This is a genomic window from Stenotrophomonas maltophilia group sp. RY12688 (assembly GCF_052149045.1).
Taxonomy (GTDB): Bacteria; Pseudomonadota; Gammaproteobacteria; order Xanthomonadales; family Xanthomonadaceae; genus Stenotrophomonas; species Stenotrophomonas sepilia.
Map to the genome: position 1 here is coordinate 4,119,616 of NZ_CP197389.1, position 113,084 is coordinate 4,232,699.

At 68.0% G+C, this 113,084-nt stretch carries 99 protein-coding genes, 1 tRNA gene, 1 pseudogene and 1 riboswitch (2 of these 102 only partly in view); of the genes and pseudogenes, 35 read left to right on the forward strand and 66 right to left on the reverse strand.

Going from position 1 to position 113,084, the window contains the following annotated elements:
* Both ACS0OT_RS19080 and ACS0OT_RS19085 read right to left on the reverse strand, forming a co-directional pair.
* Positions 1-712 carry the 5' portion of an ABC transporter ATP-binding protein gene (locus ACS0OT_RS19080; protein WP_065177866.1) on the reverse strand. The gene continues 35 nt to the left of window position 1, outside the view, so only the first 712 of its 747 coding nucleotides appear in the window; it begins with the start codon at positions 710-712; the stop codon falls past the left edge of the window.
* Positions 709-2,235: an alpha/beta hydrolase gene (locus ACS0OT_RS19085; protein WP_139727976.1), complete on the reverse strand. Its 1,527-nt coding sequence runs from the start codon at positions 2,233-2,235 to the stop codon at positions 709-711. The genes ACS0OT_RS19080 and ACS0OT_RS19085 overlap by 4 nt, the downstream gene beginning before the upstream one ends.
* A gap of 286 nt (positions 2,236-2,521) precedes the next feature.
* On the opposite strand from ACS0OT_RS19085, the gene ACS0OT_RS19090 reads away from it, so the two are divergent.
* The 3 genes from ACS0OT_RS19090 to ACS0OT_RS19100 all read left to right on the forward strand — a co-directional run bounded on the left by ACS0OT_RS19090 (position 2,522) and on the right by ACS0OT_RS19100 (position 5,752).
* Positions 2,522-3,007: a DUF1203 domain-containing protein gene (locus ACS0OT_RS19090; RefSeq protein WP_005420217.1), complete on the forward strand. Its 486-nt coding sequence runs from the start codon at positions 2,522-2,524 to the stop codon at positions 3,005-3,007.
* A 233-nt stretch (positions 3,008-3,240) separates the two neighbouring features.
* On the forward strand, positions 3,241-4,410 hold the full coding sequence (locus ACS0OT_RS19095; RefSeq protein WP_065177864.1) for a lytic polysaccharide monooxygenase: 1,170 nt from the start codon (positions 3,241-3,243) through the stop codon (positions 4,408-4,410).
* A 175-nt stretch (positions 4,411-4,585) separates the two neighbouring features.
* Positions 4,586-5,752 (forward strand): lytic polysaccharide monooxygenase, encoded by a 1,167-nt coding sequence (locus tag ACS0OT_RS19100; RefSeq protein WP_065177863.1) that lies wholly within the window; start codon positions 4,586-4,588, stop codon positions 5,750-5,752.
* 115 nt (positions 5,753-5,867) lie between these two features.
* On the opposite strand, the gene ACS0OT_RS19105 is transcribed toward ACS0OT_RS19100, so the two are convergent.
* Positions 5,868-6,617, reverse strand: coding sequence for a ferredoxin--NADP reductase (locus ACS0OT_RS19105; RefSeq protein ID WP_442255937.1), 750 nt, complete (start codon positions 6,615-6,617; stop codon positions 5,868-5,870).
* An 84-nt stretch (positions 6,618-6,701) separates the two neighbouring features.
* Between ACS0OT_RS19105 and ACS0OT_RS19110 the strand changes: the two genes are divergently transcribed.
* From ACS0OT_RS19110 to ACS0OT_RS19125, 4 genes are all read left to right on the forward strand, one after another.
* Entirely contained in the window at positions 6,702-7,670 is a 969-nt protein-coding gene (locus ACS0OT_RS19110) for an ABC transporter ATP-binding protein (protein ID WP_005420224.1), read from the forward strand.
* The gene (locus ACS0OT_RS19115) at positions 7,667-8,458 is read left to right on the forward strand and encodes an ABC transporter permease (protein WP_005420226.1); all 792 of its coding nucleotides are present in this window, start codon (positions 7,667-7,669) and stop codon (positions 8,456-8,458) included. The genes ACS0OT_RS19110 and ACS0OT_RS19115 overlap by 4 nt, the downstream gene beginning before the upstream one ends.
* Before the next feature lie 159 nt (positions 8,459-8,617).
* Positions 8,618-9,556 carry a 2-dehydropantoate 2-reductase gene (panE, locus tag ACS0OT_RS19120; protein WP_065177861.1) on the forward strand — a complete coding sequence of 313 codons (939 nt, stop codon included), beginning with the start codon at positions 8,618-8,620 and terminating at the stop codon, positions 9,554-9,556.
* Positions 9,553-10,437, forward strand: a complete 885-nt coding sequence (locus ACS0OT_RS19125) for an NAD-dependent epimerase/dehydratase family protein (RefSeq protein WP_442255938.1) — start codon at positions 9,553-9,555, stop codon at positions 10,435-10,437. The genes panE and ACS0OT_RS19125 overlap by 4 nt, the downstream gene beginning before the upstream one ends.
* 56 nt (positions 10,438-10,493) lie before the next feature.
* Here the strand turns inward: ACS0OT_RS19125 and ACS0OT_RS19130 are convergent, their stop codons facing one another.
* Positions 10,494-11,291: a TatD family hydrolase gene (locus ACS0OT_RS19130; protein WP_005420232.1), complete on the reverse strand. Its 798-nt coding sequence runs from the start codon at positions 11,289-11,291 to the stop codon at positions 10,494-10,496.
* A gap of 67 nt (positions 11,292-11,358) precedes the next feature.
* Between ACS0OT_RS19130 and hrpB the strand changes: the two genes are divergently transcribed.
* Together hrpB and ACS0OT_RS19140 are read left to right on the forward strand one after the other, a co-directional pair.
* Positions 11,359-13,863, forward strand: a complete 2,505-nt coding sequence (gene hrpB, locus ACS0OT_RS19135) for an ATP-dependent helicase HrpB (RefSeq protein WP_442255939.1) — start codon at positions 11,359-11,361, stop codon at positions 13,861-13,863.
* Between the two features lie 209 nt (positions 13,864-14,072).
* Positions 14,073-14,447, forward strand: coding sequence for a hypothetical protein (locus ACS0OT_RS19140; RefSeq protein WP_005420251.1), 375 nt, complete (start codon positions 14,073-14,075; stop codon positions 14,445-14,447).
* 94 nt (positions 14,448-14,541) lie between these two features.
* On the opposite strand, the gene ACS0OT_RS19145 is transcribed toward ACS0OT_RS19140, so the two are convergent.
* Positions 14,542-15,081, reverse strand: coding sequence for a pseudouridine synthase (locus tag ACS0OT_RS19145; RefSeq protein ID WP_065177857.1), 540 nt, complete (start codon positions 15,079-15,081; stop codon positions 14,542-14,544).
* A 241-nt stretch (positions 15,082-15,322) separates the two neighbouring features.
* Positions 15,323-16,180 carry a class I SAM-dependent methyltransferase gene (locus tag ACS0OT_RS19150; RefSeq protein WP_139727978.1) on the reverse strand — a complete coding sequence of 286 codons (858 nt, stop codon included), beginning with the start codon at positions 16,178-16,180 and terminating at the stop codon, positions 15,323-15,325.
* A gap of 169 nt (positions 16,181-16,349) precedes the next feature.
* Here ACS0OT_RS19150 and ACS0OT_RS19155 point away from each other — a divergent pair, with 169 nt between their 5' ends.
* From ACS0OT_RS19155 to ACS0OT_RS19170, 4 genes are all read left to right on the forward strand, one after another.
* Positions 16,350-17,306, forward strand: a complete 957-nt coding sequence (locus ACS0OT_RS19155; RefSeq protein ID WP_065185891.1) for an aldo/keto reductase — start codon at positions 16,350-16,352, stop codon at positions 17,304-17,306.
* Positions 17,307-17,988: 682 nt separating this feature from the next.
* Positions 17,989-18,059: transfer RNA gene (locus tag ACS0OT_RS19160), tRNA-Gln, on the forward strand.
* A gap of 357 nt (positions 18,060-18,416) precedes the next feature.
* On the forward strand, positions 18,417-19,541 hold the full coding sequence (locus ACS0OT_RS19165; RefSeq protein ID WP_065177854.1) for a slipin family protein: 1,125 nt from the start codon (positions 18,417-18,419) through the stop codon (positions 19,539-19,541).
* 56 nt (positions 19,542-19,597) lie between these two features.
* The gene (locus ACS0OT_RS19170) at positions 19,598-20,818 is read left to right on the forward strand and encodes an RtcB family protein (RefSeq protein WP_005420260.1); all 1,221 of its coding nucleotides are present in this window, start codon (positions 19,598-19,600) and stop codon (positions 20,816-20,818) included.
* 109 nt (positions 20,819-20,927) lie between these two features.
* Here the strand turns inward: ACS0OT_RS19170 and ACS0OT_RS19175 are convergent, their stop codons facing one another.
* Both ACS0OT_RS19175 and ACS0OT_RS19180 read right to left on the reverse strand, forming a co-directional pair.
* Positions 20,928-21,833 (reverse strand): NAD(P)/FAD-dependent oxidoreductase, encoded by a 906-nt coding sequence (locus ACS0OT_RS19175; RefSeq protein WP_065177852.1) that lies wholly within the window; start codon positions 21,831-21,833, stop codon positions 20,928-20,930.
* Positions 21,823-22,278: an Rrf2 family transcriptional regulator gene (locus ACS0OT_RS19180; protein ID WP_065177851.1), complete on the reverse strand. Its 456-nt coding sequence runs from the start codon at positions 22,276-22,278 to the stop codon at positions 21,823-21,825. The genes ACS0OT_RS19175 and ACS0OT_RS19180 overlap by 11 nt, the downstream gene beginning before the upstream one ends.
* 183 nt (positions 22,279-22,461) lie before the next feature.
* Here ACS0OT_RS19180 and ACS0OT_RS19185 point away from each other — a divergent pair, with 183 nt between their 5' ends.
* Both ACS0OT_RS19185 and dkgB read left to right on the forward strand, forming a co-directional pair.
* The gene (locus ACS0OT_RS19185; protein ID WP_442255940.1) at positions 22,462-24,582 is read left to right on the forward strand and encodes a methyl-accepting chemotaxis protein; all 2,121 of its coding nucleotides are present in this window, start codon (positions 22,462-22,464) and stop codon (positions 24,580-24,582) included.
* A 246-nt stretch (positions 24,583-24,828) separates the two neighbouring features.
* Positions 24,829-25,638, forward strand: a complete 810-nt coding sequence (gene dkgB / locus ACS0OT_RS19190) for a 2,5-didehydrogluconate reductase DkgB (protein ID WP_065177849.1) — start codon at positions 24,829-24,831, stop codon at positions 25,636-25,638.
* Between the two features lie 115 nt (positions 25,639-25,753).
* Here the strand turns inward: dkgB and ACS0OT_RS19195 are convergent, their stop codons facing one another.
* Positions 25,754-26,461, reverse strand: coding sequence for an alpha/beta fold hydrolase (locus tag ACS0OT_RS19195; RefSeq protein ID WP_005420268.1), 708 nt, complete (start codon positions 26,459-26,461; stop codon positions 25,754-25,756).
* A 139-nt stretch (positions 26,462-26,600) separates the two neighbouring features.
* Here ACS0OT_RS19195 and ACS0OT_RS19200 point away from each other — a divergent pair, with 139 nt between their 5' ends.
* On the forward strand, positions 26,601-26,981 hold the full coding sequence (locus ACS0OT_RS19200) for a YbjQ family protein (RefSeq protein ID WP_065185897.1): 381 nt from the start codon (positions 26,601-26,603) through the stop codon (positions 26,979-26,981).
* A 55-nt stretch (positions 26,982-27,036) separates the two neighbouring features.
* On the opposite strand, the gene ACS0OT_RS19205 is transcribed toward ACS0OT_RS19200, so the two are convergent.
* Together ACS0OT_RS19205 and mgtE are read right to left on the reverse strand one after the other, a co-directional pair.
* On the reverse strand, positions 27,037-29,763 hold the full coding sequence (locus ACS0OT_RS19205; RefSeq protein ID WP_442255941.1) for a bifunctional acetate--CoA ligase family protein/GNAT family N-acetyltransferase: 2,727 nt from the start codon (positions 29,761-29,763) through the stop codon (positions 27,037-27,039).
* A 149-nt stretch (positions 29,764-29,912) separates the two neighbouring features.
* Positions 29,913-31,283, reverse strand: a complete 1,371-nt coding sequence (mgtE, locus tag ACS0OT_RS19210) for a magnesium transporter (protein WP_005420274.1) — start codon at positions 31,281-31,283, stop codon at positions 29,913-29,915.
* A gap of 343 nt (positions 31,284-31,626) precedes the next feature.
* Here mgtE and ACS0OT_RS19215 point away from each other — a divergent pair, with 343 nt between their 5' ends.
* Positions 31,627-33,405: a monovalent cation:proton antiporter-2 (CPA2) family protein gene (locus tag ACS0OT_RS19215; protein WP_065177846.1), complete on the forward strand. Its 1,779-nt coding sequence runs from the start codon at positions 31,627-31,629 to the stop codon at positions 33,403-33,405.
* A gap of 132 nt (positions 33,406-33,537) precedes the next feature.
* Here ACS0OT_RS19215 and ACS0OT_RS19220 read toward each other — a convergent pair whose 3' ends face one another.
* From ACS0OT_RS19220 to ACS0OT_RS19350, 27 genes are all read right to left on the reverse strand, one after another.
* Entirely contained in the window at positions 33,538-36,876 is a 3,339-nt protein-coding gene (locus ACS0OT_RS19220; protein WP_164092792.1) for an ankyrin repeat domain-containing protein, read from the reverse strand.
* Complete coding sequence (locus ACS0OT_RS19225) at positions 36,869-37,129, reverse strand: YcgL domain-containing protein (protein WP_014648833.1); 261 nt, start codon at positions 37,127-37,129, stop codon at positions 36,869-36,871. Before ACS0OT_RS19225 ends, ACS0OT_RS19220 begins: the two co-directional genes overlap by 8 nt.
* A gap of 160 nt (positions 37,130-37,289) precedes the next feature.
* Positions 37,290-37,730 carry a hypothetical protein gene (locus tag ACS0OT_RS19230; RefSeq protein ID WP_005420284.1) on the reverse strand — a complete coding sequence of 147 codons (441 nt, stop codon included), beginning with the start codon at positions 37,728-37,730 and terminating at the stop codon, positions 37,290-37,292.
* A 59-nt stretch (positions 37,731-37,789) separates the two neighbouring features.
* The gene (locus tag ACS0OT_RS19235; protein WP_262090195.1) at positions 37,790-39,028 is read right to left on the reverse strand and encodes a beta-ketoacyl-ACP synthase; all 1,239 of its coding nucleotides are present in this window, start codon (positions 39,026-39,028) and stop codon (positions 37,790-37,792) included.
* Positions 39,028-39,759 carry a 3-ketoacyl-ACP reductase FabG2 gene (locus ACS0OT_RS19240; RefSeq protein ID WP_049416034.1) on the reverse strand — a complete coding sequence of 244 codons (732 nt, stop codon included), beginning with the start codon at positions 39,757-39,759 and terminating at the stop codon, positions 39,028-39,030. Before ACS0OT_RS19240 ends, ACS0OT_RS19235 begins: the two co-directional genes overlap by 1 nt.
* Positions 39,756-40,211 (reverse strand): ApeP family dehydratase, encoded by a 456-nt coding sequence (locus ACS0OT_RS19245; protein ID WP_005420287.1) that lies wholly within the window; start codon positions 40,209-40,211, stop codon positions 39,756-39,758. Before ACS0OT_RS19245 ends, ACS0OT_RS19240 begins: the two co-directional genes overlap by 4 nt.
* Entirely contained in the window at positions 40,208-41,392 is a 1,185-nt protein-coding gene (locus ACS0OT_RS19250; protein WP_139727993.1) for a beta-ketoacyl-[acyl-carrier-protein] synthase family protein, read from the reverse strand. The genes ACS0OT_RS19245 and ACS0OT_RS19250 overlap by 4 nt, the downstream gene beginning before the upstream one ends.
* Complete coding sequence (locus ACS0OT_RS19255) at positions 41,389-41,946, reverse strand: DUF3261 domain-containing protein (RefSeq protein WP_065196798.1); 558 nt, start codon at positions 41,944-41,946, stop codon at positions 41,389-41,391. The genes ACS0OT_RS19250 and ACS0OT_RS19255 overlap by 4 nt, the downstream gene beginning before the upstream one ends.
* On the reverse strand, positions 41,934-43,184 hold the full coding sequence (locus ACS0OT_RS19260; protein WP_414607057.1) for an NAD(P)/FAD-dependent oxidoreductase: 1,251 nt from the start codon (positions 43,182-43,184) through the stop codon (positions 41,934-41,936). Before ACS0OT_RS19260 ends, ACS0OT_RS19255 begins: the two co-directional genes overlap by 13 nt.
* A 52-nt stretch (positions 43,185-43,236) precedes the next feature.
* Positions 43,237-45,591: an MMPL family transporter gene (locus ACS0OT_RS19265; RefSeq protein ID WP_442255942.1), complete on the reverse strand. Its 2,355-nt coding sequence runs from the start codon at positions 45,589-45,591 to the stop codon at positions 43,237-43,239.
* The gene (locus tag ACS0OT_RS19270) at positions 45,584-46,207 is read right to left on the reverse strand and encodes a LolA family protein (protein WP_442256460.1); all 624 of its coding nucleotides are present in this window, start codon (positions 46,205-46,207) and stop codon (positions 45,584-45,586) included. The genes ACS0OT_RS19265 and ACS0OT_RS19270 overlap by 8 nt, the downstream gene beginning before the upstream one ends.
* 2 nt (positions 46,208-46,209) lie before the next feature.
* Positions 46,210-46,641: an acyl-CoA thioesterase gene (locus ACS0OT_RS19275; protein ID WP_065196795.1), complete on the reverse strand. Its 432-nt coding sequence runs from the start codon at positions 46,639-46,641 to the stop codon at positions 46,210-46,212.
* On the reverse strand, positions 46,628-48,178 hold the full coding sequence (locus ACS0OT_RS19280; protein WP_442255943.1) for an HAL/PAL/TAL family ammonia-lyase: 1,551 nt from the start codon (positions 48,176-48,178) through the stop codon (positions 46,628-46,630). The genes ACS0OT_RS19275 and ACS0OT_RS19280 overlap by 14 nt, the downstream gene beginning before the upstream one ends.
* Positions 48,168-49,109 (reverse strand): LpxL/LpxP family acyltransferase, encoded by a 942-nt coding sequence (locus ACS0OT_RS19285; protein WP_065177839.1) that lies wholly within the window; start codon positions 49,107-49,109, stop codon positions 48,168-48,170. Before ACS0OT_RS19285 ends, ACS0OT_RS19280 begins: the two co-directional genes overlap by 11 nt.
* Before the next feature lies 1 nt (position 49,110).
* Positions 49,111-49,881: a glycosyltransferase family 2 protein gene (locus ACS0OT_RS19290; protein ID WP_442255944.1), complete on the reverse strand. Its 771-nt coding sequence runs from the start codon at positions 49,879-49,881 to the stop codon at positions 49,111-49,113.
* On the reverse strand, positions 49,871-51,556 hold the full coding sequence (locus ACS0OT_RS19295) for an AMP-binding protein (protein ID WP_065185909.1): 1,686 nt from the start codon (positions 51,554-51,556) through the stop codon (positions 49,871-49,873). The genes ACS0OT_RS19290 and ACS0OT_RS19295 overlap by 11 nt, the downstream gene beginning before the upstream one ends.
* Positions 51,549-52,100 carry a membrane protein gene (locus tag ACS0OT_RS19300; protein ID WP_032954654.1) on the reverse strand — a complete coding sequence of 184 codons (552 nt, stop codon included), beginning with the start codon at positions 52,098-52,100 and terminating at the stop codon, positions 51,549-51,551. Before ACS0OT_RS19300 ends, ACS0OT_RS19295 begins: the two co-directional genes overlap by 8 nt.
* Positions 52,101-52,122: 22 nt before the next feature.
* Complete coding sequence (locus ACS0OT_RS19305) at positions 52,123-52,380, reverse strand: acyl carrier protein (RefSeq protein WP_005420312.1); 258 nt, start codon at positions 52,378-52,380, stop codon at positions 52,123-52,125.
* A 17-nt stretch (positions 52,381-52,397) separates the two neighbouring features.
* Positions 52,398-52,655: a phosphopantetheine-binding protein gene (locus ACS0OT_RS19310; protein WP_005411610.1), complete on the reverse strand. Its 258-nt coding sequence runs from the start codon at positions 52,653-52,655 to the stop codon at positions 52,398-52,400.
* The gene (locus ACS0OT_RS19315) at positions 52,642-53,439 is read right to left on the reverse strand and encodes a lysophospholipid acyltransferase family protein (RefSeq protein WP_005420313.1); all 798 of its coding nucleotides are present in this window, start codon (positions 53,437-53,439) and stop codon (positions 52,642-52,644) included. Before ACS0OT_RS19315 ends, ACS0OT_RS19310 begins: the two co-directional genes overlap by 14 nt.
* The gene (locus ACS0OT_RS19320) at positions 53,432-54,175 is read right to left on the reverse strand and encodes a beta-ketoacyl synthase chain length factor (protein WP_053498347.1); all 744 of its coding nucleotides are present in this window, start codon (positions 54,173-54,175) and stop codon (positions 53,432-53,434) included. Before ACS0OT_RS19320 ends, ACS0OT_RS19315 begins: the two co-directional genes overlap by 8 nt.
* 216 nt (positions 54,176-54,391) lie before the next feature.
* The gene (gene cydB / locus ACS0OT_RS19325) at positions 54,392-55,405 is read right to left on the reverse strand and encodes a cytochrome d ubiquinol oxidase subunit II (RefSeq protein ID WP_065177835.1); all 1,014 of its coding nucleotides are present in this window, start codon (positions 55,403-55,405) and stop codon (positions 54,392-54,394) included.
* A gap of 1 nt (position 55,406) precedes the next feature.
* Positions 55,407-56,804: a cytochrome ubiquinol oxidase subunit I gene (locus ACS0OT_RS19330; RefSeq protein ID WP_065177834.1), complete on the reverse strand. Its 1,398-nt coding sequence runs from the start codon at positions 56,802-56,804 to the stop codon at positions 55,407-55,409.
* Between the two features lie 213 nt (positions 56,805-57,017).
* Entirely contained in the window at positions 57,018-57,233 is a 216-nt protein-coding gene (locus ACS0OT_RS19335) for a hypothetical protein (RefSeq protein ID WP_053498343.1), read from the reverse strand.
* The gene (locus ACS0OT_RS19340; protein ID WP_329847949.1) at positions 57,230-57,874 is read right to left on the reverse strand and encodes an RNA polymerase sigma factor; all 645 of its coding nucleotides are present in this window, start codon (positions 57,872-57,874) and stop codon (positions 57,230-57,232) included. Before ACS0OT_RS19340 ends, ACS0OT_RS19335 begins: the two co-directional genes overlap by 4 nt.
* Before the next feature lie 36 nt (positions 57,875-57,910).
* Positions 57,911-58,240: a hypothetical protein gene (locus tag ACS0OT_RS19345; RefSeq protein WP_005414880.1), complete on the reverse strand. Its 330-nt coding sequence runs from the start codon at positions 58,238-58,240 to the stop codon at positions 57,911-57,913.
* A 70-nt stretch (positions 58,241-58,310) separates the two neighbouring features.
* A complete protein-coding gene (locus ACS0OT_RS19350; protein WP_005420323.1) occupies positions 58,311-58,763 on the reverse strand; it encodes a hypothetical protein in 453 nt (150 codons plus the stop codon).
* Positions 58,764-58,924: 161 nt separating this feature from the next.
* Between ACS0OT_RS19350 and ACS0OT_RS19355 the strand changes: the two genes are divergently transcribed.
* The 5 genes from ACS0OT_RS19355 to hemF all read left to right on the forward strand — a co-directional run bounded on the left by ACS0OT_RS19355 (position 58,925) and on the right by hemF (position 64,938).
* Positions 58,925-61,294 carry a S9 family peptidase gene (locus tag ACS0OT_RS19355; RefSeq protein WP_065177831.1) on the forward strand — a complete coding sequence of 790 codons (2,370 nt, stop codon included), beginning with the start codon at positions 58,925-58,927 and terminating at the stop codon, positions 61,292-61,294.
* A complete protein-coding gene (locus ACS0OT_RS19360) occupies positions 61,291-61,710 on the forward strand; it encodes an NUDIX hydrolase (RefSeq protein WP_442255945.1) in 420 nt (139 codons plus the stop codon). The genes ACS0OT_RS19355 and ACS0OT_RS19360 overlap by 4 nt, the downstream gene beginning before the upstream one ends.
* Positions 61,711-61,740: 30 nt before the next feature.
* On the forward strand, positions 61,741-62,301 hold the full coding sequence (locus ACS0OT_RS19365; RefSeq protein ID WP_032954647.1) for a hypothetical protein: 561 nt from the start codon (positions 61,741-61,743) through the stop codon (positions 62,299-62,301).
* A gap of 69 nt (positions 62,302-62,370) precedes the next feature.
* On the forward strand, positions 62,371-63,987 hold the full coding sequence (locus ACS0OT_RS19370; RefSeq protein WP_329953517.1) for a hypothetical protein: 1,617 nt from the start codon (positions 62,371-62,373) through the stop codon (positions 63,985-63,987).
* Between the two features lie 54 nt (positions 63,988-64,041).
* Complete coding sequence (gene hemF, locus ACS0OT_RS19375) at positions 64,042-64,938, forward strand: oxygen-dependent coproporphyrinogen oxidase (RefSeq protein ID WP_005420328.1); 897 nt, start codon at positions 64,042-64,044, stop codon at positions 64,936-64,938.
* Positions 64,939-64,974: 36 nt separating this feature from the next.
* Here hemF and ACS0OT_RS19380 read toward each other — a convergent pair whose 3' ends face one another.
* On the reverse strand, positions 64,975-65,454 hold the full coding sequence (locus tag ACS0OT_RS19380; protein ID WP_065177902.1) for a DUF421 domain-containing protein: 480 nt from the start codon (positions 65,452-65,454) through the stop codon (positions 64,975-64,977).
* Between the two features lie 367 nt (positions 65,455-65,821).
* Positions 65,822-68,596, reverse strand: coding sequence for a DNA polymerase I (gene polA / locus ACS0OT_RS19385; protein ID WP_053498328.1), 2,775 nt, complete (start codon positions 68,594-68,596; stop codon positions 65,822-65,824).
* Positions 68,597-68,694: 98 nt separating this feature from the next.
* Here polA and ACS0OT_RS19390 point away from each other — a divergent pair, with 98 nt between their 5' ends.
* Positions 68,695-68,979 carry a DUF2782 domain-containing protein gene (locus ACS0OT_RS19390; RefSeq protein WP_065185913.1) on the forward strand — a complete coding sequence of 95 codons (285 nt, stop codon included), beginning with the start codon at positions 68,695-68,697 and terminating at the stop codon, positions 68,977-68,979.
* A 171-nt stretch (positions 68,980-69,150) separates the two neighbouring features.
* On the opposite strand, the gene ACS0OT_RS19395 is transcribed toward ACS0OT_RS19390, so the two are convergent.
* From ACS0OT_RS19395 to rpmB, 9 genes are all read right to left on the reverse strand, one after another.
* Positions 69,151-69,597, reverse strand: coding sequence for a universal stress protein (locus ACS0OT_RS19395; RefSeq protein ID WP_005420335.1), 447 nt, complete (start codon positions 69,595-69,597; stop codon positions 69,151-69,153).
* 191 nt (positions 69,598-69,788) lie between these two features.
* The gene (locus tag ACS0OT_RS19400) at positions 69,789-70,343 is read right to left on the reverse strand and encodes a hypothetical protein (protein ID WP_053498326.1); all 555 of its coding nucleotides are present in this window, start codon (positions 70,341-70,343) and stop codon (positions 69,789-69,791) included.
* Positions 70,344-70,521: 178 nt separating this feature from the next.
* Positions 70,522-70,848, reverse strand: coding sequence for a low molecular weight protein tyrosine phosphatase family protein (locus ACS0OT_RS19405; RefSeq protein WP_005420343.1), 327 nt, complete (start codon positions 70,846-70,848; stop codon positions 70,522-70,524).
* Positions 70,849-70,965: 117 nt separating this feature from the next.
* Entirely contained in the window at positions 70,966-73,158 is a 2,193-nt protein-coding gene (gene uvrD, locus ACS0OT_RS19410) for a DNA helicase II (RefSeq protein WP_442255946.1), read from the reverse strand.
* A gap of 9 nt (positions 73,159-73,167) precedes the next feature.
* Entirely contained in the window at positions 73,168-74,589 is a 1,422-nt protein-coding gene (locus ACS0OT_RS19415; RefSeq protein WP_065185915.1) for an FAD/NAD(P)-binding protein, read from the reverse strand.
* Positions 74,590-74,634: 45 nt separating this feature from the next.
* Positions 74,635-76,053 carry a cardiolipin synthase gene (gene cls / locus ACS0OT_RS19420; RefSeq protein ID WP_014648869.1) on the reverse strand — a complete coding sequence of 473 codons (1,419 nt, stop codon included), beginning with the start codon at positions 76,051-76,053 and terminating at the stop codon, positions 74,635-74,637.
* 125 nt (positions 76,054-76,178) lie between these two features.
* Complete coding sequence (locus ACS0OT_RS19425) at positions 76,179-76,427, reverse strand: hypothetical protein (protein ID WP_005420350.1); 249 nt, start codon at positions 76,425-76,427, stop codon at positions 76,179-76,181.
* A gap of 483 nt (positions 76,428-76,910) precedes the next feature.
* Positions 76,911-77,078, reverse strand: coding sequence for a 50S ribosomal protein L33 (gene rpmG / locus ACS0OT_RS19430; RefSeq protein ID WP_169411268.1), 168 nt, complete (start codon positions 77,076-77,078; stop codon positions 76,911-76,913).
* Between the two features lie 10 nt (positions 77,079-77,088).
* Positions 77,089-77,325, reverse strand: coding sequence for a 50S ribosomal protein L28 (rpmB, locus tag ACS0OT_RS19435; protein WP_005411638.1), 237 nt, complete (start codon positions 77,323-77,325; stop codon positions 77,089-77,091).
* A 281-nt stretch (positions 77,326-77,606) separates the two neighbouring features.
* On the opposite strand from rpmB, the gene ACS0OT_RS19440 reads away from it, so the two are divergent.
* Positions 77,607-78,821 (forward strand): glycosyltransferase, encoded by a 1,215-nt coding sequence (locus ACS0OT_RS19440; RefSeq protein ID WP_065196788.1) that lies wholly within the window; start codon positions 77,607-77,609, stop codon positions 78,819-78,821.
* 13 nt (positions 78,822-78,834) lie between these two features.
* On the opposite strand, the pseudogene ACS0OT_RS19445 reads toward ACS0OT_RS19440, so the two are convergent.
* Positions 78,835-79,339 (reverse strand): annotated as a pseudogene (locus tag ACS0OT_RS19445) (DNA polymerase III subunit epsilon).
* Between the two features lie 143 nt (positions 79,340-79,482).
* A complete protein-coding gene (locus ACS0OT_RS19450; RefSeq protein ID WP_329953128.1) occupies positions 79,483-80,376 on the reverse strand; it encodes a LysR family transcriptional regulator in 894 nt (297 codons plus the stop codon).
* 108 nt (positions 80,377-80,484) lie between these two features.
* Here ACS0OT_RS19450 and ACS0OT_RS19455 point away from each other — a divergent pair, with 108 nt between their 5' ends.
* From ACS0OT_RS19455 to ACS0OT_RS19475, 5 genes are all read left to right on the forward strand, one after another.
* Positions 80,485-80,874, forward strand: coding sequence for a RidA family protein (locus ACS0OT_RS19455; RefSeq protein ID WP_053498809.1), 390 nt, complete (start codon positions 80,485-80,487; stop codon positions 80,872-80,874).
* Between the two features lie 203 nt (positions 80,875-81,077).
* Positions 81,078-81,416 (forward strand): hypothetical protein, encoded by a 339-nt coding sequence (locus tag ACS0OT_RS19460; protein ID WP_053498807.1) that lies wholly within the window; start codon positions 81,078-81,080, stop codon positions 81,414-81,416.
* A 56-nt stretch (positions 81,417-81,472) separates the two neighbouring features.
* Positions 81,473-82,726 (forward strand): TolC family protein, encoded by a 1,254-nt coding sequence (locus ACS0OT_RS19465; protein WP_329953129.1) that lies wholly within the window; start codon positions 81,473-81,475, stop codon positions 82,724-82,726.
* Entirely contained in the window at positions 82,723-83,928 is a 1,206-nt protein-coding gene (locus ACS0OT_RS19470; RefSeq protein WP_262232617.1) for an efflux RND transporter periplasmic adaptor subunit, read from the forward strand. The genes ACS0OT_RS19465 and ACS0OT_RS19470 overlap by 4 nt, the downstream gene beginning before the upstream one ends.
* A gap of 10 nt (positions 83,929-83,938) precedes the next feature.
* Complete coding sequence (locus tag ACS0OT_RS19475) at positions 83,939-87,148, forward strand: efflux RND transporter permease subunit (protein WP_164092781.1); 3,210 nt, start codon at positions 83,939-83,941, stop codon at positions 87,146-87,148.
* Positions 87,149-87,243: 95 nt separating this feature from the next.
* Here ACS0OT_RS19475 and ACS0OT_RS19480 read toward each other — a convergent pair whose 3' ends face one another.
* The 9 genes from ACS0OT_RS19480 to ACS0OT_RS19520 all read right to left on the reverse strand — a co-directional run bounded on the left by ACS0OT_RS19480 (position 87,244) and on the right by ACS0OT_RS19520 (position 95,448).
* Positions 87,244-89,025: a DUF885 domain-containing protein gene (locus tag ACS0OT_RS19480; RefSeq protein WP_235649983.1), complete on the reverse strand. Its 1,782-nt coding sequence runs from the start codon at positions 89,023-89,025 to the stop codon at positions 87,244-87,246.
* A 281-nt stretch (positions 89,026-89,306) separates the two neighbouring features.
* Positions 89,307-89,654, reverse strand: coding sequence for a lipid-A-disaccharide synthase N-terminal domain-containing protein (locus tag ACS0OT_RS19485; protein ID WP_019661748.1), 348 nt, complete (start codon positions 89,652-89,654; stop codon positions 89,307-89,309).
* Complete coding sequence (locus tag ACS0OT_RS19490; RefSeq protein WP_005420380.1) at positions 89,654-90,376, reverse strand: glycosyltransferase family 2 protein; 723 nt, start codon at positions 90,374-90,376, stop codon at positions 89,654-89,656. Before ACS0OT_RS19490 ends, ACS0OT_RS19485 begins: the two co-directional genes overlap by 1 nt.
* Positions 90,377-90,466: 90 nt before the next feature.
* Positions 90,467-91,432: an NAD-dependent epimerase/dehydratase family protein gene (locus ACS0OT_RS19495; RefSeq protein WP_005420382.1), complete on the reverse strand. Its 966-nt coding sequence runs from the start codon at positions 91,430-91,432 to the stop codon at positions 90,467-90,469.
* 45 nt (positions 91,433-91,477) lie between these two features.
* Positions 91,478-92,212, reverse strand: a complete 735-nt coding sequence (locus tag ACS0OT_RS19500; protein WP_235649982.1) for a suppressor of fused domain protein — start codon at positions 92,210-92,212, stop codon at positions 91,478-91,480.
* Positions 92,213-92,337: 125 nt separating this feature from the next.
* Positions 92,338-93,261, reverse strand: coding sequence for a ParB/RepB/Spo0J family partition protein (locus tag ACS0OT_RS19505; RefSeq protein ID WP_005420385.1), 924 nt, complete (start codon positions 93,259-93,261; stop codon positions 92,338-92,340).
* Positions 93,261-94,058 (reverse strand): ParA family protein, encoded by a 798-nt coding sequence (locus ACS0OT_RS19510; RefSeq protein ID WP_005420387.1) that lies wholly within the window; start codon positions 94,056-94,058, stop codon positions 93,261-93,263. The genes ACS0OT_RS19505 and ACS0OT_RS19510 overlap by 1 nt, the downstream gene beginning before the upstream one ends.
* Positions 94,059-94,170: 112 nt before the next feature.
* Complete coding sequence (gene rsmG, locus ACS0OT_RS19515; protein WP_005420388.1) at positions 94,171-94,809, reverse strand: 16S rRNA (guanine(527)-N(7))-methyltransferase RsmG; 639 nt, start codon at positions 94,807-94,809, stop codon at positions 94,171-94,173.
* Between the two features lie 39 nt (positions 94,810-94,848).
* Entirely contained in the window at positions 94,849-95,448 is a 600-nt protein-coding gene (locus ACS0OT_RS19520; protein ID WP_065177813.1) for a 4'-phosphopantetheinyl transferase family protein, read from the reverse strand.
* An 84-nt stretch (positions 95,449-95,532) separates the two neighbouring features.
* Here ACS0OT_RS19520 and ACS0OT_RS19525 point away from each other — a divergent pair, with 84 nt between their 5' ends.
* Entirely contained in the window at positions 95,533-95,784 is a 252-nt protein-coding gene (locus ACS0OT_RS19525; protein ID WP_005411656.1) for a GlsB/YeaQ/YmgE family stress response membrane protein, read from the forward strand.
* A 71-nt stretch (positions 95,785-95,855) separates the two neighbouring features.
* Here ACS0OT_RS19525 and xth read toward each other — a convergent pair whose 3' ends face one another.
* The 4 genes from xth to ACS0OT_RS19545 form a co-directional block, all read right to left on the reverse strand.
* Complete coding sequence (xth, locus tag ACS0OT_RS19530; RefSeq protein ID WP_005420392.1) at positions 95,856-96,623, reverse strand: exodeoxyribonuclease III; 768 nt, start codon at positions 96,621-96,623, stop codon at positions 95,856-95,858.
* Positions 96,624-96,785: 162 nt separating this feature from the next.
* Complete coding sequence (locus ACS0OT_RS19535) at positions 96,786-98,195, reverse strand: coniferyl aldehyde dehydrogenase (protein WP_095378540.1); 1,410 nt, start codon at positions 98,193-98,195, stop codon at positions 96,786-96,788.
* Positions 98,196-98,408: 213 nt separating this feature from the next.
* The gene (locus ACS0OT_RS19540; RefSeq protein ID WP_442255947.1) at positions 98,409-100,070 is read right to left on the reverse strand and encodes an MFS transporter; all 1,662 of its coding nucleotides are present in this window, start codon (positions 100,068-100,070) and stop codon (positions 98,409-98,411) included.
* 127 nt (positions 100,071-100,197) lie between these two features.
* Positions 100,198-101,625, reverse strand: a complete 1,428-nt coding sequence (locus ACS0OT_RS19545) for a DcaP family trimeric outer membrane transporter (RefSeq protein ID WP_053498792.1) — start codon at positions 101,623-101,625, stop codon at positions 100,198-100,200.
* A 245-nt stretch (positions 101,626-101,870) separates the two neighbouring features.
* On the opposite strand from ACS0OT_RS19545, the gene acs reads away from it, so the two are divergent.
* The 3 genes from acs to ACS0OT_RS19560 all read left to right on the forward strand — a co-directional run bounded on the left by acs (position 101,871) and on the right by ACS0OT_RS19560 (position 105,495).
* Entirely contained in the window at positions 101,871-103,814 is a 1,944-nt protein-coding gene (acs, locus tag ACS0OT_RS19550) for an acetate--CoA ligase (RefSeq protein ID WP_065185927.1), read from the forward strand.
* Positions 103,815-103,894: 80 nt separating this feature from the next.
* A complete protein-coding gene (locus ACS0OT_RS19555) occupies positions 103,895-104,560 on the forward strand; it encodes a response regulator transcription factor (protein ID WP_005420420.1) in 666 nt (221 codons plus the stop codon).
* Positions 104,561-104,741: 181 nt separating this feature from the next.
* A riboswitch (yybP-ykoY riboswitch) is annotated at positions 104,742-104,831 on the forward strand.
* A gap of 88 nt (positions 104,832-104,919) precedes the next feature.
* The gene (locus ACS0OT_RS19560; RefSeq protein ID WP_005420421.1) at positions 104,920-105,495 is read left to right on the forward strand and encodes a manganese efflux pump MntP; all 576 of its coding nucleotides are present in this window, start codon (positions 104,920-104,922) and stop codon (positions 105,493-105,495) included.
* Positions 105,496-105,574: 79 nt separating this feature from the next.
* Here ACS0OT_RS19560 and ACS0OT_RS19565 read toward each other — a convergent pair whose 3' ends face one another.
* Entirely contained in the window at positions 105,575-109,021 is a 3,447-nt protein-coding gene (locus ACS0OT_RS19565) for a hybrid sensor histidine kinase/response regulator (protein ID WP_139728016.1), read from the reverse strand.
* 135 nt (positions 109,022-109,156) lie between these two features.
* Complete coding sequence (locus ACS0OT_RS19570; RefSeq protein ID WP_442255948.1) at positions 109,157-111,304, reverse strand: S46 family peptidase; 2,148 nt, start codon at positions 111,302-111,304, stop codon at positions 109,157-109,159.
* Between the two features lie 122 nt (positions 111,305-111,426).
* Between ACS0OT_RS19570 and ACS0OT_RS19575 the strand changes: the two genes are divergently transcribed.
* Entirely contained in the window at positions 111,427-112,203 is a 777-nt protein-coding gene (locus tag ACS0OT_RS19575) for a hypothetical protein (protein ID WP_442255949.1), read from the forward strand.
* Positions 112,200-113,084 carry the 5' portion of a hypothetical protein gene (locus ACS0OT_RS19580; RefSeq protein WP_065177807.1) on the forward strand. The gene runs 216 nt beyond the window's last position, so the window shows 885 of its 1,101 coding nt (coding positions 1-885); its start codon is at positions 112,200-112,202; the stop codon falls past the right edge of the window. The genes ACS0OT_RS19575 and ACS0OT_RS19580 overlap by 4 nt, the downstream gene beginning before the upstream one ends.

Sequence of the window (113,084 nt, forward strand, 5' to 3'; positions counted from 1 at the left end):
TCACGAACGCGTCCTCAAGATTGGCTTCGCCGGCCTGCGCACGCAGCTCGTCGGCGCTGCCGGCAGCCATCACCGTGCCCTTGGCGATGATCACGATGTGGTCACACAACGCGCCCACCTCCTGCATGATGTGGCTGGACAGGATCACGCAGCGCCCCTCTTCGCGCAGGCCCAGCAGGAAGCGGCGCAGCGCGCGCGTGGTCATCACATCCAGGCCGTTGGTCGGTTCGTCGAGGATGACGTTGCGCGGGTCGTGCACCAGCGCGCGGGCAATCGCGGTCTTGGTGCGCTGGCCCTGCGAGAAACCATCGGTCTGCCGGTCGAGGATGTCCCCCATGTCCAGCGCGTGCGACAGCACCTCGATGCGTTCGCGGATGCGCTCGGCCGACAGGCCATGCAGTTCGCCGAAGTAGGCGATGTTCTCGCGCGCGGTCAGGCGCTTGTAGACGCCACGCGCATCGGGCAGCACGCCAAGGTGGCGACGTACCTCCACCGGATTGCGCGCCGCATCGATGCCGTCGACAGTGATGCTGCCCTGGTCGGGCGTCATCAGTGTGTACAGCATGCGCATGGTGGTGGTCTTGCCGGCACCGTTGGGGCCGAGCAGGCCGGTGATCAGCCCATCCCCGGCGCGGAAGCCGACGTTGGCGACCGCCTGGATGCGGCCCGTGCGGGTATCGAAGGCCTTGTGCAGGTTGTCGGCGACGATCATGGTTCCCATCCGTTGAACGAGGTGAACGCCGGCACGTAGCTCAGCGTATCCAGGCAGCCGGCATCCAGCGCCTTGGCATCGGTCTTGTCGATGAACTGGCCGAGCAGCCGCGGCATGCAGCCGGCGGTCAACGTGCCATGGCCCTGGCCACGGGCGACCAGCGCACGGCCGTTGGGCAGGCCCTTGAGCACCTGTGCGGCGTAACGCGGCGGCGTCACCGGGTCCAGCTCACCAGACAGCAGCAGTGTCGGCACGTCGCTGCGCAGCGGCACGGCATCGGTTGCCGGCGCCGGACGGTGCGGCCACACCGGGCAGGCCGCGAAGAACGCACTGGCCACTTCGTTGCCGAACAGCCGCTCGGGATCCTCGGCCGGCGCGTGGTAGCGCGGCGCATCCTCGCTGCAGATCACCGACCACTGCATGCCGCGGTTGATCTGGAAATCCATGCTGCGGTTCGCGCCGCGCGCCAGCGATGCCAACGGGGCATAGCGCCCGTGTGCGGCTTCATCCAGCACCAGTGGCAGCAGCGAGGAATACTGCGGCACGTAGGAGAAGGCGAAGGCAAGGCCGACCACGCTGTCCGGGGTCAGGACATCCTGCCGGGGTGCGTTGGTACCCGGGTCGCGATACTCGACCGAGACCGGTGCACGGCGCAGGGTGTCGACCACGCTGCGCAGCTGCGCGCGGGTATCGGTCGGGAAACGCTTGCTGCACGCGGCATCCTTGCGGCACTGCGCCGACTGCAGGGCGATCGCATCCTCGAAGGTGGTCGCGAAGTCGCCACCGACCACCAGCTCGTTCGGTACCACGCCATCGATGACGATGCTGCGGGTGTGCTGCGGATAGGCCCCGGCATAGCGCTGGGCCACGCGGGTACCGTAGGAGCCGCCAACCAGGTTGAGCTGGTCCACACCGAGCGCCGCACGCACCGCATCCAGATCGGCGATCGCCTCGGTGGTGGTGTAGAAGCGCGCATCGGCACGCCCCTGCAGCGATGCGGCGCAGCGCTGGGCGTAATCGCGCAGCGATGCCTCGGAAGGCGCGGCATCCTCGTCCACCTGCAGCGGCTTGCCGTCCGCGCCCAGGCAGCTGAGCGGGTTGGAGCCGCCGGTGCCGCGCTGGTCGATCAGGAACACGTCGCGCTGCTTGCGCACCTGGCGCAGTGCAGTATCGACGATGACCGCCACCTCGCTGGCCGCTTGGCCGGGGCCGCCGGCCAGGAAGAACACCGGGTCGGGCTGGCTGGCGCCGCTGCTGCCCGATTCCAGCCAGGCGACACGCAGGCCGATCCGGCGACCGTCAGGCTGGGCCCGGTCCTCCGGCACCTGCAGGGTGGCGCACTGCGCCTCCACGTTGGCGCTGGCACCTTCGGTGGACAGTGTGCAGGGCTGGAAGTCGATCGTGCCGAAGCGGCGGCTGGGTGCATCGCTGGCGCTTCCGGCGTCGGCCGGCGTCGGCTGGCTGCACCCGGCAAGCATCAGGCTGGCCAGCATCCCGGCCAGCGCGAGGTGGTGTCTTTGCATCGTGCTCGTTTCCCCTGGAGGACGTTCCTGTCGACCACGACGGGCTGCCGCGGAAGATGTGACCCAACTTACACGGGCAGCGCGCCGACGGCGATGGGCAATGACGAATCCGCAGCCAACGGCGCGCAGACCAGGCGGTCCCGCCTCTCGGCCTTGGCCGGCACAGGGCGGCATCGGCGGCGGCCCGTGGGCCAGTGCACCGGCCCGGCGGCGATGCGGGGTCTGAAAACGGCGAGCACGGTCGCCGGCGCACGCGCAGAATCCGCCGCAGACCCAGGAGACGCTCATGCACACGTGGTACCTCGGTGGCATCGACCATCGCCCCTTCCTGCACCTGTTCGAGATGAGTGACAGCGCGCTCGCCGCGCTCGGCATCCAGCGTCGCTGGGCCGGCGCCAACGGCGGCCATCCCTGCCGGATCAGCCTGAGCGATCCCGCGCCTGGCAGCGAGCTGCTCCTGCTGTCCCACGTCCACCTGCCGCTGCATTCACCGTATCGCGCCGCCGGCCCGATCTTCGTGCAGCGCGGCGTGACCCGTTGCGTCCTGCCGCCAGGCGAGGTGCCCCCGTATGTGCAGCGCCGGATGATATCGATGCGTGCCTATGACCACGCCGCGCTGATGTGCGGTGCCCAGGTCTGTGCGGGCACCGAGGTGGCCGACCACCTGGATGCACTGTTTGCCGACCCGTCGGTGGCGTTCGTCCAGCTGCACAACGCGGCGCATGGCTGTTTCTCGTGCCAGGCAGATCGGGTGGGTACCGTGACTGCGTAGCGCGATCCCCATGACGTGATCGATGCCACGCCGGTCACGTGACGTCCAGCGCATCCGTTCAGCCCTGCGTGAAGCCTGCGGGAAGGGCTTCACATGCGCAGTCACGGATCGGCACTGCGATGGTTCCGTCGCCTGCATCGCGACTCGATACTCGCCGTGGTGCCGCCGGAAGTCCACTGCGCAGCGCAGCGCCTGCGGTCACCGTTCCCTTTCGACGACCACAAGGATGCGCCATGTCATTCCGATCCACACCGCTGCTGCTGGCTACCTCGTTCGTGGCTGCGGGCCTGTCCCTGGCCGGCAACGCGTTCGCCCACGGCACCATGACCACGCCGGTCAGCCGCGTCTACGCCTGTTTCCAGGGCAACCCCGAGAACCCGACCAACCCGGCCTGTGCCGCCGCCAAGGCCATCGGCGGTTCGCAGGCGTTCTACGACTGGAACGGCATCAACCAGGCCAATGCCAACGGCAACCACCAGGCCGTGGTGCCCGACGGCAAGCTGTGCAGCGGCAACAACCCGACCTTCCGCGGCCTGGACGTGAACCGCAGTGACTGGCAGACCACGCCGATCCAGCCCGATGCCAATGGCAGGTTCACCTTCGTGTTCAAGGCGACCGCGCCGCACGCCACCCGTGACTGGCGCTTCTTCGTCACCCGCGAAGGCTGGCAGCCGGGCAGCCCGCTGCGCTGGGCCGACCTGCAGGAGTTCTGCACCCTGGGCAATACACCGCTGTCGGCCGATGGCACCTACAAGCTGCAATGCACGTTGCCGCAGCGCACCGGCCAGCATGTGATCTACAACACCTGGCAGCGCTCGGATTCGACCGAGGCGTTCTATACCTGCATGGATGTGCGTTTCCAGGGCGGCGGCGGAACGGCACCGGCAACGCAGTGGCAGGATGCCGGCCCGGTCACCGCGCGCGGCGAGCTGCCGGTCGGCACCACGTTGGCGCTGCGCGTGTTCAATGCCAACGGCAATGATGTCGAACGCGTGGAAGCCACGCTGGCCAGCGGCCAGACTGCCGCCGCACAGTGGCCGCTGGTGCTGGCACGCACGGTCAATGCCAGTGCGCAGCACGCACGCGTGGGCGTGCTCAGCAACGGCGTGATCACGCCGGCGGCCTCGGCCACCGACAACCGTGTGTACCTGAAGGACGGCAACCGCTTCCAGCTCGACACCCGGGTGCCCGACGCGGGCACGCCGTCGCCGGGCGGTGATTTCGACCACGTGTACCCCGCAGGCATTGGCAGTTACGTCCCCGGCCAGACCGTGGTAAAGGGCACCGACGGCAAGCTGTACGCCTGCCGCCCGTTCCCGGAAGGGGCGTGGTGCAACGTCAATGCCGAGGCATATCGCCCCGGTGTGGGCAGTGCATGGCGCGATGCTTGGGTGCCCTACTGACCCGTTGTAGAAGGCGGTGCGCATCGTGCCGCCTTCTGCCTGGGCCGCAGTGTTTTGAGCAGGGCGCTGCAGATCAGGCACGACAGCCATCAAATTCAAACTTGTCCGATGTTGACGGCGCGTCTGCATGTGAAGACTCCATGAGGTTTCCCACACCTCGCAAAGGAGTCTCTGCATGCACCTGTCCCACCGGGCAGTCCTCGCACTGTCCGTCGTTGCCGGCCTCGCCCTGTCTGGCAGCGCCTTCGCCCACGGCACCATGACCAAGCCGCTCAGCCGCGTGAAGCAGTGCCACGAGGGCAATCCGGAAAACCCGACCAACCCGGCCTGCGCCGCCGCCAAGGCCATTGGCGGCGCGCAGCCGTTCTACGACTGGAGCGCGATTGCGCACGGCAATGCCAATGGCAACCATCGTGAACTGGTGCGCGACGGCGAGCTGTGCAGTGCCAGCATTCCCAAGTACCGCGGGCTCGACCTGAACCGCACGGACTGGCCGACCACGCCGATCCGCGCCGACGCGCGTGGCCGCTACACCTTCGAATTCTATGCCCCGGCCCCGCATGCCACCCGCGAGTGGAAGTTCTATGTCACCCGTGAGGGCTGGCAGCCGGGCAGCCCGCTGCGCTGGGCCGACCTGCAGGAGTTCTGCACCCTGGGCAACGTGCCGGTGGATGGCAAGACCTACAAGCTGGATTGCCCGCTGCCCAAGCGCAGTGGCCAGCACATCATCTACAACACCTGGCAGCGTTCGGATTCGGGTGAAGCGTTCTACACCTGCATGGACGTGCGATTCGAAGGCGGCAATGGCGTGATTCCGCCGCCGCAGTGGCAGGATGCCGGCCCGGTCACCGCCCGCGGTGCGCTGGAGGCAGGCACCACGCTGACCCTGCGCGTGTTCAATGCCAACGGCAACGATCTGGAGCGCCCGGAAATCACCCTGGCTGCTGGCCAGACCGCTCCGGCACAGTGGCCGATGGCGCTGGCCCGCAAGGTCAACGGCAGTGCCCAGCACGCCCGCGTCGGCGTGATGAAGAACGGCGTGATCACGCCGGTGGCGTCCGCCACCGAGAACCGCGTCTACCTGAAGCCAGGCAACCGCTTTGAACTGGAAACCCAGATTCCGGGCCCGGTTGATCCGGTCGATCCGCCGGGTGGCGATTTCGACTTCGTGTATCCGGCCGGCCTCGGCAGCTACAAGCCTGGCGAGACCGTGGTGAAGGGCACCGACGGCAAGCTGTACGCCTGCCGTCCGTTCCCGGAAGGTGCGTGGTGCAACATCAACGCCGATGCCTATCGCCCGGGCACCGGCTTTGCCTGGCGTGATGCCTGGATCGCGTACTGAGGCCGGGCACCGGGGGCGGCGTGGTGCCGCCTCCGGTTTGCGGGGGGTTGCCGGCCAGCGGCCGGCACTACCGGGGTTCATGGGGTTGCCGGCCAACGGCCGGCACCACCCGGGCCTACTTGCTGCTGACGTACTTCTCGCGGCGGATCTGCGGGTTGCCCAGGCCGGCCGCCTTCAGCAGCTCGGCGCAGGCATCGACCATGTCCGGGTTGCCGCACAGGTAGGCGATGTCGGTGGCCGGGTCCGGCGTGAAACCGGCCAGCGCCTGCTGCACGTAGCCGTGCTGTACATCCGGGTGCGGTTCGGCCGGCAGTTCGCGCGACAGGCACGGAACATAGCGGAAGTTCGCGTGCTTTTCGGCGAAGCTGTAGAAATCTTCGCTGTACAGCAGCTCGCCCGGACTGCGCGCGCCCTGCAGCAGCACGATCTGCACGCCGCGTTCGGCCATGGCCTTCTCCAGCAGCGGCAGCATCGAGCGGTAGGGGGTAACGCCGGTACCGGTGGCGATCAGCAGGTAACGGGCGTTGTGGTCACCGGGATTCAGGCAGAACCGGCCATAGGGGCCGGACGCACTGATCTGGCTGCCCTGCTCCAGCGCCTCGAACAGGGCCGTGGCGGCGCCACCGGGCACGAAACTGACCGCGATGTCCACCGCCTCGCCCGGGGCCAGCGCATGGTCGTGGATGGTCGCCAGCGAGTAGCTGCGCTTGGTTTCGGTGCCGTCGGCGTAGCTGAAATGGACCTGGATGAACTGGCCGGGCTGGAAATCCAGCGGCTGCCCATCGTCACGCACGAACTGGTAGTGGCCGACGGTCGGGGCCAGCATGCGGCAGCCGACCAGCTTGAGGGGGAATTGAACAGGCACGACTTTTCGGGACAGTGTGTAGCCGGGGCAAGCCCTCGGGGTCTTCTATAATAGCTCCTCCCCGCCCCTCTCCAGCGCCAGCCCATGGGCGCGAAGGCTTCGAGCTTGGCATCCCAGAACGATACGGCGCCCGCCCTGCGCGTGCGCGACCTGCGCAAGACTTATGACAACGGCACCCAGGCCCTGAAGGGCGTTTCCCTGGAAGTGGCCCCGGGCGACTTCTTCGCCCTGCTCGGCCCCAACGGGGCGGGCAAGTCGACCCTGATCGGCATCATCAGCTCCCTGGTCAACCTCAGCGAGGGCCAGGTGGAGGTGTTCGGCAGCGACCTGGTGCGCAACCGCAGCGCCACCATGCGCCTGATCGGGCTGGTGCCGCAGGAGATCAATTTCAACCTGTTCGAAAAGCCCTTCGACATCCTGGTGAACTACGCCGGATTCTACGGCGTGCCGCGCGAGGAAGCCGAGCAGCGCGCCGAGGAAGAGCTGAAGCGCGCGCACCTGTGGGAAAAGGCCCAGGTGATGAGCCGCACGCTGTCCGGCGGCATGAAGCGCCGGCTGATGATCGCCCGCGCGATGATGACCCGCCCGCGCCTGCTGATCCTGGATGAGCCGACCGCCGGCGTGGACATCGAGATCCGCCGCGACATGTGGCGCGTGCTGAAGGAGATCAACGCTGCCGGCACCACGATCATCCTCACCACGCACTACCTGGAAGAAGCCGAGTACCTGTGCCGCCACCTGGCGATCATCAACCATGGCCAGATCGTCGAGCAGGGGCCGATGCGCACCCTGCTGGCCAAGCTGGACGTGGAAGGCTTCCTGCTGGACATCGACGGTGACCTGCCGGCGCAGCTGCCGGTGATCGAGGGCGCGACGCTGACCGCGCCGGACCCGCACACGCTGGACATCGACATGCCACGCGCGATGGACCTCAACCGCGTGTTCGCTACGCTGAACGAGTCCGGCATCCGCGTGCGTTCGATGCGTACCAAGAGCAACCGCCTGGAGGAGCTGTTCGTGCGCCTCACCGGCAACATGGAGAAGCCTGCATGAGCACCACCGAGCTGACCGACGGCCAGCGCAACCGCATCGCGCTGATGACCATCGTGCGCCGCGAAGTCGCCCGCATCATGCGCATCTGGGGCCAGACCCTGGTGCCGCCGGCGATCACCATGACCCTGTACTTCCTCATCTTCGGCAACCTGATCGGGTCGCGCGTGGGTGACATGGGCGGCTACACCTACATGCAGTTCATCGTGCCGGGCCTGGTGATGATGAGCGTGATCCAGAACAGCTACGGCAACATCAGTTCCTCGTTCTTCGGTGCCAAGTTCGGCCGCCACGTCGAAGAACTGCTGGTCAGCCCGATGCCGAACTGGGTGATCCTGTGGGGCTACGTGGCCGGTGCCGTGCTGCGCGGCCTGATGGTCGGCGTGATCGTGCTGATCATCGCGATGTTCTTCACCCCGGTGCGAATCCCGCATCCGATCGTGATGCTGACCACGGTGATCCTCGGCGCGACGATCTTCTCGCTGGCCGGATTCATCAATGCGGTGTATGCGAAGAAGTTCGATGACGTGGCGATCGTGCCGACCTTCATCCTGACCCCGCTGACCTACCTGGGTGGCGTGTTCTATTCGGTGAAGCTGCTGCCGGGCTGGGCCGAAGCGGCCACGCACGCGAACCCGATCTTCTACATGGTCAACGCGTTCCGCTATGGCCTGCTGGGTAGCAGCGATGTGCCGCTGCCGGTGGCCTACGGCCTGATGATCGGATTCGTGGTGGTGCTGACGGCGCTGGCCCTGTGGCTGCTGCGCCGTGGCGTGGGTATGCGCAGCTGAGACCTGCGTGGTAGTGCCGGCCGCTGGCCGGCAACACCAGATCCACGCCATGCGTGGATGCAGCAGTCTGTAGAGCCGAGCCTATGCTCGGCTCTTTTTTGCCTGCAATCTCCGGCACAATCGCAGTTCTGATTCCCCCCAGAAAACGGTGAACGTGCAATGCGCATCCTGATCCTCGGCGCCGGCGGTACCGGCGGTTACTTCGGTGGCCGCCTGGCCCAGGCCGGCGTGGACGTGACCTTCCTCGTGCGCCCCGCGCGCGCCGCGCAGCTGGACCATGATGGCCTGGTCATCCGCAGCCCACTGGGTGATGCGCGTTTCCCGGTTCAGCACGTCACGGCTGATGCACTGCCCGCACTGGCCGCGCAGAAGCCCTTCGACCTGGTCATCCTCAGCTGCAAGGCCTACGACCTGGACAGTTCGATCGATGCCATCGCCCCGGCAGTCGGCGCGAACACCACCGTGCTGCCGATCCTCAACGGCCTGCACCACTACAACGCACTGGACCTGCGCTTTGGCCGCGACGCGGTGCTCGGCGGCCTGTGCTTCATCAGCGCCACCAAGGCGCCCGATGGCGCGGTGCTGCATCTGGGCAAGCCGGCCAAGCTCACCTTCGGCGAGCGCGACGGCGGCGCGATCTCCGCGCGCGTGCGCGCCTTCGCTACGGTCTGCGCGAAGGCCAACCTTGATCACCTGGCCAGCGAGCGCATCGGCCAGGAACAGTGGATCAAGTACACCTTCCTGACCGCGCTGGCCGCAGCCACCTGCCTGCTGCGTGCGGATATCGGCACCATCGTCGCCACCGATGATGGCGAGGCGATCGTACGTGGCCTTTACGACGAGTGCCTGGCCGTCGCCGAAGCCGCCGGTGAACCGGTTCCGGAGGCAGCGAAGGACACTGCGCGCGGCACGCTGACCCAGGCCGGCTCGGCGTTGAAGGCCTCGATGCTGCGTGATCTGGAGGCCGGCCAGCAGGTGGAGGCCGAACAGATTGTTGGCGACATGCTGGTGCGTGCGCGCAGGGCTGATCAGGAAGCCCTGCTGCTGCAGGTTGCCTACAGCAGCCTGCAGGCCTACCAGGCACTGCGGGTCGCGTGAGTCCCGCCTTGCAGGCCAGCCCATTGCCCGCGCGGGTACTGATTCTCGGGCTGGGCTGGAGCGGACGCGTGCTGGCCGCGCAGCTGCAGGCGCACGGCGTAGGCGTGGCCGGCACGGTGCGCGACCCGTCTGCGGCACCGCACGATGGCCTGCTGCGACACCCGCTTCGAGCTGACACCGCACCGTCACCTGCCCTGCTCGAAGAGATCGCGCAGGCCGATGCCGTGCTGTGCAGCGTGCCGCCCGACGCGGAGGGCGACCCGGCACTGCGCCTGCTGCTGCCCGCGCTGCAGGCCAGCCCGGCATTGCGCTGGGTCGGCTATCTGTCGTCGACCTCGGTGTATGCCGACCGCGCCGGCGGTTGGATCGACGAGCGCAGCGCGGCCGACGCCACTGAAGCGGCTGGTGTGCAGCGCCTGCTCGCGGAAGCACAGTGGCGTGCACTGGCCGGACAACGCAGCATCGCCTCGGCGATGTTCCGCCTGCCCGGCCTGTACGGGCCGGGTCGCAATGCGCTGGTGCAGTTGGCGCAGGGGCGTGCGCGCCACGTGGTTCGCCCGGGCCAGGTGTTCAACCGACTGCACGTGGATGACCTGGCAACCGTCATCATCGCCGCAATGCGGCGACCGGCCCGGCAGGGTCTCTACCTGCCCAGCGACGACGAGCCTGCACCGCCGCAGGATGTGCTGGCCTTCGCCGCGAAGCTGGGCGGGTTTGCGCTGCCGCCCGCCGTGGCCTGGGATGACCCGGCACTGAGCCCGACGCTGCGGCGCTTCTACGAAAGCAACAAGCGCATCGACAGCCGGGGCACGCGTGAAGCATTGGGCTGGGAGCCGAGGTTCCCCAGCTACCGTGAGGGCCTGCGCGACCTGCTCCGGTAGTGCCGGCCGCTGGCCGGCAATCAAGATGTGCTGCCGGCCAGCGGCCGGCACTACCATCAACCCGCGTCGGGCAGGCGGAAGAACGCGCGGGCGGCCGCCGTGGCATTGGCCGCGGTCACCGCAACGTCCTCGCCACGGTCACGTGCCAGCTCTTCCACGATGTGCGACAGGAACATCGGCTCGTTGCGCCGGTCCTTCGGCATCGGCTTCAGCGTGCGCGGCAGCAGGTACGGCGCGTCGGTCTCGATCATCAGGCGGTTGGCCGGGATGTTCTTCACCAGTTCGCGCAGGTGCGCGCCACGGCGTTCGTCGCACAGCCAACCGGTGATGCCGATGTACCAATCCTGGTCCAGGTAATCGAACAGCTCATCGCGTTCGCCGGTGAAGCAATGCACCACCGCCGGGCCGATGCGGCCTTCGAAGTTCTTCATCTGTGCCATGAAATCGGCGTGCGCGTCGCGCTGGTGCAGGAACAGCGGCTTGCCGTTGTCCGCGGCCAGCTGCAGCTGGCGCTCGAACGCACGGTGCTGCGCCGGGCGCGGCGAGAAGTCACGGAAGTAGTCCAGCCCGCACTCCCCCACCGCCACCACTTCCGGATGCGCGTGCAGCGCGCGCATCTCGGCATCGCATTCCTCGGTGTATTCCACCGCGTGGTGCGGGTGCACGCCGGCGGTGGCGTACAGGAAGCCGGGGTGCTGCTGGGCCAACTGCAGGGCCAGTGGCGAGTGCTCGCGGCTGGCACCGGTGATGACCATCTGCACCACGCCGGCCTGGCGCGCGCGGTCCAGCACGGCATCGCGGTCGCGGTCGAAGGAGTCGTGGGTCAGGTTGGCGCCGATATCGATCAGGTGCATGGTCATCGCGGGGGAAAAGTGCCCGCGCATTGTACCTGCGCCCGCCGTGCCCCCTTATCCTTTGCACATGACCGCCCCGCTCTTCCCGATTTCCCCGCTGCTGCCGCAGATCCAGCAACACCTGGCCGCGCAGCAGCGACTGGTGCTGGAGGCCCCGCCCGGTGCCGGCAAGACCACCCAGGTGCCACTGGCACTGCTCGACGCACCGTGGCTGCAGGGCCGCAAGATCATCCTGCTGGAACCACGGCGGGTCGCCGCCCGCAGCGCCGCGCTGTTCATGGCGCGGCAGCTGGGCGAGGAGGTCGGTGGCACGGTCGGCTACCGCATCCGCTTCGAAAACAAGGTTTCGGCGCGCACGCGCATCGAGGTCGTCACCGAAGGCATCCTGACCCGCATGCTGCAGGACGACCCGATGCTGGAAGAGGTCGGTGCGATCCTGTTCGACGAATTCCACGAGCGCCATCTCAGCGGCGACCTCGGCCTGGCGCTGGCGCTGGATGTGCAGGCGCAGCTGCGCGATGACCTGCGCCTGGTGGTGATGTCGGCCACGCTGGACGGCGAGCGGCTGGCAGGTTTTCTCGATGCGCCGCGGCTGAGCAGCGAGGGCCGCAGCTACCCGGTGGCGATCAGCCACTTCCCGGCGCGCCGCGATGAGGCGCTGGAACTGCAGATGCGCCGCGCGGTGCAGCAGGCCCTGGCCGAGCACCCCGGTGACCTGCTGGTGTTCCTGCCCGGCCAGCGCGAGATCGCGCGGGTGCAGGCGGGCCTGCAGGAATCGCTCAATGGCGATGTCGAGGTCCTGGCGCTGCACGGTGAACTGCCCGTGGAACAACAGGCGCGCGTACTTCAGGTGGCCAGCGATGGCCGCCGGCGCGTGGTGCTGGCGACCAACGTCGCCGAGTCGTCGGTGACGTTGCCCGGCGTGCGCGTGGTGATCGACAGCGGCCAGGCACGCGAACCGCGCTACGACCCCAACAGTGGCTTCACCCGGCTGGACGTGGTGGCCATCGCGCAGGCATCGGCCGACCAGCGCGCGGGCCGTGCCGGGCGCGTCGCCGAAGGCGTGGCCTGGCGGCTGTGGCCACAGTCGCAGCGGCTGGAACCGCAGCGCCGCGCCGAGATCGACCAGGTGGAACTGGCCGGACTGGCACTGGAACTGGCGGCCTGGGGCAGCAGCGATCTGCGCTTCCTCGATCCGCCCCCGGCGGGTCCGATGGGCGCGGCGCGCGAACTGCTGCAGCGGCTCGGCGCCCTGTCCAGCAGTGGCGCGATCACCGAACTGGGCCGGCGTGTGCTGGCGCTGGGCACGCATCCACGGATGGCGGCGATGCTGCTGGCAGCGCCCGATGTCCGCGCCCAGGCGCTGGCTGCCGACCTGGCCGCGCTGCTGGAGGCGCGCGACCCGTTGCGCCAGGGCGGCGACGCGCTGGCGGCCCGCTGGCGCGCACTGGCCGCGTTCCGCAATGGCCGCACACCGGGCGATGCCAACCGCAGCGGGCTGGCCGCGATCGATGCCGCCGCCAAGCAGTGGCGTCGCCGCCTGCGCTGCGAAGCCACGCCGCCGGCCAGCATCGAGGCCCATGAGCTGGGCGACCTGCTCGCTCATGCCTTTCCCGATCGAATTGGCTTCCAGCATCCCAGCGATCCTCTGCGCTACCTGCTGGCCAATGGCCGCAGCGCGCGCCTGCACGAGCTGAGCGACCTGCGCGGTGAGCCGTGGCTGGTGGCCAGCGAACTGCGCTTCGAGGCGCGCGATGCACTGCTGCTGCGTGCCGCACCGGTGGACGAGGATCGGCTGCGCAAGGCGTGGCCGGATCGCTTCGTCACCGAAGACGTAGTGCGCTGGGACAGCGAGCGACGCGCCCTGGTGGCACTGCGCGAGACGCGTTTCGACCGCATCGTGTTGGACAGCCGCTCGGCCGGCCGGGTCGATCCGCAGCACGCCGCGCAGGCACTGACCGGCGCGGTAGCCGAACTCGGTCTGCAGGCGCTGCCGTGGACCGAGGGCCTGCGCCAGTGGCAGGCGCGCGTCGAGTCACTGCGGCGCTGGATGCCGGAGCTGGACCTGCCCGACTGCAGCGACGCGGCCCTGCTGGCCAACCTCACGCAGTGGCTGCAACCCGCGTTCGCCGGCAAGAGCCGCCTGGACGCGCTGGATGAGGCCAGTTTCGGCGAGGCACTGAAGTCGCCGCTGGAATGGTCACAACGGCAGCTGGTCGAGCGTAATGCGCCGACCCGCATCACCGTGCCGTCCGGGCTGGAGCGGCCGATCACCTACGCGTTGGACAGCGAGAGTGGTGATCCGCTGCCGCCGGTGCTGGCGGTGAAACTGCAGGAACTGTTCGGCCTGGCCGACACGCCGCGCATCGCCGATGGCCGCGTGCCGCTGACCCTGCACCTGCTCTCCCCCGGCGGCCGCCCGCTTCAGGTCACCCAGGACCTGCGCAACTTCTGGGAAAACACCTACGCCGAAGTGAAAAAGGAAATGAAGGGCCGTTACCCGCGCCATCCATGGCCGGATGATCCGTGGACAGCCACGGCCACGCACCGGGCAAAGCCGCGCGGAACCTGAGGGCGGGGTCGGATCCATTGCATCGCAATGGGCTCTGACCCCATACACCGCGCCGGGGTCAGAGCCCTTTCCCAAAAGAAAGGGATCCGCCCCACCCTGCCTGATCCTGAATGGCTGCGGTAGAGTCACACCACGTGCGTCACCGGCTGACATACCGTTTACGGGCAACGCGCGACACTGGACTTCGACCCGAGGCAAAGGACCCCCGCATGAGCAAGCTGACCGTAATCACCGACCGCGCCCTGGAGCGCGCCCTGGAGCTGGCCCATACCGCCGGCGATGGCCTGAAGAGCGCCGGTGGCAGCCTGCGCAATGCGGACTGGATCAAGACCGGCGCCGCCATCGGCGCAGTGAAGACCGGCGGCAAGGCCGCGACCAAGTTCGTGCGCCGCAATCCGGCCGTGGCCGTGGCCGCTGCTGCGGTGGGTGTTGGCCTGCTCGGCTATGCGCTGTACCGCAAGCAGCAGAAGAAGAAGGCCGCCAATGGCCACGTGGTGAATGGGCAGGCGCAGCGCATCAGCGCGCGTGACCGCCGCAACGACACCGTCGTGGACGAGCACAGCGATATCGGCAGCGACGCGTGAATTTGCCAGGGTCGGACCCCTTCCGCGGGAAGGGCTCTGACCGCAAGGCACTGCATGAGGGCCGAACGCCGCAAGGCCTCCGGCCCTTTCTGTGTCAACCAATCTGCCGCCACTGCCCGGGCTGCAGGTCCTCCAGCCGGTACGGTCCCATCGACACCCGCACCAGTCGCAACGTCGGCAGGTTCACCGCTGCAGTCATCCGCCGCACCTGGCGGTTGCGGCCCTCGCGGACCGTGATCGCCAGCCAGCTGTCCGGCACGGTCTTGCGGAAACGGACCGGCGGATCGCGCGTCCACAGCGTCGGCGCCGGGTCGAGGCGCTCGATCTTCGCCGGCAGGGTCGGCCCATCGTTGAGCACAACGCCATCGCGCAGCTGTTGCAGCTGCTCGTCACCGGGCGTGCCTTCCACCTGCACCCAGTAGGTCTTGTCGGCCTTGTGCCTGGGGTCGGTGAGCTTGTGCGCCAGCGTGCCGTTGTCGGTCAGCAGCAGCAGGCCCTCGCTGTCATGGTCCAGGCGGCCGGCGGCATACACGCGCGGCGGCAGGCCGAACCCGGCCAGGGTCGGCCGCGGCGGCACGCTGCGGTCGGTGAACTGGCAGAGCACGTTGAAGGGCTTGTTGAAGGCGATCAGCATTGCAGGCACGGCGGGCGGCGGGTAAGGCATTGTCCCACGCCTCGCGCCAGGCGACTGTAGAACCGGAGGCAGCGGCAGGAGCCGCTGCCAACGTCGCATGCGACGGTCCGAAGGGTGCCGGTCAGGACGGCCGGCATTGCCCACGCTCGGCTGCTGTTGTGCTCCGTCGCGCCGCGCGCGATGAGCCGAGCATCGGCTCGGCTCTACAGGGCAATCCGCGCTGGCAATACGGCGTGCCGGCTTACGGCTTGATGAAGCGCAGGGTCATGCGGTCGCTTTCACCGATCGCCTGGTACTTCGCATCATCGGCCTTGTCGTGCTGGTTGGTCGGCGGCAGCGTCCACACGCCATTGGGGTGGTCCTTGGTGTCGCGCGGGTTGGCGTTGACCTCGCTGCGCGCGTCCAGCCTGAAGCCGGCGGCCTCGGCCATTGCGATCACCTGCTGCTGGCCGACATAGCCGGTGTCATCGTCGTCGGCCACGTCGGCCTTGGCGCGATGCTCGACCACACCCAGCACGCCACCCGGCTTGAGCACGTTGAAGAAGCCCTGGAACATGCCCTGCGCCTGGCCGGCCTTGCGCCAGTTGTGCACGTTGCGGAAGGTCAGCACCACGTCGGCTGAATTGGCCGGGCCGAACACCGGCTTGGCCGGATCGTAGGCGACGACGGCGGTCCTGCCGAACTGCGCGGGTGCACCGGCGTACTTCTTTTCCAGGCTGTCGCGGCTGCGCTGCTGGTAGTCGCGGCCGCGACCCTCGGGCACCGCCATCGGATCGACCACGGCAGCCACATAGTGGCCCTTGTCATGCAGCAGCGGCGCCAGGATCTCCGAGTACCAGCCGTTGCCGGGGGTGATCTCGATGACGGTCTTTCCCGGTGCCACCTTGAAGAACGACAGCGTCTGCGCCGGATGGCGGAAGCCATCGCGCTTGACGTTGTTGGCATCGCGGGTGGGCGCCTTTACCGCCGCGTCGATGGCCGGCAAGACCTCGATCTTCGCCGGTACCACCGTGGCCGGTGCAGCGAACGCGGGAACAGCGGCAAGCAGGGCCGAAGCAAGCAGCAGGCGGCAACCACGCAGGGACGAAGCAGGCATCATCGGGACGACTCCAGCGGAAGATGCGGCGAGACTAGCAGTCGCAGCGTCCCAGGTGTTCACAAAACGTTAGCGGCGAGCGCGTCGCGGAACACTGTTTTGTGGTCGTCGCCGCAGCACGGTCACACATCGCGTTCTATTCTGGAACACTTCCCCCAAGGAGTCCGTGCCCATGACGGCAACCCGCGAACTGGGCCGTTCCGGCCTGCATGTACGTCCGCTCGCCTTCGGTGGCAACGTGTTCGGCTGGAGCGCCGATGAGAAGGCCAGCTTCGCCCTGCTCGATGCCTTCGTCGATGCCGGCTTCAACCTGGTCGACACCGCCGACGTTTACTCGGCCTGGGTGCCGGGCAATGTCGGCGGCGAATCGGAGACGCTGATCGGCAAGTGGTTTGCCCGCAGCGGCAAGCGCGACAAGGTGGTGCTGGCAACCAAGGTGGCCAAGTGGGCCGAACGCCCCGGCCTGACCCCGGACAACATCAATGCGGCGGTCGAGGATTCGCTGCGCCGGCTGCAGACCGACGTGATCGATCTGTACCAGGCCCACGAGGATGACGAGTCGACGCCGCTGGAAGCCACGCTGGCTGCGTTCGGCCGCCTGATCGAGGCCGGCAAGGTGCGTGCGATCGGTGCTTCCAACTACAGCGCCACGCGCCTGGCCGATGCGCTGAAGGTGTCCACCGACTACAAGTTGCCGCGTTACGAAACCCTGCAGCCGGAGTACAACCTGTACGACCGCGCCGGCTACGAAAAGGAACTGGAACCGCTGGTGCAGCGCGAGCAGATCGGTGTGATCGGCTACTACGCGCTGGCCAGTGGCTTCCTCAGCGGCAAGTACCGCACGCCGGCCGATGCCGCCAAGAGCCCGGCGCGTGGCGAGACGGTGGTGAAGCGCTATCTGAACCCGCGCGGCCTGCGCATCCTGCAGGCGCTGGATGACGTAGCCAGCAAGCACAGCGCCAGCGCTGCGCAGATCGCACTGGCCTGGCAGATCGCGCGGCCGTCGATCACCGCGCCGATCGTCAGCGCCACCAGCGTCGAACAGCTGCACGACCTGCTGGCCGCAGCCAACGTATCGCTGAGCGTGCAGGATGTCGCGCAGCTGGATGCCGCCAGCGCCGAATCATGAGACCCGGTTGTGCCGGCCGCTGGCCGGCATGACACAGTCAGGTAGTGCCGGTCGCTGGCCGGCATCGCGCGGTAAAGAAGGAAATAATTGAACAAAATGGTTGCGCGCGACTAAATCGTGGTTTATCGTGCGCACCTCGTTTCAACACCCACTGGAAACTTCCCTTGAACGCGCATTCCGTCGCCATCGCCAAACTGCTGCCATGCCTGCGCATGGACCGGCCGGCGCGCGCGTTCGGCAAGGAAGACCAGCTGACAACGGCCTGATGCCCGCCCTGCGGAGATCGGCCACCCCGATCTCCGAGGCCTGACGACGCCCTCGGAACGCAAGTCCCGGGGGCGTTTTCGTTTGCGTCGGCACAAGGACCCGCGATGCCAGAACTGCACCCCGCGCGGCGACCCGCCGCTCACTGATCCAGGTTTTTCTGCCGCGCCGGAGGATTTTCTCCGCGTGCACGGCAACGCCTGGACATTATCTGCATCGCACCCAAACATTATCGCTCGCCGATAATGTCGGTGGCCTGCACCCTCGACTACCAACGGTCCCGTTTCAACCACGGGCTGGTGCGCGCGGCGTTGCCGTGGCGTATGCCGGAGGTCGCGGACATGCCAACGCCTGGATCGCCTGCTGGAGGCAGGCGCCGGTTCGCCGGTACGCGGTTCGATTCCGCGCGGTTCACCACTGGATAGCTCAGTCGGGTAGAGCAACGGATCCTGATTCCGTCTGTCGTGGGTTCGACTCCCACTCCAACCACATGACCTGTCACGTCATGACTTGAAGCAACACCTGGGGCGCAAGCCCCAGCGGCCATCGTCGCCGTCCACGGTCACTGCCTTCGGGCGGGGGCGTGGAAGGCAACGGACCGCACGCCGGGCCTCGGCCCGCTGTCACTGCCAGCCACGTTCCGCCCCGGTGCTGCCTGCCGGGAACGACGATGGCAGCACTGCCGGTGCACCGAAGGCTCCGCGCGCGGACCGTCCGCCGATGGCCGCCCTCTTCCGCTGCCTGCACGTGGTGTGCAGGCGGCCCCGCCACGACCCGATCGACCCGGGTCATGGCGATTCATCCGCAACGGGTCGAACCACCAGAGCCATACAAGGAGAGACTCCCATGTTCTGGACCATCAAGGTCGTGATCGGCGACGGCGAGCGCGGCCTGGTGTATCGCAACCGTCGTTTCCAGCAGATCCTGCTGCCGGGCGTGCACCGCCTGTCGCCGTTCGGCGGCCGCCCGCAGGTGGACATCCACACCGCATCGAAGGGCGCGGCCTACACCGGCAGCGACCAGGACAGCCTGATCGAGGCACTGGGCGCGCGGTTGGACACGCACTTCGTGCTGGCCAACGTCGGCGCCAGCGAAGTTGGCCTGTTGCTGCGCAATGGCCGCATCGATGAAGTGCTTCCGCCGGGCAGCCGCCGCCTGTACTGGCGCGGTTCTGTCGACACCCAGGTGCGCGTGATGGCACTGGGTGACGAGCCGCGCGTCCCGGCGGACGTGCAGCAGCGGCTGGGCCAGCTGGGCGTGCTGCCGCGTGTGGCGGTGATCAGCACCGTGCCGAGCGAGTCGGTGGGCCTGCTGTTCATCGATGGCACGCTGCGGCAGACGCTGGACGCCGGCCTGCACGCGTTCTGGAACTTCAACGGCAACGTGTCGGTGGAGCGTGTGGAGCTGCGTGCGCGGTCGCTGGACGTGTCCGGCCAGGAGCTGCTCAGCCGCGACAAGGTGACCCTGCGGGTGAACCTGGCCGCGACCGTGCAGGTGGTCGACCCGGTGCGCGCACACCGCTCGCTCAGCAATGCTGATGAGTTCATCTATCGTCAGCTGCAGTTCGGCCTGCGCCAGGCGATTGCCGCGCGCAGCCTGGACGAGCTGCTGGGTGACAAGGCGGCACTGGACGGTGAGATCGCCGCCCATGTGCAGGCCGCGATCGAGGGCCACGGTGTACGTCTGCTTGGCGTGGGCATCAAGGACGTGATCCTGCCGGGCGAGATGAAGGAGATTCTCAACGGCGTGGTGCTGGCCGAGAAGCAGGCCCAGGCCAGCGTGATCCGCCGCCGCGAGGAGGCCAATGCCACCCGTTCGCAGCTCAACACCGCAAAGCTGATCGAGGACAACCCGGTGTTGATGCGCCTGAAGGAGCTGGAGGCGCTGGAGAAGGTCACCGAGAAGATCGACAAGCTCACCGTGTTCGGCGGCCTGGACGGCGTGCTGAAGCAGCTGGTGACGATCAGGTAGGGGCTCGCGGTGGCGCAGGGACGCGCCGCCGGCCCATCAAGGACATACACGAAGACATGGACACTCAACACAATTATCAATGGCTGCATGCCGAGGGCAGCACGCCGATCAAAGGCTGGGTCAACGGCGTGCCACTGGAGGCGCAGGCGCATGAGCAGCTGCGCAACATCGCCGCGATCCCGTTCGTCGGGCCGTGGGTGGCGGTGATGCCGGACGTGCACCTGGGCAAGGGCGCGACCGTCGGCTCGGTGATCCCGACCCGCGGTGCAATCATCCCGGCGGCGGTCGGCGTCGACATCGGCTGCGGCATGGCGGCCGTGCGCACCACGCTGCGCGCCAACGACCTGCCCGATGACCTGCGGCAGCTGCGCAACAGCATCGAGCGCAGCATCCCGGTCGGCAACGGGCGCGGCGGCGAGCATCAGCGCATGCCCGACAGCATCCACACCCGGCTGGTGCAGTCCGGGCTGGCCGCCGGCCTGGAGAAGATCAAGGACAGGCACCGCAGGATCCGCACCGACAAGCTCGACCGCCAGCTCGGTACGCTGGGTGGCGGCAACCACTTCATCGAACTGTGCCTGGACGAGACGGATACGGTGTGGGTGATGCTGCACAGCGGGTCGCGCGGTACCGGCAACCTGATCGGTACCTACTTCATCGAGAAGGCGCGCGAGGAACTGGCCCGGCGCGTGCTGGGCTTCCACCTGCCGGACAAGGACCTGGCGTTCTTCATGGAAGGCGAGCCGCTGTTCGATGACTACGTCGAAGCCGTGTCGTGGGCACAGGACTACGCCCGGCAGAACCGCGAGGCGATGATGTCGCGCGTGCTGGCCGAGATGCGCCACCGGCTGCCGAAGTTCCAGCTGGCGGCGATGGCAGTGAACTGCCACCACAACTACGTGCAGAAGGAAACGCACCACGGACAGGAGCTGCTGGTGACGCGCAAGGGGGCCGTCAGTGCCCGCGAGGGTGAGCTGGGCATCATTCCCGGCAGCATGGGCACGCGCAGTTACATCGTGCGTGGCAAGGGCAACGCGGACAGCTTCCACAGCTGCAGCCACGGTGCCGGCCGGGTGATGAGCCGTGGCGCCGCGCGCCAGCAGATCACGCTGGCCCAGCATCGCGAGGCCACCGCGCATGTGGAATGCCGCAAGGACAGCGGCGTGCTGGACGAGTCACCGGCCGCGTACAAGTCGATCGACGATGTGATGGCCGCGCAGCTGGACCTGGTCGACGTGGTGCACACGCTGCGCCAGGTGTTGTGCGTGAAGGGGTAATGGAGCGGTGCCGGCCAAGGCCGGCACCCACCGCACCCAATTGCAGTAGATCCACGCCATGCGTGGATGGAACGGCGCCGACCAAGGTCGGCCTCTACCTGTGCAACGTTCAGCGCGCGCTGCTGTCCTCGGCCACCAGCGCGTGGTGCACGCCGATACCTGCCCGCACGCCCTCGGCAGCGGCCAACGTGATGTTGCCGACCGTGGTCGCATCGCCTGCGGCATACACGTTCGGCACCGAGGTCTGCTTCATCGCATCGACCTCGATCAGCACGCCCAACGGGCTCTCGGCCAGCACGCAGCCGAGCTGCTGCACCAGCGGCGTGGCCATCGCCTGGGTGGCCGGCACGAACAGCGCACGCTGGGCGATGCGGCGGCCATCGGCCAGCTCCACTTCCAGCCAGGTCGGCTGGTCGCCCTGCACGCCCAGCACCGGCGACGTCTCGATCCGCACGCCACGCTGCTGCATGGCAGCCCGTTCCTCATCGGTGATCGGCAGGCCCTGGCTGAAGAAGGTGACATTGCCCCAGTCGGCAAACAGCGGCGCCTTGCCGGCGGACATCGGATGCCCACCAAGCAGCCCGATGGCGCCACCGCCCACTTCGTAACCGTGGCAATAGGGGCAGTGCAGCACGGTGCTGCCCCAGCGCTCGGCCAGCCCGGGCAGCTCCGGCAGCTGGTCGGCGATACCGCTTGCCAGCAGCAGCTTGCGCGCGGCGAGCACCTGCCCATCGGCGGTTCGCACTTCCACACCCTCTGCGCCGGCGGTGGCCTGCACGGCCTCGGCATGCACCCAGCGCACGCTGGGGTAGTCCAGCAGCTGCTGGCGCGCGGCCTTCAGCAGCTCGGCACCGCTGATGCCATCCAGCCCCAGCACCCCGTGCGAATGGCTGGCGAAACGATTGCGCGGCAAACCGGCGTCGATGACGGTGACCGGGCGGCGGGCACGGGCCAGGATCAGGCCCGCAGCAATGCCGGCATAACTGCCGCCGACGATGAGCACATCAGGATTCATGGTGACCTTCCAGGGAGCGGTGATGGGCGAGGTGGCGGGCGAAGTCGGCGCCGAGCTTGTCCAGTGTGGTCGCCCGCAGGCGCTGTTCGAGCAGGCGCTGTGCTTCGCGTGCACCCTCCAGCAAAGCGCTGTTGACCAGCTGCTGGATCGGGCAGCCGCCGCCGGAATCGCGGGCGCCGACCTGCACCAGCGGTGGTGCGCCCACAGCCAGATAGATGTCATGCAGGGTGATCGTTGCAGCATCACGGGCCAGGTGGCTGCCACCGCCATGGCCACGGGCGCTGCGAACCAGGCCCGCCCTGTGCAGCTGCGCCAGCAGACGGCGGATCACCACCGGATGGGTCGGCAGGCAGGACGCCAGCTGCTCGGAGGTGCGCGGGCCGTCCTGGCCGACCAGATGTGCCATCACGTGCAGGGCGTCGGAGAGCGGGTTCGCGGTCTTCATGTAACTACGATAGTTACATTTATATCCCCTGTCCAGGGTCCACATTCGTTCCATACGGACACATTTGTCCTATGAAACAGTTCCTTCACATCACTAAACGAAACGCCAATGTGATTTCCGTCGCACTTCAGCGGGAGCTTGGCGGGTCGATACCGCAATGCCCCTTCCCGAGAGTGCTTCCCCATGAATGCGTCTGTCCGTGCTCCGCGCCTGCAGTCCAAGCTGCTCGGCGCGGTGTCTGTTGGCTTGGCCGTGGTCCTGCTGTGCGCGCTGGCTGGCCTGGCCTCCGCCTGGTTCAAGTTGTCCACCGAGGTTCCGCCCGAAGTCACGCACAGCCGCGACGCCGAACGCCTGCAGCGTGAGTTCCGCGGCCAGGTGCAGGAATGGAAGAACGTGCTGCTCCGCGGCCACGACGACGCGTTGCGTCAGCGCCACCTGGACGCCTTCGACAACGAAGGCCAGCTGGTCGAACAGCTGGCCAAGGGCCTGGTGACCAGCCCGGACGCGCGCACGCGTGAACTGGCGCAGGCGTTCATCGGCCTGCACGCGCAGCTGCAGCAGGACTATCACGCGGCGCTGCAGGCATTTGCCGCGGCCGGCTACGATCCCGCCGCCGGCGACACCCTCGTGCGCGGCAAGGATCGCGCGGTGGCGACCGCACTGGATGCATTGAGTACGCATGCCACGCAGGTGGCCGAAGCGGCGCTGGCGGCACGTTCGCAGCAGGCGCGGCAGACCCTGCTGCTGTGCGCGTCATTGACGGTGCTGGCCGCGGTGCTGTTGCTGATCGGCCTGGCCTGGTGGCTGCGGCGCGCCGTCGTGCAGCCGGTACTGGCGGTGGAAGCCGCTGCACGCGCAGTGGCTGCCGGCGATCTGCAGCACGTGGTGCAGGTGCGCAGCCGCGACGAGATCGGACGCCTCGCCCAGGCGATGCAGGCGTTGCAGTCCACGCTGCGCGGCGTGCTGGATGCACAGGCCGCGATGGCCCAGGCGCACGAGGCCGGCATGATCAGCCATCGCATGGACGCCGCTGCCTTCCCCGGCGCGTTCGGCACCATGGTGGCCGACTGCAACACGCTGGTCGACGCACACATCCGGGTGAAGATGCGCGCGATCTCGATCATGGGCCGCTACGCCGTCGGCGACCTCAGCCAGGACATGGAACGCCTGCCCGGCGAGAAGGCAGTGATCACCGAAGCGCTGGATGCGGTCAAGCACAACCTCGGTGCGATCAACGGCGAAATCCGCCGCCTGGCCGAAGCGGCGGCCGCCGGTGACTTCAGCCAGCGCGGCGACAGTGCGCGCTTCGAGCATGATTTCCATGCGATGGTCGAGGGCCTCAACCGCCTGATGCAGACTACCGAGCTGAACCTGGGCGAGGTCTCCAGCATGCTGCGTGCCATCGCCGGCGGCCGCCTCGGCGCGCGCATGCACGGCGATTTCCAGGGCGTGTTCGCGCGCATCGCCGGCGATGCCAACACCACTGCCGCGCAGCTGGCAACTATCGTCAGCGACATCAAGCATGCCTCCGGCAACATCCATACCGCTGCCGCAGAGATTGCCGCCGGCAACAATGACCTGTCGCGCCGCACCGAACAGCAGGCCGCCAATCTGGAAGAGACCGCGGCATCCATGGAAGAGCTGACCTCCACCGTGCGCCAGAATGCCGAGCACGCGCGCCAGGCCAACCAACTGGCGATCGGTGCACAGAGTGTCGCCTCACACGGTGGCAGCGTGGTCGGGCAGGTGGTGGCGACCATGGGTGCGATCGAAACGTCGTCGCGGCAGATCGCCGAGATCATCAGCGTGATCGATGGCATCGCGTTCCAGACCAACATCCTGGCGCTGAACGCTGCGGTGGAAGCGGCACGCGCCGGTGAGCAGGGCCGCGGATTCGCGGTTGTCGCCAGCGAAGTGCGCACCCTGGCGCAGCGCTCTGCGGCGGCGGCAAAGGAGATCAAATCGCTGATCGAGGCGTCGGTGGAACAGGTCGGTGAGGGTGCGCAGCGCGTGCGCGAGGCCGGTGACACCATGGCCGAGATCGTCGCCTCGGTGCAGCGCGTGACCGACATCATGGCCGAGATCTCCGCGGCGTCGCAGGAGCAGAGCGCAGGCATCGAACAGGTCAGCCAGACGGTGATCCAGATGGACGGCACCACCCAGCAGAACGCCGCGCTGGTGGAAGAAGCCAGCGCCGCGGCGCGCAGCCTGGAACAGCAGGCGAACCGGTTGATCGATGCGGTGGATGTGTTCGACCTGTCGGCCACGGCGACAGCGAAGGACGCGTTGGCGCGCGCAGCCTGAGTGATCCGGTTGCCGGCCAGCGGCCGGCACCACCGTGGAGCGCGGACGGGGGTAGTGCCGGCCGCTGGCCGGCAGCGTCCAACGCTACATGGGTGGCGGCATGAACAGTGCGGACCAACGTTCCGCACTCATTACGGCCTGTGGTCGTACACGGCAGTGCAATGCACCGTTGCCGGCATGCACACGGCCGCTGACCTACCCTTTCGTGGATAGTCCCGTCTCCCCCCCCCACTGCTGGAGCCCCTCATGACAGTCCCCGCCTTCGGTCTCGGCACCTTCCGCCTGAAAGACCAGACCGTGATCGACTCCGTGCGCAACGCGCTGGATGCCGGCTACCGCGCCATCGATACCGCGCAGATCTACGGCAACGAAGCCGAAGTCGGCCAGGCCATCGCCGATTCCGGCGTGCCGCGCGATGAGATCTACCTGACCACCAAGGTCTGGATCACCGCGTTCAAGCGCGAAGCGCTGCTGGCCAGCCTGCGTACCAGCCTGGAAAAGCTGCGCACCGATCATGTCGACCTGACGCTGATCCACTGGCCGTCGCCGAACGACAAGGTCGACGTGCCGATGGAGGAGTACCTGACCGCACTGGCCGAGGCCAAGGCACAGGGCCTGACGAAGGAGATCGGCATCTCCAACTTCACCATCGCGCAGACCCGCAAGGCGATCGGCATCCTGGGTGCCGGCGCCATCGCCACCAACCAGATCGAGATCCACCCGTACCTGCAGAACCGCCTGCTGGTGAAATTCCTGCAGGACAACGGCATCCACATCACCGCCTACATGAGCCTGGCCTATGGTGAGGTAATCAAGGACCCGGTGATCCAGGCCATCGCCGGCCGCCACCAGGCCACGCCGGCGCAGGTCGCGCTGGCCTGGGCGCTGCAGCAGGGCTTCTCGGTCATTCCGTCCTCGACCAAGCGCGAGAACCTGGCCAGCAACCTGGAGGCAGCAGCGATCCGCCTGACCGACGAAGACATGGCACAGATCGCCAAGCTCGACCGCGGCCATCGCCTTGCCAACCCGGAAGGCATCGCCCCAGCCTGGGATTGATTCCAACGACGGCGCGCAACTGCTCTGGTAGACGCCGACCCTGGTCGGCGCAGACGTCTGACCGATCGATGAAACACCGTGCCGACCAAGGTCGGCACCTACCAGAACGCGGGGATCATCCCCTGCCCTGCAACAACCACCCACGCATTGCCGCACTGACCTCGTCCGGTTTCTCCATCGGCGCCAGGTGCCCGCAATCGGGCACCACCACCAGCTGCGAGTGCGGCACCATCGCGCGCATTTCCTCGCTCACCGCGAGTGGCGTAATGCGGTCATTGGCGCCACACACGATCAACAGCGGATCACGGTAACCGGCCAGCACATCATGGCCATCGCGGCGTTCCAGTGCGCTCTGGCGCAGGAACACTTCCGCGCCCAGGCGGGCGGTCATGTCACGCACACGTTGCACCAGCACGTAATCATCCAGCCGCGAGGCATCGATGTAGCTGCGCATCAGCACATCACCGAAACCATGGAACTTGCCGGGTAGGCGCACGCTGGCACGTTGGCTGCGGCGCTGCTCGGCCCGCTCGGGTGAGTCGGCGTGGATGGAGGTATCAATCAGCGCCAGCTGCAGGACCCGCTCCGGCGCGATGCGCAGGATCTGCTGGGCCACGAAGCCGCCCAGCGAGAACCCGGCCAGCGCAAAGCGCTCCGGTGCCTGCGCCAGCACGTCTTCGGCCACCGCCTGCAGGGTCTCGCCACGGGTCTGGTCGCCCACGGTGCAGTCGGCGATATCGGCCAGGTCGGCCAGCTGCGCGCGCCACAGCTCGGCATCGTTGAGCAGGCCGGGCAGCAGCAACAGGGGGATACGGTCGGTCATGGGGATATTGTCGCGCCAGCACGGTGACGGAACCATGCCGCAACGGGCGATTGCGTTGTAGAGTCGCGCCATGCTCGACTGCAGCACAGCCCGTCGAGCATGGCTCGACTCTACAGAAGGCAGCGACACGGACGCGACCATGGCAGACCCCTACAACAGCGGCACCCCTTCCCCGCCGGCACTGCGCTTCGACGATGCGCTGGTCACCACCGCCTTCGAGCTGCCCGGCCATCGCGTCGTGCGCAACCTCGGCGTGGTGCGCGGTATCACCGTGCGCTCGCGTTCGATCGTCGGCAACTTCCTGGGCGGTATCCAGACGCTCTTCGGTGGCAACATCACCATCTACACCGAGCTGTGCGAACAGGCTCGCGAGGAAACCTACCGCGACATGGTCAAGCACGCGCGGCAGCTGGGTGCCAACGCGATCATCGGCATGCGCTACGACGCCACTGATGTGATGACCGGGCTGACCGAAGTGCTGTGCTATGGCACGGCGGTGGTGGTAGAGCCGGTGCGGTGATGCAGCCGCCAAGCGTACGCAAAAGCAGCCGAGCGTAGGCTCGGCTCTACAGGAATTACGCCACCGGCGGCACGTCGGGCACCTCGACCTGCTGCACCGGCAAGGTCACCATCATCACCGTCGGGTCGTCCGGGTCCAGCCTGGTCTTGAATCCCAGGCTCTGGCACATCGCCAGCATGGTGCTGTTTTCGCGCAGCACCTGGCCTTCGACCACGTCCAGGCCCAGCCACTTCGCGTACTCGATCATGATCGCCATCAGCCGCCAGCCGATGCCGTGGCCCTTCAGGTCCGAGCGGATCAGGATGCCGTACTCGCCACGGTGGTAATCGGCATCGGCGTGCAGGCGCACTGCGCCCAGCATCTCGCCGCTGCGCGGTTCGATCGCTACCAGCGCGATCGAGCGCGCGTAGTCGAGCTGGGTCAGGCGCGCGATGAATTCGTGGCTGAAGTGCTTCACCGACTGGAAGAAGCGCAGGCGCAGGTCTTCGTCGCTGACGCGGGCGAAGAACGCGCGGAACAGCGCATCGTCTTCCGGCCGCACCGGGCGGACGAACGCGCGGCCGCCATCGGACAGTTCGATGGTGCGCTCCCACTCCTTCGGGTACGGGAACACCGAGAAGCGCGGATGCCCGCGGCCCTTGTGCAGGATGCGCGACGGTGCCACTGCCACGCGCGCGTCGAGGGCGAGGATGCCCTTGCCGTCGACCAGCAGCGGGTTGATGTCCAGCGTACGCACTTCGGGAATGTCGGCGGCCAGCTGTGCCAGCTTGACCAGTGCCAGCGCCAGTGCGCGCTCGTCGGCGGCGGGCACATCGCCGTAGGCCTTGAGGATGCGCGAAGCGCGGGTCTGGCCGATCAGCTCGTGGGCCAGGCGCAGGTCCAGCGGCGGCAGGGCCAGCGCCTTGTCGTTGATCACTTCGACGGCGGTTCCGCCGCGTCCGACCACGATCACCGGGCCGAACGTCGCGTCATCGGCGATGCCGACAATCAGTTCGCGCGCCTTCGGGCGGACGATGGTCGGCTGTACCAGCAGGCCATCGATGCGCGCATCCGGCCGCAGCTGGCGCGCACGCGACAGGATCGCGTTGGCCGCGCTCTGCACCGCCGGCAGCGTGGACAGATTCAGGCGCACGCCGTCCACTTCGGACTTGTGCGGAATGTCCGGCGACAGGATCTTCAGCGCTACGGACGCACCGCGTTCCAGCAGTGGCTGCGCCAGGTCCATCGCCTCATGCGCATCGCGCGCATGCATCACCGGCGCCGACGGGATGCCGTAGGCCTTGAGCAGCTCGTGCGTGGCCAGCGGGTCCAGCCACTGCTGGCCGTTGGCCAGCGCGGCATCGACCAGTGCGCGCGCGGTGGCTGTGTCGACGCTGAAGTCCTGCGGCAGGCTGGGCGGCGTTTCCATCAACGCGTTCTGTGCCTCGCGGTAGCGCACCAGGTGCTGGAAGCCCCGTACTGCTTCGGCCTCGGTCGGATAGGTCGGCACTCGTGCTGCGTTGAGCGTGGCGGTGGCCTGGTCGTCGTTGCCCAGCCACACCGCGAACACCGGCTTCTCGCGATGATGGCGCGGGCGCAGGCCGAGCGTGCGGGTGAGGGCCTGCGCCGCGTCGGCGGACGAGGTAAACGCGGTTGGCACGTTGACCACCATCACCGCATCGTTCTCGTTGTCGGCCAGCAGTGCTTCGATGGCCGACGCATAGCGGTCACCATCGGCGTCGACCACGATGTCCACCGGATTGCTGCGCGACCAGCCCTGCGGCAGCACCGCATCGAGCTTCTCCACCGTGCTGTCGGAAAGGGTGGCCAGCGTGCCACGCAGCGCGATCAGTTGGTCCACGGCCAGGCGGCCGACACCGCCGCCATTGCTGAGAATGGCCAGGCGGCGACCGGGAAAGGTTCCCAGCCGCCCCAGCGATTCGGCAGCAGTGAACAGTTCGTCCAGCGCACCCACGCGCAGCAGGCCGGCACGATTGAAGGCCGCACCATACACATCATCGGCACGCGCCAGGGCCTGCACATGGGTATCGCGGCTGCCCGGCTGCACGCGCTCGGCGCGACCGGACTTCACCACCACCACCGGCTTGGCGCGGGCGGCGGCACGCGCGGCCGACATGAACTTGCGCGCGTCCTTGATCTGCTCGACATACAGCAGGATGGCGCGGGTGCGGTAGTCCGTGGCGAAGTAGTCGAGCAGGTCGCCGAAGTCGACGTCCATCGTGTCGCCCAGCGAAACCACGGTGGAGAAGCCCACCGAGCGCGCCACGCCCCACTCCACCAGCGCGGCGGCAATGGCCGAGGATTCGGAGATCAGCGCGAGGTCGCCGGCCTGCGGGAAGTGCGCGGCGATGCTGGCATTGAGTCGCGCGTGCGGCGCGATGACGCCCAGGCAATGCGGCCCGAGGATGCGCAGGCCATGCTTGCGCGCCACCGCCTCTACCTGTGCGGACAACGAACCCGGGCCTTCGCCCAGGTGCGCGGTGAGGATGATCGCCGCCTGCACGCCACGCTCTGCAGCTGTACGCACCACTTGCGGCACGATCGCCGCCGGCGCGGTGATCACCACCAGGTCGGGCACCCAGTCCAGGTCCTTCAAGCGCTTGACCGTGCGGATGCCATCGATCTCGGCGTGCCGCGGGTTGATCCACGCCACCTTGCCGGGGAAGCCGGTGCCGCGCAGGTTGCGCATCACTGCGCGGCCGGCCGAACGCTCACGCGGGCTGCCGCCGATCACCGCGACCGACTGCGGACGGAATACGGACTGCAGGTGGTAGGTACTCATGCGCCTACGGTACCCAAATTCCGTGGCGATGGGGTCGGAGGAAGGGTCGGATCCCTTTTCGCAGGAAAGGGCTCCGACCCCTGCTGCGGATATCCGGGGTCAGAGCCCTTCGCTGCGCGAAGGGATCCGACCCCGGCGTGCACGTTTTGTTACAGCAGCGTGCCGTGCAGGATCAGCGCGGCGATGCTGAAATAGATCACCAGGCCGGTCACATCCACCAGGGTGGCCACGAACGGGGCCGAGGCGCTGGCCGGGTCGAAGCCGAGGCGCTTCAGGACGAAGGGCAGCATCGAGCCGGACAGCGAACCAAAGGTGACGATGCCGACCAGCGCGGCGCCGATGGTGATCGCCAGCAGGATCCAGTGCTCGCCGTAGTCATGCAGGCCACCCAGCTGCCAGATCACGATGCGCACGATCGCCAGGCAGCCGAGGATGGCACCCAGCACCATGCCGGTCGGGATCTCGCGGATGGCCACCTTCCACCAGTCGCGCAGGCGCAGTTCGCGCAGCGCCAGGCTGCGGATCAACAGCGAGGTGGCCTGCGAGCCGGAATTTCCGCCCGAACTCATGATCAACGGGATGAACAGGGTCAGCACCACCGCGCGCGCCAGTTCGTCCTCGTAGTGCTGCATCGCACTGGCCGTCAGCATCTCGCCCAGGAACAGCACGCTCAGCCAGCCGGCACGCTTGCGCAGCATCTCGAAGAAGCCGATCTGCATATAGGGCTTGTCCAGCGCTTCCATGCCGCCGAACTTGTGCGCGTCCTCGGTGGATTCCTCGATCAGCGCATCGAGCACGTCGTCCACGGTGACGATGCCGAGCATCTGCTGCTGCGCGTCGACCACCGGGATCGCCAGCAGGTCGTGACGGCGGATCAGCCGCGCCACTTCTTCCTGGTCCATCAGCGCGTCCACCGTCACCGGCGGATTGACCTGGGCCACGTCCAGGATCGATTCCTCGGGCAGGCCGGTGATCAGCCGGCGCATGGTCACCACCTGCTGCAGCTGCTGGCTGGCCGGGTCCAGCACGTAGATCGCGTACACCGTTTCACGCGTGCGCTCGACCTGGCGGATGTGCTGCAGGGTCTGCGCCACGGTCCAGCTGGCGGGCACCGCCACGTATTCGGTGGTCATCAGCGCGCCGGCGGTGTTCGGCGGGTAGCTCAGCAGCTTCTGGATGACCTGGCGGGCGTCGGTGCCCAGCAGCGGGATCAGCCGCGCGCGTTCTTCCTCATCCAGCTCGTGGACGATGTCGGTGGCGCGGTCGTCAGCCATCAGCCCGAGCAGGGCAGCGGCGCGTGCCGGCGGCAGCGCGGCCACCAGCTCACCGCTGCGGTGCAGCTCCGGCGCTTCCAGCATCTTCACTGCACGCGGCAACGGCAGCGCGGCCAGCGTTTCCGCGGCGCGGGCCAGTTCCAATGTGTTGAGGAATTCCACCGCATCGGCGGTGTTGTAGTTCGCCAGCGGTGCGGCCAATGCGGCGGCATCGGCCACCGGGCGCAGCAATTGCTTCTGGTTCATCGGTTTTGCCTTGTGGGGGTGCGACCTCGCGCAACGCCAACGCAGGCAAACCGTCCCGATGTCAGGCGGTGGCCATCGCTGGCGTCGAACGAGGTCGACTTCTACTGTCGCTGGACATGGGTTGGGGACTCCGGAATGCGCGTGCCGGCGGTGCGCCGCCAGCGGCGGGCAGTCTGGACCCGCGGGCCATGCAGGTCAACCCGGCATCCCTGCGCCGGGCGCCTGCCGGCCGGTTGTTCTCGTGCATACACCAACCGGCGCGCATAATGGCCGGGTGGCGCTCGCCACGCTTTCCCCACCCGAACGGACGCACTGCGGGCTTCCCCGATGACCAGGTATTCCCATGCATAGCGGCGGTCTGGAACTGGCCCTGGTGCTGCTGCTGGCGGCGGTCATTGCCGTGCCGGTGTTCAAGAAGTTCGGCTTCGGCGCGGTGCTGGGCTACTTGGCGGCCGGCGTGGTGCTGGGCCCGGACGGGCTGGGCTTCGTGCAGGACGCCGACCGCATCCTCGGCGCGGCCGAGATCGGCGTGGTGATGCTGCTGTTCGTGATCGGCCTGGAGCTGTCGCCGGCACGCCTGAAGGTGATGCGGCGCTCGGTGTTCGGCGCGGGCGCGGCGCAGGTGGCGATGTCCGGGCTGGTGCTGGGCGGCCTGCTGCTGCTCGACCACTTCCAGTGGAAGAGCGCGCTGGTGGTCGGTGTTGCGCTGGCGCTGTCATCCACCGCGGTAGGCCTGCAGCTGCTGTCCGAGCACAAGGCGATCAACAGCGACCATGGCCGGCTGGGTTTTGCCATCCTGCTGTTCCAGGACCTGATCGCGATCCCGCTGCTGGCGGCCATCCCGCTGCTGGGCGGGGCGAAGAACGAGACCCTGCGCTGGGAAGACGCCGCCGTGGCCCTCGGCGCGCTGGCCGTGGTGATCCTGTGCGGGCGACCGGTGCTGCGCAAGGTGTTCAGCATCATCGCGCGCACCCGCAGCCCGGAAGTGTTCACCGCCACCGCCCTGCTGGTGGTGCTGGGCACTGCCTGGTTCATGCAGGAAGCGGGCCTCAGCCCCAGCCTGGGCGCGTTCCTGGCCGGGGTGCTGCTGTCCGATTCGGAGTTCCGGCACGAACTGGAAGCGCAGATCGAGCCGTTCAAGGGCCTGCTGCTGGGGCTGTTCTTCATCGCGGTGGGCATGGGCATCGATCTCGACCGCATCGCCGCAGAGCCGTGGCTGATCGCGGCCGGCGTGGCGATCCTGCTGGTGGTCAAGTTCAGCCTGCTGTATGTGATTGGCCGTATTGCAAAGCTCAGTCCGCGGCAGTCGCTGCTGCTGGGCAGCGTGCTGTGGCTGGGGGGCGAGTTCGCCTTCGTGGTGTTCAACGAAGCGCAGCGCGCGCACCTGCTGGGCAACGCCAATCACGATCGGCTGGTGGCGATCGTCGGCCTGTCGATGGCGATCACGCCACTGCTGATGATCGCGCTGCTCAAGCTGCTCGGCCAGGAGAAGGCTCCACCGCGCGGGACCGCCGAGGCCGACAAGGTGGCACCGGACAACCGGCCCAAGGTGCTGATCGCCGGCATGGGCCGCTTCGGCCAGGTGATCGCACGCCTGCTGACCGCACAGAAGGTGCCGTTCGTGGCGCTGGAGGCGAACCCGGACACGGTGGCCGACCTGCGCCGCTTCGGCAACCAGCTGTACTACGGCGACCCGACCCGCCCGGAGATGCTGCGTGCAGCGGGTGGCGAGCACATCGATGTGTTCGTCATCACCGTGGACGACCCGGAGACCAACCTGCGCGCGGTGCGCATGGTGCGCCGGCTGTACCCGGACGCGAAGGTGCTGGCGCGAGCGCGCAACCGCCAGCATGCGTGGCGCCTGATGGACATGTCGGCCGAGCCGTTCCGCGAAGTGTTCGGCACCAGCCTGGAGATGAGCGGGCGCGTGCTGACGGCGCTGGGCGTGGCACCAGACGTGGCCGAACGCCATGTGCAGCGCTTCCGTGAGCATGATGAGCAGCTGCTGCGTGACCAGTACCTGGTGTACGACGACGAGGCCGCGGTGATCCAGACCTCGCGTGATGCGCGCAACGACCTGATGCACCTGTTCGAGGCCGACGCGGAAAGGGACGACAAATAGGCGTGCCGACCAACGGTCGGCACCCACCACAGATTGAGGTTGCGGATTCCGGCAGTAGATCCACGCCATGCGTGGATGCTTTGGCTTCCGGGCACGATCATCCACGCATGGCGTGGATCTACCGGGTCCCGATCAGCCGTTGTCGCGCAGGAACCGCGCCATCGAGGAAACGCCCGGCACGCGCGGCTCGAACTCGCCGGCCACGTCGATGAAGCCACGCATCACCGCGATCTCGCGCGGGCTGCGGTTGAGGCTGTCGCGCGCTTCAGGATCGGCGCCGGCGCGCAGCAGGCGCTGCACCAGCAGCGGCAGGCCATGCAGCGCGGCCAGATGCAGCGGGCCGAAGCCACGCGGGTCGCGTACATCCAGGCTTACGTCCTCGTCCAGCAGGCGCTCCACTGCGGCCATCACCACCTGTTCGTCGCAGGCGGTACCCGGCTCGGCGCGCGCGCCCAGCAGCAGCAGCAGCGGCGTGACAGAACCAGCGGCGGCCTGGTCCGGTTCAGCACCGGCCAGCAGCAGGGTGTCGAGCAGCGCCAGCAGGCGCGAGCGGTCGCGGGCACTGAAACCGTACAGCGCGGCACAGTGCAGCGGACCCAGCTGCTGCGCGTCACCGGCATGCACGTCGGCACCCGCCGTGAGCAGGCGCGCGACGATGTCCGGAAGGCCCAGCGCGGAGGCCAGCATCAGCACCGTCACGCCACCCGGCAGGCGGTGTTCCAGCTTGGCGCCAGCGTCGAGCAGGGCCGAAACGATGTCCACCTGGCGCATGCTGACCGCCGCCGACAGCGGCGTCGCGCCACTGGCCGCCGCGTGCTGCGGATCGGCGCCGCGCGCCAGCAGCAGGTCGGTTACCGCCAGGTGGCCGCCACCGGCAGCACGCAGCAGCGCGGTGCAGCCCTGTGCGTCGACGGCGTCGACGGCGAAGCCCAGATCGATCAGGCGGCGCACTGCATCGACGTCACCGGCCATTGCGGCGGCCGGCAGATCGGCCTCGCGCAGGGTGCGGCGCGGCAACGGCCACACCCGCCAATCGAGCCAGTCGGCCAGATCGCGGCGACCGATCGACAGCGCCACGCCCAGCGGTGTCTGGCCGTCGGCGGCACGTGCTTCCGGCGAGGCACCATGCTGCACCAGCAGCTTAAGCGCGCCTTCGCGGGCCAATGCGGTGGCCAGGTGCAGTGCGGTCATGCCGTGGCTGTCGCGTGCTTCGCGATCAACGCCGGCCTTGAGCAGGGCCTGCTGCAGCCGCAGCCACCCCAGGCGCACCGCCAGCGACAGCGGCGGATCGCCCGCCGGCGAGGCGGCGAACGGATCGGCGCCACGCTCAAGCAGTTCCAGTGCCAGCTGTTCCAGGCCACGCGCGGCCTGGTCGTGCTGTGCGCAGGCAGCAAGGAAGCGCGCCAGGCCACCGCGGCCGGCCGGCGACAGGCCACGCTGCAGCATCACCTGCAACGCCGGCACCGCATCGATGCCGCGCGACAACAGCGCGAACATCGGCGTGTCGGAGCAGGCATCACGCACATAGGGATCGGCGCCGTGGCCCAGCAGCCAGTCCACCGCACGCGGTTCCAGCGCCAACTCCGGATCGAGCAGCAGCCCGCCCAGTTCCTCCGGTTGGCACAGCCTGGCCAGCGCCGCCATGCCGTCGGTGTTGCCGAAGCCCAGAGCCTCGCGCAGCAGGGTCAGCGGCGGACGGTCCGGCAGCAGGCCGCTGGCACTGGCTGCTTCGCCACGATCGGCCAGGCCATCACTGACCGCGGCCGGCAACGGATAGGACGGGTCCAGCAGGGCTACGATCGCCCAGCGGCCGGCCTCGGCGGCGTAGTCCACCGCACGGCGGCCGACCGGATCGGTGGCATCGGCCGCGATGCCCAGTTCGACCAGGCGCTTGATCAGCAGCGGCGAGACATCCTCGGCCATCGCCGCCAGCTGCACCGCATTGCGGCCTTCGCCGTCCACCGCGACCAGGTCCGGCTTGTGCGGCAGCAGGTGCTCGATCACGGCGGCGCGACCGGCACGGGCCGCTTCCAGCCACGGCGTACGCCCCAGTGCATCGCGCGCCTCCAGATTGGCGCCCGCGCCGAGCAGCACGCCGATGATCTCGACATGGCCGGCCAGGGCCGCCTCATGCAACGCACTGCGGCGCTGGCGATCGCGGGCGTCGGCCCGTGCCTTGTGCTTGAGCAGCAGCTGCACGCCCGCCGGATCGTCATCCTCGGTGGCGGCGGCGGCCAGCAGCACCGGGGTGCCATCGGCCGGTTCGCAGCGTGCACCGCGTTCGAGCAGGAAGCGGGCCAGACGCCAGTTGCCCACCTGGCAGGCCACCGCCAGCGGCGACCAGCCATCACGGTTCAGCGCATCGACTTCGGCAGCGGCATCGCGCAGCAGCGCGGCCACGCCCGGGTCGGAACTGCGTGCGGCATGGTGCAGCGGGGTGTTGCCATCACTGTCGGTGGCACGCGAGTCGGCGCCGTTGGCGAGCAGGGTCATCACCGCTTCGGGGCGGCCATGCCAGCTGTCGCGGGTCGCCGCCAGCAGGGGGGTCATGCCCCGGTGCGGCGCATTCACATCGACGCCGCGGGCAATCAGTTCGCGTAGCAGGCGCAGGTCCGGCAGCACCGCGGCCAGCACCGCCAGGCTGCGCTGGTCACGCCAGTTCGGGTCCGGCAGCGCATACGGATCGGCACCGGCCTGCAGCAGCTGCAGGCCCCGGTCGATGCGGCCCTGGCGGGCGGCTTCATACAGCGCCGGTGTCAGTTCCTGCGGCGCCATCGCCTCCAGCGGCAGGACGTCGGCCGCCGCTGCGAACATCGGTTCGGGTTCAGCGCTGGACGCCACCAACGGGCTGGAGCGCAAGGACACCAGCGGCGCAGGCGCGACCCGCTGCAGCAGCAGGTGCAGCACCGGCGACAGCAGTACGACCGCCAGCGCGGCGGGCCAGCGCGCGCTTTCCGGCAACAGGCCCGGCCAGGCCGGCAGCACCACCAGCGCGGCCAGCGCAATGACCAGCGCGGCCACGCCGAGGCCACGCCAAGCAGTCAGGTCGCGCCCCGCCAGCGCCTGCCAGTGCTGGGCCAGGCTGCCATCCAGGCGTTCGACATCGTTCCACAATGGCCAGGTGCGCCAGGCCGCCAGCAGGCCGGCACTGACCAGTACGCTCAGGCCAAGCACTGCCGCCAGGCTGCCGCTGTCACGCAGCGCTGCGAGCGGCCAGGCCAGCAGCAGCGCCAGCAACAGCGGGGCGGCTGCCCACAATGCCAGCAGCGCCGGCAGGTCCTGGCGTGCGACCACCTTCAGCGGCAGCAGCGCGCGGCTGCGGCGCCACCACGATATCGCCAACGCGAACGCGGGCTGCGCCAGTGCGGCAAGGACCGCACCCGGAACGCCGCCCACGGCGGCGCCCAGCGCCAGCACCGCGCCCGCGGCGAGGGCAATTGACAGAATGCGCGGACGGGAGGCGTCAGTCATAGTGGCGCGGCATCAGGCTGGCCACCGACGGCGGCACCTGCAGGTAGAACCCGCGCTCGCTCATTTCGCTGCGGACCTTTTCCGGGTCAGCCTGCGCCAGGCGGCGCTGGGCATCCAGGGCCACCTCCAGGACGAAGGCGAGCGTCCCCAGCGAGGTGAGCAGCGGCGCGGGCAGCGCGCTGAAATCATCGCGTCGGGGAACGTAGACGTAGGTGTCCGGCTTGAGTTGGCTTTTATAGACGTAGGCGTGCATGTCCGCGGGACGATAACCCGGGAAGAGCCATGATTGTGTCGGAAAGCCGACACCGGGGAAAGCCGTCAGCCGACGATGGCGGCGCGATCGGCGGCGTTTCGCCTGTGGGGTTCAGCAATGTGGCGGCGACGTTCAGGCTGCGCCGCCGCCACACGGGCGCTTACTTGACCTTGGCGTAGGTGCCCTTCAGCGCGACACCCGCGAGGATGGCACCGGCGTAGCACTCGTAGTTGGTGCTGCTCTTGAACTCGTTCTTCTTGTAATAGCTGACGATGTCGACCACGGCGTTGGCGCCGCGCGACTTGGCACCGTCCTGCAGCGCGCGCAGTGCCGACAGCGCAACCCAGCGGCAGGCCTCGGCATCGCTCTTGTTGGCGGCGTTGGTCTTCTTGTTGGTCACGTCTTCGCCCAGGCGCTGCTGCACGCTGACCGGCTGGCCGGCCAGATAGAAACGCACGCTGCCGTCGATGCCGGCGTCCTTGGCGGCCTGCGAATTGACCAGTTCCTGCAGGGACTGTTCGACACGCGTGTCGCGGGCGGAAGCGGTGGAAGTCAGGGCCAGCAGCGCGGTAGCCGTGGCGATCATGAGAGTGCGGCGCATCGGAACATCTCCTTGTCGAGGGTGCGGAGGTAACGGGAACGGTGTGTTGGCGCAGTGGATCACTCGCTCCAGCGGCGGAACACCAGCGAGGTGTTGATGCCGCCGAAGGCGAAGTTGTTGCTCATCACGTACTCGGCCCGCAGTTCGCGGCCCTGCCCGGTGATGAAGTCGAGCTGGCCACAGCGCGGGTCGACCGCGGCCAGGTTCAGGGTGGGCGCGAACCAGCCGGCACGCATCATCTGGATGCTCACCCAGGCCTCGAACGCGCCACAGGCACCCAGCATGTGGCCGACGTAGCTCTTCAGCGAGCTGATCGGCACGCGGCTGCCGAACACCTGTGCGGTGGCCTGGGTCTCGGCGATGTCGCCGTGGTCGGTGGCGGTGCCATGGGCGTTGACGTAGTCGATCTGCGCCGCGTCCAGGCCGGCGTCCTCCAATGCCAGGCGCATGGCCTGGGCCATGGTGTCGGCGCTGGGCTGGGTGACGTGCTGGCCATCGCTGTTGGTGCCGTAGCCGACAACCTCGGCAAGGATGGTGGCGCCGCGCGCCTGCGCGTGTTCCAGGTCTTCCAGGATCAGCGTGCAGGCGCCCTCGCCCAGCACCAGGCCATCGCGGCCGGCATCGAACGGGCGAGGCGTGGTCTGCGGCGCGTCGTTGCGCACGCTGGTGGCGAACAGCGTGTCGAACACCGCTGCAGCGGTGGCATCGAGCTGCTCGGCACCGCCGGCCACCATCACCGTCTGCTTGCCGCTGCGGATGGCTTCATAGGCCGCGCCCACACCCTGGCTGCCTGACGTGCAGGCGCTGGAGGTGGTGTACACGCGCCCGGACAGGCCGAAGAACACGCCGATGTTGACCGGCGCGGTGTGGCTCATCATCTTCAGATAGGTCGTGGCGCTGATGCCATCGGTGGTGAATTCGTTGAGCATGCGCCCGAATTCGCCGGTGGCCTCGTGGCTGCCGGACGAGGAGCCATAGGCCACGCCGGTACGGCCACTGCGCAGCACCGGATGCTCATTCAGGCCGGCCTCGCGCAGCGCCACCTCGGTGGCGCGCACCGACATGATCGCGACCTTGCCCATCGAGCGGGTGGTCTTGCGGTTGTAGTTCGGCGGCAGCTCGAAGTCCTGCGCCGGCGCGGCCAGCTTGGTGTTCAGCCCGGCATAGACATCCCACTCGGGCATCGCACGCACCGCGTTGCGGCAGCTGCGCAGGTGCGCTTCGATGGTCGGCCAGTCGTGGCCGAGTGGACTGATGGCAGCGGCGCCGGTAACCACCACGCGACGATCGGCGGCCATCAGAGCATGCCTCCGTTCACCGAGATCACCTGGCGGGTGATGTAGCCGGCCGGTTCGGACAGCAGGAACGCCACGGTAGCCGCCACTTCGTCCGGGCGGCCAACGCGGCCGGCGGGAATCAGCTTGAGCGCGTGTTCAACCACTTCGTCGTTGAGCATTTCGGTCTCGATCAGGCCCGGGGCCACGCAGTTGACGGTGATCTGGCGGCTGGCCAGTTCCAGCGCCAGGGCCTTGGTGGCGCCGATGATGCCGGCCTTGGCGGCACTGTAGTTGACCTGCCCGCGGTTGCCGGCCAGTCCGGAGACCGACGACAGGGTGACGATGCGGCCCGGCTTGCGCCGCCGCACCATCGGCATGATCAGCGGATGCAGCACGTTGTAGAAGCCATCCAGGTTGGTGTGGATGACCTGGTCCCAATCGTCCGCTGACAGCGCCGGGAAGGCGCCATCGCGGGCGATGCCGGCATTGCAGACCACGCCGTAGTAAGCGCCGTGCGCTTCGACATCGGCCTCCAGAGCGGCCCGCGCAGACGCGCGGTCGGCCACGTCGAACACCAGCACGCGGGCCTGCTGGCCCAGTGCCTGGATCTCGGCGACCACCGCCTGTGCTTCATCCACGCGGCTGCGGCAATGCACCACCACGTCGAAGCCATCGCGCGCGATGCGCAGCGCGATGGCCCGGCCGATGCCCCGGCTGGCGCCGGTCACCAGCACGCTTCGATTCCCTGTCATGCCTGTCCACTCTCCAGATAGGCCATCGCGTCGGCCGGTTCGAACACCGACACGTTGGCTGTCGCCCATTCTTCCTCGCCTGCCAGGATGCGGCAGGCGAACATCCCCAATCCATTGTCACCCAACAACTCGCAGCGCGCCTGTACGCGCAGCCGCGAACCGCTGGGGAAGCTGCTGCGCGCGCTGCTGTAGCGGCGGCTGCCGAGCAGGAAGCCCAGCTGCGGTGGCCTGCCGGCCGCACGCGCTCGGCAACCGGCCCAGGCCGCGATGGCCTGCGCCATGTACTCGATGCCGACCCATGCCGGCACCTGGTCATCCTCGACGAACAGGCCGGCCTCGGGCACCACCAGTTCGGCCTCGATGGCGTCCTGGTCCCACTGCGTGATGCGCTCCAGCAGGCACATGTCCTGGCGGTGCGGCACCACGTCTTCGATCGCGTACAGCGTGTTCATCGACGCTCCAGTGCCAGCACGGCATTGCTGCCGCCGAAGGCGAACGAATTGCTCAGCACCCGCCGTGGCGGCTGCGCAAGGCGCGTGCCCGGTGCGACCAGCGGCAGCACCGGCAGTGCCGGGTCGGCCACGCCGTCCCACCAGTGCGGCGGCAGCAGCTGCTGCGGGTTCTCGGCCAGCACGATCCAGCACAGCGCCGCCTCGATGGCACCCGAGGCACCCAGCGTATGGCCGGTCAACGGCTTGGTCGAACTGGCCGGCACGTGGCTGCCCAGCACCTGCGACACGGCCAGGCTTTCCATCGCATCGTTGTGGCCGGTCGCGGTCCCATGCAGGTTCACATAGTCCACTTCGCCGGCGGCCCAGCCAGCACGCTGCAGCGCCTGCTGCAGGGCGTCGATGGCGCCCAGGCCCTGCGGGTCCGGGGCGGACATGTGGTGGGCGTCGGCCGACTCGCCCCACCCCGCCAGGCATACCGGGCCGGGTTCGCGGGTGAGCAGGAACAGCGCGGCGCCTTCGCCGATGTTGATACCAGTACGATGCTGCGAGAACGGATTGCAACGTTGGGCCGAGACCGATTCCAGCGCGCTGAAGCCGGCCACGGTGAAGCGGCACAGCGAATCGGCGCCACCGGCGATCACCGCATCGACGATGCCGGCGCGCAGCATGCGTGCGGCCGACATCAGCGCCTTGGCACTGGACGAGCAGGCAGTGGACAGGGTCCATGCCGGCCCCTGTGCGCCACTGCGCTGGCGCACGAACTGCGCGGCGGTGCCCATTTCCTGCTGGGCGTAATCAAAGCCCTGCGGCCACTGGCCCTGTTCGGCGTGGCTGCGCAATGCCTGCTCGGATTCACCAATGCCCGAGGTGCTGGTGCCCAGCACCACCGCTACGCGCTCGGCACCGTAGCGGGCGATCGCCGCAGCCACTGCCGGCGCGATCTGAGCCAATGCCACGTCCAGCAGGGCATTGTTGCGCCCGCGCAGGGCCACCGGCAGGTCATCCAGCGCCGGCAGCGGCGTGCGTACTTCCCCCAGCGCCAGGGTGCGCCCCGGCAACAGGCTGTCGTTGTCGCTGAGCCCGCCCGGCGCGTCGGCGAACAGTGCCGACGTCACGGCGGCGCGGCCAGCGCCGAGTGCACAGACCACACCCAGGTCGTTCAGGTAGATCGGTGCGCTCATCGGTCCGGCCCGGCCATGTCGATCGATTCGATGCGCAGCGCATAGCCTTCGGCGCGGTTGTCCAGCTGCACGCTGCCATCGTTCAGCCGCTGCAGGTGCAGCCACACGGTGCCCTCACGCGACAGGCTGCGCTGATAGCCATCATCACTGACCTGCCAGCCCGCCGGCAGCACGGCGGCAATGGCCGCGGTCGGCCACAGCGCGAACTGCAGGTCATCCAGCACGCGCTCGGCGCGCACCTGCGGTGGCAGCCATGGCGCGCGCTGCTGGGTCAGCTGCTGGCCGTCCCATTGCAGGCGCACGCCGGTCTGGCCCATCGCCTGCACGGCCAGCTGCACCTGCTGGGCGTCGGCTTCCAGCAGCGCGTCGAGATCGCGCTCATGCGTGCCGAAGCGGAAATGCAGCTGCTGCTGCAGCGCCAGCGGCGCCGGCAGGCTGGCTGGCGCCAGGCGCAGCGGCGGCAGTTCCACCTGCGGTTTCGGCGTGCGGCCGGCACAGGCGGCCAGCAGCAGGCACAGCAGCAGGGCCGCAGTACGGAAGATCAGGCGCTGCACAATTCCTCCAGCACGCGCATGCGGCGACCACTTTCATCGGCCACATACGGATTCTTGGTGTCCCAGGCGTAACCGGCCAGGATGGAGCTGATCATGTCGCGCACTTCGGGCTGCTGCTGCGGGTGGTAGATGATCTTCTGGAAGCCGCCCTGGTACCAGCTTTCGACGAAGCGGCGGAAGGTCTTCACGCCCGCGCGCAGCGGGATCGAGAACTCGGCCTCCCAGTCCACGGCCTGGCCGGCATAGCGGCGCTTGAGGCATTCACTGGCGAGCTGCGCGGACTTGAAGGCAATGGTCACACCGGACGAGAACACCGGATCGAGGAACTCCCCGGCGTTGCCCAGCAACGCGTAGCCGGGCCCCCACAGCGAACTGACGTTGGCCGAATAGCCGGTGATCCGGCGCACCGGCAGCACCGCCCATTCGGCGTTGGCCAGCAGGCGGGTCAGGTTGGGGTCCTCGCCGACGATGGCCTGCAGCTTCTGCAGGTCGTCACCCTCGTAGCGCTCGAAGAACGACGGCTCGGCGACCACGCCCAGCGAACAGCAGCCATTGGAGAACGGGATCGTCCAGTACCAGACGTCGATGTGCTCGGGGTGGGTGGTGATCAGGATCTTGTTGCGGTCGAAGTCGGCTTCGGCCGGAATGTTGTCGCGTACGTGGCAGAAGATCGCGCCACGCACCGGGAAATTGGATGGCGATTCCAGCTGCAGCAGGCGCGGCAGCAGGCGCGCGAAGCCCGATGCGTCGAGGATGAAATCGGCCTCGATGCGGTATTCGCTGCCATCCGGGCGGCGCACGCTCACCGCAGGCTGTTCACCGGGTTCGACCGACAGCACTTCATCACCGAAACGCAGCGTGGTGCCCATGCGCTCGGCGCCGCGTGCCAACACGTTGTCGAAGTCGGCGCGCTGCACCTGGTAGGTGGTACCCCAGCCCGGCGAGAACTTCTTCCGGAAGTCGAAGGCAGTACGCGCTTCACCGTGCACGAAGGCCGCGCCGTTCTTGTACTGGAAGCCGGCCTCGACCACATCCTGCAGCAGCCCGGCTGCTTCGATGTACTCCATGCTCTGCGGCAGCAGGCTTTCGCCGATGGAGAAGCGCGGGAACTGCTGGCGCTCCAGCATCAGCACCTGGCGGCCCTGCTGGCGCAGCATCGCCGCGGCCACGGAGCCGGCCGGGCCTGCGCCGATGATCAGGATTTCAGTGCGTTCGACAGCATCCACAGCAGTACTCATCGGGGCGTCCTTGTTGCTCGATCAGGGGAAGGAAGAAAAGCGGAAGGCGGACTCAGGCCGGCGGCAGGTCATGCGGTGGCGGCCGGAACAGTGGCGAGATCAGCCAGACCAGGCCGATGCCGAACAGCAGGGTCAGGCCGAACGCGCGCAACGCCGGGGTCTGCGACAGGCCAAGCAGGCCGAACGACAGCCAGGTGCTGGCCGCGCCCACGCACACGGCCAGCCATGCACTGGCGTCGCCGCGGTGCTCGATCAGGAAAATGCCGTAGTCGATGCCCATGCCCAGCAGCAGCATCAGTGCCAGCACGTTGAACAGCTGCAGCGGCTGGCCGAACAGGCCCAGCAGGCCCAAGGTCAATGCGCCGGCAATCAGGGTCGGCGCGAACACGCGCCAGGCCTGGCGGCGGTAGCGCAGCCACAGCGCGCCAAACACCAGCACGATGCCGACCAGCAGCAGCCCGCCCATCAGCTTGCGGTAGTGGCCCAGCAGCTGCGAGAAGTCGGCGGTGCGGTCCACCCAGCGCACACCCGGCAGGCCTTCGGCCGCCCCGCGCAGGGTGGCCAGCGCATCGGCGCGCGACAGGTCATCGACCATCACCACGCTGATCATCTGCCCGCCGACCTCGCCCACCCACAGGTGGCGGAACGGCTGCGAGGCCGGCGAGGCCAGGAACGCCTCCGCGGTCAGCGGCGTAGCGGCGAAATCCGGGCGCGGCAGCGGTTCGCCGACCGCCTCGGACACCGCGTCCAGCACGCCCGGTTCCACCTTGGCGGTCAGCGCGGCATCGGCCTGCTGGCGCGCTGGCGACGGCAGCCAGTCGCTGATCGCACGGTAGCCACCAATGCGCTTGTCGTTGGCCAGTACACGCAGGCGTTCGGTCAGCGCTTCTTCGCGCTGCAGCAGCTGTGCGGCGTCACTGCCCTGCACCAGGTAGAACTGCGCCGGGCTGGGCATGCCCAGCAGCTGGCTCAGGCGGATCTGCTGGGCCATCAACGCCGGCGGCGAGGACTGCAGGCTGCGCAGGTCGTCGTTGCTGTTCAGGCGGGCAATGCCGATGGCAGACAGCGCCAGCGTGATCACCACGAACACCGTCACCGGCCGGCGGCCATGCAACCGCGGGAAGCGCTCCAGCGTGTTGCCCAGCCACTGCGAGAAACGGGTCTGGCGGATCTCACCGCCATCCAGCCACGGGAACCAGAAAATCACCGTAAGGAAGGCGGCGGCCAGGCCGACCACCGAGAACAATGCCATCTGGCGCAGGCCCGGGAACGGGGCCAGGCCCAGTGCCAGGTAGGCCAGCGCGCTGGTCAGCAGGGCCAGCCACAGGCCGGGCAGCAGGTGCCGCAGCAGCTTCCAGCGACGATCAGCCGGTTCGGCCTGGCGCGAAGCGAACCAATGGATGCCGTAGTCCTCGGCCACGCCCACCAGCGACGCGCCGAACACCAGGGTGAGCACGTGCACCTTTCCGAACACCAGTACGGTCACCGCCAGCGCCACGCCGCAGCCGATCAGCAACGACGCGGCGACCAGCAGGATCGGCCGCAGCGAACGGAACGCCAGCCACACCAGCAGCAGCACTGCGGCCAGCGAGCCCCAGCCGATCGTGTTGATCTCCTGGTTGGCCTGCACCGCCGCCGCTTCGGCGTGCAGCGGCACACCCGCATGCAGGATTTCCAGCTCTGGCACCGCCGCCCTGGCGGCCAGCCCGGCACGTTCCAGCAGGCCGTCGAGATGGCGCTCGCCGTCAAGCTGGAACGCCGACCCCGGCGTATCGAACTGCAGTACGGCCCAATGCCTGCCCTCGGCTTCGAGCAGGCCATCATCGCCCAGCCGCAACCCCGACCCCTGCGCCTGCTGCTGCCACCATTGCGGCCACAGCGAGAGCGGGTCTTGCCGCCAATCGGTCAGGCGCGGTGCGCCCATCGGACCGTACAGCGCAGCCAACGCCTGCTCGGCCAACGCGCCCGGCTCGCTGCCCTGCAGCTGCACGCGCTGGGCCGGGGTCAGCAGGCGGTCGCGGTACGGCGCGTAGAACGCGCGCGCCTCGTCGAACCAGCCTTCGATCGAACCACTGGGCACCAGCAACGCGCTGTCGGCATCCGCCGCCATCGCCGCAGCGAACGCCGCCTGTGCGCGCTTGGCGGCGGCGCCATCCTTGCTGCCCAGCAGCACCACCACCTGGCGCGAGCTGCCGTCGGCGATGCGCCGGGTGACGTCACTCAACAGGCGGTCATGCGCGTCCTGCGGCAGCAGGGCGAGGATGTCGGTGTCGATCCGCGACTGCTGGCTCCACAGGCGCCATTGCTGCGCACCCAACACCAGCAGGAGCACCAGCCAGGCGATGCCCAGCCAGTGCCACCAGCGCCGCAACCGGTCCGGCCCGTTCGATGCTGCCCCCTCACTCAAAGCGGCGTGCCTCGTCGGCGGCGAGCGTGGCCGGCGCTTCGCTCAGTGCACTGAACTGGATCTGCGTGCGGTCCTTGTTGGCCTCGACGATCTCGACCTGGCGCACGTAGCGGTCACCTTGCAGGGTCAGCGACTGGAACGCCTTGGCCAGCATCGCCGACTTCGGCGTCAGTCGCAGCCGCCAGCCCTGCCCTTCACGGCTGGCCGCCACGTTGAACTGGCCGGACAGCGCCTGCACGTCGCCACTCATCAGCGCGAACATGATCGCGTTCACCGAACGCATCGCCGGCTGCTGCCGTGCATCGAGCTCGACACGGGTGCTGCCATCGCGCTGGCGGCTGAGGATGCGGTCGGCGGTGACCACCACTTCGGAGGGGAACGGCTTGAGCGTGGTCCAGATCACGCCATGCTGGCGCGCGACCACGAACCGGCCCTGCGAGCGCAGCGGGTTCTTGAAGCCGCTGACCTGCTTTTCCTGGCTGAACTGGCCACGCAGCACGTCCGGCCGCGCCACCGCCTGGGTGATCGCATCGATGGCGGGGTCGGCGGCCTGCACCTGCGGTGCGGCAATGAACATCAGCGCGCACAGCAGCACGCTGGAAAGACGGGCAAGCATGTTCACGGCGCAGGCACTCCCAGGCGTTCCCACAGTACCGGCGGGCACTGGTACAGCATTTCCTTGCTGGCCGCGTCCACCGCGACCTGGATGGTCATCGCGCGGGTCAGCACCTGGCCGCTTTCCGCATCAAGGATCTCGTACTCGATCTTCAGCCGGTTCTCCCATTCCACGATGCGCGCAACCACGCGCAGCGCCTGGTTGAACAGCAGCGGGCGCACGTACTTCACCCGGGCATCGACCACCGGCCACAGGTAGCCCGATTCGAGCATCTGCGGGTAGTCGTAGTCATAGCGCCCGAGCAGCGCGCAGCGCGCGATCTCGAAGTACTTGAAGTAGTTGCCATGCCAGACCACGTTCATCGGATCGCAGTCATGGAAGGCGGGGGTCAGCGCAACCTCGCCGACCCGTTCGATGGCCTCATTCACCGGCATACAGCTCCCAACGTTGCGCGCGGATCTCCACCAGCAGTTCCCGCAGTTCGCGATCCAGCGCGCGGTCTTCTTCAACCAGGGCGATGCGCTGCCCCAGGTCGGCGTACATGTCGGCCAGACTGCCATGCAGCTGCGCGTTCAGGCCAACCCGTTCGCGCAGCGCCAGGCCCTGGCGGGCGGCGATCAGCATCGCGGCCACCACCTGTTCAGTCAGCTCGATCACGCGCAGGCAGTCGCGCGCGGCGATGGTGCCCATGCTGACCTTGTCCTGGTTGTGGCACTCGGTGGAGCGCGAAAACACGCTGGCCGGCAGGGTCTGCTTCAGCGCTTCGGCCGTCCAGGCCGACACGCTGATCTGCAGCGCCTTCAGGCCGTGGTTGATGGCCGCGCGCGGGCCCGTGGCCGCCGACAGGTTGGCCGGCAGGCCATGGTTGTAGCGGGCATCGACCACCAGCGCCAACTGGCGGTCGAGCAGATCGGCCACGTTGGCTACGGTGTTCTTCAGGGTGTCCATCGCCAGCGCGATGTGGCCGCCGTAGAAGTGGCCGCCATGCAGGATGCGCTCGCCATCGGCATCGATCAGCGGATTGTCGTTGGCGCTGTTCAGTTCGGTTTCGATCAGCTGGCGCAGGAACGGCAGGGTGTCCTCCAGCACGCCGATCACGTGCGGCGCGCAGCGCAGCGAGTAGCGGTCCTGCAGGCGCTGTTCATTGCGCGGCGGACGCTCGCTGTGCAGGTCGCTGCGCAGACGCGCGGCGATGCGGCCCTGGCCCGGATGCGGCTTGGCCGCGAACAGGGTTTCGTCGAAGTGGTGCGCGTTGCCGTCGCTGGCCAGCACGTTGAACGCGGTCAGGCGCGTGGCCATGCGCGCCAGGTAGTCGGCGCGCTGCCAGGCCAGGCAGGCCAGGCCGGTCATCACCGCTGTGCCGTTCATGATCGCCAGGCCTTCCTTCGGCCGCAGCTTCAGCGGGGTCATGCCGATCTTCGCCAGCACCTCGGCCGCCGGCTGCACGCGGCCATCGTGCAGCACCTCGCGCTCGCCACACAGCACCGCAGCCACGTACGACAGCGGGGTCAGGTCGCCGCTGGCACCGACCGAGCCTTCGGCCGGGATCATCGGCAGCACATCGTGCTGCAGCAGCGTGGCCAGGCCTTCCAGCAGCGGCACGCTGACACCGGACATGCCGCGCACCAGCGATGCCAGGCGCGCGGCCAGCACCGCACGGGTCTCGACCGGGTCCAGGTAGCGGCCCAGGCCGCAGCCATGGTAGGTGTACAGGTGGTGCGGCAGTTCAGCCACCAGTGCCGGCGGGATGTTCACCGTGCACGAATCGCCATAGCCGGTGGTCACACCGTAGATCACGCCATCCTCGCGCAGCAGGCGGTCAAGGAAGTCGGCACCGCGCTGGATGTGTGCGCGGAACGCCGGCGCGTCGCTCAGTGCGCCCTCGCACTGGCGCTGGGCCAGGGCAACCACGTCTTCGATGGTCAACGGTGCATCGCCAAAGCGGCACACGGGTACGGCGTCAGTCGTCATGCGGAGCCTGATCCCAGAAGGGGAAGAAATTGAACCAGTCCAACGGGGACTGGATGACCTGGAGTTCCAGCCAGCGCGCGAAGCGCTGTGCCTGTTCGGCAAGTGCCGCGTCGCGCGAGCCACGCGGCAGCACGATGCGTTCGGCGAATTGTTCAAATGCCACGCGATAGCCCTCGCCCTGGTGCAGGCAGGCCATGGTGTAGACCGGGCAGCCCAGCGCCGCGGCCAGCACATAGGCGCCGATCGGGAATGGCGCGCGATGGCCGAGGAAATCGGCGGTGACGCTGCGGCCGCCCTGCACCGGCGTGCGGTCGCCGACGATGGCGACGAAGCCACCGGCCGCCACGCGCTCGGCCAGCATCACCGCGGTGGCCGGCCCCATTTCGGTCACCTGCACCAGCTCCACCGCCGCCAGCGGGTCCAGCCGCTGCAGCAGGCGGTTGAAGCGCTGCGCATGCGCCGTATGCACCAGCACGGTGATGCGGAACCCCGGCACCTGTTCGGCCAGCACCTGGCACAGTTCCAGGCAGCCGATGTGCGCGGTGAGGATCAGACCGCCTTCGCGGCGCGCGATCTTCTGCAGCACCAGGTCGCGGTGCAGGTGAATACGGTTGGCCGGGTAGCGCCCGCCCAGGCCGAGGATCTTGTCCAGCATCGTGTCGGCGAAGGCGAAGAAGTGGCACAGGCTGTCGCGCCGGGTCGGCGCGCGGCCGAGCACACCGCTGTATGCCTGCAGCCGCTGCAGGTACTGCATCGAGGCCTGTCGCCCCACACGGTTGCCCAGCCAATGGCAGGCCACCACCGGCCACGCGCACAGGCGGAATGGCCAGCGCCCGAACCAGCGGTGCACCCAGCACAGGAACAGCACGCCGGCCACCGACGTCGATTCGCCGATATCGGCCCAGTGCGGGGCATCCTGCGCGGTCGCCATCTCAGCGCTGCCCCTGCAGGCGGCGCCACAGCAGCCGCGGTGCGCGCCAGAGCATGCCGAAGAACAGGCGGGTGTGCATGCGGCTGATGCGCACGTTGTCGCGCCACACATCGAAGTGCGACACGCCATCGGCGGGATAGGTCACGCGCGTGGCCAGGTGCTCGACCGGCAGCTGGCGCCAGTACAGGCGCACCATCACTTCAGTATCGAAATCCATGCGCCGGCCGATGGTCTCTTCACCGATCAGGCGCAGCACCGGTGGCAGTGGATACACCCGGAAGCCGCACATGGTGTCGCGCAGGTGCAGCGACAGCGTGTTGATCCAGACCCAGACGTGGGTGGCGTAGCGGCCATACAGGCGTGCCTTGGGAACACTGGCGTCGTAGGCCGGAATGCCGCAGATCACCGCGTCGGGATGCACACGCGCGGCCTCGATGAAGCGTGGCAGGTCAGCGGTATCGTGCTGGCCGTCTGCGTCGATCTGCAGCACGTGGCTGTAGCCACGCGCGCCGGCTTCAGCAAAACCGGCCAGCATCGCCCCACCCTTGCCCTGGTTGGCGCCCAGGCGCAGCAGGTCAACGCCCTGGCGCTGTGCCAGCGTGCGCAGCACCGCCGCGCACGCCTCATGCGAACCATCGTCGACCAACAGGCAAGGCAGGCCAGCGGCCTGCACACCGTCGACCACCGCCACGATGGCGTGCTCGTGGTCGTAGACGGGAATCACCACCAGTGGCGCGAACGCGGCACCGGCAACGGCCGGGTCAGTCCGCATCGGCGAAGACCACCTTGCCGCTGGCATGCACACCGTGGCTGGAGGTATAGCGGAAGGCCAGCACGTTGCGTGCGGCATCCCAGTCCAGCTGCAGGGTCAACTCATCGCCGGGGCGGGCCACGTGCTGGAACTTCACCGCGTCCATGCGCAGGAACGCGCGCGGCATCGCAAATGCCTGGCGGCCGAAACGCATCGCCCAGTCCAACTGCGCAACACCGGGCAGGATCGCCGCCTGCGGGAAGTGGCCCTGGAACGGCCGCAGCGCCGGGTCGAGGGTCATGCGCAGCGTGGCGCTGGCGGCGTCGCGGCGGTCCCAGACCGGCACCGGCATCAGTGGCTGGAACAGCGCCGCCAATGCCGCCTGGGTCACCTTGCCCTGCGCGTTGATCGGCAACGCCTGCACCAGGCGCCAACGGCGCGGCCGGGTCACCGCGTCATGCGCATGCGCCAGACGCGCGCCCAGGCGTTGGCCCAGCGCACGGCGCGCGGCGTCGCCGCCCTCCAGCAGCGCCGGATCGGCCGGAACCACCACGGCGGCCAGCTGCTCGCGCTGCCCGGGAAGCACCAGCACGCGCACGTCATCCACTTCGGCGTCTTCGCGCAGCGCGCGTTCCAGCGCATCCAGCGAGACGCGGCGCTCTTCGATCTTGACGATGCGGTCGGCGCGGCCCAGCAGCCGGAAACGGCCATCGGCCAGGGCTTCCACGCGGTCCTGGGTGCGCCACCAGCCGGGGGTTTCCAGATGCGCCGAGGCCACCGCCAGGCAGCCGTCGTCGATCCGCCACTGCACACCCGGCAGCGGCTGCCACGGCGGCAGGTCGGTGTCCCAGCGGCGCCAGGCGATACCGCCGGTCTCGCTGCTGCCATAGACCTCGGTCGGGGCCACGCCCAACCACTGCCGCACGTGTCGCGCCGCGTCCTCCGGCAGCGGGCCACCGGAGGAGAACACCGCGCGCAGGCGGCCATGCAGGCTGGCCCAGTCGAGCTGCTCGGGCAGGCGCTTGAGATGGGCCGGCGTCGCCACCAGCACCGTGTCGGTACCGGCCAGCGCACCCACCAGGTCTTCGTGGAAGAACCGACGCGGATGGATCAGGCGGCCGGCGGCCAGCGGCCACAGCACGCGGAACAGCAGCCCGTAGATGTGCTGGTGGGACACCGTGCCGTGCACCTGCGCGCCATCCAGCTGCGCACCGAACGCGGCCTGCAGCGCTTCCACCTCGCGCGCCAGCTGGTCCAGGCGCTTGCCGATCGCACTGGGCTGGCCGGTGCTGCCGGAGGTGAACACGCACAGCTCGCAGGCGCGCTCGTCCAGCGCCTGCAGTTCGTCGTCCAGTGTGGCGTCCAGCGCCGCCAGCGGGCGGTAGTCGGCCGGTACGTCGCCCGCGAAACCGCTCACCTGCGGCTGCAGCGCCTGCAGCGTGGCCGGCAGGTTGTCAGCGGCCAGGAACACCCGCTTGCCGGCATGCCAGGCGCCGAACAGCGCCGCAGCGAAGGCCACGGCGTCATCGAAATACAGGGCCCAGTCGCGGCCTTCAGCCGCCGCAAAGGCGGCGCGCCAGCCCCGTACGCGCTGGCGGAAGCAGGCGTGGTCAACCATGTCTCCGTCGCACAGGCCGACGCTGCGCTGCGGCCGCGCCTCCAGCAGCAGCCGGTCCAGGGCAATCCACTCAGCCATGCGCGTGCGCCGCCTTCACCCGCCGCCGCACCAGCCACTCACCTGCGAACAACACGCCCATCATCACGTACGCCAACAATCCGTTGTAGAGCATCCAGACCCGGTCCGACGCGTACAGCGCGGTCAGCAGGGCCAGGCTGCCGTTGAGAACGAAGAAGCCACACCACACCTGGGTGACGCGGCGGGTATAGGCCACCGCGAACGGGGGCAGGTCCGGTTCCTGCAGCCGTGCCAGGCGCTCCACCAACGGCGGCCCGAAGCGCAGGCTGGTGCCGAACACCGCCAGCATCACCGCATTGACCAGCGCCGGGTACAGCTTCAGCGGCAGGGCCTGGTTGAGCACGGTGGCCAGCACCGCCAGCAGGCCGGTGCCGGCGGCGGCGGCCCACCACAACGGCTGGCGCGTGCTCAGCGCACGCAGCAGGGCCAGGGTGAACAGCAGCAGCGACAGCCAGCGCGGCTCGAAGCGGCCCATCGCCAGGTACACCAGCAGCGGGTAGGCAAGCGAAATCGCTGCCACCACGACGGTACGTGCGCGAGCCATGGCGAAGCCGCCGGCGCTGCGGTCAGGCGGCTGCCTGGTCCGGCAGCAGTCCATACACGACATCAACGATGTCCTGCACGGTGCGCACGGCCTTGAACGCTTCCGGCTGCAGGTTGCGGCCGAGCAGTGGCTTGAGCTGCACGATCAGGTCGACCGCATCGATGCTGTCGATGTCCAGGTCGTCGTAGAGCCGGGCCTCGGGGGTGATCCGGGCGGTTTCAATCTCGAAGCTGTCGGTCAGGATGCTGACGATGCGTTCGAACAGTTCATTCTTGGTCATGGCTATTCCTGGCGCCGTTACGACTGGCGGGCGGCGACGAACTCGCCGAGCGCGCGCACGCTGGAGAAATGGCGACGGGTTTCTTCCGAATCGGCCGAGAGGCTGACACCGTACTTCTTCTGCAGCGCCAGGCCCAGCTCCAGCGCGTCGATCGAATCCAGGCCGAGGCCCTCGACGAACAGCGGCGCGGTCGGATCGATGTCCTCCGGCGTGATGTCCTCCAGCGAAAGGGAGGAAATGATCAATTCCTTGATCTCGTGCTCAAGTGCTTGCACGGGGCGGATCTCCAGACAGGTCGAAATAACGAGAAAGGTGCTCGGTGACGCGGCGGGCTGCCAAGGCATCCCCCCTTGGCGAGTCGTCATCGGCCAGGAAGGGCGCGATCGGGATATCTTCGCCGATCTGCAGCCGAACGTGAAAGCGACGTGAGGGGACACGATACCACTTCTGTCCCTTGGTCAACGTGGGCGGGGTGCAGGTGATCCGCACCGGGGTGATGTCCAGCCGGCCACGGACGGCGATGTTGGCGGCCCCGCGCTGCAGCCGCGGCGGCTGGCCCGGCACGCTGCGGGTGCCTTCGGGGAAGATCACCAGGGTGCCGCCGGCGTGCACCGCCGCCACGCAGTCATCGACCAGGCCAGCGCCATCGTCATTGGAGATGTAGCCGGCCGCCCGCACCGGACCGCGCATGAACGGGTTGCAGGCCACGGCCCGTTTCACCACGCAATCGGCGTTGGGCAGCAGCGAGATCAGGCAGACCACGTCGATCAGGGTCGGGTGATTGGCCAGCACCAGCAAACCGTCGCGCTGCAGGCGTTCACCGCCCTCGATCTGGTAGGTCATCACCCCCAGCGCGCGCATCAGGCGCAGATGGCTGGCAAAGGCAACCTGAACCACGCGGCGGGCCCGGCGGCGACGGACCACCGGGTCGCGCATCAGCAGCAGCACCGGCATCACCAGCACGCCCAGCAGCAGGCCGCCCATGCCGAATGCGGCAAAGCTCAGGCCGGTGCCGAGCACCCGCCAGGCATGATCGAGACGGCGCAGCGCCTCAGCCACGGCGCCCCCAGCGCCAGCGCTGGCCCTGGGCCACGTGCTCAAGCGCCGGCGCACCGGACAGCAGGAAGCGGTGCAGGTCCAGCGCGTGCGGCAGCGCGCCCGGGGCGGTGGCAGGGGCCTCCGGCGCCGCTTCCCACTGCAGGGAGAGGGTCGGCTGGCCCGGCATCGGCGCCGTCAAACGCCAACACCAGGCAAAGAACGGGTCGGGTTCGTCGGCGAACGTCGAGTAAATCTCGGGAAGGCGCGACTCATACACCACGACCCGCACTTCGCGGGCGCCATCGGCGAGCAGACCGGCCGCTTCCAGACAGGCGGTCTCGACCGTGGCCTGGCCGGCGGCCAGCGCCAGGTAGTTGCCACGGTGGCCGCGCGCGATCGAGTACAACGCCGCGATCGCGTTGTGCACCGACAGGCCGAACCCCGTCGGTGACAAGGGCTGATCACTGGCCAGCGCCCCCAGCAGCTCCATCGAACGGGCCACGTCGCCGTGGCGGCTGGCGAACACCAGCGGGACCTGGTTGTCCGCCCCCTGCCCATCCTCGCACCAGCAGGCAGCCTGGATCGCCATCCGGCCCAGCCGCTCGATGCGGCGGCGCTGCATTGCCGGGATCTCGGCCAACGCCGGCGTGTCTTCGCCAACCGGCGGATACGGCGCATCGGCCCAGCCCAGCCACTGGCTACGCTCGCTCAGGCCGGGCGCCCAGGCAGCCCAGTCGACGATGGAGAATTCGATCATTTAGCGAAGGTGCTTCAACGGGAGAACAATAGGCACGAGCCATTACGGCGACGCGCGGCGGCCCCCCATTCCTGCAGCCGTGCGTCCGTCCAGGACGTCGCCGGCCGCCCCCCTGGCTGCCGGAAAGGAGCGCACGCTAGCACGTCCTGCACGGGGTGTGCAGGTTTCACATTCCCCAACACGGGAGCCGGCACCGGCGGCCCCCGCTTCAATCGATCAGTGGTAACCGGTATCGGCGTGCACCTTGCCGCGGAACACCCGGTACGACCACGCCGTGTAGCCGAGGATGACCGGCAGCAGAATGACCAGCCCGACCAGGGTGAAGCCCAGCGAGGAGGCCGGCGCGGCGGCCTGCCACAGGGTCATCGACGGTGGCAGCAGGTAGGGCCACATCCCCAGCACCAGGCCGAGGAAGCCGAGTACGAACAGGGCCAGGCTGAGCAGGAACGGCGGCAGGTCACGGCGCGGGTGGGTGGCACTGCGCCACAGCGCAGCGGCTACCGCCAGGGTCAGCAGCGGCACCGGCGACAGCCACCAGAAGTTGCCGTCGCTGAACCAGCGCGCCATCAACCGCGAATCGAGGAACGGCAGCCAGCTGCTGACCAGGCCCATCGCCGCGATCACCGCCACCACCAGCGGCCGGGTCATCTGCCGCGCCAGCGCCTGCACGCGCCCTTCGGTCTTCAGGATCAGCCAGGTGCTGCCCAGCAGCGCATAGCCGGCCACCAGCGCGGCACCGGTCAGCATCGCGAACGGGCTGAACCAGGCGAACGGCCCGCCCTGATAGACACCGTCCACCAGCGGGATGCCCTGCACCAGGGTGCCCAGGATCACGCCCTGGGCGAACGTCGCCAGCAGCGAACCGAGGCCGAACGCCACGCTCCACAGCCGGCGTGACCGATGTGCCTTGAAGCGGAATTCAAAGGCCACGCCACGGAACACCAGCGCCACCACCAGCACCAGCACCGGCAGGTACAGCGCCGACAACAGCACCGCATAGGCCCTGGGGAAGGCCGCCAGCAGGCCGGCACCACCCAGCACCAGCCAGGTCTCGTTGCCGTCCCAGATCGGCGCGGCGGTGTTCATCATCAGGTCCAGCTGCTCCTCGTCCTCGGCGAAGGGGGCGAGGATGCCGATGCCAAGCACGAAGCCGTCCAGCACCACGTACATCAGCACGCCGAAGCCGATCACCGCGAACCACGCCACCGGCAGCCAGGTCATCAGGTCCATGTCAGCGCTCCTCCAGCGGTTCGTCGGCTGCCGACAGCGGGCGCGCCGGGGTGTGGCTGCCGTGGTCCAGCGACGGCCCTTCGGCGTAGGGCTGCGGTCCGTGGCGCAGGATCTTCACCAGGTACCAGATGCCCCAGCCGAACACGAAGGCATAGCCAACCACGTAGACACCCAGCGACAGCGCGGTCATCCACGCGCTCTGCGGGCCGACCGCATCGGCGGTGCGCAGCAGGCCATACACCACCCATGGCTGGCGCCCCATCTCGGTGACGAACCACCCCGACAGCAGCGCGATGAAGCCGCTGGGCAGCATCCAGTTCCAGCCGCGCAACAGCCATGGCGAATCGAGCAGCTTGTTGCGCCACAGCTGGAAGGCCGACACCCAGGCCAGCAGCAGCATCAGCGTGCCCAGCCCGACCATGATGCGGAAGGCAAAGAACACCGGCGTCACCGGCGGCCGCTCGCTGGCCGGTACCGCGGTCAGCGGGTCGAAGGTGCCGTCCAGGCTGTGGGTCAGGATCACGCTGCCCAGCTTCGGGATGGCCACTTCGAAATCGTTGCGCTCCTCCTTCTCGTTGGGCAGCGCGAACACCACCAGCGGTACGCCCTCGCCTTCCCGGGTCTCATGCCAATGCGCTTCCACCGCCGCGATCTTCATCGGCTGGTGCTTGAGCGTGTTCAGGCCATGCATGTCGCCGACGAAGATCTGCACCGGCACGGTCAGCGCGGCGAATGCCACAGCGGCGATCAGCATGCGCCGGCCCGCTTCCACGTGCGTGCCCCTGCGCAGGTACCACGCACCCACGCCACCAATCACGAAACAGGTGGTGATGAACGAGCCCAGCGCCATGTGCGCGAGGCGGTAGGGGAACGAGGGATTGAACACCACCTGCCACCAGTCCACCGGATGCACGATGCCGTTGACCATCTCGTAGCCGGCCGGCGTGTGCAGCCAGCTGTTGGACGACAGGATCCAGAACGTGGAGAACAGCGTGCCCAGCGCAACCATGCAGGTGGACAGGAAATGCAGGCGCGGCGAGACCCGGCCCCAGCCGAACATCATCACGCCGAGGAAGCTGGCTTCCAGGAAGAACGCGGTCAGCACCTCGTAGGTCAGCAGCGGGCCGATGACCGTGCCGGCCACCTCGCTCAGCCGCGGCCAGTTGGTACCGAACTGGAAGGCCATGACGATGCCGCTGACCACGCCCATGCCGAACGACACCGCGAAGATCTTCTGCCAGAAGAAGTACAGCTCGCGCCACACGGGCAGCCTCGTGCGCAGCCAGCGCCACTCGATGAAGGCCAGCCAGCTGGCCGTACCGATGGTGAAGGCGGGGAACAGCACGTGGAAACTGATGACGAATCCGAACTGGATCCGGGACAACAACAACGCGTCCAAGGGACGCCTCCTGCCTGCGACCGGTGGGATACCGGACCACTTTAGGAGGATTTCGTTAAGACGGGATGCGACCGGGTGACGCGCTGCTTCACTTTGTCGCAGGGGTCAACCGTTCTGGTAGCTGCCAACCCTGGTTGGCACACACGCCCAAGCGCCGACCAAGGTCGGCATCCACCCACCGCGATTGGAGGGGCCCCTTGCCCGGCGGGTGCCTCAGTGCCAGAAATACCAGGCCGCCGCAGCCAGCAGGGCGCCAAACAACAGCACCTGCACCACCACATAACCCACGCCACCGTCGCGCGACTCAGCGGCAATGCGCTTCTGCAGCGCCTCGCTCACATCCGGCGTGTCTTCCTGCTGCGCCTGCTCACGCAACGCCTGTGCCAGCGCGCGCGCTTCCGCATCGCGAGGGTCGGTCGGTGGGTTCACAGCAGCTCTCCGGCGGTGGCATGCCGCGTCAGTTCCTGCTTCATGGTCTGGCGCGCGCGGTGCAGGTGGCTCTTGATGGTACCGCGCGCCAGCCCGGTCACCTGTTCGATCTCGGCCAGATCGAAATCCTCCAGGTAATGCAGGCCGACGATCAGGCGCTGCGGCGGACTCAGCCGTTCCAGTGCCGCGCTGAGCTGGCGCCCGGCCTGCAGCGCCTCGCTCAACTCGGCGGGCCCGGGGCCTTCATCGCCGATGCCCAGTTCCTCCGGCGCCTCCACCGCCACCATCCACTGCGCTTCCAGTCGCCGCCGGCGCAGGTGCTGCAACGCCGTGGTGTAGGCCACCCTTGAGACCCAGGTGCGCAGCGAGGATTCAAAGCGGAACCGGTGCAGCTGGCGGAATACCGCCAGGAAGGTTTCCTGCAGCAGGTCGGCCACCTGGTCGCGGTCGCCGACCATCCGCCCGATCAGATGCGCGCAGGTACGTTGATGGGCCTGCACCAGCTGCGCGAACGCCGGTTGCGAGCCGTCGATGATGGCGATGACCAGGGCGCGGTCGTCGCCCGCGTCCAGCGAGGGCTCAACGCGGACATCGCGGCGGCGTCCCCGCCATGCAGCCAATGCTCCGCCCAGCAGGCTCATGCGCGGGGCGCCCCCTGTGCCCGTGGCATGCCTGCCTCAGCCCTTGCGCGCGGCAGGCCGGGTGAAGTGCCAGGCCAGCAGCTGGCCGAGGCCGGCACTGCCGACCAGCGCGGCAGCGGCACCAAAGGTCAGGTCGCGGGCCCCGATGGCTTCCAGCAGGGCCATGGCCAGGGCCAGGCAGACCAGGCTGATGCCCCAGCGCAACGCACCCTGGCGGCGGCGCTCTTCTTCCAGCACGGCCAGCGAGCGGATCACTTCCTCCGGTACGTGCGGGGCCACCAGCTTGCTGCGCGCGCGCGCATCGGCAATGGCATGGATCGCGTAGGCGATGCAGATGAATAGGGTGATCGGGATCAGTTCCTGCATGGTCGAGCTCCTGTTCGATGGATGATGCGGGTTCAGGAGAATGGATGCGCGACCACGGCAACCGGTTGCACTAGCTGTCCGCCGACGTTTCGCTGGCGCCGGTCGTGTCCGCCGGGTCGGGGAAATAGGTCTCCACCTGAAAATCCAGCTGCAGGTCCGTCATCAGCCGCAGCAACTGCGGATCCAGCTCGAAACCCGCCCATGCCGTCTTTCCAAAGATGCCAACACGCAGGCCGATCCCGGCCCCCTCCTGCAGCAGTTCCCTGATCACGTCGGCGCGTGCCCGCAGGAGATCGATCAACGCCGGCCAGGCATCCATCAGCCAACCGTCCTTTCCCCTCTGCAGTACGAACACCACGCGGGTCGCCGCATGAACCCGGATCAAGGTACCGTCGCGATCCCGATATCCGGTCCCGACATCACGGGAAAACGCCGGTTCCAGATCCAGCCGGGCGGCAATTCCGGCGCCGGCCTCTGTCGGGTGCTGCACGCCCAGAGAGATCCTGTAGTCGTAGCAGTACATATCGGTTCCATCCGAACGGAATGACCATCATGCCGCACACGCCGTCGCAGCGACCCGGGCGGTGCCTTTTTGCCGATTCCGCTGCCATGACCTGTGGCCCCTGCCCCCGGCCCGGACGGCTGCTACCCTTGCCCGGTTTCCTCTTCTGGTGCCGTCCGCCCATGTCCCGAGTGCTGCCCCTGTCCCTCCTGCTGTCGGCCGTGCTGGCCGCACCGGCCGCGCATGCCGCGCCGACGCCGATCACCATCGAACAGGCCATGGCCGACCCGGACTGGATCGGTCCGCCGGTCGAGAAGGCCTGGTGGTCGTGGAACAGCCAGCAGGTGGAATACCAGCTCAAGCGCAACGGCAGCCCGGTGCGCGACACCTTCCGCCAGCCGGTGGCCGGCGGCGTGGCCGCGCAGGTGGCCGATGACCAGCGCGGTACCCTGGACGTCGCCGATCCGGTCTACGACCGCAGCCGCAGCCGCAGCGCCTTCGTGCGCAATGGCGATGTGTTCGTGCGCGACCTGCGCAGTGGCGCGCTGACCCAGCTGACCCGCAGCAACGAGCGCGCGGGCAATGTGAACTTCGCGGCCGACAACGGCGTGATCTGGCGCGTCGGCCAGAACTGGTTCCACTGGACCGCCGCCAGCGGCGTGCAGCAGGTGGCCAGCCTGAAGGCCGAGAAGGACCCGCGCACGCCGCCGAAGGCCGACGTGCTCCGCGACCAGCAGCTGCGCACGCTGGAAACCCTGCGCCGCGACCGCGAGCAGCGCGAGGCATTGAAGGACCAGGACCAGCGCTGGCGCCAGGCGGATCCGACCCGCGCACCGGGCCCGGTCTACCTGGGCGCCGACGTCGAGATCGGTGACAGCGTGCTGTCGCCGGACCTGACCCACCTGATCGTGGTGACCAAGCCGAAGGACTTCGACGACGGCCGCACCAGCAAGATGCCGCTGTACGTGACCGAGTCGGGCTACGAGGAAACCGAGGACACCCGCACCCGCGTCGGCCGCAACGGCTTCGAGCCACACACCCTGTGGTACGTGGACGTGCGCACCGGCAAGGCCGAGAAAGTCTCGCTGTCCGGCCTGCCGGGCATCAGCACCGACCCGCTGGCCGAACTGCGCCGCAAGGCCGGCAAGGATGCACTGAAGGGCGAGCGCAGCGTGCAGGTGATGAGCGACTTCATGGGCGGCGGCATCCGCTGGAGCGCCGACGGCCAGCAGGCCGCGGTGATGCTGCGTGCCAACGACAACAAGGACCGCTGGATCATCAGCGTCAACGCCGCCGACGGCCGCGTTCAGAACCGCCACCGCCTGACCGACAACGCCTGGATCAACTGGGGCTTCAACGATTTCGGCTGGATGGCCGATGGCCGTACGCTGTGGCTGTTGTCCGAGGAATCGGGCTTCTCGCACCTGTACACCCAGGCCGGCACCGCCAAGCCGCAGGCGCTGACCAGCGGCAAGTGGGAAACCTCGGCACCGGTGCCGTCGGCCGATGGCAAGGGCTTCTACTTCCTGTGCAACCAGCAGGCGCCGCATGATTACGAAGTCTGCGCGGTCGACACCGGCAACCGCCAGGTGCGCGAGCTGACCAGCCTCAACGGCGTGGAAGACTTCTCGCTGTCGCCGGACGGCCAGCAGCTGCTGGTGCGCTACTCCGGCGCCTACCTGCCGCCGCAGTTGGCGGTGCTGCCCAGTGCCGGTGGCCAGGCGCGCGTGCTGACCGACACCCGCACCGCCGACTACAAGGCACGCCAGTGGATCCAGCCGAAGCTGGTGGCAGTGCCGTCCAAGCATGGTGCCGGCGTGGTCTGGGCCAAGTACTACGAACCGGAGAACAAGGAACCGGGCCGCAAGTACCCGATCGTGATGTTCGTGCACGGCGCCGGCTACCTGCAGAACGTGCACCAGCGCTACCCGGCCTATTTCCGCGAGCAGATGTTCCACAACCTGCTGGTGCAGAAGGGCTACATCGTGCTGGACATGGACTACCGCGGCAGCGAGGGCTACGGCCGCGACTGGCGCACGGCGATCTACCGCAACATGGGCCACCCGGAACTGGAAGACTACAAGGACGGCCTGGACTGGCTGGTCGACACCCAGCAGGGTGACCGCGACCACGCCGGCATCTACGGCGGTTCCTATGGCGGCTTCATGACCTTCATGGCGCTGTTCCGTGCGCCGGGCACCTTCAAGGCCGGCGCCGCGCTGCGCCCGGTGGTGGACTGGCACAACTACAACCACGGCTACACCAGCAACATCCTCAACACCCCGGACATCGACCCGGAGGCGTACCGCGTGTCCTCGCCGATCGAGTACGCACAGAACCTGCAGGACAACCTGCTGATCGCCCACGGCATGATGGATGACAACGTGTTCTTCCAGGACTCGGTGAACCTCACCCAGCGCCTGATCGAACTGCACAAGGACAACTGGTCGATCGCCCCGTACCCGCTGGAACGCCACGGCTATGTGCGTGCCGATTCCTGGCTGGACCAGTACAAGCGCATCCTCAAGCTGTTCGAGCAGAACCTGAAGTGAGCAATGCCGCAGCCACGATCCGGATCGTGGCTGCGGTCATCCTGGATGACCGCGGCCGGGCGCTGGTGGTGCGCAAGCAGGGTGCGCGCCGCTTCATCCAGCCCGGTGGCAAGCCCGAACCCGGCGAGGCGCCCCTGCAGGCGCTGGCCCGCGAGCTGGACGAGGAACTGGGCGTGCAGCTGCGCGCCGATGCCGCCATCGCGCTGGGCACGTTCGAGGACTGGGCTGTGAACGAGCCCGGCCACCGCGTGCAGGCACAGGCGTGGTGGGTGCAGGTGGACGGTGCGCCGCAGGCGCGCGCCGAAATTGCCAAACTGGCCTGGGTGCCGCTGCAACCGCCGCATGGCCTGCCCTTGGCACCCTTGAGCGAACACCATATCCTGCCGGCCGTCGCCACCCGGGCGACGGCCCGCTGAGCAGGCGGGCGCCGACTGCAAGGACATCGGATGTCAATGTCGATCCCGTCGATCCCCTCGCCGCTTTCCCCGGCCTATCACGCCTGGGTGCGCCCGGTCGCACAGGCTTCGTTCTGGCTGTCACTGCTGCTGACGATCTACTTCGTGCTGCAGGGACTGGTGCTGTGGCCGCTGCAGAACCTCAGGCTGTGGCGCCTGGTGGAAAGCGAAGTGCAGCAACAGCAGCTGCACAGCCTGGTCTGGCTGCTGGCGCACCCGGTGGCCGCGTCAATGGTCGTCGCGCTGTTGTGCCTGGCCTCGACCGTGTCCAGCTGGGGCCTGCTGCGTGAACGTCGCTGGGGCCTGTGGAGCTTCGTGGTACTGCTGCTGCTGAGTGCCCTGACCAACTTCGCAGCCGCCTGGTGGCTGGACCTGTTCATGGGCGACTTCATTCCGCTGCTGGCCGATGACCCGGCCCTGCTGCAGGAGCTGCAGCTGAAACGCTGGCTGATCACGCTGACCGTGGTCGGCATGTCGTTCGTGCTTCTCGGCCTGCAGGGCTGGCTGGCCTGGCGACTGCTGCGCCCCGACGTGCGCGCGCGCTTCCACTGAGTTCTGCCGGGCGTGGGCCAGGGCCTCCGGCAGCACCCGGCGTTTGCCTTTGATCGTCAAGGAGACGACATGCTCTCACGCGCACCGTACCGCCACTGGCTGGCCTGGGCGTTGCTGCTGGCCACGCCGGTGGCCGCGGCACAGTCACCGCAATGCGGCCTGTTCGAGGCCGACGAAGGCAGCAGCACGCTGCGTGTCAGCTCATCCAACCGCGGCGAGCAGAAGCACTTCGGCAGCGCACCGACGCCGGTCGCGTTCCAGCAGATCGACGGAAAGCTGCAGCTGGTGAACCTGGAGTACGGCCTGCCCAGCGTGCTGCAAGTGCGCGATCGGGGCCGCACGGTCGAGGTGGATGGCACGGTCTACACCCTGCAGGCCCCCGCACAATGCGCCGCAGCCGCCACCCCGGCTGAAGGCAGCTGCCTGGCCGATGCGGCGGCGTGCCTGGACAACCGTCGCGAAGCGACCCCGACCGTGCTGGCAGCGGCTTGCCGGGAGGGCGTGCCCGGCATGTGCCTGCAGTTGGCCGATCGCTGGCATGACGAGGCCAGGGCGCCGGCCACGCCGGATGAGGCGCAGCAACAGGCCATCCTCGATACCGCACTGGCCGGCATCGAACTGCCTGTGCCGTGCCGGAATGGCGGCTTCAGCAACGAGACACCGGCCTGTGCAGCGGCGCTGGAAGCGGATCCGGCGCTGCAGGAGCAGATCGTCAAGGCCGCGATGGGTGCGGCGATGGTTGAAGCGGTGAGCTCCGTGCTGTCACCCTCCACGCCGGTGGTGGTGCCGGCCGCGCAGCGCCAGCAGCTGTTGCAGTTGTGCCAGCAGGTCGGCCATGGCGGCTTCTGCAGCCGCGTGGCCGAGCTCTCGTGGGAATCCGGCGACCCCTTGCAGGCGGTGCAGGCACTGGCCACAGCGTGCGCGCCCGGCAAGGACAGCGCCGCCTGTGAGCGCCTGCCTGCGTTGCGGGCGCTGGGCGCCTCGTTGCGGCCGCAGCCGGCTACGGCGCTGCCCTGCGGTACCTTCCGCGCCGCAGGTGGCCTGATGGATACGCTGGACTTCGGCGATGCGGGACGGGTCGGCATCGGCTGGGACAGCCAGCTGCGTGCCCGTGTCGAAGAGGGCGACATCCGCATCCGCCACGACAAGGGCGGCGACTTCGTGCTGCGGCCGTTGCCCGGGGGCCAGCTGCTGGGCCTGGACACGTGGACACGCTTCCAGGTGTTCGTGCCGACCGGCGAGGGCGCGAGCACCTGCAGCCCGCCGAAACACTACACGGTGCTGCCGCTGCCGCAGGACTGCCCACTGGCGCTGGCCAACGAGGACGGCGCCGACGCCTGCTGTGCGCAGGGCAAGCTGCAGGGCTGCAACATACTCGGCAACCGGCTGGCGCTGTCCGGGCACTGGCTGCAGGCCGCAGAGCACTACACCACGGTCTGCCGCGCCGGCGTCCGCGAAGGGTGCGAGAACCTGGTCACCGCGCAGGGCAATGGGGCGGACGTGGATGCACGCGCCATCCTGGGGCAACTGTGCGAGGCCGACCGCAGCGGCCTGCATGTGGCCTGCGATGTGCTCGGAACCCAGAACTGGGAGCTGATCACGCTGGGCGGTGCCCTGCAGAAGGCGGTTGATGAAGCGGCCCTGGACGACGCTCCGGCGCCGCGCACTACCAACCGCAAGCGCTGAGCCTGCCAGGGCCTGTCCGCGGCGTTGGCCGGGCCCTGCGGTAAAGTACGCGCCATGAACGAATTCGAGCGCGTTCGCGCCTACCTCACCGAGCTGCAGGACCGCATCTGTGCGGCGATCGAGGCCGTCGATGGCCGGGCCCGCTTCCAGGAAGACCTGTGGCAGCGTGCCGAGGGCGGTGGCGGGCGTACCCGCGTGCTGCGCGACGGTGCGGTGTTCGAGCAGGCCGGCATCGGCTTCTCCGACGTGGCTGGCAGCCGCCTGCCACCGTCAGCCTCGGCCAACCGCCCGGAACTGGCGGGCGCCTCCTGGCGCGCCACCGGCGTGTCGCTGGTGTTCCACCCGCTCAACCCGTACGTGCCGACCACCCATGCCAACGTGCGCTTCTTCCAGGCGCAGCGCGACGGCGAAGTGGTGGCCAGCTGGTTCGGCGGCGGCTTCGACCTGACCCCGTTCTACCCGTTCGACGAGGACGTGCAGCATTGGCACCGGGTCGCACGCGACCTGTGCACGCCGTTCGGCGAAGAACGCTATGCCGCGCACAAGCGCTGGTGCGACGAATACTTCTTCCTGCGCCACCGCAATGAAACGCGCGGCGTCGGCGGCCTGTTCTTCGATGACCTGCACGGCGACTTCGAGCGCGATTTCGCTTATCTGCGTGCGGTCGGCGATGGCTTCCTCGATGCGTACCTGCCGATCGTGCAGCAGCGCAAGGACGCCCTTTACGGCGAGCGCGAACGCGAGTTCCAGCTGTACCGCCGCGGCCGCTACGTGGAATTCAACCTGGTCTACGACCGCGGTACCCTGTTCGGGCTGCAGAGCGGTGGCCGCAGCGAAAGCATCCTGATGAGCCTGCCACCGCGGGTGCGCTGGGAATACGGCTTCTCGCCCGAACCGGGCAGCCCCGAATCGCGCCTGGCCGACTATCTGGTGCCGCGCGACTGGGTCTGAGGGGTGCCGTCGCGCGGGGCGTGGGCTCGGCGCTGGTCAGCTGCCCTTCCGCGCGATGATGGTGATGTGCCCGGTGGTCTCCAGCAGGGCAATCTGCACGTCTTCAATCTGCAGCCCGCCCTGCTGGCGCAGCGCGGCATCGAAGTCGGCGCGGCTGATCAGCTCGCGGCGAAGTACCGCCTCGAACAGGCGACCATCGCGCGCGATTACGGTGGGTTCTCCTTCGATCAACCGCTCCATCCGCCAGTTCCGGGTGGTCAGCCAGCCCACCCCGTAGTTCAGCAGGATCAGGGTCGCCGCCAGCAGCAGGCCGCCGCCCAGCGAGGTGTCAGCGCCCAGCAGCGCGTTCTGCACCGCGTTGCCCAGCAGCACGATCAGCAGCACGTCGAAGGGCGTGATCTGCCCCAGGGCCCGCTTGCCGCCCAGCCGGACCATGCCCAGCACCACGACATACACCACCACCGCGCGCAGGATGAATTCCCACCACGGCATGGCCAGGGCGAACAGGTCGGGCATGGTCTTCCCCTGCGGAACGGTGGCCCAGCCTAGCACCTGGGGTCAGATCCCTTTGCCCGACGGGCAAAGGGATCTGACCCCATCCGAGGTTCCGTTGGCGCAAATAAAAAGCCCCGCTGACCAGGGGGAGGTCAACGGGGCCGGGGAACGGGCACTTGGGGAGGAGTCCCCGTTCCGAGATCTGCTCCAGGGGATGGGAGAGATCCACAACAGGCATTGCGCCTGTCGGGAGTTATAGAAGCACTCCGAACACTAACGGTTCGTGAAGGGGCCCCATTTAATGAATTTCAATCGGGGCAACATTCATGGTCGAGTCAGAAACCCCCGACTCATGAACACATTCACGTCGTTTTCGGCCTGAATTCCGTCAGTGCGCCTCATCCCAGTTGCTGCCGACGCCGGTATCGACCACCAGCGGCACTCGCAGTTTGGCCGCTTGCGACATGCGCTCCACCACCTGCAAACGCAGGTCTTCAACGAAACTGCTTTCGGTTTCGAAGACCAGTTCATCGTGTACCTGCAGGATCATCCGCGCTGGTGCCCCGCTGTCGCGCAGCCACTGGTCCACATCCACCATCGCGCGCTTGATGATGTCGGCGGCGGTGCCCTGCATCGGCGCGTTGATCGCGGCGCGCTCGGCACCGGCGCGCAGGCCCTGGTTGCGGGCGTGGATGTCGTTCAGGTACAGGCGGCGGCCGAACAGGGTTTCCACGTAGCCCTGGTCACGGGCCTGCTGGCGCATCCGCTCCATGAAGTCACGCACGCCCGGATAGCGGCTGAAGTACAGCGCCACGTAGTCCTGTGCCTGGCCACGGTCGATGCCCAGATTGCGGGCCAGGCCGAAGGCGCTCATGCCGTACATCAGGCCGAAGTTGATCGCCTTGGCGGCGCGGCGCTCGTTCGGGGTCACTTCCTCCAGCGTGCGCCCGAACACCTCGGCGGCGGTGGCGCGGTGCACGTCGGCGCCCTGCTCGAAGGCGCGCACCAAGCCCGGATCCTCGGACAGGTGGGCCATGATCCGCAGCTCGATCTGCGAATAGTCGGCGGCCAGCAGCTGGAAGCCCTCCGGCGCCACGAACGCGCGGCGGATGCGGCGGCCGTCCTCGGTGCGGATCGGGATGTTCTGCAGGTTCGGGTCCGATGAGGACAGGCGGCCGGTGGCGGCACCAGACTGGTGGTAACTGGTATGCACCCGGCCGGTGTCCGGGTTGACCATCTCCGGCAGCTTGTCGGTATAGGTGCTGCGCAGCTTGGCCAACCCGCGGTAGTCGAGGATCACCCGTGGCAGCTCGTGCTGGTCGGCAATTGCCTCCAGTGCCTCTTCATTGGTGCTGGGCTGGCCCTTCGGGGTCTTCACCACCGCCGGCAGCTTCAGCTCGTCGAACAGCACCGCCTGCAGCTGCTTGGGCGAATCCAGGTTGAAGCTGCGGCCGGCCAGCTCGGTGGCCTTCTGCTGCGCGGCCAGCATGCGCGAGGACAGGTCCTGGCTCTGCCGGCGCAGTTCGTCGGTGTCGATCCGCACGCCGTTGGCTTCAATGCTGGTCAGCACCGGCACCAGCGGCATCTCGATGTCGCGGTACACGCTGTCCAGCGCCGGCTCGGCCAGCAGCTGCGGCTGCAGCGCGCGATGGAGGCGCAGGGTAATGTCGGCGTCCTCGGCCGCATAGCGGCTGGCTTCGTCGATGCCCACCTGCGAGAACGGAATCTGCTTGGCGCCCTTGCCGGCCACGTCCTCGAACTTGAGGGTGGTGTAGCCCAGGTAACGCAGGGCCAGCGAATCCATGTCGTGGCGGGTGGCGGTGGAGTTGAGCACGAAGCTCTCGAGCATGGTGTCGTCGTGGTAGCCCTGCACCTCCACGCCGTGGCGGCGCAGCACATGCAGGTCGTACTTGCCGTGCTGGCCCAGCTTCTTCTTCGCCGGGTCCTGCAGCACCGGCCGCAGCGCATCCAGCACCTGCTGCATCGGCAGCTGGGCCGGCGCACCCGGGTAATCGTGGCCGACCGGAATGTAGGCCGCCCTGCCCGGCTCGACAGCCAGGCTGACGCCGACCAGGCGCGCGCGCATCGCGTCCAGCGCATCGGTTTCAGTATCGAAGCTGATCAGCTCGGCCTGCTGCAGGCGCTCGACCCAGGCCTGCAGCTGCCCGCTGGTCAGCACGGTCTCGTATTCACCCGGCGCGGACAGTGCCGGATCCAGCGTGCCGGCGGCGGGCGCCTCGACGCTGCCACGCGCGAAGCCGGCCGCAGTGCCGCGCAGGCTCGGGGTCGCCTCGCTGGCGGCCACCGGTGCCGGCACAGGCGCGCCCAGCTCCTTCAGCGCCTGGGTGAAACCATAGCGCGTATACAGCTCGGTCAGCGCCGGAACATCCTGCTCGCGCAGCGCCAGCGTGGTCGGGCTGGCCTCCAGTTCCACATCGGTGCGGATCGTCACCAATTCGCGGTTCAGCGGCAGGCGTTCCAGCGCAGCGCGCAGGTTCTCGCCGATCTTGCCCTTCATGGTCGGCGCGGCCGCCATCACCCCGTCCAGGTGCTGGTACTCGGCCAGCCACTTGGCAGCGGTCTTCGGCCCGCACTTCTCCACGCCCGGCACGTTGTCGACCGCGTCGCCCATCAGCGCCAGCAGGTCGATGATCTGATCGGCGCGCACGCCGAACTTGTCCATCACCGCCGCGTCGGAATCCATGCGGCTGCCGGTCATGGTGTTGACCAGCTCGATGCCCGGCCGCACCAGCTGGGCGAAGTCCTTGTCACCGGTGGAAATGGTCACCTTCAGGTCCTGCGCCAGGCCCTGCAGCGCAAGCGTGCCGATCACATCGTCGGCTTCCACGCCGGGGATGCGCAGGATGCTGATGCCCAGCGCTTCGACGATGCGGCACATCGGCTCGACCTGGCTGCGCAGCTCATCGGGCATCGGCGGGCGGTTGGCCTTGTACTGGTCGTACAGGTCATCACGGAAGGTCTTGCCGGGCGCATCGACCACGAACGCGACGTAGGCCGGGCGCTCCTTCAGCGTCGAACGCAGCATGTTGACCACGCCGAACAGCGCGCCGGTGGGTTCACCCTGTGCATTGGACAGGGGCGGCAGCGCGTGGAACGCGCGGTACAGGTAACTGGACCCGTCGATCAGGACTAATCTGCTCATGCGCTGATTCTACGCGCCCGTGCCTGCACCGCGGCGACACGGCGCGCACACCGCGATGGGGCATAATCAGGGCTCTTTCCAGGCAAAGGCCCCCGCCGATGAAGACCCTGATGCTGGCTTCCCTGCTCCTGCTCGCTGGCTGCGCCAGCATGGGTGGCGCGGGTGCTCCCCCGGTGGACGTCAAGGGCGCGGATGTGTCCAGGCGTACCATGGACAACGGCGATGTCATCGAGGAATACCGTGTGTCCGGCCAGCTGCGCATGGTCAAGGTGACGCCGTCGCGCGGTGCTCCGTTCTACATGTACGACAAGAACGGCGACGGCCGCATGGACAACGACAAGGACGGTGTCTCGCCGGTCTACTGGAAGCTGTACAGCTGGTGAGGTGACCGGGGTTGTGACCGGGGTCGGATCCCTTTCCACAGGAAAGGGCTCTGACCCCCTCGAAGCCATCGGCACGGCCGCCGATCCCCCCACAAAAAAACAACGCCGGCACGCATCCTGCGCACCGGCGTCGGGTCCCTCCCCGGGAACGCTTGAATCTGCGGGTATGGATCAGCGGATGACCAGTACCGGCAGCGTGCTGCGTGCCAGCACCTCGGCAGTCTGGCTGCCCAGCAGCACGCGGGTCACGCCACGGCGGCCGTGCGAGGTCATCACGATCAGGTCGCTGTTGCGCTCGGCCGCCGTCTCGATGATGCCGTCGGCCGCGTAGCGGTCCAGCACGTGCACCGGGTTGGCGGTGATGCCCTGCTCGGCGGCCTTGGCCAGCGCCGGCTGCAGCACCTTCTGCGCGCCTTCCTCGCGGTCAGCCTTGTATTCCGGGCTGTTCATGTAGCCCACGCTCCAGCCCATGGCGTCGTACATGCCGACGGCCCACGGCTCGGAGACAGTCACGATATCGACCTCGGCGTTGAGGTCCTTGGCCAGCTCCAGGCCCTTGGCCAGGCCCTTGTCGGCCAGCTCGGACCCGTCGGTGGCAATCAGGATGCGCTTGTACATGGTGGGGCTCCGTGGCGGTCTGCCAGATGGGAACGCCACCATTGCACACCGGATGTGGAGGCGGCGCCTTGAGCAGGATCAATCCGGCGCTGTGCAGGGGCCCGTGCGCACCGTCGCGTGGTCCGAGGGACGCGCTCGGCCGGCCCCCTTCTGTAGAGCCGAGCCCATGCTCGGCTCCACAACAATGTCGCTCAGGCGATCTGCACCACGCGTGCGTTCTGGCACAGCGGATAACTGGACACGAATTCGGCAATCGCATCACGCATCGCCTCGAACGATTCGCCGTACATGTACAGTGCGGTTTCGGTCGGGCCCTGCCACCAACTGCAGATCTCGCCCAGGCCATCGATGTTCCCGGACAGCTGCTCGAATACGTGGTTGGAATCGCACTGTTCGTAGACCTCGTCCGGCAGGTTCAGGCCATCCAGGTAGATGCCCAGGCCCTCGGTCACACCGAAGCTGCGATCGGCTTCGCCTGCCCCCTGGATCTTCGACCCCTTCGGCGCACCCAGCTGCTCCAGCAGGTCGATCAGCTTGGGCACCCCGGCCACGTCGACCAGTGCCACTTCGATATCGCCGTATTCGACCTCGCCGTCGTCGGACATCGCGGTGCCGCCACCGGTGATCTCGCCGACATTGGCCGCCTGCAGCAGCGCATCGAGCGGGTCTTCGAACAGCTCGTGGCGATGCTCCGGCTGCAGCCGGGCATTCAAGGTCACGGTGACGTGCAGCGCGGGTTCGGTCATGGGGGCGTTCCTGGAAGAAGTGCCGCCTATTGTAGAGCCGAAGGTAGCGGCAGGAGCCGCTGCCAACGTCGCTTGCGACGGCCCGAAGGGTGCCGGTCAGGACGACCGGCATAGCCCAAGCTCGGCTGCTTTTCCCGCCAGAAGCAGCCGAGCACGGGCTCGGCTCTACAACAACCCGTCAACGCAGGAACGGCGTCACCTTGTGCTTGAGCAGCTCGATCAGCACCGGGTCCATGTACTCGTAGTCGTCCGGAATATCCAGGCAGATCACTCGCTTGCCGTTCAACCACGCCTTGTAGCGGCTGGACAGCCGGTTGCGGTGGGCGCGCTCCATCACGAACACCAGGTCGGCCCACTGCAGCAGCTCGGGGCTGAGCACTTCCTCGGCATCGGCCAGCAACCCGGCCGAGGCGGTCTCGATACCCGGCCAATCGGCGAATACCTGCTCGGCCGTCGGGCTGCGCAGGCGGTTCTGACTGCAGAGGAAGAGCACGTTGCGGGTCATGAGCGCAGCCTAATCGGGGTCGGATCCCTTTTCCAACGGAAAGGGATCCGACCCCATACGTGTACCGCGTTGGGGTCAGCGCCCTCCCTGCGGGAGGGATCCGCCCCCCGACGGTGATCAGATCAGCGTCAGGTTGGCGTAGGCCATCACCAGCCACTTGCTCCCCGCGTCGGCAAACTCGACCTGCACGCGGGCGTGGGCGCCGTTGCCTTCGTAGTCGGTCACCATGCCTTCGCCGAACTTGGGATGGGTGACCAGTGCGCCAAGCTTGACCGGCGGTGCCTCGATCGAGGCATGGCCCATCACCCGGCTGCTGCCCAGCGAGGCCGGACGCGAGACCTGCACCTTCGGGCGCACTTCGTGCAGCAGCTCGCGCGGAATCTCGCGCAGGAAGCGCGATGGCAGGCTGTAGTTGTCCTGGCCGTGGATGCGGCGCGATTCGGCATAGCTCAGCACCAGTTTCTGGCGCGCGCGGGTAATGCCCACGTAGGCCAGCCGACGCTCTTCTTCCAGACGCCCACTTTCCTCCAGCGAACGTGCGCTGGGGAACAGGCCTTCCTCCAGGCCGGCCAGGAACACCAGCGGGAATTCCAGGCCCTTGGCCGAGTGCAGGGTCATCAGCTGCACGCCGTCCTCGCCCGCCTGCGCCTGGCCTTCACCGGCCTCCAGCGCGGCATAGGCCAGGAACGCGACCAGCTCGTCCATGTCCTCGCCCACTTCCTCGATGTCGTCGGCGCGGCGCACGAAGCGCGACGCCACCGAGACCAGTTCGTCGAGGTTGTCGGTACGCGATTCCGAATCCAGCGAATTGCGGCTTTCCTTGCTCCAGTGCTCGCGCAGCTGCGAGCGGGCCAGCACGTGGTCCACGCGCTCGGCCAGGGTCATGTGCACGGTCTGGGCCTGCAGCTCGTTGACCAGCCCCAGGAAGCCGGCCAGTGCATTGCGCGCACGTGCGGCCAGCGCGCTGCCCTGGGTGACCAGCATCGTCGCTTCCCACAACGAAATGCCCTGCGCGCGCGCCTCGCGGCGCACTTCGTCCAGCGTGCGGTCGCCGATGCCCCGGGTGGGCGTGTTGACCGCGCGCTCGAAAGCGGCGTCATCATTGCGGTTGGACAGCAGGCGCAGGTAGGCCAGCGCGTCCTTGATTTCGGCACGCTCGAAGAAGCGCATGCCGCCATACACGCGGTACGGCACCTGCTCGCTCAGCAGCGCCTCTTCCAGCGCGCGCGACTGCGCGTTGCTGCGATAGAGCACGGCCACTTCGGTGTAACTGCCACCGTCGCGCACCCACTGGCGGGCGCGCTCGACGATGTAGCGCGCCTCGTCCATCTCGTTGTACGCCGCATACAGGTCGATCGGCTCGCCGTCGCCGCTGTCGGTCCACAGCTGCTTGCCGATGCGATCCGGGTTGTGCGCGATCACCGCGTTGGCGGCGCCGAGGATGTTGGCGGTGGAGCGGTAGTTCTGCTCCAGGCGGATGGTCTGCGCACCCGGGAAGTCGCGCAGGAAGCCCTGCACGTTCTCGACCTTGGCACCGCGCCAGCCGTAGATGGCCTGGTCATCGTCGCCGACCACGAACACGTGGCCGGAATCGCCGGCCAGCACGCGCACGAAGGCGTACTGGATGGCGTTGGTGTCCTGGAACTCGTCCACCAGGATTTCGCGGAAGCGGGCGCGGTAATGCGCCAGCAGGGCCGGGTTGTCGCGCAGCAGTTCATGCGCGCGCAGCAGCAGCTCGGCGAAGTCGACCAGGCCGGCGCGGTCGCAGCGCGCCTGGTATTCGATGTAGGCCTGGCGCATGGTTTCCAGCCACGCGTCGTGCGGTTCGGGCTGGATGTGCTGCGGGCGGCGGCCCTCGTCCTTCTGCGCGTTGATCCACCACGCGATCTGCTTGGGCGGGTACTTGCCGTCGTCCAGCTCCAGCGCCTGCACCACGCGCTTGACCAGCCGCAGCTGGTCGTCCGAGTCCATCACCTGGAAGCCTTCTGGCAGCTTGGCGTCCTGCCAGTGCAGGCGCAGCAGGCGGTTGGCCAGGCCGTGGAAGGTACCGATCCACATGCCACGGCTGCCATGAGGCAGCTGGGCGTCGATGCGGTGGCGCATTTCGCCGGCCGCCTTGTTGGTGAAGGTCACCGCGAAAATGCCGTGGGTCGGCACGCCATCGACTTCATGCAGCCAGGCGATGCGGTGGGTGAGTACGCGGGTCTTGCCGGAACCGGCACCGGCCAGCACCAGGTGGTGGCCGGGGGGAGCGGAGACGGCTTCGCGCTGGGCCGGGTTCAGGCCATCAAGCAGGTGGGAGACATCCATGCCTCCATTTTACGGCATCGCCGTCGCGGCTCCTGCGACCACCTGGCTGGCCAGCGCCTGCGCCTGCTGACGCAGTTCAGGCACCGCCAGGCTTTCCCACAGGCTGCCGATGCGCAGGCTGCCGAGCACGCCCAGCCGTGCCTGCGGCTGGCCACCGGCAGCACGCAGGCGGTCGCCCGGCACCGTGCTGTCCAGGCCCAGCCCATGCGGGCCGGGGCGTGCCAGGCCCTCGGCCTGCAGCTGCTGCAGCAACGGATTGCGCAGCGCACTGGCGCGGGTTTCCACGCCGGTGGCGTTGACCACGCCGCCGATCGTCCAGTGCTGTTCATTGCCGTTGGCATCGCGACCCGACAGCCGCAGGGCATCGCCTTCGCGGCCGACGCGTTGCAGGCGGGACCGGTGAATGCGCAGTTGGCCGCTTTCGATCAGCGCCTGCAGCTGTGCGTCGACCTCTTCGGCGATGCGGTGGCGATGCACGTCCCAGTAGCGCACCACATGGCGCAGGAAGCGGCGCTGGTCGGCCGCGTCGAGGCTGCACCACAGCGCCTGTCCATGCGGACGGATGCGGTCCATCACGCCCTGCCACGGCAGCCCGTCGGCCTGCGCCTGGCGAGCGAACCCGCGCAATGCGCGCAGGCGCTGGCGCAGGCGCATCGGCAGCAGCGTGGCCGGGTCGAACGTGGGCAGGCCGCCATGCGCATGCGGAAGCGGCAGCAGGCCATGGCGCGAGATCACGTGCAGCGGGCCGGTGTGGCCGGCGGCAACCAGCGCCAGCACGGTGTCGGCCATGCTCAGGCCGGAGCCGACGATGGCCACGGCCTGCTCACCGGCCAGGGTACGCACGCCGTCGTAGTCCCAGGCCTCGATCACATCATCGGCGGGCAGTGCCTCGGCACCGGCCACCGGCAGCGGCCGCATGCTGTTGCCGGTGGCGAGCACCGCCTGCACGGCGTGCAGCGTCTGGGCATCGCCAAGTGTCAGCCGGTAGCCATGGTCATCCGGCTGCAGGCCCAGCACCGGCTGCGCGATCACCTGCAGCTGCGCCGGGCTGGCCGCAGCGGCCTCCTGCAGGCGCTGCTGCAGGTAGGCGGCAAAGTAGTGGCGGCATACGTAACGCTCGCCCAGCACCTCTCGCGCCTGGCCCGGGTAGGCGTTGGCGGCCATCAGGTAGTCGAGGAAATCGCCGGGCTGGTCGGCAAACGCACTCATCTTCGCCGCCGGCACGTTCAGCAGGTGCTCCGGCCACGGCGTGGCATAGGCGATGCCCTGGGCCAGCTGCGAGGCGGGTTCAAAGACGGCAATCGCCAGCGGCGCCTTGGCTTGGCGCAGCACCTGGATCGCCACCAGCACCCCGGCCGCACCACCACCGATGATTGCCAGGTCCAGTTCGCCATTACGCGGTGAATCAGTCATGCGCCGATTGTAGGCCATCGGCGATGACGGGCCGGGTTGCCGAAGCGGGCGATTGCCGCCGCCTCACATCAACGCATCGGCCAGCCGTGCGATGCCTTCGCGGCTGCGCCGCCACGTGGGGCGGCTGCGCCACTGCTGCAGGTCCAGCTGCCGCGACTCGCGCAGGTAGCCATCCTCGATCGCACACAGCTGCTGCACCAGCGCGCGGTCGTAGCAGACCAGGCCGATCTCGGCATTCAGCGCGAATGAGCGGATGTCCATGTTGATCGAGCCGAGCACGGCGATGTCCTCGTCCACGCTCATGTGCTTGGCGTGCAGGAACTGCGGCTCGTACAGCGCGATGCGCACGCCACAGCGCAGCAGCTCGTCGTAGTACGCCTCCTGCGCCCACGAGGTCAGCCGCTGGTTGTTGCTGGCCGAGAGGATCAGCTGCACCTGCACACCGGACAAGGCCGCAATGCGCAACGCGCTGAGCGTAGCTTCGTCAGGCACGAAATACGGCGTGACCATCACCAGCCGTCGCCGTGCCAGGTGGATCAGCGCCGCCACCGCATCGCGCGCATTGCTGTACGGATAGGCCGGGCCGCTTGGCAGCAGCTGGGTGGCGATGTCGTCACTGCACTCGGGCACATCGGCGATCACGTCCAGGCGCTGGCCGGTTTCCATGTACCAGTCGCTGGCGAACACCGCTTCCAGGTGCGCCACTGCCGGGCCACGCACGCGCGCCACCAGCTCGCGGTTCGGGTGGCCGGGCACGAACTGCGGGCCGGCCAGGTTCTGCGAACCGACATAGGCCACTTCGTTGTCGATCACCGCGATCTTGCGATGGTTGCGCAGGTCCATGCGCCCGCTGCGGCGCCAGCGCAGGCCGCCGGGCAGCATCGCGCGTACCTCGATGTCGCGCGCCTGCAGGCGCTTGCGATAGGCGCGCAGGCCGCGCTTGGCGCCCACCGCGTCGAGCAGCACGCGGCACTGCACGCCGCGTGCAGCCGCACGCTGCAGGGCCTCGACGATCGCCTCGCCCACCGCGTCATCGAACATCAGGTAGTACAGCAGGTGCACGCGGTCTTCGGCCTGGTCGATGTCGGCAATCAGCGTGTGCAGCGATTCGTCGTAGTCGGTCAGCAGGTCGACGGCGTTGCCGTGCACCGGCATGAAATCGCCCTGGCGCTGCACCAGCGGCACGATTTCGGCGCTGGCGGTGTCCGGCTGCGGTGTCCAGCGCAGGCGATGCTGCAGCGCCTGTTCCTCGCGGATGACCTGCGAGGCCTCGGCCTGACGCCGGATGCGCTCGCGCGACAGCCACGGGTGGCCGAACAGCAGGTACAGCGGCAGGCCCAGCAGCGGCACGAAGCCGACCAGCAGCAGCCAGCTGCGCGCCGCCCCCGGCGTGGTGCGGGTGGGAATCCAGCACAGCGCGACCAGCCGGATCAGCCAGTCGATCAGCAGCAGGTACGAACCCAGCAACCACTCGAACAGCATCGTGTCGCCCGTCGGGAGGTGATGGGCCATTCTGCCCAGCGGGATTTGTAGAGTCGAGCCATGCTCGACTGCCTTTCGTTCCGACCGCAGAGCAGCCGAGCGTGGGCTCGGCTCTACAGAATGGCTCAGTGCCGCACCGGCACCTCGCACAGCTGGCGTACCGAATCGGCATGGCGGCGGCCGTTGAGCGCCATGCAGGCAATGGCCTGTGCGGCCCGCTCCAGCTGCGCCTCCGGCAGCGGCGACGGCGCACCGTTGGCCAGTGCCAGATGGTGGTCGCACAGCAGCAGCGCCATGCCCTCGATGCCTTGCAGCATGCGCTGCAGGCGCAGCCAGCCCAGTTCCAGGTCCTGCCGGTGTGACGGGGTGTTCATGCAACCTCCTTCAACGGATCTGGCCACCGTGAAGGTGGCGGACGATGCGTGGTTGCAATACCGGGAAGCAATCAATCAGCAAACGAACCGGCGGGCGCAAGGCCCCCTCGCACCGTCCGCCATAGAGGCGGATAGGTCACCAACCGTCGCCGGAGGGATCTCCGGCGACGGCTGGCGAGTCTACTGATTGATTGACTTCACGGGATTGCAAGCCCGGCCACTGCAACCGCAGCGGCTTGCCATCATGGGCACGGCAGGGCCCGTCGTTCCAATTGATTTGGAGCGCGCGAAGAGCCGGAACCGGTAGACACAATCACTTATCGCATTCGGCCCATCATTCCGCGCAGGGCGTCATTGGCGACAGCGTGCGCAGGGAGTGCGGCAGTGCCGACCAGGGTCGGCACCCACCAGGGGGAAGTGCCAGACATGAAAAAACCCGCCACAAGGGCGGGTTTCTTCGCGGGGATCAGCAATCCGTGCGGATTACTTGATCTTGCCTTCCTTGTACAGGACGTGCTTGCGCACGACCGGATCGTACTTCAGGAATTCCATCTTCCCCGGGGTGTTCTTCTTGTTCTTGTCCGTGGTGTAGAAGTGGCCGGTACCGGCCGAGGAAATCATACGGACCTTATCGCGCTTGCCTGCCATGATGCTTTACTCCTCAGACCTTTTCGCCGCGCGCACGCAGCTCAGCCAGAACGGAATCGATGCCGTTCTTGTCGATGGTGCGCAGTGCATGCGCGGAAACACGAAGCTTGACCCAGCGGTTCTCGCTGGCCACCCAGAAACGGCGCTCGTGCAGATTCGGCAGGAAACGACGACGGGTCTTGTTGTTGGCGTGCGAGACGTTGTTACCCGTCTGCACTCGCTTGCCGGAAACCTGGCATACGCGGGACATTGCGCACCTCGATAATAGTAGTTGTCAGCCCGTAGCCCGGGAGACGGCGGCCTCGATGGTTGCCCACCACACGTCAAGAGAATCAAAGGGTTACGCTGGCGTTGGGCGGCCGGGGACGTGCTCCCAGGGGGCGCCGCCCGGTAGAAAACCGGACACAGCGAGCCGCGCATTATGCACCGGTTCAAGCACTTGCGCAAGTTACCCACAGGCCGGGGACTGAACACGGCAGGCCGGACCCTGCGCCAGCCGCCATACTGGCCCGGACCACTGCGGAGCTTCCCATGCGGCTGCTGGCCCTGACCTACGGAACCGAAGGCGACACACGTCCCCTGGCCATGCTCTGCCATGGGCTGATCGGCGCGGGCCACGAGGTGACGCTACTGGCCGATGGCGGCACCTTGGGCAGCGCGCAGGCACTGGATGTGCCCCACGCGGCCCTTGAAGGTGACATCCATGACGACGTGGTCGCACTGGTCTCGCGTGGCAACGGCGTTGCCGCCGCCAGTACCGGCCTGGCACGGATGGCGCTGCAGCATGTCAGCGGCTGGATGCGCCAGGCCGATGCCGCCGCCGAAGGCTGCGATGCGATTCTGACCGGTGGCCTGGCGGCCTTCGTCGGCATGAGCGTGGGCGAACGCCGCAGGATTCCCGTCATCGGCAGCGGCATGATTCCGCTGACCCCGACGCGCGCCTTCCGCTCCCCGTTCCTGCCGCCCGGACGCTCGCCGGGCTGGTTGAACCGGGCCAGCTACGGGTGGGTCAACGGCCTGATCTGGCGCCAGTTCCGCCGGCCGATCAACGCGGCACGCCAGCAGTTGGGGCAATCGCCGCGCCGCGCGCTGTGGTCCGGCCTGCCGATGCTCTATGGCATCTCACCGCAGCTGCTGCCGCCACCGGCGGACTGGCCGGCCGACCACATCGTCTGTGGCCAATGGCGGCTTCCTGATGCGCCCTGGGCGCCCCCGGCCGATCTGCGGGCCTTCCTTGATGCCGGCCCGCCGCCGGTCTACCTTGGCTTCGGCAGCATGACCGGCTTTGATCGCGAACGCGTGCTGCCGGCCTTGCTGCAGGCGCTGGCGCCACGCCGGGTACTGCTGTTTCCTGGCTGGGTGGGACTGCCTGCGATGCGCTTGCCCGATTCGGTCTTCGTACTGGGGCCGACCCCACACGAAGCGCTGTTCCCGCGTTGCGCACTCGCCATCCACCACGGTGGCAGCGGCACCACGCATTCGGCCTGCCGGGCCGGCATTCCCTCGCTGGTGATGCCGTTCGCTGCGGATCAGTTCTTCTGGGCCGATCGCCTGTGTCGGTTGGGCGTGGCACCGGCACCGTTGTCACCGAAGCGACTGGATGCAGCAACGCTGGCAGCAGCCATCACCTTCGCAGAAGCCGACGCAGTACGCGCGCGCGCGGCGGCCCTGGGCGTGGCGATGAGCGATGAAGACGGGGTGGCCTGTGGCGTGGCGATGATCGAGCGCTGGTTACGGCCGATGTAACAGCGGGCAAGCCTCAGCGCAGGTGCGGAATCACCTGGGCCAGCAGATGGGCATCCTTGAGCGCACCGTGCAGGCCCCGGTTGCCGGGGATGCGCAGGCGCTGCAGCACATCGTCCAACTTGTTGCCCTGGCCGGGCCAGCGCCCGCGCGCCAGCTTCAGGCTGCAGGTGATGCGGCAGTGCTGGGCCAGCGTGCCGGGAATGCCGGCCAGGCGCAGCTCGTTGTCCAGGAAACCCACGTCGAAGGTGGCGTTGTGCGCGACCATCTCGCTGCCGCGCAGGAAGTCCAGCAGTTCGGCGGCCTTGCTGGAGAACAGCGGTTTGCCCACCAGCATCGCATCGCTGATGCCATGCACGCGCTGTGCGCCCCACCTTGCGCTGCGGCTGCAGGTAGGTGTGGAACTGGCGGCCGGTGAGCTGGCCATCGATCAGTTCGACGGCACCGATTTCGATCACCCGGTGCCCCAGGCGGTGGGAGATGCCGGTGGTTTCGGTATCCAGTGCGACGATGCGACTCATGCGTGGCGATGTTTCCTGTTACGTGCTGTGGTGATTTTCGCATGCCGGTAGAGCCGGGCCCACGCTCGGCTGGCGCGCGTAGCGCGGGCTTGGTGATGCCAGAAGCAGCCGAGCGTGGGCTCGGCTCTACAGGTGCGTGTGCATCACCCCAACGCTTCCACCACCCAATCGATGAACACCCGCAGCCGCTGGCTCATGTGCCGGTTCGGCGGGAACATCACATGCATCGGCATGGGTGGAAGCCGCCAGTCCTGCAGCAGCGGCAGCAATTCGCCGCGCGCCACGTGCGGCGCGGCCATGTAGCTGGGCAGCGCCACCACCCCCAGGCCGGCCAACGCGGCCGCCAGATAGGCGTTGCCGTCGTCGAAGCCGACCGTGTAGCGGCCCTGCACCTCGATGCGCTCATCGCCACGTTGTGCAGTGAACACCCGCGCCCGGCCACTGCGCGGGCTGAGGAAGCCGACCATGTGGTGGTCCGGCCCTTCCAGCGCGCGCGGATCGGTCGGCAAGCCGAAACGCTGCACATAGCCTTGGCTGGCGTGGAAACCGATCGGCAGCGCCGCCAGCGGCCGCGCCACCAGCGCCGGGTCGGCCGGGGTGCCGCCGCGGATCACGCAGTCGACGTTGTCGGCGATGACGTCAACCTCGCGGTCGCTGACGCCGATGTCCAGCTGGATCTCCGGGTAGCGCGCCTGGAAATCCGGCAGTGCCGGCACCAGCCGCAACCGCGCGTAGGGTCCGGGCACATCCACCCGCAGGCGGCCGCGCGGCTGGCTGGCTGCGTCACCCAGCCCGCCCTCCACCTCTTCCAGCTCGGCCAGCAGGCGGGCGATGCGCGGGTAGTAGGCCGCACCGTCGGCGGTGACGCTGACCCGGCGCGTGGTGCGGTTGAGCAGGCGCAGCCGCAGGTGTGCCTCCAGCTGCTGCACCAGCTGGGTGACCGTGGTGCGGCTGATCTGCAGGGTCTGCGCGGCGCGGGTGAAGCTGCCGGTTTCCACCACGCGGGCAAAGGCCCGCATCGCCTCGAAACGGTCCATGGCGGGCCATGATTGTTTGGGATTGGCAATCAATCTAGGCTGATCATCGCGGTTTATCCAGACAGCACTGGCGCGGAGGATGGCGTTCTCTCCCACGGATTCCTTCCCATGTCACAGCGTGATGTCGTTTTCCCCACCGGCCGCCAGGCCCTGTACGAGCGCAACCGCTACTCGCCGGCGATCCGATCCAGCGGTTTCCTGTTCGTCTCCGGCCAGGTCGGCAGCCGCGAGGACGGCTCGCCCGAACCGGACTTCGAAACCCAGGTGCGCCGCGCCTTCGAGAATCTCAATGCGGTGTTGGCTGCCGCCGGCTGCACCTTCGATGACGTGATCGATGTGACCGTGTTCCTGGTCGATCCGGAGAAGAACTTCGAGAAGGCCTGGGCGATCGTGCCCGAGTACTGGGGCGAGGCGCCGCACCCGACCCTGACCGGTATCGGTGTGACCTGGCTGTATGGGTTCCAGTTCGAGATCAAGGTGATCGCGAAGCTGCCGTGATACGGGTAGTGCCGGCCGCTGGCCGGCAACGCGGTGGGGTCGAAAGGCGTGTCGACCAAGGTCGACACCCACCAAGGCAGGAGGTCCGCACCCACCAGGGCAGGATGCCCCCAGGCCCTCCACCTGAACGGGAGATTCCGACGAATTCCCGAGGCGGCCATTGATATTGTATCCGGCGAAAATCGCTTGCTAGCCTCCCTTCCATGCGCCGGATCACCCGCCAACTGCGTACGTACCTGATGATGCTGCTGATGGCGGCGTTCGTGGTCGTGCCGGTGGCCGACGTGCTGGCCTGCGCGGTCGAACCGCACGACACCACTGCGGTGCACGTGGAAAGCAACGCCAACGATGCCGAGGGTGACAGTGACAGCAAGCACGCCGGTGCCTGCAGCCACAACCACTGCCACCACTCCAACCTGAGCCTGCCGGCCAGCACCCTCGCCGCCTTCGGTGCGCCGCTGCCGGCGCGCTGGATGAATGCCGGCGACGCGGCGACCTATGCGGTCGCCCAGGATGAATTGACGCGTCCCCCCCGGGCGTGAGTTGAGCGCGTCCCGCGATTGCGGGCTCCCGTTTCACTCACAACCGGAATCCCCCTATGTCGATCCTGACACCTCGGTCGCTGCGTGCGACCGGGCGGGTCGTCGCCGTGTTGCTGGGCCTGGCCCCGGCGGCATCGGTGATGGCGCAAGCCGCCCCTTCCTACGACACCCTGCTTGAACGCCTGGACCAGCTGCCCGGTACCCGCGTCGGTGCGGCGCTGGCCGAGGCCGCCGACGCGCGCGCCGACCAGGCCCGCGCACTGCCCAACCCTTCCCTGTCCTGGTCGGCCGAGAACGCCTGGGGCACCGGTTCCTATGGCGGCATGGGCAAGGCCGACAGCGTGCTTACCCTGTCCCAGCCATTGGAGGTCTGGGGCCAGCGCGGCGCGCGCGTCCGTGCGGCCCGCGCCGAGGCACAGGCGGCCAACCTGCGTGGCACGCAGAGCCGCAGCGATGTGGCCAGCCAGCTGGCGGTGGTCTACGCACAGGCGGAAAGTGCACTGCGCCGCTACACCCTGGCCGAAGAGGCACTGAGCCTCACCCGCGATGACGCCAACGCCGTCAACGCGATGGTCAAGCAGGGCCGCGAACCGCAACTGCGCGCGGTGCAGGCGCAGAGCGAAGTGGCCAACGCCAACGCCGCGCTGGATGAAGCGCAGGCCTTCCGCGATGCCGCGCTGGCCCGCCTGGCCGGTGCTGCACTGCTGGATGCGCCGGTGCAGTCGATCGGCGACAGCCTGCTCGACCGTGCGCCGCCGCTGCCACGCGGTGCCACCGATACCGCACTGGCAGTGCGCATCGCTGAAGCCGAAGCCGATGCGGCGGGCAAACTGGTCGAGGTGGAGCGCAAGCGCGCCCTGCCCGACCTCAGCGTCACCGCCGCGCAGACCCGCTTCCGCGAGGGCGGCGAGCGTGCCTACAACCTCGGGCTCAACCTCAGCATCCCGCTGTTTGACCGCAACCGCGGTGGCATCCGCGCCGCCAATGCCGACCAGCGCGCGGCCGAAGCGCGCCTGGACCAGCAGCGCCGCGACAGCGAGGCGGCACGCCTCTCCGCCGTGGCCGGTTTGAAGGCCGCCGGCAGCCGAACCCGCGCCGCCGATGAAAGCGTGGTCGCCGCCGAAGAGGCGTATCGCCTGGCCCGCATCGGCTTCGACGCCGGACGCATCTCGCAGCTGGAACTGCGCAGCACGCGCAGCGCTCTTATCGCCGCCCGTGCCGCCGCCGTGGATGCGCGCCTGTCGCGCGTCGGCGCGGAAATCGATCTTGCCCGCCTTGAAGGGCGCGCACCCTTTGTGGAGGCCCCATGACTCTCTCCCGTACTTTTCCGCTGATCGGCGGCATGCTGCTGACTGTGCTGCTGGCCGGCTGCGCTGGCAACGCGCAGACACCTGCCAATGAAGACCCCGCTGCGACCAAGGCCGGCACCGACGACAGCCATGGCCACGCGCCCGGCAGCAAGGAAGCCAAGGCCGAATCCGCGAAGACGCCGGCAGACACCGATGAAGGCGTGGTACCGCTGACCCCTGAGCAGATCAAGGCGTCCGGTATCGAAGTGGTTGCCGTCGGTCACGGCGGTGGCGGTTCCACCCGCCTCGCCGGTCGGGTGGAACCCTCGGTCGGTGCCCGTGCCTCGGTGGCCTCGACCGTGACCGGCCGCGTCGAGCGCGTACTGGTCGCGCCGGGCACGGCGGTGAAACAGAACCAGGCGCTGGCCATCGTGGTCAGTGGCGAGGCAGCGGTGTTCCGCGCCAATGCGCTGGCCGCATCCGCCGAAGCCGAGGCCGCACGCCTGGCCTATGGCCGCGACAAGGCCCTGGTCGACCAGGGCGTGGTCGCCCGCCAGGAGCTGGAAGCCTCGCGTGCGCGTTCGCTGGCGGCACAGGCCCAGGCCGCTGCCGCACAGGCACAGGCCGCCGCCAACGGTGCGCCCGATGCCAGTGGACGCGTGCGCATCACCAGCCCGGTGGCCGGCATCGTCGGCAACGTGCAGGTCACGCCGGGCGGTGTGGTCGCCGCCGGCAGTGCGGTGGCCGACGTCGCCGACCCGTCGATGAACGAGCTGGTGTTCACCGCACCGCCAGCGCTGGCTGCACAGGTCATGCCCGGCATGAAGCTGGAAGTGAGCGTGCCGGGTGGCAGCTTCACCGCTACCGTCACCGGTTCGGCCGCCGATGTACGGCAGCAGGGCGGCGTCGCAGTGATCCGCGCCACGCCGGTGGATGCATCGCTGCCGCCGGCCGGTTCGCCGGTATCGGCCGTGGTGGTCACCGAAGGCCAGGACGGCTCGCTCAGCGTGCCCGCCGATGCGGTGCAGAACGTCGATGGAAGCAGCGCGGTGTTCATCGCCGTCGAAGGTGGCTTCAAGGCGCAGCCAGTGCTGGCCGGGCGCCGTGCCGGTGACCGCATCGAGATCCTCGGTGGCCTGAGTGGCAACGAGCGCATCGTCGGTGCCAACGCCTTCCTGCTCAAGGCCGAGCTGGCCAAGGGCGAAGCCGAGCACGGCCACTGAGGAGGCGATCATGTTCAAGCTGATCATTGAAACAGCGGTGCGCCACCGCTGGCTGGTGGTGTTCATGGCGGCGCTGATCGCCGCCGTGGGCCTGTTCCAGCTGGGCAAGCTGCCGATCGACGCCGTGCCGGACATCACCAACCGCCAGGTGCAAATCAACACGGTGGCCCCGGCGCTGACCCCGGAGCAGATCGAACGGCAGGTGACCTATCCGCTGGAAACCGCGCTGGCCGGCATTCCCGGCCTGACCACCACGCGTTCGCTGTCGCGCAATGGCTTCTCGCAGGTCACCGCGATCTTCACCGATGCCACCGACATCTACTTCGCCCGCCAGCAGGTGGCCGAACGCATGCGCGAGGCATCGGAAGACCTGCCCGATGGTGCGTCGCCGATGCTGTCGCCGGTCACCACCGGCCTCGGCGAGGTGCTGATGTGGACGGTGGACTTCACCGCGTTCGATCCGACCAGGCTGGCCAAGCCCGGTGAAGCCGGCTGGCAGGCCGGCGAGGTCTACCGCACGCCGGAAGGCAACCTGCTGCGCACGCCGGAAGAGCGCGCGACCTACCTGCGCACCGTGCAGGACTGGATCATCGCGCCGCAGATGCGCTCCAGCCCGGGGCTGGCCGGTGTCGATACGGTCGGCGGCTACGTCAAGGAATACGGCGTGCATCCGGACAGCGCCAAACTGGCCGCGCATGGCCTCGGCCTGGCCGACCTGGTTACCGCGCTGCAGCGCTCCAACGTGCAGGCCGGCGCCGGCTTCGTGCAGCGGGCCGGCGAAGGCCTGGTGGTGCGTGCCGATGGCCTGGCGCTGACCACCGAGGATCTTGCACAGGCGCCGGTGGCCACCCGCAATGGCGTGGTGGTGCGCGTGGCCGATGTAGCCACCGTGGAACTGAGCCGCGCGCCGCGCCTGGGTGCAGCCAGCCGCAACGGCCACGAGGCCGTGCTGGGCACCGCGCTGATGATTGCCGGTGGCAACAGCCGCACCGTGGCGCAGGCCGCAGCCGCACGTCTGGAACAGGTGAACACGTCGCTGCCGGCCGACATCGTGGCCGCACCGGTGCTGGACCGCAGTGTGCTGGTCAATTCCACCATCAAGACCGTGGCCCGGAACCTCACCGAGGGCGCGCTGCTGGTGGTGGTGGTGCTGTTCCTGCTGCTGGGCAACCTGCGCGCGGCCACCATCACCGCGCTGGTGATTCCGCTGTCGTTCCTGTTCGCGGTGATCGGCATGAACCGCTTCGGCATCAGCGGCAACCTGATGAGCCTGGGTGCACTGGACTTCGGCATCCTGGTGGACGGTGCGGTGATCGTGGTCGAGTCGACGCTGCTGATGCTGGGCCAGCGCCGCGCCGAACTGGGCCGGGCGCTGACCGCGATGGAACGGCTGCGCGTGGCCGCCGATTCCGCGCTGAAGATGGCGCGCCCGGCGGCGTTCGGCCAGCTGATCATCCTGCTGGTGTTCGCGCCGATCCTCACCCTGGAAGGTGTGGAGGGCAAGACGTTCCACCCGATGGCGGCGACCTTCATGCTGGCCCTGGTCGGTGCCTTCCTGTTCTCCTTCACCTTCGTGCCGGCGATGACGGCGCTGCTGGTGCGCGAGCCGAAGCCGAAGGACGCAGATGCACATGCGGACGACGGCGAGCACGAGACCAGGCTGATACGCGTGCTGCGCGCGCGCATCGAGCCGGTGATCCGCAAGGCCGTGGCGCATCCGCGCACGGTAGTGGCCAGTGCGGTGATGATGGTGGTGGTGGGCATCGGCTCGTTCTCGATGCTGGGCCGCGAGTTCATGCCGACGCTGGACGAAGGCAACGTGGCGATGCAGGCGTTGCGCGTGCCGTCGACGTCGCTGGAGCAGTCACTGGCCATGCAACTGGCGTTGGAAAAGGTGATTGCCAAGCAGCCGGAAGTGGAGACCGTGTTCTCGCGTACCGGTACCGCCGAGGCGGCGATCGATCCGATGCCGACCAACATCTCCGACAGCGTGATCGTGCTGAAGCCACGCAAGGACTGGCCCGATCCGAAGTTGGCCAAGGACGCGCTGGTGGCCCGTTTCGAAAAGCTGGCCGGGCAGCAGCTGGGCAACAGTTTCGAGTTCAGCCAGCCGATCGAGCTGCGCTTCAACGAGCTGATTTCCGGCGTGCGTACCGACCTGGCCGTAATGATCTTTGGCGATGACTTCGGCCAGCTGCAGAAGGTGGCCGACCAGGTGGCGCTGAAGCTGCGTGCGGTGGATGGCGCGGCCGACGTGCGGGTGGAACAGATCTCCGGCCTGCCCACGCTGAACGTGGCGATCGATCATGTGGCGGCGGCGCAGTATGGGCTGACTGCGGCGGATGTGAGTGATGCACTGTCCACCGGCATCGGCGGTACTGCGGCGGGCAAGATCTTCGAAGGCGACCGCCGCTTCAACGTGGTGGTGCGCCTGGACGATGCCGCGCGCAACGATCCGGACCAGCTGGCCTCGCTGCCGATCGCCACGCCGTCGGGGTTGGTGATTCCGCTGTCGTCGGTTGCGCGCATCACGGTCAGCGAAGGGCCGAACCAGATCAGCCGCAACAACGGCAGCCGCCGCGTGGTGGTGCAGGCCAACGTGCGTGGCCGCGACCTGGGCGGCTTCGTCGGCGAAGCGCAGGCCGCGGTAGCCGACGTGGCACTGCCGCCGGGTGCCTACCTGACCTGGGGTGGCCAGTTCGAGAACCTGCAGCGCGCGGAAAAGCGGCTGGCGACGGTGGTACCGGTAGTGTTCCTGCTGATCGGCAGCCTGCTGTTCATGGCCCTGCGCAGCGGCAAGGAAGCCATTCTGGTGTTCAGCTGCGTGCCGTTGGCGTTGGTCGGCGGCATCCTCGCGCTGCTGCTGCGGGGCATGCCGTTCTCGGTATCGGCAGCGGTCGGCTTCATCGCCGTGTCCGGCGTGGCGACCTTGAATGGCCTGGTGCTGATGCAGGCGATCCGCGAACGCCTGGATGCCGGCGACCTGCCGCTGCAGGCGGCGATCAACGGTGCCTCCAGCCGCATCCGAGCAGTGCTGACCACGGCGCTTGTGGCGATCGTCGGCTTCATTCCGATGGCGATCGCCAGCGGTTCCGGCGCAGAAGTGCAGAAACCGCTGGCGACGGTGGTGATCGGTGGCCTGATCACCGCCACCGTGCTGACCCTGCTGGTGCTGCCGACGTTTGCGGCACGCGTGGCCAAGCCGCGGGCGGTGGGGTGAGGTGAGAGGGGGTCGGAGCCCTTTCCACGGGAAAGGGATCCGACCCCGTGACCGGGTCGGATTGCCGGCCAGCGGCCGGCACTACCCGGTACCGGTCAGGCCTTCTTGCGCTCGGCGATGTAGGCCTGGATCTGCTGTTCCAGCACCGGCAGCGGCACCGAGCCCTGCTTGAGCAGGGTGTCGTGGAAGCCCTTGATGTCGAACTTGTCGCCCAGCTCCTTCTCGGCCTGCGCACGCAGGCGCACGATGGCGATCTCGCCCAGCTTGTAGCTCAGCGCCTGGCCCGGCCAGGAAATGTAGCGGTCCACTTCGGTGGTCACTTCATGCTCGCTCAGCGCGGTGTGGTCACGCAGGTAGGCCAGCGCCTGCTCGCGGGTCCAGCCCTTGCTGTGCACGCCGGTGTCGATCACCAGGCGCGCGGCGCGCCACATCTCGTAGGTCAGGCGGCCGAAATCCTCGTACGGGGTTTCGTAGATGCCCATCTCCACGCCCAGCTTCTCGCAGTACAGCGCCCAGCCTTCGCCATAGGCGGAGATGTAGGCGTTGCGGCGGAACTCGGGCAGGTTCTTCTGCTCGGCGGCGATCGCGCCCTGCAGCGAATGGCCCGGATCGGATTCATGCAGGGTCAGTGCCGGCAGGTTGTACAGCGGGCGCGAGGGCAGGTTGTAGGTGTTGAGCCAGTAGGTACCCATGCCACCGCGGCCGGCCGTCCAGAACGGTGCAATGTCCGGTGGCACCGGCACGATGGTGAAGCGCGCGCGCGGCAACGTCATGTACTTGCCGAGCTGGCCGTCCGCCCGCTTGGAAATCCACGCGGCGCGCGAAAGCAGCTCTTCCGGCGTCTTCGCATAGAACTGCGGATCGGTACGCAGGAAGGTCAGGAACTCGGCGAAGCTGCCCTTGAACTTCACCTGCTTGATGATGTCGTTCATCTCGCCCTGGATGCGTGCGACTTCCTCCAGGCCGATGCGGTGGATCTCGTCCGGCGACAGGTCCAGCGTGGTGTACTCGTGGATCTGCTGCCTGTAGTAGGCCTTGCCATCGGGCATCGCTTCGGCGGCCAGGGTGGTGCGCGCCTGCGGCACGTACTCGTTGACGAAGAAGGTGCGCAGCTGCTGGAACGCCGGCACCACCTTGCCGCTGATCGCTTCACGCGCCTGCGCCTGCAGCCTGGCCTGTTCGGCGGCCGGGATGCTGTTGGGCAGCTTCTTGAACGGCGCGTACAGCGGCGATTCGGTCGGGTCCTTCAGCTCGGCAACGGTGGCGATGGACACTTCGCGGCCATCCAGCACCGCGCGCGGCACGCTGAAGCCGCGCTTCAGGCCGGCGCGCATGTTCTCGGTCTGCTGGCCGAAGTAACGCGGCACATCGTTCAGCCGTGCGATGTAGTTCTGGTAGTCCTGCACGGTCTTCATCTCGCGCCGGGCCATGAAGGACAGGTTGGACCAGAACGAGGAATCGGCGTTGAACGGCATTTCGTAGCCGCGCAGGCGCGTCTCTTCGGCCAGGTTGAACACCTGGTCGCGATAGATCGCGTAGTTGACCTGGTTGTCCGGCGACAGGGTCTTCGGGTCGATCTTCTTCAGTGCGGCCAGGGTCTCGTCCCACACCTTCAGACGCGCCTGCTGCGCGGCCGGGCCGACGTCAGGCATGCGGGTGGCGTTGGCCGGGGCGTCTTCGTCCTCGCTGGCTTCACCACCTCCCTGCTGGCGCCACTTCCATTCCTTCTCGTACAGCGCGCGGAAGGCGGCATCCGCGGGCGATTCGGTGGCCACGCTGGCGGGCGCGGCGGCGGCGGCGGCGGCGGGCGCAGCGGCCAGGGCCACGGTGGGGGCGGACAGGGCGATCAACAGGGCAACGGCAAGACGGGTTTTCACGAGCACAGGTTCCCGGGAAGGCAGACCCCGATCATGGCACCGCCCACGGCCCATGGCATGGGACGAAGGTCCTGCCTGCAGCGCAGGCAGGACCGGGAACCGGCCGCTCTGGTAGATGCCAACCTTGGTTGGCACACGGGGAAACCCAGCGCCGACCAAGGTCGGCATCTACCAGGGCACCGCCGCTGAACATGCAGTAGATCCACGCCATGCGAGGATGCGCCGGGATCCTGACAGGGGTCAGAGCCCTTTCCAGTGGAAAGGGATCCGACCCCGCAGCCTCAGTGACTGGCCTTGTCCCGCTTCCAGCCGCGGTGCTTGATGTCCAGGTGCAGGCTGTACAGCGCGGTGAACGCCGGGAACAGGTTCTGCAGTACACCCACCGAGTCCTGCTTGGCCGAGAACAGGAAGTAGCTCAGGGTCATCAGGCTGCCGAGCACGCTCATGTACCAGAACAGGCGCGGGATGACGGGTTTGCCGGCGCGCTTGGAGGCGATGAACTGGACCAGCCAGCGGCCGCCGAACATCAGTGCGCCGGTGTAGCCGATCAGCTTCCAGCCGGTCACATGCAGGCCGGTCCAGTACAGCCAGGTCAGGGGCTGATCCAGCCAGTGCAGCTCCAGATCCATCAGCGCTCCTCCACCGCGGTGCGCTTGCTTCGGGTGATCAGCCAGGCTACGCCACGCAGGTCGCGGATGCCGACCAGCGCGCGGCCGAGGTTGTTGTACTTGGACACGCCGGCGGTACGGTGGCGGTGATTGACCGGCACGCTGGTGGTCTTCCAGCCGGCACGCTGCATCAGCGCCGGCAGGTAACGGTGCATGTGGTCGAAGTACGGCAGGTCGAGGAACGCGCTGCGTTCGAACAGCTTGATGCCGCAACCGGTGTCGGGCGTGTCGTCGCGCAGCATGCGCGCACGGATGGCGTTGGCCCATTTGCTGGCCCAGCGCTTGCTGCCGCTGTCCTGGCGGTTGACGCGCCAGCCGGCGAACAGCTTCACCTGCGCCTCGGCGGCGTCGCGTGCGGCAAGCAGCTTGGGAATATCGGCCGGATCGTTCTGGCCATCGCCATCCAGGGTGGCGATCCACGGCGCGCGCGCGTGCTTGACGCCGGTGCGCACCGCCGTGCTCTGCCCGCTCTGGTTCACATGGTGCAGCACGCGCAGTTCCGGCGTGGTTGCCTTCAATCCCTGCAGCACCGCCAGGGTGTCATCACGCGAGTGGTCGTCGATGTAGACGATCTCGAACGGCAGCCGGCCACGCAGCGCAGCGGTGATTTCGGCGACCAGCGGGGCAACATTGTCGCGCTCGTTGAACACCGGGACGACAACGGAAAGCTCGGGTTGGCTCATAAGGCACTCGGCCAAAGGGGGGACAAAGACCGCGCATTCTCCGAAACCGAGGTTATCCGAAGATGAACCCGGCGGCGTGAGGATCCGTCCTCAGGCGCGATCGCCAAAATACTCGCGGCACCACTGCACCACAGGCGGCAGGCCTTGTTCGATCGGGGTCACCGCATCGAAGCCGAAAGCGTCATGTGCGCGCCGGGTATCGGCCATCGTGCGCACCATGTCGCCGGGCTGCATGGGCTTGTAGACCTTCTGCGCAGGGCGGCCGGCGGCCTGCTCGATCACGCTGATGAAGCGCTCCAGCTCGACCGGTGTATGGTTGCCGAGGTTGAACACCCGGTGCGGCACCGGACCGTCGGCCGGATGCGCGAGGGCGCCGAGGATACCGGATACGATGTCGGAGACATGTGTGAAATCGCGCTGCATGCGGCCTTCGTTGAACACGTCGATCGGCCGACCGGCCAGCACCGCGCGCGAGAACAGCAGCGGTGCCATGTCCGGCCGGCCCCACGGGCCATACACGGTGAAGAATCGCAGCCCGGTGGCATGCAGGCCGTACAGCTGCGCGTAGGTGTAGGCCATCAGCTCGTTGGCCGCCTTGGTCGCCGCGTACAGCGAGCGTGGCTGGTCCACGCGCTGGTCTTCGGAGAACGGCGGCGTGGCCGAATCGCCGTAGACCGAACTGCTGGAGGCATACACCAGGTGCTGCACGCCACGGTGGCGGCACAACTCGAGCATGTTGACGAAGCCGACCAGGTTGCTGTCGACGTAGGCATGCGGGTTTTCCAGCGAATAGCGCACGCCGGCCTGCGCGGCCAGGTGGATCACCGCGGTCGGCCGCACCTCGTCGAACAGTGCGGCCAGGCCCTGCTGGTCGGTCAGGTCCAGGGTGCGCAGGTCCAGCGCCGGACACAGCGCGGCCACGCGGTCACGCTTGATCTGCGGGTCGTAGTAATCGTTGAAGTTGTCCAGGCCGACCACGGCCTGGCCGGCCTCCAGCAGCGCGCGGGCGGTGTAGGCACCGATGAAGCCGGCAGCGCCGGTGAGCAGGATGGTCATGGCAGGGGCCTGGGAACGAAGTTCAGGCCCCTGATGTTACCGGTCTCAGAACAAACCGAAACGCTTCTTCGCCACGTTGGTGCGGCCGGGCTCGATCACATCGTTGATCTGTTTCGCATCGAAGCGGTCGAGCAGGGCGTCGGCACCCTTCTTCAGCTTCAGGTCCATCTCTTCGGGGTACAGCGGAACCAGGCTCATGAAGCTGATGGTATTGCCATCCTCCAGCTCCAGCGTGGCGAAGTCCTCCGGGGCGGTCACCGGCGGCAGCACGATGGCACCGTCGAAACCCACGCCCGGCGCATAGGGCTCGCTGGGATGGCCGTTGGGAATGGTGTGGCCGAAGCCCAGCCACGTGTCGTACTCGTGCGGTAACCGCGCCATGCCCTTCAGCAGGCGCACCGGCCAGTAGTTGCGCTCATCCTCGAAGGCGTCCTGCGTGATCGGCCAGTCGGCCGGCAGGGTCACCATCAGTTCCATGTAGCGCGGCACGTCCGCATCCGCCTCGGCGGGCACGGTCATCGGCAGGTCGCTCATGCCGGAGGTGACCAGGCGCAGGTACGGGCAGTGGTCATTGGCCGGCACCACGTGCACGTCGATGTGCACCAGGTCGGAGATGATTTCATGGAAGACACCGGACACCGGTCCCAGGTGGTGTTCGATGTGGGCACTGATCGCCTCGATGTGCCGTTCTTCGCCGATGGCGAGCACAAAGTCCTTCTCACGGCGATGTACCAGTATCTGGGTGCCGTCCGGGCTGAAGTCTTCGTAGTCGTTGCTCATGTCCTGCTCCCTGGATGAGGCCACGGGCCGGAAGACAGTGCATTCCGCGGTGCGCGTGGCAGTGCGTTCCCTGTCATTCGCCGGGCGCGGCAGGAACAGGCCGCCTCCCCGACGCGGCGCCGGGCTCAGCCCTGGCGCGCGCGCAGTTTTTCCAGCACGCCGTCCAGGGTGTCCAGGTCGGTGTAGTGGATGATCAGCTTGCCCTTGCCGCCACGGCCGTGGCTGATCGCCACCTTGGCGCCGAGCGCTTCGGACAGCTCGGTTTCCAGCGAGGCGATGTCGGCCTGCTGCACCTTCGGCGTGGCCACCGGACGGCTGCTCGGCACCTTGCCGGCGGCGAAAGCCTGCGCGCGCCGCTCGACCTCGCGCACCGACCAGCCTTCGTCGGCCGCTTCCTGGGCCAGCTTGCCGGCCAGTTCGGGGGCCAGGGTCAGCAGCGCACGGGCATGCCCCATTTCCAGGCGGCGGGTTTCCAGCAGCAGGCGGATCGCCACTGGTAGTTCCAGCAGGCGCAGCAGGTTGGACACCGCCGCGCGCGAGCGGCCGACGGCCTCGGCGGCCTCGGCATGGGTGAGGGTGAACTCGCTGATCAGGCGCTGCAGCGCTTCGGCTTCCTCCAGCGGGTTGAGGTCTTCACGCTGGATGTTCTCGATCAGCGCCATCGCGATGACGGTGCGGTCTTCCAGCTCGCGCACCACCACCGGCACTTCGTCCAGCCCGGCCAGCTGCGATGCGCGCCAGCGGCGTTCACCGGCGACGATTTCGTAGTTGCCCGCCGGCAGCTGGCGCACCAGGATCGGCTGGATCACGCCCTGCGACTTGATCGAGTCGGCCAGCTCGGACAGCTTGCCCTCGTCCATCTCGCGGCGCGGCTGGTACTTGCCCGGCTGCAGCTGGCCGACCGGCAACTTGCGCAGCACTTCCCCCGGCAGCGGCTCGATCACCGCCGTGGTGGCCTGCACCTGGCTGACCGCGCCCTTCGGGCCCAGCAGCGCGTCCAGGCCACGGCCGAGGCCTCGCTTCTTGGCTGCCGGCTTGCTGCTGGTCATCAGACGGTCTCCACGGCCTTGGTGGCCTTGTTGCGTTCGTTGTTGCGGCGGATGATCTCGCCAGCCAGGCCCAGGTAGGCCACGCCACCGCGCGAGGCGCGGTCGTAGCCGACGATGCTCTGGCCATGGCTGGGTGCCTCGGCCAGGCGAACGTTGCGCGGCACGATGGTGCGGAACACGCGATCGCCGAAGTGCTCGGTGAGCTCGGCCGAGACCGCGTTGGCCAGGTTGTTGCGCACGTCGAACATGGTGCGCAGCACGCCTTCGATCTCCAGCGCCGGATTGAGGTTGGCACGCAGCGCTTCGATGGTTTCCACCAGCGCGCTCAGGCCTTCCAGGGCGTAGTACTCGCACTGCATCGGCACGATCACCGAATCGGCAGCGGCCAGCGCATTGAGCGTCAGCAGCGACAGCGCCGGCGGGCAGTCGATCAGGATGTAGTCGTACTCGTCGCGGATCGGTGCCAGCGCGCGCTTCAGCCGCTGCTCGCGCTCGCTCTGCGCCATCAGCTGGATCTCGGCGGCGGTCAGGTCGATGTTGCCGGGAAGCAGGTCGTAGCCTTCGGCGGTCTGCACGCGTACATCGGCGGCGCTGGACTCGCCCAGCAGCAGATCGTAGGTGGAGGCGGCCAGCTCACGCTTGTCCACGCCACTGCCCATGGTCGCGTTGCCCTGCGAATCGAGGTCGACCAGCAGCACGCGCTTGGGTGCGTTGGCCAGGGAAGCGGCCAGGTTGACGGCGGTCGTGGTCTTGCCGACGCCACCCTTCTGGTTGGCGATGGCGATGATGCGGGCCATGCGGGTGTGCCTCGTCGACGTGTGCTGGGACCGGTCATTATGCGTACAACCGGCCCCTTGCGGAAATCGTGGATCGCCAACCCGTTGTTGCACAAGGGGCTGGCGGCGGGAATCAAGGGCCTGTAACAGTAACCAGGTGGCGTTCGCCGGCCAGGCCGGGCACGCTCAGCGGGGTCACCTCGCGCACCTGCCAGCCAGCCGGCAGGTCCGCGATCTCCTCATGCGGGTAGACGCCCTTCATGGCCAGCAGCACGCCCCCCGGCCGCAGCAGGTGGCCACCGACGCGGACGATGCCGGCCAGGGTATCCATGGCACGGGCGGTCAACTGGTCGTAACGACCGGCCTCGTCCAGCGCCTCGGCGCGCGATTCGGCCACGCGGGCATTGCCCAGGCCGAGTTGGCGCACGGCCTCGCGCATGAAGCGCGCCTTCTTGCCATTGCTCTCGACCAGGGTCACCTGCAGGCCCGGGCAGGCGATGGCCAGCGGGATGCCCGGCAGCCCGGGGCCGGTGCCGAGGTCGGCCAGGCTGCCATCGGCCACGAACGGCTGCATCGCCAGCGAGTCGAGCAGGTGGCGGGTGACCATCTCCTGCGGGTCGCGGATGGCGGTGAGGTTGTAGGTGCCGTTCCAGCGGTGCAGCAGGGCCAGGTAGCGCAGCAGCGGCGGCGCCAGCGCGGCATCCAGGCCCATGCTGGCCAGGCCCTGTTCCAGCGTGGCAGCTACGCTGGCGGGAAGTGGGTGTTCGCTCATGCCGGCATTATCGCCGGTTTTGCGCGCTGATTCCCCGCCTCAGTGCGGATACCAGGCCAACGCCGCCCGGAACTGACCGGTGGCCTGCCATTCGTGCAGGTGCCAGCGCGCGGCCTCGCCCAGTTCCGGGTCGCACCAGCGCAGGTGCAGGGCGCCATCGGCCCCCGGCGCCAGCTGCAGGCGGTGCAGGCCGAACGAGATACCCTGGCCGTGCGCCTTCAGCATCGATTCCTTGGCGCACCACACGCGGAAGAACCAGTGTTCGCGGTCGGCCTGGTCCAGGCTTTCCAGCCACGCCACCTCCTCCGGGTGGAAGAAGCGCTGCACGATCTCCAGCAGGCGGGCGCGCGGCCGCAGCAGTTCCAGGTCCACGCCCAGCCGCACGCCTTCGCCCAGCGCCACCAGCAGCACCTCGCCGCTGTGGCTCCAGCCGGTGCCGTAGTGGGCCAATGCGCCGCTCAGCTCCGGCCGGCCCTTGTCATCGCGGACCAGCGGCAGCGTCTCCGGATCGGCCCCGAGGGCCTGCGCCAGCACCTGCCGTGCCTGCGGTTCGCCGCGCTGGCCGGGCACGTGCGGGCGCCGCCAGACCGTCACCGGACCAAAGCGCCACGGGCCGTCGAGGGTGGCTGGCAGGCTCATGCGCACGCGCCCGTCACACGATTGCACGACGGGTTCACGGCCGTGCGCGTCAACTGGTCACCGTTCCCCACCGGAGGTTCGATCATGGGCATCATCATCTGGCTGATCGTCGGCGGCATCGTAGGCTGGCTGGCCAGCATCATCATGAAGCGCGATGCCCAGCAGGGCATCATCCTCAACATCGTGGTCGGCATCGTCGGCGCGCTGATTTCCGGCTGGCTGTTCGGCGGCGGCATCAACGAAGCGATCACCATTCGAACCTTCCTGTTCTCGCTGATCGGTGCAGTGATCCTGCTGGCGATCGTCAATCTGTTCACCCGCAAGAGCATACGCTGACACGGCGGTAGCGCCGGCCGCTGGCCGGCGGGCCTTTCAGAACGGGCCCGGCGATGCCGGGCCCCGTTCGTTCAACCGATCTGTACCCACGCCGGCGCATGGTCGCTCGGACGTTCCCAGGTGCGCGGCTCGCGGTCGATGCCCGAAGCCACCGCACCGCTCTTCAGCGCATCGGAGACCAGGGTCAGGTCGATGCGCAGGCCCAGGTTGCGACGGAAGCCGGCGGCGCGGTAATCCCACCAGCTGAAGGTGCCCGCCTCGTCGTTGTGCAGGCGGAAGCCATCGTGCAGGCCCAGCTGCAGCAGCTTGTTCAATGCGCCGCGCTCGGCGGTGGAAGTGAGGATGTGGTTGTCGTTCCACACCTCCGGGTCGTGCACGTCGCGTGCGTCCGGGGCAATGTTGAAGTCCCCCATCACGATCAGCTTCGGGTGGCGCTGCAGTTCTTCGGCGATCCAGGCATGCACCGCCTCAAGCCAGCGTAACTTGTACTCGTACTTGTCGGTACCGATGTCCTGCCCGTTGACCACGTACAGGTTGATTACCCGCAGGTCGCCGAAGGTACCGGCGATGACGCGCTTCTGCTCGTCCTCGAAGCCGGGAATGCCGATCTGCACGTCCTGTGCAGGCTCACGCGACAGCAGCGCAACGCCGTTGTAGGTCTTCTGGCCGGCGAACACGCTGCGGTAGCCGGCAGCGATCAGCGCAGAGTCGGGGAACTTGTGGTCCTCCAGCTTGGTTTCCTGGATACCGACGATGTCCGGGCCGAACGCCTTGAGCCACTGTTCCAGGTGCGGCAGGCGGACATTGAGCGAATTGACGTTCCACGAGGCGATTTTCATGCGGGCATTCTACCCGGGTGGGCTTTGGTAGACGCCAACCTGGGTTGGCGCATAGCCGCCCCCGTGCCAACCAAGGTTTGCACCCACCGGTAGTGCCGGCCGCTGGCCGGCAACCCCATGAACCGTCGGCAGGACCCCGCAGTTGGCGGCCAGCGGCCGGCACTACCGCAGCAGCAGCTTCAACAAACCCGCAATCTTCGAATACGGCGGCCGCAGCCGGTCACTGGCGGCCCAGCGCGACTGCCACAGCACCGGCAGCCGCTTGCTCATCGCATCGAACCCGGCCCGCCCGTGGTACGCGCCCATGCCGCTGGCCCCTACCCCGCCAAACGGCAGGCCATCGGCGGCGAAGTGCAGCAGCGTGTCATTTACCGTCACGCCACCGGCCACCACCTGGCCGAGGATGCGCTCCACCGTGGCCGTGTCATGGCTGAAGGGATACAGCGCCAGCGGCCGTTCGCGGGACAGCACGTCGGCCAGCGCCGCCTCCAGATCCGGGTAGGCCCGCACCGGCAGGATCGGGCCGAAGATCTCCTCGCGCATCAGGTCCAGGTCGTCCGGCGGGTCCAGCACCACGGTCGGCACCAGCAGGCGCTCGCGGTCGGCGCGCGCCTCATCCACCTGCGCCAACGGAATCACCGGCACGCCACGTTCGCGCGCCTGCACCAGATAGCCCTGCAGGCGCTGGTACTGGCCCTCGTTGATGATGCGCGTGTAGTCGTCGGCATTGCTGAAGTCGCCATAGCGTTCGCGCACCTGCTGCTGCAGCGCCTGTACGAACTCGCGCTGGCGGACCGTATCGATCAGCACATAATCCGGCGCGATGCAGGTCTGGCCCGCGTTGAACCACTTGCCGGTGGCCAGCCGCGCGGCGGCTTTGCCCAGCGGAAAATCGCGGCAGACGATGGCCGGCGACTTGCCGCCCAGTTCCAGCGTGACCGGCACCAGATGCTCGGCGGCGGCGGCCATCACCTTGCGGCCAACGGCCGTCGAGCCGGTGAACAGCAGATGGTCCAGCGGCAGCGAGGACACCGCCGCGGCCACATCTGCCCCGCCCTGCACCACCGCCACCCGATCGGGCGGGAACACGCTGGCCAGCAGATCGGCCAGGAACGCACTGGTGCGCGGCGTGTGTTCCGAAGGCTTCAGCAGTACGTGGTTGCCGGCAGCGATGGCGGTGACCAGCGGCACCAGCGCCAGCGTGACCGGGTAGTTCCACGGTGAGATCACCCCGACCACACCCAGTGGCGTCGGCCGCAGCTGCGCGCGCGCTGGCCACAACTTCCATCCCGCCGATGCCCGCTGCGGCTTCGACCAGCGCCGCAGGTGGCGGCGCAGGTGGTCGATGGCCGACAGCACGCTCATGCCATCGGCCAGCTTCGATTCAACGTGGGCGCGATGCCCGAAGTCCTCGGCGATGGCCTGCGCCATTTCGTCCAGGCGTGGCTTCAGCCCCTCGCGCAGGCGGCGCAGGTCGGCCTCACGCTGGTCGAGCGTGGGGCGCTGCGACTGCCAGGCGCTGCGCAGGGTGTGCAGGATGGCGGGAAGGTCGGCGGGGGCGGTGGTCGTCATGGGCCGACTATACGGGGTGCTGCGCAACGCCATGGTAGTGCCGGCCGCTGGCCGGCAATGGGTTCATGTCTTCGGAGATTCATGGGTTTGCCGGCCAGCGGCCGGCACTACCGGAATGCGAACCCAGTGGGCACGGTCGACAAACAGAAAGGCCGCGGTCTGCACCACGGCCCCTGAAACCCGGTGGGTGCCGACCGTTGGTCGGCACGCCGGTTATTTGGTGATATCCACGTTCTTGGTTTCGCGCAGGAACAGGCCGCCGATCACCACCGACATCAGTGCGATCGCAATCGGGTACCACAGGCCGTAGTACAGGTTGCCGGTACCGGCCACCAGCGCGAACGAGATCGCCGGCAGGAAGCCACCGAACCAGCCGTTGCCGATGTGGTACGGCAGCGACATCGAGGTGTAGCGGATACGGGTCGGGAACAGTTCGACCAGGTAGGCGGCGATCGGGCCGTAGACCATGGTCACGTACAGCACCAGCAGCCACAGCATGAAGATGGTGCCGGCGATGTTGATGCGCGCACCATCGGCCTTGGCCGGATAGCCGGCGGTGGTCAGCGCGGTCTTCAGCTCCGCTCCAAACGCATCGGCCTTGGCCTTGCCTTCTTCCTTGGTCAGGCCTGCGGCCTCATACGAGGGGACGCTGGCGCTGCCCACGTTCACCATCGCCAGCGAGCCGGCGGCGGCGGGCTGCACGTCGTACGGCACGCCGGCCTTGGTCAGCGCGGCGGTGGCCACGTCGCAGGAGCTGGTGAACTTGCGCAGGCCCACCGGATCGAACTGGAACGAGCAGGTGGCCGGATCGGCGACGACCAGGGCCGGCGAGCTGCTGCGGGCTTCTTCGATGGCCGGGTTGGCGAAGTGGGTCAGGCCCTTGAAGATCGGGATGTAGGTGATGGCCGCCAGCAGGCAGCCGGCCAGGATGATCTTCTTGCGGCCGATGCGGTCGGACAGCCAGCCGAAGAAGATGAAGAACGGCGTGCCCAGTGCCAGCGCTGCGGCGATCAGCAGGTAGGAGGTGGTGGCATCGACCTTCAGCATGCTGCTGAGGAAGAACAGCGCGTAGAACTGGCCGCCGTACCAGACCACGGCTTGGCCAGCCGCCGCACCGAGCAGGACCAGCAGCATCAGCTTCAGGTTGCCGCCCTTCAGGCTGTCGCGGAACGGGGTCTTGGAGCCCTTGCCTTCAGCCTTCATCTGCTGGAACAGCGGCGATTCGCTCAGCTGCAGGCGGATCCACACCGAAATGCCCAGCAGCAGGATCGACACCAGGAACGGAATGCGCCAGCCCCAGGCTTCGAACGCCTCGTTGCCCAGCGTCATGCGGCAGGCCAGGATGATCAGCAGCGACAGGAACAGGCCCAGCGTGGCGGTGCACTGGATGAAGCTGGTGTACAGGCCGCGCTTGTCGTCCGGCGCGTGCTCGGCCACGTAGGTGGCGGCACCGCCGTACTCGCCGCCCATCGCCAGGCCCTGGGCCAGCCGCAGGATGATCAGGATCACCGGAGCGGCGAAACCGATCGAAGCGTAGTTGGGCAGCACGCCGACCAGGAAGGTCGAGATGCCCATGATCAGGATGGTGACCAGGAAGGTGTACTTGCGGCCGATGCGATCGCCGAGGCTGCCGAAGAAGGCCGCGCCGAACGGGCGCACGAAGAAGCCGGCGGCGAACGCCAGCAGGGCGAAGATCATGCCCGTGGTTTCATTGACGCCACTGAAGAACTGCTTGGCGATGATGGCCGCGAGCGAGCCGTACAGGAAGAAGTCATACCACTCGAAGACCGTGCCGAGGCTCGAGGCGAAGATGACCTTCTTGTGGCCCTTGGTCAGGGTGTCCGCTTTATGTGCGGTGCTGGGTGTACTGGACATGGGACGCTTCCCCTCCGAAGCAATCGTTGTTGGTGGGTGCCGACCGTTGGTCGGCACTCAATTCGGTAGATGCCGACCTTGGCCGGCACCCCATCTCGGTAGGTGCCGGCCGCTGGCCGGCACGCTCTTAGAAGCTGTACTTCGTAGTGAACTGCAACCGGGTGATGTCACCCTTGTTGCCGTTCTCCACTTCGCGACGGCCATACATCAGCTCGGCGCCGATATCGACCTTGGGCAGCGGCGAATAGAAGATGTTGCCGCGGATGCTCTGCACGCTCTTGGTCACCAGCGGGCCGAGGATGCTGTCGTTGTCGTAGTCGCTACGCGCGTAGATCAGGTTGGTGCGCAGCTTCGGCGAGAACGCATGCCGCCAGCCGACATAGCCGGCCAGCACGCCGGTCGGGTTGAGTTCGTCGCGGGCCACGTCATAGGCACTGTCGGCAGTGATGCCCAGGCCGATGTAGCGGGCGATGCCTTCGCCACCGGTCAGCTGGTAATGCAGCGAATCGCTGTCACCCATCACCCACTTGCCGCCCAGGGTCAGGCCGCCGGCCACCTTGTCGGCCTTCGCGCCGGTCGCCTGGTTGTCGACCTTCAACTGGCGGACGATGCCGCCGACACCGAAGGTGCCCCAGTCGCCCTTCCAGCCATAGCGCAGGGTCAGGTCGGGCAGGCTGCCACGGTCGGAGTTGGCGCTGGCGTTGGTCCAGGCGCCGGTGACCGGGTTGCGGGTGCCGGTGAGGGTGGTGGTTTCCGGGTTTTCCAGCGCGACGCTGAAGCCGCCCTGGGTGTAGCGCACCTGGGCCTGGCGCACGAAGATCACGCCGTCGGTGGGGCCGACGAAGTCGACCGCTTCCGGCAGTGCGGCCGCGTCCATGAAGTTGGACCAGGTCTGGCCGGCCAGCCAGTTGTTCCAGTACATGTAGGCGTGGCGCAGGGTCACGCCGTAGGTATTGGTGGCAGTCTGGTTGCCCAGCGAGTTGCCGAAGAAGTCCATCTCGAAGAACGCACCGGCCTTGTTGCCCGATTCGCTGACGTTGTCGATGCCCAGGTTGAAGCGCGAGAACTTGGCATGGGCGTTGAAATCGGTGCCCGAGCGCTTGCCGCTGCCGCCGGCGCCTTCCACCGGGGTCTGGCCCGGGAGGTACAGCGAACGGCCGGTGGCGTCGTCGGCCAGCTGGCCATCGCTGGTCTGGGTGGCCAGGAAGTCGGCCTTGATGAAGCCGCCGATCTTGACCGTGGTGCCCGGTGCCGCGCCCGGGGTGATGGTGGTGACCTGGATCGGCTGCTTGCCGGCCGGCACCTGTGCAACCGGCTTCTGCTCGGCCTGCACCGTGCGCACTTCGGTTACCGCCTGCTGGGTCTGGCTGATCTGGGTCTGTTGTTGTTGCTGCGAAGACAGCAGCAGCTGGACCTGGCGTTCCAGTTCGGCAACGCGTGCTTCCAGTGCCTTCTCTTTGGCGGTCTCTGCGAACGCCATGCCCGGTGCGACCAGGGCGACCAGCAGGCAGGCCGCCAAAGGTGTGCGCACGGCTTTCAACGTACGGTGGCTCATGTTGCCCTCTCTCCCAAGTGGCAAGGTGATGCCGCGCGTGGGGCACGGTCGAGCCGAGACTGCGGGGCGATTATGTATAGCGGCTATTCGCCATTGGTCGAACCCGGCCCTGCAGGGCGCTCACTTTCGACCATGGTCTAACCAGGGTGGTGACGCGGCCGGGGGTGGATGGGGCAAACTGAGGGGGATCGGTCGTTGCGATGCTGCGACCGCACATACAAAGTCAACGTGCAAGTGAGGGTGCCATGGCTGATATCTACCCCGTCGATCCGCAGTTCGCCGCCAAGGCACGCATCGACAAGAAGACCTATGAACAGCAGTACCAGGCGTCGGTGACCGACCCGGATGGATTCTGGGGCAAGGCCGCCGAGCGCCTGCAATGGATGCGCAAGCCGACGAAGATCAAGAACGTCAGCTACGACCTGTCCGACTTCCACATCAAGTGGTTCGAGGATGGTGAGCTCAATGCCAGCGTGAACTGCCTGGATCGCCAGCTCGAGACGCGCGGCGACAAGACCGCCCTGCTGTTCGAGCCGGACGGCCCGGATGCACCGGCCCAGCACGTGACCTATCGCGAACTGTATGAGCGCACCTGCCGCCTCGGCAATGCGCTGCGCAACCTTGGGGTCAAGAAAGGCGACCGCGTCACCATCTACCTGCCGATGATCGTCGACGCCGCAGTAGCCATGCTGGCCTGCGCGCGCATCGGTGCAATCCACTCGGTGGTGTTCGGTGGCTTCGCGCCGAACTCGATCGCCGACCGCGTCAGCGACTGCCAGAGCAAGCTGATCATCACCGCCGACGAAGGCTTGCGCGGTGGCCGCAGGATTCCGCTGAAGGCCAACGTCGATGCCGCGCTGAAGCTGCCGGGCACGAACACGGTTGAAACCGTGCTGGTGGTGCGCCACACCGGCGGCGCGGTGGACATGCAGGCCCCGCGCGACCGCTGGTTCCACGATGTGGTGGACAGCCAGCCGTCCACCTGCGAACCGGAACGCATGAACGCGGAAGACCCGCTGTTCATCCTCTACACCTCCGGCTCCACCGGCAAGCCGAAGGGCGTGCTGCACACCACCGGCGGCTATCTGCTGTACGCGGCCTACACCCATGAAGCGGTGTTCGACCTGCGCGAGGACGACATCTACTGGTGCACCGCCGACGTCGGCTGGGTCACCGGCCACAGCTACATCGTGTACGGGCCACTGGCCAACGGTGCGACCTCGCTGATGTTCGAAGGCGTGCCGAACTATCCGAACACCTCGCGCTTCTGGAACGTCATCGACAAGCACAAGGTGAGCATCTTCTACACCGCCCCGACCGCCATCCGTGCGCTGATGCGCGAAGGCGAGGAGCCGGTGAAGAAGACCTCGCGCGCGTCGCTGCGCCTGCTCGGCAGCGTCGGCGAGCCGATCAATCCGGAAGCCTGGCGCTGGTACTACGAAGTGGTCGGCGACAGCCGCTGCCCGATCGTCGATACCTGGTGGCAGACCGAAACCGGCGGCATCCTGATCTCGCCGCTGGCCGGCGCGATGGACCTCAAGCCGGGGTCGGCCACCCTGCCCTTCTTCGGCGTGCAGCCGGCGCTGGTCAATGCCGATGGCGAGATCCAGGACGGCCCGACCGAGGGCAACCTGATCATCCGTGACTCCTGGCCGGGCCAGATGCGCACGGTGTACGGCGACCACCAGCGCTTCATCGATACCTACTTCCGCACCTACCCGGGCAGCTACTTCACCGGTGACGGTTGCCGCCGCGACGAAGACGGCTATTACTGGATCACCGGCCGCGTCGACGACGTGATCAATGTGTCCGGCCATCGCATCGGCACCGCCGAAGTGGAAAGCGCGCTGGTCTCGCATCCGAAGGTGGCCGAAGCGGCGGTCGTGGGCTTCCCGCACGACGTCAAGGGCCAAGGCATCTACGCCTACGTCACCCTGGTGGCCGAAGAGGCCCCGAGCGATGAACTGCACAAGGAGCTGATCGCCTGGGTGCGCAAGGAGATCGGGCCGATCGCCACACCGGACCACCTGCAGTGGGCACCGGGCCTGCCGAAGACCCGCTCGGGCAAGATCATGCGCCGCATCCTGCGCAAGATTGCCGAAAACGCGCCGGACCAGCTCGGCGACACCTCGACCCTGGCCGATCCGTCGGTGGTGGCGTCGCTGGTGGACGAGCGCAAGGTGCGCTGATGCAGAACCCGGGGTCGGATCCCTTTCCACCAGGAAAGGGCTCTGACCCCATCTGGTTTCCCCCACGGTTCCCCCCGACCATGACCACCCTCCTGATTGCCGATGACCACCCGCTGTTCCGCGAAGCCCTGCGTGGAGCCGTGCAGCGGGTCATCCCCGGCGTGCAGCTGTTCGAGGCCGACAGCGTGGAAGCGCTGTACGCGCTGGCCGACCAGCACAACGACGCCGACCTGGTCCTGATGGATCTCAACATGCCCGGTGCGCAGGGCTTCAACGCACTGGTGCACATGCGCTCACTGCACCCCCAGCTGCCAGTGGTGGTGGTGTCCGCGCGCGAAGAAGCCACGGTGATGCGCCGCGCGCTCGACCACGGTGCGCTGGGCTTCATCCCGAAGTCTGCGGATTCGGACACCATCGGCCATGCGCTGGGCACCATCCTCGATGGCGAGACCTGGGCACCGCCGGAAGCGCACAACGTGCCGCCCACCGGCAGCGAAGAACGCGAAGTCGGCCAGCGCCTGCGCGAGCTGACCCCGCAGCAGTTCCGTGTCCTGCAGATGCTCGGCGCTGGCCGCTTGAACAAGCAGATCGCCTACGACCTCAACGTCTCCGAAGCGACGATCAAGGCCCACGTCACCGCCATCCTGCGCAAGCTCGGCGTGACCAACCGCACCCAGGCCGTGCTGATGGCCGGCAAGCTGGCCATCGACGACGACGCCATCGTGCTGCCGCCGGAAGAAGACTGACGATAGTGCCGGCCGCTGGCCGGCATTCGCCTGGAACGTCTGAAACCGCCCTGGTAGGTGGCAAGCTTGCTTGGCACGCCTTTGCTTGGCCCGTGTTATAGCCATCGCTATACAAACCAGCCCTGCCTGCGCGTTTGTCTGTAAATGCGCCACGCGCGGATCGCGATGCTAAGCTTCGCGTCCCCTTGGGGAGTAGCCGGATTCCTTCGCAGGAATCGTCCACGTCAACATACTCGGCCAGTGCGCCGTGGCGTGGACAACCATGATGGTTGGCGAGACCAGCGGCCCGCGCGCGCAACGTCAGGTTGGGCGCGAGCGCGAGCCGTGCGTCCGTCCTTGCCCGACCTCAGCCGCTGTCCATGTCCCCCATTTCGATCCTCCTGATCGGCTTTGCCATGTCCACCGATGCCTTTGCCGCCGCAATCGGCAAGGGTGCGGCCATGCGCAAGCCGGTGTTCCGCGATGCACTGCGTGCCGGCATCATCTTCGGCGTCATCGAGGCGATCACGCCGATCATCGGCTGGCTGCTCGGCCGCGCCGCGCTGCAGTACGTCGAAGCCTTCGACCACTGGATCGCGTTCGGCCTGCTCGGTGCGCTGGGCATCCACATGATCTACAACGGCCTGCGCCCGGACAGCGCCGAGGATGACGAGGATCCCTCGCAGCACCACGGCTTCTGGAAGCTGGCGCTGACCGGCTTCGCCACCAGCATCGACGCGATGGCGGTGGGTATCGGCCTGGCCTTCATGGACGTGCATATCGGCGTGATGGCCGCGGTCATCGGCCTGTGCACACTGACCATGGTGACCGCCGGCATCATGCTCGGCCGCGTGCTGGGCAGCATGGTCGGCAAGCGTGCGGAGATCATCGGTGGCGTGATCCTGGTGATCATCGGCGCGACCATCCTGTACGAACACCTGCACGGCGTGGGGTAACGCATCGGAAGCGAGCGATTGCGTGGTTGCCGGCCAGCGGCCGGCACTACCTGGCGTCGCATCCACGCATGGCGTGGATCTATTGCGCATCCCGCAGCGCGCCCAGGAAGGCGCGCAGCGAGGCCGGCTTGATCGGCTTGGTCAGCACGCGGTAGCCACGCTCGCGTGCCATCCGCTTCAGCTCGTCACGTCCGTCGGCGGTCAGCAGCGCACCCGGCAGCGGGTAGCCGGCCGCCTCGCGCAGCGCCACCAGCGCATCCAGGCCATCCATGCGATCGTGCAGGTGGTAGTCCACCAGCATCACCTGCGGTCGCTCGGCGATCTTCTCCAGTGCCTGGTCGACGGTGGCGGCGGTGATCACCTGCACCTGCCAGCGGCCGAGCAGTGCGCGCATGCCGTCGAGGATTTCCTCGTCGTTGTCCACGCACAGCACCCGCAGGCCCGCCAGCGAATCGCTGCGCACCGGTGTGGCCACGGCCTGGGTCGCCTTGGCAGGCTCGGTGTAGCCGGGCAAGGGCGCAACCCGCGGCAGGATGATCGAGAACATCGAGCCACTGCCAACGCGGCTGCGTGCATTGAGGCGATGGTCGAGCAGGCGCGAGATGCGCTGGCAGATCGACAGGCCCAGGCCCAACCCCTGCTCGCCCCAGTCGAACGGCTGCTGGTAGCGGTGGAACTCGTCGAAGATCTGCCGCATGTGGTGTTCGGGAATGCCAGGGCCGGTATCCCACACCTGCAGTTCCACCTCGTCGCCGCGCTGGCGCACGGCCAGCACGATGCGCCCCTGGCGTGTGTAGCGCAGCGCATTGGCCAGGAAGTTCTGCAGTACGCGGCGCAGCAGGCGGCGATCGCTGCGTACCCAGGCCGTGCGCGCGAACAGGTCCAGGCGCAGGCCACGGCCTGCGGCGACCGGCGTGTACTGCGCGGCCAGCTCGCGCATCAACGCACTCACATCGAATTCGCCGATCACCGGGTGCAGGCCACCGGCATCCAGCCGCGACACGTCCAGCAGGCCATCAAGCAGTTCTTCGGCAGCGCGCAGCGACGCGTCCACGCGTTCGGCCAGATGCTTCTGTTCGTCGCTCACGTGATCGCTGTCGCGCAGCGCGGACGCAAACAGGCGCGCCGCATTCAACGGCTGCAGCACGTCATGGCTGATCGCCGCCAGGAAACGGGTCTTCGACTGCTGCGCGACCTCGGCCTCATGCGAGCGTTCGGCCACGCGCTGTTCCAGCGTCTCGTTGGCTTCAAGCAGCGCCCTTTCAGCGTGCTTGTAGTCGGTGATGTCGTTGTAGCTGGTCACGTAACCGCCGCCGGGCAGCGCCTGGCCACGCATCTCGATCACCTTGCCGTCGCTGCGGGTGCGCTCGAACACGTGCGGCGAGCCGGCGCGCATGTAACCGATGCGGCGGTTGATCTGCACTTCGATATCGCCCTCGCCCAGCTCGCCGCGCTCGGCGTTGTAGCGGATCAGGTCGGCCACCGGGCGGCCCACGTAGAGCATGCCGTCGGGGTAACCGAACATGTCCTGGTAGCGGCGGTTCCACGCGGTCAGGCGCATGTCCGGATCGACCACGCTGACCCCGGCGCTGATGTTCTCCAGCGTGGTCGACAGGATCTCGCGGTTGAAGCGCAGTTCCTGCCCGGCTTCGTCCAGCACCGCCACCACTTCCCCCAGGTCCATGCCCGAGCCACGCAGCAGGCTGGTCAGCAGCAGGCGCGCCGATGCCGCACCGATCGAGGCGGCCAGCAGGCGCTCGGTGAACTGCACCCACGGCCGGTCAGCCGGTGCCGAGGATTGCAGCTCACGGCCCAGCGACTGCGCCTGCTCGAAGAACGAACGCCGTGCATGGCGTTCGCCGACCACGCGCGAAGCCAGCGCCAGCAGGTCGCCCACATGCACATGCCCGGGCCAGCCGCCGGCCACCGACGGGCGCTCGGCATACGGGTCGAGGAACGGTGCCGCACGCAGGCGCTCGTCGACGCCGGGCCGCCAGCGTGCGGACACCAGCATCATCGTGGCCGCATTGACCAGCAGCGACCAGAACGTGCCGTGGGTCAGCGGGTCCCAGCCGGACATGCCGAACAGCTGCTGCGGACGCAGCCACTCGATGCCGAACGGGCCGTGCTGTACCCAGGCGGCGTCGACCCAGCCGGCCATGGTCATCGCCGGCAGCAGCAGGGTGTACAGCCAGGTGGCAAAGCCCAGCAGCATGCCCACTTCGACGCCGCGCCGGCTGGCACCGCGCCAGTACAGGCCGCCGATCAGGCCGGGCGCGAATTGCGCCACCGCTGCGAACGCCATCAGGCCGTACGAGGCCAGCGTGCTGTCGTTGCTGCTGGTGCGGTAGTAGCTGTAGGCCATCAGCGCCAGCAGCAGGATCGCCAGGCGGCGGATCCACAACACGCGCGAGGCGACGTCAGCGGCTTCCTGGTGGTCACCGCTCCGACGCAGCAGTACCGGCATCACCAGATCATTGCTGACCATGGTCGCCAGCGCGATGGACGAGACGATGACCATGCCGGTGGCCGCCGAGAAGCCGCCCACGTAGGCGATCAGCGCCAGCGCATTGCGGCCTTCGGCCAACGGCAGCGCCAGCACCATCGAGTCGTCGGCGACGCCGCCGCCGGTGCCGAACAGGGTCACGCCGGCGGTGGCGATCGGCAGCACCATGCCCGAGATCAGCACCAGGTAACCGCCGAACATCCAGCGCGCGCGGCGCACGTCGCGCACGTCACCGCACTCGACCACGGCCACGTGGAACTGGCGCGGCAGGCAGATGATGGCGAGGAAACTGAGCAGGGTCTGCGAGATGAAGCCGACCGGCGGCAGGCCGGTGAACAGCGTATGCACCGACTCGACCACCGCGTCGGTGCGGTTGCTCAGCCACAGGTAGGCGAACACGCCCACCGCCAGCATCGCCAGCAGCTTGATCACCGATTCAAAGGCAATCGCCAGCATCATGCCGTGGTGGTGCTCGGTGGCATCGACCTGGCGGGTACCGAACAGGGTGGCGAACAGCGCCATCAGCAATGCCACGTATAGCGCCGGGTCGGTGAAGAACCCGGTCGGGCCGGTGTTGCCGGTCAGCACCTGCAGGCTCATCGCCACCGCTTTGTACTGCAACGCCAGGTACGGAATGATGCCGATCAGCGCGATGATCGCCACCAGCGCCGCCAGCCGCCGCGAGCGACCGAAGCGCGAGGAGATGAAATCGGCGATGGAGACCACGTTCTGGCTGCGTGCGATCAGCGCCAGGCGCTCGATGATGCGCCAGCCGAACAACAGCAGCAGCAGCGGGCCGATGTAGATCGGCAGGTAGCCCACGCCATTGCGCACGGCAGTGCCGACCGCGCCGTAGAAGGTCCACGACGAGCAGTACACCGCCAGCGCCAGGCTGTAGACGACCGGCCGCAGCCACGGCCGGTCGGGGTACATCGGCCGACGGTCGCCCCACCACGCCACGCCGAACAGCAGCGCGGCATAGGCAACCGAGACCAGCAGCAGGACCCAACTGGAGACCACGCGTGTGTTTCCGTCGGAGGAACCCGCAGTGTAGGCCAGGCGCGGCCGGGTGTACGGGCTCGTTGGGGGCAACCGCCCCCACCAGTGTAGGGGCTTACGCGGTGCGGGCCACGACCGTGGGTCGTGGCCGGCTTCTTACTGGGCCGGCACGCCCATTTCCTTCAGCAGTTCCGGCGCCGGGTAGACCTTGGCCAGCAGCCAGCGCAGGTAGCGCATGTCCACGTGCACGGCACGCTTGTAGCGCGGGTCGAACCACCAGCTGGCGCTGACCGACTCCCAGTTGCTGTCAAAGTTCAGGCCGATCAGTTCGCCCTTGGCATTGAGCACCGGCGAGCCGGAGTTGCCGCCGGTGGTGTCCAGGTTGGTCAGGAAGTTGACCGTCTGGGTCTCCAGTGCCGGATCGGCGGTGCTGCCGAAGTCACCCTTGGCGATCGCGGCCAGCAGCGGCTTGGGTGCGTCGAACGGATAGGCGTTGGTGTTCTTCTCGACGATGCCGGCCACGGTGGTCACCGGCGAGTAGGTCACGCCATCGCGCGGGTGCAGTGCCTCGACCTTGCCGTAGCTGATGCGCAGGGTGCGGTTGGCATCCGGGTACACGGCGCGGCCCTGCTTGGCACGCCAGGCGAACAGCGCCTGCATGTAGGCCGGGCGCAGGCGCAGCTGCTCGCCCTCGCGGGTCTTGCTTTCGTTCTCGATGCGCAGCTGCGCGGCCACCAGCGGGCCGGCCACGGCGATCAGCGGATCGGCGGCCAGGGCCTTGCCTTCGCGCGCAGCCGCGAAGCGCGACAGGCGCTGCGCCTCGTCACCCAGCTGGGTGCCGGCGTACAGGGTATCCAGTGCCTTGGCCAGCTGCTGCGGGGTACGGCCGAAGGCGGCGTCGAACTCGGCCACGCGCTGCGCGTCCGGCAGCTGCTGGTAACGGGTCAGCAGGGTGGTCAGCAGGGCCTTCTCGACCTCCGGTGCGTAGCGGCGCTGGACCTGCTTGAGCACGCCTTCGATCATCGCCTGGTCGCGCTGCTGGTAACCGCTCTCGCGCTGCGCGTCCGGTTTGGCCGATTCGATGCGCAGGCGCTCCAGCAGCAGCGCCGAGCGCAGCAACTGGCTCTGTGCGGCCATCTGGTCCAGCAGCAGGTCACGCTCGCCCACCGCCGCGCCCTGTGACAGGTTGGCCAGCAGCGCCTTGATGTCGCTCTGGTACCTGCGGTCGGTGGCGGCCAGCATCGCGGTCTCGTCGGCGGCACGCTGGGCCTTGGCGTCGCTGCGCAGCAGACCTTCCAGCTCACCGGCGGCGCGCTTGCGGTTGTTCTTCAGCGACTGCAGCTGCGAAGCGTAACGGGTACGTGCCTGCGCGTCCTTGGCAGTTGCCGCCTCGATGGTGTCGATCATCTGCTGGAACACCGAAACGCGGCGCGGCAGCACGGTGTCGATCTGGCCGGCGAATTCTGCCGCGGTACGGTGGCGGTAGGTGATGCCCGGATAACCGGCCAGCATCGCGTAGTCGCCCTCCTTCGGGCCCTCCACCGACATCTGCAGGTGTGCCGGCGCCTGGTAGGGCACGTTGTCCTTGCTGTAGGCGGCCGGCTTGCCGTCCTTGCCCACATAGGCGCGCAGCAGGGTGAAGTCGCCGGTGTGGCGCGGCCACATGAAATTATCGATCTCATCGCCATAGTTGCCGATCGCACGCGGCGGCGCGTACACCAGGCGCACGTCGCTGAGTTCCAGCTGGGCGATGCGGTAGAAGTCGGTGCCGTAGTACATGTTGGCCACCGAGCAGCGCACGCTGCCATCCTTCTCGCATTCGGCCACGATCTGCTTGCTGGCCGCATCGACGGCATCGAAGTAGGCACGGCCGGTCTTGCCGCGGGCCTGCGCCAGCACCTGGTCGGTCACCTTGTCGAAGCCGACGGTGACCAGCACGCGGAAGTCCGGGTTGGCCGGGCGCTCATCGGCACGGTCCCTGGCGATGAAGCCACCGTTGATCAGGTCGTGCTCTGGGGAGCTGTTGTACTGGATCACGCCCATCGCCACGTGGTGATTGGTCAGCAGCAGGCCGTCGCTGGACACGAACGAGCCGGTGCCGCCGCCCGCGCGCACCACCGCGCTCAGCGGCGGCGCGGTGACATTGGCCAGGTCGGCCGGATTGCCCTTGAAGCCAGCGGCCTGCAGCGGCTTGGCCAGGTCCGGCAGCTGGGTCGGCATCCACATGCCTTCATCGGCGTGGGCACCGGCGGCGAGAGTCAGGCCCAGGGCCAGGGCGGTGGGAAGGGCTTTGCGTGGTGACATGAGGCAATCCGGTACGACAGAACAGCCCGGGACCATAGCCGCTGGGGCCGCATGGGGCAACGGCTGATGGTTGGGGGCACCGATGCTGGCTAGAATCAGGCACGGATACTAGGGAAGGACCGATGATCGCAGGAATCGATCTGGGCACCACGCATTCGACAGGGCCATCTGCCGCCGAGGCGCTTGCCGACCGCATCGTCCGCAACGGTCAGCAACGCGATCCGGCAGACTTCGCAGCCTGGCTGCAGCAGTCCCCGGAACCGCAGCCCCCTGCGGATGCTGGCGCGGTGAACCTGGCAACCTGGCAACGGCTGATGAAGGGCACTACGCCGTTCCCGCAAGCGAACTTCGAGCAGCTGGCCGACCGCTTCCAGTGGTATGACCGGGACAGTATCCGCGAGTGCTACGACATGGCCGCCCTCGGCCACAGCATGCACCTGTGCTGGTTGCTGGTGCCAGGCAACGAGACCGCGCTCGCCCGTTACATGCATCTTGAGAATGCGCCGGTTTCGGTGGTGCAGGCCCGCCCCCGTGTCGCCCGGCTCAGTGGCCCCTGGCACCCACTGCGCGCGCGCATCCAGGCGCTGTCCGCGGGCACGCGGCACGAAATGCGTGAAACGCTGCATTACCTTGTCGGCGTGCCTGTGATGGCGCACGTGGCGCTCCCACCGCCATTGCAGCGCAGGCAGGTCATGTTCTGGGCGGCCGCATGCGACGCCCTGCACCATTCCGTGCCGTCACGCAGACGCTTCACGCGGCGAACGGTCGCTTTGGCACTGCTTCTGACGTGCGCCCTGCTGGCCGCCATCGCAATCCTCCGCGGGGCATTTTCCAGCTCCCCCGGCAATGCAGACAGTGATCGTTCAAGCCTGCAGCCCCCACACGAGGCAAACCCATGAGCAACTGGATGGACCTGCTGGAGCGCGCCAAATCCACCGACCCGCAACCTTTCGCGGTGTACCTGCAGGGTCTGCGCAGCCAGTGGTCCCTGGACGAGCGCGCTGAAGCCAGTGCTAGGGTGCTGCAGGCGCTGCGCGCGCGGCAGGCGCCCATGAACCTGTCCGAAGCCGCGGCGCTTTACCAGGCCTTCGGCTGGGACGACGCGGGCTGCGGCCTGGCACCAGGCGAACTGCGCGAGCTGGCCGAACACGCCTGGCAGGACTGGCTGCAACTGCCCGCGCAGACCGATCTGCTGGCCCAGCAGATGGAGGCGCGTGGCGGACGCTGGACCAGCCACGATGACGCTGCCAGCCGCCTTCAGCAGCTGCGCGAACCGCGTTCGCACCTGCGCAACCTGATGTCCGCGCTGCCGCTGCGCGTGCCGCGCCAGGCCGCAGCGTTGATGGACGTACTGGGCTGCCAGGAGGACCGTCCTCTGCCGCCCGGCATCGATGCGGGCCAAGCCCGCTTCTGGGCCGGCGCCAGCGATGTCACCCGCCTCACCGCAGCACAGTTGTCATTGCTGCGTGCACTGCTGGCAAGCGTGGCGCTGACGTTGATGGCCTTCATCGCGTTGGCCACCACCCAGATCGCCAACACGCTGCTGCCCTACCAGTCGGAAGAGCAGCGCAGGGCGATCGTGCTGGGCACGGCAGCGCTGGCGCCACTGCTCGGCACGCTGCTGGCCATTGGCCTGCGTCATCTGTTCGTCTGGCAGAGCGCCCCTGAAGACCCGTCCGTGCCGCCTTCCCGGCTGCGTTGGCTGGCCCTGCCGGTCGCCTGCGCAGCCATCGCAGTGGTCGGTACCGCCGTCTACCTGTGGGTGCCCTCGCCTTCGCTG

Bases quoted from the DNA above. Each gene is read 5' to 3' on its own strand.
- hemF (WP_005420328.1), top strand. From the start codon at position 64,042: ATGAACGAATTCGAGCGCGTTCGCGCCTACCTCACCGAGCTGCAGGAC.
- ACS0OT_RS19150 (WP_139727978.1), bottom strand. From the start codon at position 16,180: ATGATGCCTGCTTCGTCCCTGCGTGGTTGCCGCCTGCTGCTTGCTTCG.
- ACS0OT_RS19115 (WP_005420226.1), top strand. From the start codon at position 7,667: ATGAGCACCACCGAGCTGACCGACGGCCAGCGCAACCGCATCGCGCTG.
- ACS0OT_RS19390 (WP_065185913.1), top strand. From the start codon at position 68,695: ATGAAGACCCTGATGCTGGCTTCCCTGCTCCTGCTCGCTGGCTGCGCC.
- ACS0OT_RS19345 (WP_005414880.1), bottom strand. From the start codon at position 58,240: ATGCAGGAACTGATCCCGATCACCCTATTCATCTGCATCGCCTACGCG.
- panE (WP_065177861.1), top strand. From the start codon at position 8,618: ATGCGCATCCTGATCCTCGGCGCCGGCGGTACCGGCGGTTACTTCGGT.
- polA (WP_053498328.1), bottom strand. From the start codon at position 68,596: ATGAGCAGATTAGTCCTGATCGACGGGTCCAGTTACCTGTACCGCGCG.
- ACS0OT_RS19290 (WP_442255944.1), bottom strand. From the start codon at position 49,881: ATGCGGACTGACCCGGCCGTTGCCGGTGCCGCGTTCGCGCCACTGGTG.
- acs (WP_065185927.1), top strand. From the start codon at position 101,871: ATGGCTGATATCTACCCCGTCGATCCGCAGTTCGCCGCCAAGGCACGC.
- ACS0OT_RS19230 (WP_005420284.1), bottom strand. From the start codon at position 37,730: ATGCGCCGCACTCTCATGATCGCCACGGCTACCGCGCTGCTGGCCCTG.
- ACS0OT_RS19575 (WP_442255949.1), top strand. From the start codon at position 111,427: ATGATCGCAGGAATCGATCTGGGCACCACGCATTCGACAGGGCCATCT.
- ACS0OT_RS19270 (WP_442256460.1), bottom strand. From the start codon at position 46,207: ATGCTTGCCCGTCTTTCCAGCGTGCTGCTGTGCGCGCTGATGTTCATT.
- ACS0OT_RS19140 (WP_005420251.1), top strand. From the start codon at position 14,073: ATGAGCAAGCTGACCGTAATCACCGACCGCGCCCTGGAGCGCGCCCTG.
- ACS0OT_RS19520 (WP_065177813.1), bottom strand. From the start codon at position 95,448: ATGAGCCTGCCAGCCACCCTCGACGGCCCGTGGCGCTTTGGTCCGGTG.
- ACS0OT_RS19305 (WP_005420312.1), bottom strand. From the start codon at position 52,380: ATGACCAAGAATGAACTGTTCGAACGCATCGTCAGCATCCTGACCGAC.
- ACS0OT_RS19395 (WP_005420335.1), bottom strand. From the start codon at position 69,597: ATGTACAAGCGCATCCTGATTGCCACCGACGGGTCCGAGCTGGCCGAC.
- ACS0OT_RS19495 (WP_005420382.1), bottom strand. From the start codon at position 91,432: ATGACCATCCTGCTCACCGGCGCTGCCGGCTTCATCGGTGCCTACACC.
- ACS0OT_RS19560 (WP_005420421.1), top strand. From the start codon at position 104,920: ATGTCCCCCATTTCGATCCTCCTGATCGGCTTTGCCATGTCCACCGAT.
- ACS0OT_RS19175 (WP_065177852.1), bottom strand. From the start codon at position 21,833: ATGAATCCTGATGTGCTCATCGTCGGCGGCAGTTATGCCGGCATTGCT.
- ACS0OT_RS19405 (WP_005420343.1), bottom strand. From the start codon at position 70,848: ATGACCCGCAACGTGCTCTTCCTCTGCAGTCAGAACCGCCTGCGCAGC.
- ACS0OT_RS19545 (WP_053498792.1), bottom strand. From the start codon at position 101,625: ATGAGCCACCGTACGTTGAAAGCCGTGCGCACACCTTTGGCGGCCTGC.
- ACS0OT_RS19235 (WP_262090195.1), bottom strand. From the start codon at position 39,028: ATGGCCGCCGATCGTCGCGTGGTGGTTACCGGCGCCGCTGCCATCAGT.
- ACS0OT_RS19475 (WP_164092781.1), top strand. From the start codon at position 83,939: ATGTTCAAGCTGATCATTGAAACAGCGGTGCGCCACCGCTGGCTGGTG.
- cydB (WP_065177835.1), bottom strand. From the start codon at position 55,405: ATGGACCTGATGACCTGGCTGCCGGTGGCGTGGTTCGCGGTGATCGGC.
- ACS0OT_RS19505 (WP_005420385.1), bottom strand. From the start codon at position 93,261: ATGACCAGCAGCAAGCCGGCAGCCAAGAAGCGAGGCCTCGGCCGTGGC.
- ACS0OT_RS19220 (WP_164092792.1), bottom strand. From the start codon at position 36,876: ATGACTGACGCCTCCCGTCCGCGCATTCTGTCAATTGCCCTCGCCGCG.
- xth (WP_005420392.1), bottom strand. From the start codon at position 96,623: ATGAAAATCGCCTCGTGGAACGTCAATTCGCTCAATGTCCGCCTGCCG.
- ACS0OT_RS19510 (WP_005420387.1), bottom strand. From the start codon at position 94,058: ATGGCCCGCATCATCGCCATCGCCAACCAGAAGGGTGGCGTCGGCAAG.
- ACS0OT_RS19300 (WP_032954654.1), bottom strand. From the start codon at position 52,100: ATGGCTCGCGCACGTACCGTCGTGGTGGCAGCGATTTCGCTTGCCTAC.
- ACS0OT_RS19415 (WP_065185915.1), bottom strand. From the start codon at position 74,589: ATGGCCTACAATCGGCGCATGACTGATTCACCGCGTAATGGCGAACTG.
- ACS0OT_RS19340 (WP_329847949.1), bottom strand. From the start codon at position 57,874: ATGAGCCTGCTGGGCGGAGCATTGGCTGCATGGCGGGGACGCCGCCGC.
- ACS0OT_RS19185 (WP_442255940.1), top strand. From the start codon at position 22,462: ATGAATGCGTCTGTCCGTGCTCCGCGCCTGCAGTCCAAGCTGCTCGGC.
- ACS0OT_RS19465 (WP_329953129.1), top strand. From the start codon at position 81,473: ATGTCGATCCTGACACCTCGGTCGCTGCGTGCGACCGGGCGGGTCGTC.
- ACS0OT_RS19500 (WP_235649982.1), bottom strand. From the start codon at position 92,212: ATGAGCAACGACTACGAAGACTTCAGCCCGGACGGCACCCAGATACTG.
- rsmG (WP_005420388.1), bottom strand. From the start codon at position 94,809: ATGAGCGAACACCCACTTCCCGCCAGCGTAGCTGCCACGCTGGAACAG.
- ACS0OT_RS19450 (WP_329953128.1), bottom strand. From the start codon at position 80,376: ATGGACCGTTTCGAGGCGATGCGGGCCTTTGCCCGCGTGGTGGAAACC.
- ACS0OT_RS19155 (WP_065185891.1), top strand. From the start codon at position 16,350: ATGACGGCAACCCGCGAACTGGGCCGTTCCGGCCTGCATGTACGTCCG.
- ACS0OT_RS19195 (WP_005420268.1), bottom strand. From the start codon at position 26,461: ATGACCGACCGTATCCCCCTGTTGCTGCTGCCCGGCCTGCTCAACGAT.
- ACS0OT_RS19085 (WP_139727976.1), bottom strand. From the start codon at position 2,235: ATGCAAAGACACCACCTCGCGCTGGCCGGGATGCTGGCCAGCCTGATG.
- uvrD (WP_442255946.1), bottom strand. From the start codon at position 73,158: ATGGATGTCTCCCACCTGCTTGATGGCCTGAACCCGGCCCAGCGCGAA.
- ACS0OT_RS19165 (WP_065177854.1), top strand. From the start codon at position 18,417: ATGTTCTGGACCATCAAGGTCGTGATCGGCGACGGCGAGCGCGGCCTG.
- ACS0OT_RS19090 (WP_005420217.1), top strand. From the start codon at position 2,522: ATGCACACGTGGTACCTCGGTGGCATCGACCATCGCCCCTTCCTGCAC.
- cls (WP_014648869.1), bottom strand. From the start codon at position 76,053: ATGCTGTTCGAGTGGTTGCTGGGTTCGTACCTGCTGCTGATCGACTGG.
- ACS0OT_RS19280 (WP_442255943.1), bottom strand. From the start codon at position 48,178: ATGACGACTGACGCCGTACCCGTGTGCCGCTTTGGCGATGCACCGTTG.
- ACS0OT_RS19320 (WP_053498347.1), bottom strand. From the start codon at position 54,175: ATGATCGAATTCTCCATCGTCGACTGGGCTGCCTGGGCGCCCGGCCTG.
- ACS0OT_RS19455 (WP_053498809.1), top strand. From the start codon at position 80,485: ATGTCACAGCGTGATGTCGTTTTCCCCACCGGCCGCCAGGCCCTGTAC.
- ACS0OT_RS19400 (WP_053498326.1), bottom strand. From the start codon at position 70,343: ATGACCGAACCCGCGCTGCACGTCACCGTGACCTTGAATGCCCGGCTG.
- ACS0OT_RS19365 (WP_032954647.1), top strand. From the start codon at position 61,741: ATGTCAATGTCGATCCCGTCGATCCCCTCGCCGCTTTCCCCGGCCTAT.
- ACS0OT_RS19440 (WP_065196788.1), top strand. From the start codon at position 77,607: ATGCGGCTGCTGGCCCTGACCTACGGAACCGAAGGCGACACACGTCCC.
- ACS0OT_RS19110 (WP_005420224.1), top strand. From the start codon at position 6,702: ATGGGCGCGAAGGCTTCGAGCTTGGCATCCCAGAACGATACGGCGCCC.
- ACS0OT_RS19245 (WP_005420287.1), bottom strand. From the start codon at position 40,211: ATGAACACGCTGTACGCGATCGAAGACGTGGTGCCGCACCGCCAGGAC.
- ACS0OT_RS19525 (WP_005411656.1), top strand. From the start codon at position 95,533: ATGGGCATCATCATCTGGCTGATCGTCGGCGGCATCGTAGGCTGGCTG.
- dkgB (WP_065177849.1), top strand. From the start codon at position 24,829: ATGACAGTCCCCGCCTTCGGTCTCGGCACCTTCCGCCTGAAAGACCAG.
- ACS0OT_RS19460 (WP_053498807.1), top strand. From the start codon at position 81,078: ATGCGCCGGATCACCCGCCAACTGCGTACGTACCTGATGATGCTGCTG.
- ACS0OT_RS19250 (WP_139727993.1), bottom strand. From the start codon at position 41,392: ATGAGCGCACCGATCTACCTGAACGACCTGGGTGTGGTCTGTGCACTC.
- ACS0OT_RS19145 (WP_065177857.1), bottom strand. From the start codon at position 15,081: ATGCTGATCGCCTTCAACAAGCCCTTCAACGTGCTCTGCCAGTTCACC.
- ACS0OT_RS19180 (WP_065177851.1), bottom strand. From the start codon at position 22,278: ATGAAGACCGCGAACCCGCTCTCCGACGCCCTGCACGTGATGGCACAT.
- ACS0OT_RS19225 (WP_014648833.1), bottom strand. From the start codon at position 37,129: ATGCACGCCTACGTCTATAAAAGCCAACTCAAGCCGGACACCTACGTC.
- ACS0OT_RS19095 (WP_065177864.1), top strand. From the start codon at position 3,241: ATGTCATTCCGATCCACACCGCTGCTGCTGGCTACCTCGTTCGTGGCT.
- ACS0OT_RS19260 (WP_414607057.1), bottom strand. From the start codon at position 43,184: ATGAGTACTGCTGTGGATGCTGTCGAACGCACTGAAATCCTGATCATC.
- ACS0OT_RS19100 (WP_065177863.1), top strand. From the start codon at position 4,586: ATGCACCTGTCCCACCGGGCAGTCCTCGCACTGTCCGTCGTTGCCGGC.
- ACS0OT_RS19240 (WP_049416034.1), bottom strand. From the start codon at position 39,759: ATGACAGGGAATCGAAGCGTGCTGGTGACCGGCGCCAGCCGGGGCATC.
- ACS0OT_RS19425 (WP_005420350.1), bottom strand. From the start codon at position 76,427: ATGAACACCCCGTCACACCGGCAGGACCTGGAACTGGGCTGGCTGCGC.
- ACS0OT_RS19130 (WP_005420232.1), bottom strand. From the start codon at position 11,291: ATGCACCTGATCGATATCGGCGCCAACCTGACCCACGACTCCTTCGAC.
- ACS0OT_RS19275 (WP_065196795.1), bottom strand. From the start codon at position 46,641: ATGCCGGTGAATGAGGCCATCGAACGGGTCGGCGAGGTTGCGCTGACC.
- ACS0OT_RS19540 (WP_442255947.1), bottom strand. From the start codon at position 100,070: ATGTCCAGTACACCCAGCACCGCACATAAAGCGGACACCCTGACCAAG.
- ACS0OT_RS19170 (WP_005420260.1), top strand. From the start codon at position 19,598: ATGGACACTCAACACAATTATCAATGGCTGCATGCCGAGGGCAGCACG.
- hrpB (WP_442255939.1), top strand. From the start codon at position 11,359: ATGACCGCCCCGCTCTTCCCGATTTCCCCGCTGCTGCCGCAGATCCAG.
- rpmB (WP_005411638.1), bottom strand. From the start codon at position 77,325: ATGTCCCGCGTATGCCAGGTTTCCGGCAAGCGAGTGCAGACGGGTAAC.
- ACS0OT_RS19200 (WP_065185897.1), top strand. From the start codon at position 26,601: ATGGCAGACCCCTACAACAGCGGCACCCCTTCCCCGCCGGCACTGCGC.
- ACS0OT_RS19470 (WP_262232617.1), top strand. From the start codon at position 82,723: ATGACTCTCTCCCGTACTTTTCCGCTGATCGGCGGCATGCTGCTGACT.
- ACS0OT_RS19490 (WP_005420380.1), bottom strand. From the start codon at position 90,376: ATGAGCCAACCCGAGCTTTCCGTTGTCGTCCCGGTGTTCAACGAGCGC.
- ACS0OT_RS19295 (WP_065185909.1), bottom strand. From the start codon at position 51,556: ATGGCTGAGTGGATTGCCCTGGACCGGCTGCTGCTGGAGGCGCGGCCG.
- ACS0OT_RS19535 (WP_095378540.1), bottom strand. From the start codon at position 98,195: ATGACGACCACCGCCCCCGCCGACCTTCCCGCCATCCTGCACACCCTG.
- ACS0OT_RS19370 (WP_329953517.1), top strand. From the start codon at position 62,371: ATGCTCTCACGCGCACCGTACCGCCACTGGCTGGCCTGGGCGTTGCTG.
- ACS0OT_RS19485 (WP_019661748.1), bottom strand. From the start codon at position 89,654: ATGGATCTGGAGCTGCACTGGCTGGATCAGCCCCTGACCTGGCTGTAC.
- ACS0OT_RS19555 (WP_005420420.1), top strand. From the start codon at position 103,895: ATGACCACCCTCCTGATTGCCGATGACCACCCGCTGTTCCGCGAAGCC.
- ACS0OT_RS19380 (WP_065177902.1), bottom strand. From the start codon at position 65,454: ATGCCCGACCTGTTCGCCCTGGCCATGCCGTGGTGGGAATTCATCCTG.
- mgtE (WP_005420274.1), bottom strand. From the start codon at position 31,283: ATGAACCAGAAGCAATTGCTGCGCCCGGTGGCCGATGCCGCCGCATTG.
- ACS0OT_RS19285 (WP_065177839.1), bottom strand. From the start codon at position 49,109: ATGGCGACCGCGCAGGATGCCCCGCACTGGGCCGATATCGGCGAATCG.
- ACS0OT_RS19215 (WP_065177846.1), top strand. From the start codon at position 31,627: ATGCATAGCGGCGGTCTGGAACTGGCCCTGGTGCTGCTGCTGGCGGCG.
- ACS0OT_RS19205 (WP_442255941.1), bottom strand. From the start codon at position 29,763: ATGAGTACCTACCACCTGCAGTCCGTATTCCGTCCGCAGTCGGTCGCG.
- ACS0OT_RS19350 (WP_005420323.1), bottom strand. From the start codon at position 58,763: ATGTACTGCTACGACTACAGGATCTCTCTGGGCGTGCAGCACCCGACA.
- ACS0OT_RS19355 (WP_065177831.1), top strand. From the start codon at position 58,925: ATGTCCCGAGTGCTGCCCCTGTCCCTCCTGCTGTCGGCCGTGCTGGCC.
- ACS0OT_RS19570 (WP_442255948.1), bottom strand. From the start codon at position 111,304: ATGTCACCACGCAAAGCCCTTCCCACCGCCCTGGCCCTGGGCCTGACT.